The sequence below is a fragment of the Cyanobium sp. Copco_Reservoir_LC18 genome, from assembly GCF_009834675.1.
Taxonomy (GTDB): Bacteria; Cyanobacteriota; Cyanobacteriia; order PCC-6307; family Cyanobiaceae; genus Cyanobium; species Cyanobium minutissimum.
In genome coordinates, this window is record NZ_ASAC01000004.1 from 57672 (window position 1) to 167215 (window position 109544).

The following is a 109544-nucleotide window of genomic DNA, read 5'->3' on the forward strand; positions in this document are numbered from 1 at the left end:
GAACCGGGTGAGCGAGCTCTGGGCCCTGATGGACTTCCTCAACCCGCGGGTGCTGGGGGAGGAGGGCTTCTTCCGCCAGCGCTACCGGCTGCCGATCGAACGCTACGGCGACATGAGTTCCCTGCGGGATCTCAAGGCCAGGGTGGGGCCGTTCATCCTGCGGCGGCTCAAGACCGACCGCTCGATCATCTCCGACCTGCCGGAGAAGGTGGAGCTGCGCGAATGGGTGGGCCTGTCGGCGGAGCAGACGAAGCTCTACCGCAAGACCGTCGATGAGAGCCTCGAGGCCATCGCCCGCGCCCCCCTGGGCCAGCGCCACGGCCAGGTGCTGGCCCTGCTCACCCGGCTCAAGCAGATCTGCAACCATCCGGCCCTGGCCCTCAAGGAGAGCGCCGTCGACAACGGCTTCGCCGGCCGCAGCGCCAAGCTGCTGCGGCTGGAGGAGATCCTCGAGGAGGTGATCGAGGCGGGCGACCGGGCCCTGCTGTTCACCCAGTTCGCCGAATGGGGCCATCTGCTCAAGGTCTACCTCGAGCAGCGCTGGCGCCAGGACGTGCCCTTCCTGCACGGCGGCAGCAGCAAGACCGACCGCCAGGCGATGGTGGACCGCTTCCAGGAGGATCCCCGCGGCCCCCAGCTGTTCCTGCTCTCGCTCAAGGCCGGGGGTGTGGGGCTCAACCTGACCCGGGCCAGCCACGTGTTCCACATCGACCGCTGGTGGAACCCCGCCGTGGAGAACCAGGCCACCGACCGGGCCTACCGGATCGGCCAGACCAACCGCGTGCTGGTGCACAAGTTCATCACCAGCGGCTCGGTGGAAGAGAAGATCGATCGGATGATCGAGGAGAAATCGAGGCTGGCCGCCGACATCGTCGGCAGCGGTGAGGAGTGGCTCGGTGGCCTGGAGGTGGGCCAGCTGCGGGATCTGGTGGCCCTCGAGGAGGGCTGAAGGAGATCGGCGGAGTCTGGCGTCAGCGGCGGGCGAGGGTCACATCGCCGGGCTGGGCGAACTCCGCCGTCTCGCCGATCACGGGCAGCAGCAGGGGCAGGGCGGCCGGTGCGGGGGGCTGGCCCATGCGGCGCAGCCAGCGGTAGTGGGAGGCCACACCGGCCAGGAAGGAGGGGTGGGTGCGGAAGGGCACCTGGCAGTCGCGGCAGGTCTGCTCGACGATGGCGGAGATCTGCGGGTAGTGGACGTGGCAGATCTGGGGGAACAGGTGGTGCTCCACCTGGAAGTTGAGGCCCCCCAGCAGCCAGCTCAGCAGGCCGTTGGAGCGGCTGAAGTCCACGGTGGTGGCCAGCTGATGGCCGGCCCAGGGACCCATGGCCGGGCTGGTGGGGTCGGCCATGGGGAAATCGGCCTCCTCCACGCAGTGGGCCAGCTGGAACACCACGCTCAGCACGAGGCCCTGCACCATCGCCGTCACCACGTAGCAGGCGATCACCGCACCGATGGGGTGGAACTGCAGGGGGATGGCGAACGCCAGGGAGATGAAGATGGCCTTGCCGGCCAGGAAGACCAGCCAGTCGGCCGGGCCGAGGCGGGGCAGGGAATGGTCACCGCGGCCGCGGGCGGCCAGATCGGCGAAATCATCGAAGAACTGCCACTTGATGGGCAGCATTCCGTAGAGGGGCCAGAGATAGAGGTGCTGCCAGCGGTGCCACCAGCGGTGGGGCTGGTGGGGGGAGAGCCGGCCGATCAGGCCGAGGTTGATGTCGTCGTCGTGGCCGCTGATGTTGGTGAAGGTGTGATGCAACCCGTTGTGCTTGTGGGCCCAGATCAGGGAACTGCCGCCGAGCAGATCCAGGGTCATGGCGGCGGCCCTGTTGATCCAGCGGTGGCGGGAGTAGGCCCCGTGGCCCCCGTCGTGCTGGATGTTGAAGCCGATGGCGGCGATCGCCAGGCCCAGAACGGCCGACAGCAGGATCGCCACCGGACCGCTGTCCGCCCGGAAGACCAGCAGCCCGTAGGTGAGGGCGAACCAGGCCAGGATGACCGCCGACTTGAGCACCATGGCCAGCGAATCGCGCCGTTCCTGCCCGGTGGCCTCGAAGTGGTCCTGAACCCTTGCCCTCAGAAGACTGTGAAAACCGTCGCCGGCGCCGAACGTGATGCGATTCAAGGACTCCACGCCCTGCGTCGGGCCAACCTAGGTCAGTGGGTCCGGCAGGCGTCAGGATGGGCGGCGTGAGGCCGGCGGCATGACCAGCTCCTTCCCCGGCGCCTCCGGCGCCATCACCACCCAGCTGGGCCAGCAGGGCCTGGGACAGCAGCCCTGGTGGGTGGAGCAGTGGATGGAGCTGATCCACTCCTACCGGTTCAAGAAGCGCTTGGAGCGCGCCTGGACCTACGCCCGGGAGGGCAATGTCGTCTCGATCCGCTTCGAGGGGCGCCGGGTCCACGCCCGGGTGCAGGGCACCGACCCGGATCCCTACAAGGTGAAGCTCTGGCTCGACGTGCTCAACGACGAGGACTGGGGCTATGTGCTGGAGGCCCTGAGCCAGAAGGCCCGCTGGTCGGCCCAGCTGCTGGCGGGGATCATGCCCGCCGACATCGAGCGGGCCTTCGCCGCCAGCGGCAAGCGCCTGTTCCCCTTCAAGCTGCAGGAGGTGCGCAGCGAGTGCAGCTGCCCCGACAAGGCCAACCCCTGCAAGCACATCAGCGCCGTCTACTACCTGATGGGGGACCGCTTCAGCGAGGACCCCTTCGTGCTGTTCCAGCTGCGGGGCCGCACCCGCAGCCAGCTGCTGGGCGACCTGGCCAAGCGCCGCCGGGAGGGGGTGGCGGCCCCCCTGGAGCACGCCCCCCATCCGATCCACCCCGCCATCGCCGACCCGGCCCGCTGGTGGCGCTACGGCGCCCCGCTCGACCCCGATCTGGTGGTGATCACCCCGGCCATGGAGGGGGAATCGGGCCTCGATGGCGCCGGCCCCCTGCCCCTGGCGGAGGAACCCCGCTTCCCGGAGGCCAACCGGCTCTTCCTCGAGCGACTCAAGGACCACGGAACGGCCATGGCCCAGCAGGCGATGCTGCGGGCCATGGCCACCGGGGCGGATGCCGAGCCCTGAACCACCCCCCTGGCTGGGCCAGGACGCCATCGCCACCGCCGGCCGGCTCCTCGAAGGCCACCGGCTGGCGTTCGGCCGGCCGCTGCTGGCCGGCGTCGCGTTCGAGCGCTCGCCGCTGCAGGCGGCCCAGGAACTGTTCGTGGCCGCCACCGTCGTCCTGGCCCATGACGGCGGCGCCGATCCCCGGCTGATCTACGCCAACCGGGCCGCCCTGGTGCTGTGGCGCCGCCCCTGGGGCGCGATGGTGGGCCTCCCCTCGCGGCTCACGGCGGAGCCGGCCGAACGTCAGAGCCGCGCCCTGGCCCTGGAGCGGGCCCGCCGCTGCCAGGCGCTCGAGGGCTACGGCGGCATCCGCATCGACAGCGGCGGGCGCCGCTTCCGCATCGAGAACGCCCGGCTGTGGACCCTGCGGGACGGCGGCGGCCGGCCCTGCGGCCAGGCGGCCGCCTTCGGCCGCTGGTGGTGGCTGGAGCCGCCCCGTTCCGGTTCTCCGCCCCCGTTGGCGTAGGGGCCGAACCCGGTCCGGGGGACCGAACCTGGGCCGTCGGTTCTCCCCCTCGATGTCCCCGGGCAAGGCGGGCACATTGATCGGGCGGGTGGTTCCTCACCCGACCATCCCCGTCGCTCCCTTCGGAAGCACCAACCATGCGCACGCTTCATCCCTCCCCCTTCGATCTGTTCGACCGGCTGGAGCAACAGCTGCAGACGGCCGAGCGTGTTCCCGCCGCCGAGATCCACGAAACCGAGGACACCTACACCATCGCCCTGGAGCTGCCCGGCGTCGACCGCGCCTCCATCGACGTCAAGGCCACGGACCGCTCCCTGATCATCAGTGCCGAGCGCCGCAGCCAGCCGTCGGCCGCCACCGCCGCCACCAGCCCGGAGGGCGGCCACGGCGAAAGCCCGGCCGCGGAAGCCCGCCGCCGGGCCCCGCTGCTGAGCGAGTTCCGCTACGGCACCTGGAGCCGCAGCTTCCGCTTCCCCGGCGGCATCCAGCGGGACGCCCTCGAAGCCCACTACCGCGATGGCCTGCTGACGGTGACGGCACCCAAGGCCCAGTCCCTGACCACCGTCAGCGTGAAGGTGGCCGACTAAGTCCCGAGGGACTCGAGGGGCCCCGCGGAGTCGAGGCCCTCAGTCCGCGAGGCGCTCCGCGGAGTCGAGGGAGAGACCGATCACCGAGATGTAGCTGGTGGCCTCGATCCACCGGATCGTGCCCCTCAAGTCGTAGGTCTCTCCTTCACCATCCCCCACCACCACGTTGCAGGGATGGCCCACGGTCGGCCGATGGCCGGCCTCGATGGCGACCTTCAGGCCGTCGGCGCTCAGGTCCAGCACTTCGGCAAACACCCCTTCGGAGGGCTGCCGGGACTCGAAGTGGAGGCGGGCCGTGGCCAGACCCGTCGGCGGCTTGAAACGGTCGGACCGGGAAGCTTCCTCCAGGCGCTTCTCCAGGCGACGAAAGGCCTCCCGAAACCGTTCCAGGTCTCCCGTGGCCATTTATCCTCTCGACCGCGGAAAGTTCCTGACCATTGTTCCAGGGTTCTCCGGGACACCCGTGGGTGGTCTAACAGACCGAAAAGCCTTCTGCCCTGCCTACAGTCACATGTCTGCGGAAGGAGTCTGACCCCATGAGCAGCAGCACCGCCAGCGCCCCGACCACCCTGCAGGCGGAGCCGGAGGCCGCGCCCACCAGGCTCAGCCTGCAGTGCGAGCCGATCGCGGCCGATACCACGGCGATCCGCTCCCTCGACTGGGACCGCAGCCGCTTCGACATCGAGTTCGGCCTGCGCAACGGCACCACCTACAACGCCTTCCTGGTGCGCGGTGAGCGCACGGCCCTGGTGGACACCAGCCACGCCAAGTTCCGCGACACCTGGATCCCGCTGCTGGAGGGGCTGATCGACCCCACGGCGATCGATCATCTGATCGTCTCCCACACCGAACCGGACCATTCCGGGCTGATCGGCGATCTGATCGACCGCCACCCGGACATCGAGATCGTCGGCTCCAAGGTGGCGATCCAGTTCCTCCAGGACCAGGTGCACCGGCCGTTCCGCAGCCGGGCAGTGAAGAGCGGCGACGAGCTCGACCTGGGCGTCCATCCCGGGAGCGGCGTGGCCCATCGCTTCAGCTTCCTCAGTGCCCCCAACCTGCACTGGCCCGACACGATCTTCTCCTTCGACCACGGCACCGGCATCCTCTACACCTGCGATGCCTTCGGCCTCCACTACTGCTCCGACGACCTGTTCGATGTCGACCCCGGCGCCATCGCCCCGGACTTCCGCTTCTACTACGACTGCCTGATGGCCCCCAACGCCCGCAGCGTGCTGCAGGCGCTCAAGCGCATGGACGGGCTGCCGGAGATCACCACGGTCGCCGTGGGCCATGGTCCTCTGCTGCGGGAACACCTGCCCCTCTGGCTGGGCGACTACCGCGAATGGAGCGGCCAGCGCAGCGCCGGCGAGGCCTACGCGGCGGTCTGTTACCTGAGCCAGTACGGCTTCTGCGACCGTCTCAGCCAGGCCATCGCCCGGGGGGTGGGCAAGGCCTCTGGCCAGGTGCAGCTCGTCGACCTGCGCGCCACCGATCCCCAGGAGCTCGCCGCCCTGATCGGTGAGGCCAGCGCCGTGGTGGTTCCCACCTGGCCCGCCGCCCCCGATGCCGAGCTGCAGACGGCCATCGGCACCCTGCTGGCCGCCCTCCAGCCCAAGCAATGGGTGGGCTGCTACGACGCCTTCGGCGGCAACGACGAACCGATTGACACCCTGGCCGGCCAGCTGCGCAACCTGGGACAGAAATGGGCCTTCGAGCCCCTGCGCATCCGCCAGGTCCCCGGCGGCGCCGACTACCAGCGCTGTGAGGAGGCCGGCACCGACCTGGGCCAGCTGCTCACCAAGGAGAAGACCATCGCCGCCATGAAGGCCATCGACGGCGACCTGGACAAGGCCCTGGGGCGCCTCAGCGGCGGCCTCTACATCGTCACGGCCCGCCAGGACGACGAAGCCGGCAGCCGCAGCGGCGCCATGGTGGCCAGCTGGGTGAGCCAGGCGAGCTTCGATCCGCCGGGGCTCACGGTGGCGGTAGCCAAGGACCGGGCCATCGAGGCCCTGATGCAGGTGGACGACCGCTTCGTGCTCAACGTCCTGCGGGAGGACAACCACCAGCCCCTGCTGCGCCACTTCCTGCGCCGCTTCCCGCCGGGGGCCGACCGCTTCGCCGGCGTGAACGTGCTCGAAGGCGTGGCCGCCGGCGGTCCCGTGCTCGGGGATGCCCTGGCCTACCTCGGCTGCCGGGTGACCCAGCGCATGGAGGGCCCGGACCACTGGATCATCTACGCGGTGGTGGAAGAGGGCAACGTGGCCGACACCACCGCCGCGACGGCGGTGCATCACCGCAAGGTGGGCAACCACTACTGATGACCACGTCCCCATCCGCGTCCGATCGGCGCGTCATCACCCTGCCGGTGGAACCCGGCCTGCTCTGCCTGCGCGGCCTCAGCCCCAGGCGCCTGCGCTTCGAAGTCGAGTACGGCCTCGAGCGTGGCACCACCGCCAACAGCTTCCTCTTCCGGCAGGGCGCCTCCGGCGGCGCCCCGGTGCTGGTGCACCCGCCGGGGGCCTCCTTCGCCGCCCCCTTCCTGGAGCAGCTGGCCCTGCTGGTGCCGGCCGACGCCCCGCTCAAGGTGGTGGTGGGCCACGTCAACCCCAACCGGGTCGCCCTGCTGAAGCTGCTGGCGACGGGCTGGCCGGCCACGGTGCTGGTGGCCTCCAACCCGGGGGCCCAGGTGCTCGCCGAACTCTGGGAACAGCAGCGGCCCGGCCCGGGGGGCCAGGCCGCCGCCCCAGCCGAGCCGGTGCCCCTGCCGACGATCGAGGTGGTCAAGCAGGAGACGAGCCGCACCCTCGCCGACGGCCATGTCCTGACCCTGCTGCCCACCCCCACCCCCCGCTGGCCGGGCGGCCTGATCGCCTTCGAGGCCACCACGGGGCTGCTGATGAGCGGCAAGTTCTTCGCCGCCCACCTCTGCACCGAGGAGTTCGCCGAGGCGAACCGCAGCAGCACCGAGGAGGACCGCCGCTACTACTACGACTGCCTGATGGCGCCGATGGCCCGCCAGGTGGAAACGGTCGTCGACCGGCTCGACGAGCTGCCGATCCGCACCATCGCGCCGGGTCACGGCCCGGCCATCGCCCAGAGCTGGCGCAGCCTGCTGGCCGACTACCGCCGCTGGGGGGAGAGCCAGGAGCGGGCCAGCCTGTCGGTGGCCCTGCTGTACGCGAGCGCCTACGGCAACACCGCGGCCATCGCCGACGCCCTCTCCCAGGGGGTGGCGCGCAGCGGGGTGCGGGTGGAAAGCATCAACTGCGAATTCGCACCCTCCGAGCAGCTTCTGGAGGCCATCCACTCCTGCGACGCCCTGCTGATCGGCTCCCCCACCCTCGGCGGCCATGCCCCCACGCCGATCGTTTCGGCCCTCGGCACCGTGCTGGCCGAAGGCGACCGGGCCAAGCCGGTGGGGGTGTTCGGCAGCTTCGGCTGGAGCGGTGAAGCCATCGACCTGCTCGAAGCCAAGCTCCGTGACGGCGGCTTCCAGTTCGCCTTCGAACCGATCCGGGTGAAGTTCAGTCCGGATCTGGCCACCCTGCGGACCCTGGAGGAGACGGGAACCGCCCTGGGCCGGCGCCTGCGCCAGCAGCATCGCCAGGCCCAGCGGCGCAGCAGCATCGGAGGCCTCAGCGAGAGCCGCACCAACCCGGCGATCCAGGCCCTCGGCCGGGTGGTGGGATCCCTCTGCGTGGTGCTGGCCCGCAAGGGGGACGGCGCCGACGCCATCGGTGGGGCGATGGTGGCCAGCTGGGTGAGCCAGGCCAGCTTCAGCCCCCCCGGCTTCACCGTGGCCGTGGCCAAGGACCGGGCGATCGAGAGCCTGCTGCACGTGGGCGACGCCTTCTCCCTCAACATGCTGGCGTCAGGGCGCGAGAGCGGCCCGATGAAGCGGTTCCTGCAGCCCTTCCCGCCCGGGGCCGACCGGCTGGCGGGGCTGGAGCTGGAGACCAGCCCCGGCGGCCAGCCCCTGCTGCCGGAAGCCCTGGCCTGGCTGGAGGCCCGGGTGAGCCAGCGGATGGAATGCGGCGACCACTGGCTGCTCTACGCCGAAGCCGTCAGCGGCGACCTGCTGGATGCGGCCGCCACCACGGCCGTGCACCAGCGCCGCAGCGGCGCCGCCTACTGAACGCCGGCCTAGGCCGCGTGGGGGGGCGTGGGCGATCCGCCGCCACCCGCCTGGAAAGGAAGGACGAGGGTGGCCCAGTGGTCGGGCCGCTCCGGGCGGCGGCGCCGGGCCCGGCGCACCCCGAAGGGCACCCGCACCACATTGGTGCCGTCCACCCGCTGGCTGGCCTGCGGCAGATCCGGGGAAAGGATCCCCGTGCCCGGCTCACCGCCTGAACTGTCGTTGCCGTTCATGAACCCCATGACAATGAAAGGCGGTTGCCATCGCCGTGTGGGGATGGCACAGCAATGATGCGCCATCCCGGGGAGAAAAGGTACCGCCGGAACACTCAGGCGGCCAGTTCCGGGATTGCCACTTCCTCGACGCTCGGGCAGGTGCAGACGAGGTTCCGATCCCCGAAGGCGTTGTCGATGCGGGCGACGGCCGGCCAGAACTTGGCCTGCCGCTGGCTCTCCCCGGCGGGGAAGGCCGCCTCACTGCGGCTGTAGGCCCGATCCCAGTGGTCGGCGGTGACCGCCGCCAGGGTGTGGGGCGCCTGTTTGAGCGGGTTGTCGAGGGGGTCGGCGGCGCCGGTCTCGATGGCCCAGGCCTCACGGCGGATCCCCTCCATGGCGGCGCAGAAGCGGTCGATCTCCGCCAGCGACTCGCTCTCGGTGGGCTCCACCATCACCGTGCCGGCCACGGGCCAGCTGACGGTGGGGGCATGGAAGCCGTAGTCCATCAGCCGCTTGGCCAGATCGTCCACCTCCAGGCCGCAGCTGCGCTTGAGGGGCCGCAGGTCGAGGATGCACTCGTGGGCCACCCGGCCGCCCCGGCCCCGGTAGAGCACCGGGAAATGGGGTTCGAGACGCTCGGCGATCAGGTTGGCCGCCAGCAGGGCCACCTGGCTGGCGGTGCGCAGGCCCGAGCCGCCCATCATGCGGATGTACATCCAGCTGATCGGCAGGATGCCGGCACTGCCCAGGGGCGCCGCCGACACCGGACCGATGGCCTCACCGGCCGCCCCGCCGGCGCCTGCCGCGGCCAGGGGGTGGGAGGGCAGGAACGGCACCAGGTGGGCCGCCACGCCGATCGGTCCCACCCCGGGGCCGCCGCCGCCGTGGGGGATGCAGAAGGTCTTGTGCAGGTTGAGGTGGCAGACGTCGGCGCCGTAGAGGCCGGGCTTGCAGAGGCCCACCTGGGCGTTGAGGTTGGCGCCGTCCAGGTACACCTGGCCGCCGTGGTCATGCACCACCTGGCAGATGCGGCGGATGCCGGTCTCGAACACCCCGTGGGTGGAGGGGTAGGTGACCATCAGGGCCGCCAGGTCGGCGGCATGGGCCGCGGCCTTGGCCTCCAGGTCGGCGATGTCGATGTTGCCCTGGGCGTCGCAGGCCACCGCCACCACCCGCATCCCCGCCATCACGGCGCTGGCCGGGTTGGTGCCGTGGGCGCTGGTGGGGATCAGGCACACCTGGCGATGGCCCTCACCCCGGCTGCGGTGCCAGGCCCGGATCACCATCAGGCCGGCGTACTCCCCCTGGGAGCCGGCGTTCGGCTGCAGGGACACCCCCGCAAATCCCGTGATCGCCCCCAGCCAGGCCTCCAGATCCGCCACCAGGGCGCCGTAGCCGGTGGTCTGGTCGGCGGGGGCGAAGGGATGGATCTGGGCGAAGGCCGGCCAGCTCACCGGCGCCAGTTCGGCGGCGGCGTTGAGCTTCATGGTGCAGCTGCCGAGGGGGATCATGCCGTGGACCAGCGACAGGTCCTTGCTCACCAGGCGCTGGATGTAGCGCAGCAGCTCCGTCTCGCTGCGATAGCGATGGAACACCTCCTGGCGCAGCCAGGGGTCCTGGCGCAGGGGCACGCCCTCGAGCAGCTCCGCCAGGGGCCGGGCCTCCAGGGTGGACAGGCCGGCCCGCAGGGCCGCCTGGGCCGCGGCGGCGGCGGCGGCATCCGGCGCCAGGGCGGTCAGCATGGCGGCCAGCTCCTCGGGCGTGGAGAGTTCATCGAGGCTGATGGCCAGGGCGGCCGCGCCGTCGTCGCCGCGGACGCCGCAGCGGAGGTTGAAGCCGGCGGCCACGGCCCGCTGGCGCAGGGCGGGGGCCGCGGCGGTGCGCACCACGACGGTGTCGAAGCCGGCCCCGGGATCGGCGGGCAGGCCAAGGGTGTCGAGGGCGAGCACCAGCCCCTGGCGCAGGACGGGCAGGCGGCGGGCGATGACCTCGAGGCCATCGGGGCCGTGGTGGACCGCATAGAAGCTCGCCATCACGGCGAGCAGCACCTGGGCGGTGCAGATGTTGCTGGTGGCCTTGTCGCGCCGGATGTGCTGCTCCCGGGTCTGGAGGGCCAGCCGCAGGGCCGGGTTCCCCTCCGCATCCTTCGACTGGCCCACCAGGCGGCCGGGAATCTGGCGCTTGAACGCCTCCCGGGTGGCGAAGAAGGCGGCGTGGGGCCCCCCGAAGCCCATCGGCACGCCATAGCGCTGCAGGCTGCCGACGGCGATGTCGGCGCCCAGCCCGCCCACCGGCGCCAGCAGGGCCTGGGCGAGGGGATCCACGGCCACCGTGCTGATCACCCCGAGGGAGCGGGCCGCCGCCAGCAGCGGCGAGGGATCCCAGAGCCGCCCCTCAACCCCGGGCAGCTGCAGCAGCAGGCCGAACACGTCCTCGCCCAGCACCGCCTCGGGGCCGCTGGCGGCAGCTTCGGCGTCGAACGTCTCGATGGCGATCCCCAGGGGCTCGGCCCGGGTGTGGAGCACGGCCAGGGTCTGGGGCAGGACGGCCCGGTCGACCAGGAAGCGGCGGGCGCCGCGGCGCGTCGTGACCGCCGCCGCCATCGCCATCGCCTCGGCGGCGGCGGTGGCCTCATCCAGCAGGGAGGCGTTGGCGATCGGCAGCCCCGTCAGCTCACTGACCAGGGTCTGGAAGTTGAGCAGGGCCTCCAGGCGCCCCTGGGCGATCTCCGCCTGGTAGGGGGTGTAAGCGGTGTACCAGCAGGGGTTTTCCAGCACATGGCGCTGGATCAGGGCCGGCGTCGCCGTGCCGTGGTAGCCGAGGCCGATCAGGCTGCGCAGCACCTGGTTGCGGGAGGCCAGCGCCCCCAGCTCCTTCAGGGCCTGGGCCTCCGGGCAGGGCAGCGGCAGACCGACCGCGGCCTCCGCCGCCGTCAGCAGGATGTCGGCGGGAACGACCTCGGCCGCCAGCTGGTCGAGGGACCCGAGGCCGAGCTCCGCCAGCATCCGCTGCTGATCCTCGGGATCCGGACCCAGATGCCGGACCAGGAAGGAGGCGGACACGGGCGTTCGGCGTGGAGGTGGCGGGATCCTAAGGACAATCAGCCCGCCTGCACCTTGGCCCCGTAGGTGGCGGCATCCATCAGGTCGTCGAGCTCAGCGGGGGCCCCCAGCCGCACCAGCAGCAGCCAGCCCTCCCCATAGGGATCGTTCTGGAGCTCCTCGGGGCTGGCGAGCACCGCCTCGTTGCGCGCCTCCACGGTGCCGCTCACCGGAGCCATCAGATCCTCCACCGCCTTGACCGACTCGACACTGCCGAAACTGGTGCCCTTCGCGAGGGCGGCACCCACCGCCGGCAGCTCGACGAAGACGATGTCCCCCAGCTGGTCGACGGCGAAGGAACTGATCCCGAGCCGCACCAGATCACCCTCCGGGCGCACGTATTCGTGGCTCTCGGAATAGCGGCAGTCGTCGGGGAAGGAGTGCGCCAAGGCCGGTGCGATGCGGAGAAGCGGCCGTCAGTCTGACCGAGCGGCGCAGGCCGGGGCCTCCCCGATGTCACCAAGGGACGCCATCGCCGCCAGGGCCCGCTCCAGGGCCAGGGCCACATGGCCGTGGTGGGTGCCCCCCTGGGCGTAGAGCACCCAGGGCTCCCGCAGCGGCGCGTCGGCGGAGAACTCGCTGGTGCTGCCGTCGATGAAGGTGCCGCCCGCCATCACCAGATCACTGGCATAGCCGGGCATGGGGGCCGGCACCGGATCCAGGTAGGCCCCCACCGGTGAGCTGCGCTGGAACGCCCGGCAGACGGCGATCAGCCGTTCGGGATGGCCGAGCCGCACCGCCTGGATCACATCGCTGCGCTCGGCACCGGCGGAGGGGTTCACCGCAAAGCCCAGACCGGCGAACACCTCGGCCACCAGATCGGCCCCGATCAGGGCCTCGGCCACCATCTGGGGGGCCAGGAACAGCCCCTGGAACAGCAGGCGGTACTGGTCGAATCCGGTGCCGCCCTCGCTGCCGATGCCCGGGGCGGTGAGACGGCAGCAGGCCATTTCCACCAGGTCGCGACGGCCGGCGACGTAGCCCCCCGTCGGGGCGATGGTGCCGCCGAGGTTCTTGATCAGGGAGCCGGCGATCAGGTCGGCCCCCACGGCGGTGGGTTCCAGCTCCTGCACCAGCTCCCCGTAGCAGTTGTCGACGAAGCAGACACAGTCCGGCCGCAGCGCCCTGACCCGCTCACACAGGCGCCCGATCGTGGCCACGGGCAGGGAGGGGCGCCAGCTGTAGCCGCAGCTGCGCTGGATCAGCACCATCCGGGTCTTGGGGGCCAGGGCGTCCTCCAGGCCCGCCTCGTCCACCTCGCCATCGGCGCCGAGGGGCAGCTCGTCGTAGGTGATGCCGAACTCGGCCAGGGACCCCTGGCCGGTGCCCCGCAGGCCGATCACCTCCTCAAGGGTGTCGTAGGGCCGGCCGGTGAGGGCCAGCAGCCGGTCGCCGGGCCGCAGCACGCCGAACAGGGCGGCGGTGATGGCATGGGTGCCGCTGACGAACTGCAGCCGCACAGCGGCGGCTTCGGCCTGCAGCACCCGGGCGAAGACCCGATCCAGCACCTCCCGGCCCAGGTCGCCGTGGCCGTAGCCGCTGACCGAGGCGAAGTGATGCACCCCCAGGCGTTCGGCGGCGAAGGCATCCAGCACCCGGCCCAGCCGGGGCCGCACGGCGGCGGTGCGGCGGGCGGCCACCGGGGCTAGCCGCGCAAGGGCAGCGGCGACGGTGTCGGCGGGGCCGGGACAGACCTGCTCCAAAGCCCTGGGGCCAGCAGGGGTCACTCTGCCATCGTCGCCGTGGGTGAGGATGGGAAGCCAAGCCCCAGAGCCCACCCGCCCTTCCACCGGAGAACCGCTTGGTCGCACGATCCGAAGCCTCCCGATCAGGCCAGAGCGCCCGGACCGTGCGCGTCCCCCTGCAGGACACCAGCCATTCCCGCAAGAAGGCCCAGCTGCTGGCGGCCATGGAACGGCCCCGGCCGCCCCTGCCGGCCAACCAGCGCAGGTTCAAGACCGGCACCACCGGCTTCATGCTGGCCATCCACGTGGGGGCGGTCTTCGCCCTGCTGCCCCGCTTCTGGAGCCTGCAGGGGGTGATCGTGCTGGCGGTCCTCTACTGGGCCACGGTGCTGGGGGTGACCCTGGGGCTGCATCGCCTGGTGGCGCACCGGGGCTTCGAGGCGCCCCGCTGGGTGGAGCGCCTGCTGGTGCTGATGGGCACCCTGGCCTGCCAGAGCGGCCCGATCGAGTGGGTGGGCCTGCACCGCCACCACCACCTCTTCTCCGACCAGCCCAACGACCACCACGACGCCGCCCGCGGCCTCTGGTGGGCCCACAGCGAGTGGATGCTGCACAGGATCCCGGCCCTCACCGAGATCCATCGCTTCACCGGCGACATGGAGAAGGACCCCTTCTACCGCTGGCTGGATCGCTGGTTCCTGCTGCTGCAGCTGCCCCTGGGGGCCGCCCTCTACTGGTACGGCAACGCCGCGGGCGTCCATGGCGGCGGCCTGGGGCTGGTGCTCTGGGCCATCCCCCTGCGGCTGGTGCTCGTGTATCACGTCACCTGGCTGGTGAACTCCGCCACCCACGCCTTCGGCTACCGCAACTTCGACTGCCCGGACCGCTCCCGCAACTGCTGGTGGGTGGCCCTGCTCACCTTCGGGGAGGGCTGGCACAACAACCACCACGCCTACCCCCACTCGGCCCGCCACGGGCTGCGCTGGTTCGAGTTCGACATCACCTGGCAGCACATCCGCGCCCTGCGGGCCCTCGGCCTGGCCAGGAAGGTGCGCATCGCCCCGGGCTTCGGCCGACGCGCCGACGCGGGCGCCGGCGCCTGACTCAGCGCTCGGCCGGCTCCGCCGTGGCCGGAATCGCCGTGCCGATCTCGCGCCGGATGGCGGCCGCCAGGTCGTCCGGCCCCTCACCGGCGCCGTCCCCCTGCAGCCGGCGGGCCCGCTGCCGCAGCAGCTCCAGGAAGCGGTCCGGGCCCAGTTCCTCCTCCCCCGCCGCCCCCAGGGCCGCCAGGGTGCGCCGCAGCTCGGGCAGCTCGGCGTCGAGTTCCACCGCCGTGTAGTCGCGCTGGCCGGCGATCACCTCGGCGAAGCGCTCCCGCCGCTGGCGCTTAGCCACCGGATAGGCCGCCATCAGCCGGTCGCGGCAGTCGCGCCAGGGCCGGCCGGCGGTGAGCAGCTGGGCGAGGGCGGCACTGAGCCCGGCGGCCTCCGCCTCGCTGATGCGCAGGTCGAAGCTGGCCGGCGGCTGGCGGAAGCCCACGAACACCTCCAGCAGGGCCCCGGGCCCCAGCACCCGCTGCTGCTCGTCGCGCACCGGCAGGGCCGAGCTGCTGAGGGCTTCGAACAGCTCGGGGTTGGCCGCCAGCAGGGTGCGGGCCGGGAGCGGCTCCAGCCGGCCCCCGGGGGCCTGGGCATCGAGCCAGAGGTTGACGCTGCCCAGGGCCAGGAACACCTCCGGGCCCGGGGAGGCGAGCTTGCCGTTGCGCAGCATCGAGAGCTGGGAGTTGTGCACCCGACCCAGGTCGAGGGCCTCGGCCAGCATCGGCAGAACCCGGTGGGACCAGCCATTGCGCTCATGCCAGACGCGAATCAGGTGGGCGAAGGCGACGCGGCCAGATACGAGTTCGTCTCGATATCCCACTCGATCAGGATTCGTATTGCTACCATTGTAGTCACTCAACTGGAGCCCGGTCCTTCATGGCCGTCACCCCCCTCTCCCGCCCAGGCATCCCGCCCGTCGCCCCATCCGGCAACCGCCGCGATGCCGGCACCAGGGCCCGCCACACCCGCCGCCCCGCCACCATCAACCAGGGGGCCGATGCCCTGGTCCGGGCGCGGGCCCTGCACGATCCGCGCCGCGGCGAGCCCCGCGGCGTCTCCCCCAAGGGCACCCGCTGGGGCACGATCGGTTTCATGGTCGTGATCCACATCCTGGCGGTGGTGGCCCTGCTGCCCCGCTTCTGGAGCCTGGAGGCCGTGGGCGCCCTGCTGGTGATGTACTGGGTCACCGCCTGCCTGGGCGTCACGATCGGCTACCACCGCCTGCTCAGCCACCGCTCCTTCCGCGTTCCCCAGTGGCTGGAGCGCTTCTTCGCCACCTGCGGTGCCCTCAGCTGCCAGCACGGCCCCATCGACTGGGTGGGCCTGCACCGCCACCACCACAAGTTCTCCGATACGGAAGCGGATCACCACGACAGCAACAAGGGCTTCTGGTGGTCCCACATGGCCTGGATGTTCGAGGAGATTCCCGCCATGGCCGCCGTGCCCCGGCTCACCGGCGACCTGGCCGCCGACCCCTACTACCGCTGGCTGAACAAGGGCTTCCTGCTGCTCCAGGTGCCCCTGGGCCTGCTGCTGTTCTGGATCGGCACCGTCACCGGCGCCGGCGGCTGGGCCCTGGTGCTGTGGGGCATCCCCCTGCGCCTGGTCCTCGTCTACCAGTGCACCTGGCTGGTGAATTCGGCCACCCACATGTGGGGCGAGGCCGTCCACGACAGCGGCGACAAGTCGAAGAACAACCCCTGGGTGGCGGCGCTGACCTTCGGTGAGGGCTGGCACAACAACCACCACGCCTATCCCCATTCGGCCCGCCATGGCTTCGGCCCCCGCCAGTTCGACCTCACCTGGCAGCACATCCGCCTGATGCGCGCCCTGGGCCTGGCCACCCAGGTCCGCCTGCCGCGGGCCGCCGCCCCCACCAGGGCCATGTCGTAGGCTTGCCAATATGATTTCAGATGGCTCAGCCGGGGCGTTGTCATGGTCAAGAAGCGTGTGCAGGTGGTCCTGAGCGAGGACATCCTTTCCCTGGGCAAAGACGGGGACCTGGTGGATGTCGCTCCCGGCTACGCCCGTAACTACCTCCTTCCCACCGGCAAGGCCCTGGCCGTCACCGCCGCGGTGCTGCGTCAGGTGGAGCACCGCCGGGCCAAGGAGGCGGAGCGCCAGGCGGCCCTGAAGGCCGAGGCGATCGCCTTCCGCACCGCCCTCGACACCATCGGCCGCTTCACCGTCAAGAAGCAGACCGGCGGCGACGATGTCCTGTTCGGCACCGTCACCAACGGTGACGTGGCCGAGGCCATCGAGGCGGCCACCAAGAAGGAGGTGGATCGGCGCGTCATCACCGTTCCCGAGATCCACCGCACCGGTTCCTACAAGGTGCAGGTCAAGCTGCACCCCGAGGTCGTCGCCGACGTCAACCTGGAAGTGGTCAGCTACTGATCGGCCAGCCGCGAACCGAACTTTTCCGCCCCGGGCGCCAGAGTGATCCTCCTCACCGGCGCCCGATCCCGACCGATCCGGCATTTCCTCCGGTCCGTCGCGTTCTGGAGTCCTGCCCATGGTGAGCGTGCCCCTGGCTGGTTCCGACCCACCCCGGCCCGACGGCCCGCGGCCGGCGTCCCGGCGCGACGAGCAGGCCGGCTTTGAGGCCCTGCCCGATTCCGTTCCGCCCCAGAACCTGGAGGCGGAGGAGTCGGTCCTCGGCGGCATCCTGCTCGACCCCGACGCCATCGGCCGGGTCGCCGACGTGCTGCGCCCCGAGGCCTTCTATCTGGGCGCCCACCGGGAGATCTACCGCACTGCCCTGATGCTGCACAGCCAGGGCAAGCCCACCGATCTCACCGCCATAGCCGCCTGGCTGGCCGACACCGGCCAGCTGGAGAAGGTGGGCGGCAGCTCCCGGCTGGTGGAGCTGGTGGAGCGCACCCTCTCCACCGCCTCCATCGACCAGGTGGCCCGGCTGGTGATGGACAAGCACCTGCGGCGCCAGCTGATCCGCTCCGCCAACGAGGTGATCCGCCTCGGCTTCGACCAGAGCCTGCCGATGGAGCAGGTGCTCGATCAGGCGGAGCAGAAGATCTTCGCCATCAGCCAGGAGAAGCCCACCGCCGGCCTCACCCCCACCGCCGAGATCCTCACCAGCACCTTCAACGAGATCGAGAGCCGCTCCCTCGGCACCGCCGTCGCCGGCATCCCGGTCAACTTCTACGACCTGGACGCCATCACCCAGGGCCTGCAGCGCAGTGACCTGATCATCGTCGCCGGACGGCCCGCCATGGGCAAGACCTCGATCGTGCTCAACATCGCCAAGAACGTGGCCCAGCTGCACCAGCTGCCGGTCTGCGTGTTCAGCCTGGAGATGAGCAAGGAACAGCTCACCTACCGCCTGCTGTCGATGGAGGTGGGCATCGAGAGCGGCCGCCTGCGCACCGGCCGCCTGCAGCAGGAGGAATGGCCCCTGCTGGGCCAGGGCATCAACAGCCTCGGCCAGCTGCCCCTGTTCATCGATGACAAGCCCAATTCCGGCGTGCTCGAGATGCGCTCCCTCTGCCGGCGCCTGATGGCCGAAACCGGCAAGGAACTGGGCCTGATCGTGATCGATTACCTGCAGCTGATGGAGGGCAGCACCCCGGACAACCGGGTGCAGGAACTCTCCCGCATCACCCGGGGCCTCAAGGGCATGGCCCGCGAGCTGCACGTGCCCGTGATCGCCCTCTCCCAGCTCAGCCGCGGTGTCGAGTCCCGCACCAACAAGCGCCCCATGCTCAGCGACCTGCGGGAATCGGGTTCAATCGAGCAGGATGCCGATCTGGTGCTGATGATCTACCGCGACGAGTACTACAACCCGGAAACCGCCGACCGCGGCATCACCGAAGTGATCGTCACCAAGCACCGCAACGGCCCCGTCGGCACCGTGAAACTGCTGTTCGAACCCCAGTTCACCCGCTTCCGCAATCTCGCTGCCTAGATCCGCTGCAGCGCGTCACGGCATAGGGATATCCGCCGTATCGCGCCAGCGAAACTGGCAGTAGTGTCAGGATCAAGGCATCGCGAAGCTATACGTGCAGCATCATTCCTTCTGGTTCTATGTGTTCACGTTCTTCGGCATCATTCTGGCGCGCTATCTCGCCATGGCCGGCTTTGCCCACTGGCTTCTGTATCAACGGCAGGAGGCCAGGGTATCGGTTCTCAATGACATCCAGCTGTCCGTCATCTCCGCCGCCATCTTCTCCCTGGCCACCGCCCTGGTGATGACGTTGCAGGAGCAGGGCCTGACCCGCCTGCATGGCCAGATCCATGCCGAAAGCTGGTGGACCCTGCCACTCAGTTACCTGGCCGTACTGGTGCTGCAGGACGCCTATTTCTACGCCACCCACCGTCTGTTTCACCAGCCGAAACTGTTCCCCTGGTTTCACCGGGGCCACCACCGATCACGGCAGCCCACACCCTGGACCTCCTTCGCCTTTGACCCGCTGGAGGCCGTTGTTCAGGCCGTGTTCCTGGTCGGCATCGTGCTGCTGATTCCCCTGCATTTCGCCACCCTGCTGGCGGTGCTCACCACGATGACGGTGTGGGCCGTGGTCAACCATCTGGGCCTGGAGGTGCTGCCGCTCCACTTCCCCCACCACTGGCTGGGGCGCTGGCTGATCGGCCCCGCCCACCACTCCGTGCACCACCGCCGCCACGGCCACCATTTCGGGCTCTACTTCACCTTCTGGGATCGGGTGTTCGGCACCGAGGATCCCGCCTACGCCGCCTCGCTGCAGCCACCGGCCGCCTGAGCGCGATCAGGCCAGATCGGCGGCCCGCACCACGGCGGCCAGGCGGGAGAGCTGTCCGATGGATTGGTCGTGCTCCTGCGGGCTCGCCGCGGCGCAGGCGTCCTCCACCAGCACCACCCGGAAGTCCCGGTCGTGGCCCTCCCGGACCGCCGCCTGAAGCGCCCAGGCGGTGCTCACACCCCCCAGCAGCAGCCGCTCGGTCCCCGCGGCCCGCAGCAGCGTCGCCAGGGCGGTGCCGTGGAAGGGGCTCACCCGGTGCTTCACCAGCACCGGGTCGCCGGGCTCCACCGCCAGATCGGCGTGGAAGTCCGTGCCCCACTGGCCCAGGCGCAGGCCCCCCAGCTCCCGGGCCCGGCCCAGGAACGGGGCATGGGCGGACAGCTCCGGGTAGCCGGCCCGGAAGGCCACCTTCACCAGGAGCGTGGGCCAGCCCCGGGCGCGGGCCCGCTCCAGCGCCTGGTTGGCCGCCGCCAGCACCCCGCGCCGCTGCACTTCGGCGGCGTAGGTGGGCATCGCCCCGTCGGGGTGGATGAGGTCGTTGATCAGATCGATCAGCACCAGGGCGGTGCGCATGGGGGGATACCTCGGCCGCGGGGGTCCATCTTCGGCCGCCCGGCCGTGTCCCCCGGCCCCACCGGCCCCGGCCACGCCATACATTCAAGGCATGGCCCTGAGCGCAGACCCCACCGAACGCTTCGACCTGATCGTGGTCGGCGGCGGCCATGCCGGCTGCGAGGCGGCCCTCACCGCCGCGCGGCTGGGGGTCTCGACGGCCCTGTTCACGCTCAACCTCGACCGCATCGCCTGGCAGCCCTGCAACCCGGCCGTGGGCGGCCCGGCCAAGAGCCAGCTGGTGCACGAGGTGGATGCCCTGGGGGGCGTCATCGGCCGGCTGGCGGATGCCACCGCCCTGCAGAAACGGCTGCTCAACGCCAGCCGCGGCCCCGCCGTGTGGGCGCTGCGGGCCCAGACCGACAAACGCCACTACGCCCGCCAGATGCTGCAGCTGCTGCAGCACACCCCCCACCTGGCCCTGCGCGAAGCGATGGTCACGGGGCTGGAGCTGGAGGGCGATCCCCACGACCCGGCGGGCCAGGCGCGGGTGATCGGGGTGCGCACCTACTTCGGCAGCGTCTACGCCGCCGGTGCCGTGATCCTCACCACCGGCACCTTCCTGGGCGGCCGCATCTGGGTGGGCAACCGCTCGATGGCGGCGGGCCGGGCCGGCGAGCAGCCCGCCGAAGGGCTCACCGAAGCCCTGCAGGCCCTGGGCTTCCGCACCGACCGGCTCAAGACCGGCACCCCCGCCCGCGTCGACCGGCGCAGCGTGGCCCTCGACCAGCTGGAGGAGCAGCCCAGCGACGCCGCCGACCGCTTCTTCAGCTTCGATCCCACCGCCCGGGTGAGCGGCGAGCAGATGGCCTGCCACATCACCCGCACCACGGCGGCCACCCACCGGCTGATCCGCGACAACCTGCACCTGACGCCGATCTACGGCGGTTTCATCGACAGCAAGGGGCCCCGCTACTGCCCCTCGATCGAGGACAAGATCGTGCGCTTCGCCGACAAGGACAGCCACCAGATCTTCCTGGAGCCGGAGGGGCGCGACACGCCCGAGCTGTATGTCCAGGGCTTCTCCACCGGCCTGCCCGAATCGCTGCAGCTGGCCCTGCTGCGGACGCTTCCGGGCTTGGAGGCCTGCGTGATGCTGCGCCCCGCCTACGCCGTCGACTACGACATCCTGCCCGCCACCCAGCTGGAGCCCTCCCTGCAAACCAAGCGGCTGCGGGGCCTGTTCTCGGCGGGCCAGCTCAACGGCACCACCGGCTACGAGGAGGCCGCCGCCCAGGGGCTGGTGGCCGGGCTGAACGCCGCCCGGCTGCTGGGGGGCCAGGACCCGGTGCATTTCCCCCGGGAGGGCAGCTACATCGGCACCCTCATCGACGACCTGGTCACCCAGGACCTCAAGGAGCCCTACCGGGTGCTGACCAGCCGCAGCGAGTACCGCCTGGTGCTGCGCGGCGACAACGCCGATCGCCGCCTCACGCCCCTCGGCCGCCGGCTGGGCCTGATCGACGAACGGCGCTGGCGCCTGTTCGAGCAGAAGCAGGCCGCCATCGACACCGAGAAGCAGCGGCTGGAAACGGTGCGGCTCAAGGCCTCCGACCCCGCCGCCACCGCCGTGGCCGCCGCCACCGGTGCCGGCATCAACGGCTCGATCACCCTGGCCGATCTGCTGCGCCGGCCGGGCCTGCACGGCGAGGATCTGGTGCGGATGGGGCTGATGGATCCGGATCTGCCGATCGATGTGCGCGACGGCGCCGAGATCGACATCAAGTACAGCGGCTATCTGGCCCGCCAGGAACAGCAGATCGCGCGAGTGCGGCGCCAGCTCGACCGCGCCATCCCCCCTGGTGTGGACTACGCCGCCATCGGCACCCTCTCGGCGGAAGCCCGCGAGAAACTGGCGGCGATCCAGCCCCAGAGCCTGGGCCAGGCCTCCCGCATTCCCGGGGTCAGCCCCGCCGATGTCAACGCCCTGCTGCTCTGGCTGGAGCTGCAGCGGCGCCGGGAGCCACCGGCCCCTCGTCAGACCGTGGAAGCATCGTTACAGTGACGCACGCCTGACGCCGAGGACTGCAGATGAGCCCCTCCCCTCGGCGTCCCCTGCGCGGCATTCCCACCTCCCGCGCCTACTGGGAGCTGAAGGCCGAGCAGATGATGAACCGGGTCTTCGACCCGGAGGCCACCATCGATCTCGACGTGGCCTCCCAGGCCGAGCCCCCCCCGGCCCTGCCCCTGGCCCCCGCGGTGCGGCGGCTGCGGGGACGGCCCGCCGCTCCGGCGCCGGCCCCGTCGCGGCCCGACCGCAACACCCTGCTGCTCACGGCCATGGGCGGGGTCTGCATGGTCAGCGTCGCCAGTTCGGTGCTGTACCTCACCCACTCCAGCCGCATGCAGCAGGCCCTCAGCCAGGAACGCAGCCTGCTGCTGGTGGAGCGGCTGCGCAGCCTCGGTCCGGCCAACCCCGCCCCGCTCGGCGCCGGTGTCGGCGCCAACCTGGCCGGGGGCCCGTCCGTGCTGCCGCTCGCCAGCGACCAGCTGCCACCGCCGCCGGAAGAGCCCTGGATCGAGCAGCTCTCCCAGCTGCCCCAGCCGGAGGGCTCCAGGGCCCCGGTCCTGCGGGTGCCGGTGAGTCCGAAACTGGCCGCCGCCGCGCCCCCCGCCACCGGTGGGGACGGGGGCTACGCCCAACGCAGCGCCGCCCCAAGCGGCGGGCCCGTTCCCGAGCTGGTGGGGGTGGTGGGCTCGGCGGGCCAGCCCGCCTCGGCGATCTTCCAGATGGGGGGGAGCTCCACCAGCGTCAGCGTCGGCGAAGCGATCGGATCCAGCGGCTGGCGGCTCCGCTCCGCCGATGGCGACACTGCCATGATCGAACGGGGCGGCGAGGTGCGGCGCGTCTCGATCAGCAACGGCTACTGACCTGCCCCCCGGCCCGCCATGAACCAAGCCACCGGCGGCCTCCTGCCGTCCCCCGCGTGCCTGTGGCAGGCCAGTGCCGCCGAGCGCCCGCAGCCGCCGGTCGGCGGTGAGCTCAGCGGCCCGTGGACCCTGCTGCTGCTCGGGGACGGCAGCCCGACGCGCCATCTGCAGCTGCTCACCGGCCATCCGGTGGAGGTGGAGCTGATCGCGATGGCCTCGGAGCCGGGGGTCTCCGCCGGCGCGCCGGCGGAAGTGGCCGAGCTGGCCGAGCCGCTGCTGCGGCGACAGGTGTGGCTCACCTGCGGCCCCCAGACCCTGGGCTGGGCCGAGAGCTGGTGGAACCGGGCCGAGGCGGAGGCCCATCTGCAGGACCGCCGGCTGCCGATCTGGCGCAGCCTCTCGGCAGGACGGGCGGAGCTGTACCGCGAGGTGGATGGCCTCGGCCAGGTGCAGGAACCCTGGCTGGCGGAGCGTTTCGGCTGCGACGGCCCCTTCTGGAGCCGGCATTACCGCTTCTTTCGCCACGGGCGGGAGCTCACGGTGATCCGGGAGGTGTTCTCCCCGGCGCTGGAGCGGTGGCTGGGACCGGCCCAGGCCGGATCTGTTCGTAAAGACTCATCAATTCAGTAACGCCATGTGGCGGTTTGCTGTTGACGAATTGACGCTCCAGGCTCCCTGGCCAGGATTCGGTCATTCGAAACCGGATCATGGCCACCCGCCACAGCGCCCAGACCCCGCCGGGAGGGGACTGGCTCACCCTCACCGAACTGGGCCGCCGCTACGGCGTCTCCGCCGTCCACACCGGAAAGCTGCTGGTCGCCTCCGGCCTGCGGCGCAGCAGCGGTGAACCGACCGCCGAAGCCCTGGCGGCCGGCCTGGCCATGCGGCCCCAGCCGGGCCATCACCACTCCAGCCTCTGGCTGCACCAGGGGTGCGCGCCCTACCTCGAGCGCCTGGGGCTGGTGCCCCAGGCCCAGCGCACCATGGTGAGCCTGTGGGCCGATCTGCTCAGCGCCCTGCAGAACGGCTCCCCGTCGATCAGCATCTCGGCCGAGGAGATGGCCGTTGACGTGCCCCGCGACCTGGTGAAGCCGGTGAACAGGGAATTGCGTCAGCGGGGCTGCAGCTTCCGGGTCAACCCGAAGCTCAGGACAGCCGCAGGGCCTGGGCCTGCTTGCTCGCCTGCTCGAGCATCTGACGCAGCCGGTCCTCGTCGGTATGGCTGAGGTTGGTGCGCAGCAGCTTGGCGTGGGGCGCATGAACCCGCAGCCGCTCGATCAGCCGGTCGGGGGTGGCGTCGCGCAGCAGCAGGCAGAGGGCCGCGCTGCCGGGGGGGAGGGTTTCCCCCACCTCGCGCATGAAGTTGTCGTTGATGCCCAGGTCCGACAGGGAACCTGAGGCGGCCCCCAGGCCGGCGCCGACGGCCGCCCCGAGCAGGGGGTTGAGGAACAGCAGCCCCACGAGCGTGCCCCAGAAGCCACCGCCGAGGGCACCGGCCTTGGTGAGATTGAGCGACTGGTGCAGGCGCACCTTGCCGTCCGGTTCGGCTTCGACGACCACCGCGTCCTCGAGGGCGATCAGTTCCTCCTTCTGGATCTCCACCAGCTGACGCCGCACCTGGTCGGCCTCCTCGACGGACGGAAACCCAACCACCACCAGGCTGCTCATGGCCGACATCCCTGCAGGAACGACGTCAGTCCTAACCCACTGCCCGCCGAAATGGCGGAGTCGACGGCTCAGGCACGGCGGCGGGTGGAGCGGGGCAGCGGCCGGCCGGCCGCCGGTGGGGTGAAGGCGGCGTCCGGCGCACCGGAGCCCGGGAGGCGATCGCCACCGGCGTCGCGCCGGGCCGGCTCCGGGCGCTGCCAGCGGGGCAGGGTGAAGCTGTCGTCATCGGGCCAGTCATCGTCGGCCCCGGTGGCGGGAGACGAGGGCGCCGAGGGCGCGGCGGGGGCGTCACGGGCCTCGGCGTCTGGGGGACGGATCGGCGGCGCCGGGCGGCCGCGCCGGGACACCGCCTCGAGCATCGGCCGGCGGGAGCGGAGGGGAGCCGGGGCCGGCTCCGGGGCCCCGGGGGCGCCGCGGTCGCTCTCCTGCCAGGGTTCCCGCCAGTCGTCGCCGTCGTCGAGCAGCCAGTCGAGCCGGCCCTCCACCCAGCGGCCGAGGTCGTCGATCCGGGGCCGCAACTGGGGGCGACGCTCGCCCCCCCGCCCCGCTGGACGGCCACCGGGCCGGGACCCCGCCACCCCCTCGACGAACTGCCGACCGGCGGTCACCCAGCGATCCACGCGCTGGTCGAGGGGATCGCTGCCGCCACGGGGGCGCCGGGGAAGGTCGCGGTCACGGAATTCGCGTTCCCTGGGGTCGCGGTCGCGGAATTCGCGCTCGGGGGGATCGTGGTCCCAGGGATCCCGCATGCGGCCGTCGCCCTGATCCATCGGATGCATCAGGCGAGTTTAACGGCGCCGACCGGAGAGCCAGTGCTCCCGCCCCATCCCCACCAGGGCAATGGTGAAGCCGCCCCATTCCAGGGTCCACAGAAACGTCGCCATCGGCCCCAACACCTGCGCCAGAACCTAGGCGGTGTTGGGCTCGAACACCAGCAGGCAGCTCGCATCCCAGCGTCCCCCATGGAGGCGCTCGCAGCAGTGGCGGCAGGCCAGGCCCTGCCGGCGGCGCTGGTAGGGGGTGCGGCTGCCGCAGCGCGGGCAGCGGGCGATCCAGCGGCTGGCGGCCACCGGCAGGGGATAGCGGTGCCGCAGGCTCACCTGGAAATCGTCCTGGGCCCGGTTGATCTGCTCCATCCGGGTTCGGAAGCGGGGGCCATGGACCTCCTGCACCGCCAGCACCCGGTCCACCCAGGCATGGATCATCTCGTGGCAGAGGGTGCCCAGGGTGGCCTGCCGCGGCAGCGGCTCCAGCAGGGGGCGGGAGAGGACGATCTCGCAGAGGTCACGCCCGTCGGCCAGACGCCCCCGGCGGTAGAGCCCGGCGGTGCGGGTGAGGCGGCCGTCGCTCCAGCGCACGTCCACCAGCGGCCGGCTCTCCCGCGTGAGCTGGCCGTCGAAATGCTCGCGGTTGAGCCGGTGGAACAGGGGCAGCAGCGGTTCCAGGGGCATCGGCCCATTCTGGTGGGGTCGTCCGTCAGACTCTGCAACGCTGCGAACGGATGGGATCACCATGGACTGGGGACTGGCCCGCGACATCGGCACCAAGCTCCTGCTGGCGGGGGCCGGTGGCCTGCTGCTCTATTGGACCGTCTCGGCGGTGAAGCTGGTGCTCAGCGCCCGGGGCATCAATCCGCTGATCAAGCAGTTCTTCACCCAGGTGGCCTCCGGCCAGGTGGACGGCGCCTACCTGCTGACCACCCGCAACTACCGCTCCCACGTCAACCGGCAGCAGTTCATCCGCTTCCTGGCCGGGCTGCAGCTCAACAAGTACCGCAACCTCAAGTCCGGCCGACCCCGGCTGCAGGAGGGCCAGGTGATCCTGACGGTGAAGCTCAAGAGCGACGGCAAGGAGGAGCTGCCCCTCGACTTCACCTTCGTGAAGGTGGAGGAGACCTGGCGGGTGGACCGCATCACCAGGCTGGCGGCCGCCTGAACCGTGGCCCAAGCCCGGGCGGAGGAACTGCGGCGGCTGCTCAACCGCGCCGCCCACGCCTACTACGTGCTCGATGCTCCGGTGATGGAGGACCCGGTCTATGACCGGCTCTACCGGGAGCTCGTGGCCCTGGAGGAGGGCGATCCGGAGCTGATCCGGCCCGACAGCCCCACCCGGCGGGTGGGCGGTGCCCCGGCCGAGGGGTTCACCAGCGTGGCCCACCGGATCGGCCTGCTGAGCCTCGACAACGCCTTCTCCCACGACGAGCTCGACGGCTGGTACTCCCGGCTGCTGCGGGCGCTCGACCGGGAGCCGCCGGCCGGCTCCCCCGCTCCGGCCCTGCCGATGGTGGGGGAACTCAAGATCGACGGCAACGCCCTCGCCCTCAGCTACGAGCAGGGGGTGCTGGTGCGGGCCGCCACCCGGGGGGACGGGGAGCGGGGCGAGGAGATCACCGCCAACGTGCGCACGATCCGGAGCGTGCCCCTGCGCCTCGACCTGGAGCAGCCCCCGGCCTGGGTGGAGGTGCGCGGGGAGGCCTTCATCCCGGACGCCACCTTCGCCGCCATCAACGCCGAGCGCGCCGAGCGGGGCGAGGCCCCCTTCGCCAATCCGCGCAACGCCTGTGCCGGCACCCTGCGGCAGCTGGATCCGAAGGTGGTGGCCTCCCGGGGCCTGTCGTTCTTCGCCTACACCCTGCACCTGCCCGAGGACTGGCGGGCTGGCCCCGGTGACCCTGCCGGCCCCCGCAGCCAGTGGCAGGCCCTGGCGTGGCTGAAGGCGGCCGGGTTCCGGGTCAACCCCCACTGCGCCCTCTGCCCCGATCTGGCGGCGGTGAAGGCCTTCTGCGACCGCTGGGAGCAGGAGCGCCGCGGGTTGCCCTACGCCACCGATGGGGTGGTGGTGAAGCTCGATGACCTGCGCCTGCAGGAGGAGGCGGGCTTCACCCAGAAGGCGCCCCGCTGGGCGATCGCCCTCAAGTACGCCGCCGAGGAGGCCCCCAGCCGCCTGCTGCGCCTCACCTGCCAGGTGGGGCGCACGGGGGTCGTCACGCCGGTGGCGGAATTCGAGCCGGTGCCCCTGGCCGGCACCACCGTGAGCCGCGCCACCCTCCACAACGCCGATCGTCTGGCGGAGCTGGATCTCTGCGCCGGCGACACGATCGTGGTGCGCAAGGCGGGCGAGATCATCCCGGAAGTGGTGCGGGTGCTGGTCGAGCTGCGGCCGCAGGGGGCCCGTCGGCTGGAGCTGCCCCCCACCTGCCCGGAGTGCGGTTCGGCCCTGGTGCGGGAGGAGGGGGAGGCCGCCACCCGCTGCGTCAACAACGGCTGCCCCGCCATCCTGCGGGGGTCCCTGCGCCACTGGGTGAGCAAGGGGGCCCTCGATGTGGACGGCCTGGGCATCAAGCTGATCGAGCAGCTGGTGGACCGGGGCCTGGTGGCCTCGATCCCCGACCTCTACCGGCTCGATGCCGCCCTGCTGGCCAGCCTGGAACGCATGGGGGAGACCTCCGCCGCCAAGCTGGTGGCCGCCCTGGAGGCCTCGAAGCAGCAGCCCTGGCACCGCCAGCTCTACGGCCTCGGCATCCACCACGTGGGGGAGGTGAATGCCAAGGCCCTGGCCCGGGCCTTCCCCAGCGCCTCAGCCCTGGAGGCCGCCGCCCTCGCCGGGGAAGCCGACGAAGGCGCCGAGGCCGGGGAGGCACCGGATCCGCTCACGGCGGTCTTCGGCATCGGCCCCGAGATCGCCCAGTCCCTGCGGCAGTGGTTCGCCACGCCGGCCAACCGGTTGCTGCTGGAGCAGCTGGGGGCGCTGGGCTTCTCCCTGGCCGCCCCCCCGGAGCCGGCTGGCGGCGATGGGGGGCCACCGGCGGCGACGCCCCTGGCGGGCCTCAGCTTCGTGCTCACCGGCACCCTCCCCTCCCTGAGCCGCGCCGCGGCCCAGGCCCTGATCGAGGCGGCCGGGGGCAAGGTGAGCGGCTCGGTGAGCCGCCGCACCAGCTACGTGGTGGCCGGCGAGGAGGCCGGCGGCAAACTCACCAAGGCCCAGTCCCTGGGCGTTGCCGTGCTGGATGAGGACGGCCTGCGGGCGCTGCTGGCGGCGGATCCGGGCTGAGGCTGCCCCGTGGATGACGGCGCCGGGGCGGACGGCCAGAGTGACGGTGGTGCCCCTGTCCGTGCCCATGCGACGACGGCAACTGATCGTGATCGCCGTGGTGGCGGCCTTGGGCTGGAGCGTGGCCCGGGCCCTGCCGCCGGGGGCGGCCCCGACCCTGCAGGGGCTGGCGGCGGCGCGCGGGCTGCGCTGGGGCACCGCCGTCACCAATGACCAGCTGCGGGATCCGGGCCTGCGCCGCCTGGTGAGCGAGCAGAGCGGCCTGATCGTGCCCGAATCGGAGCTGAAGTGGGATGGGGTGGAGGCCACGCCCGGGCGCTTCGATTTCAGCGCCCCGGACCGGCTGCTGGCCTTCGCCCGCGGGCAGGGGCTGGCGATGCGGGGCCACACCCTGGTGTGGCACGAGCAGCTGCCGGCCTGGGTGAAGGCCCTCTCCCCGGCGGAGCTGGATCGGGCCATGGCGACCTACATCGGCACCGTGGTGGGCCACTACCGCGGCCAGCTGCCGTCGTGGGACGTGGTGAACGAGCCGATCGCCGACGACGGTTCGGGCCTGCGCCGCAGCCTCTGGCTGGAGCGGCTGGGCCCCGACTACATCGCCCGGGCGCTGACCCTGGCCCACCGGGCCGACCCGAAGGCGGCCCTGGTGATCAACGAGTACGGGCTGGAGGGCGATGACGCCAAGACGGCGCGCAAACGGCAGGCCTTCCTGAAGCTCCTGAGGCAACTGCGGCAGCGCGGCGTCCCGCTCAACGCCGTGGGCCTGCAGGCCCATCTCTATGCCAACGGCAGCGGGCCGACCACCTTCCGCACCCTGCCCGCCTTCCTCAAGGAGCTGGCGGCCCTGGACCTAGACATCCTCGTGACCGAACTGGACGTCAACGACCGGGAACTGCCGGCGGCCATCCCGGAGCGGGACCGGGCCGTGGCGGCCGTGTACGGCGCCTTCCTGGCGGCGGTCCTGCCGGAACCGCGGCTGAAACTGATCACCACCTGGGGATTGAGTGATCGCACCACCTGGCTGAATGCCTTCATGCCCCGGGCAGACGGTCTGCCCCAGCGGCCCCTGCCCTTCGATGAAGACAACCGACCCAAAGCGGCGACCGCCACGATTCAGGCGGCCCTCGACAAGCGTTGAGGGGCTCAGATGGGCGATCCAAGCAGAGCTGGCAGATGACAGATTCCCGAGTTGTCGATAGGGCTTACCCAAGCAAAAAAATTCGCTCCTAGTAGAATGGAAATTCGTTCATCCAACGTCGGAATGCCCCCATCCGCCGCGGGCGCAAGTGAGCCTGACTCCGCCGGCCCGGCCGGTCAGGCCCTGGATGTCACCGCCCCTGACATCGCCGCGACGGATGACGATGAGGCGATCCCCAGCTCCCGCAGGGCCGATCTCACCATCCTGCTGATTTCGGCGGGCCTGCTGATCACGGCCCTGGCCATCGTGATCAACTTCTTCACCGCCCGCTCCCGCGATGCGGTCATCAATGCCACCCCGATCGTGCTGCGGAGTCCGGTCACCGGCACCCTGGAAAGCCTCAACGTGGGCACCGGGGTGGAGGTCCGCCCCGGCCAGACCCTGGCGATCATCGTCAACCCCAGGGCCTCCCGGGACACCCTTTCGGCCCTCGAGACCGAACTGGAGACGGCCCGGGGCCGCCTGCAGGAACTGCGCACCCGCCGTGACCTGCGCCGGAAGCTCGTGGAGCGGCTCAGCCAGGACGCCCGCCAGCAGCGCAACCTGGAGGTGGCACGCGACCAGGGCGACCGGGACAGCCTCGGTTTCGCCCTCGATCGCGCCCGCAAGGAACTGGCCTTCGCCCAGAGGGAAACCCAGCGCCAGGAGGAGCTGTTCCGGGCCGGTGCCGTGGCCGCCAACGTGGTCGACCGGGCCCGCACCACCGAGCTGCAGCGGGCCCGGGAGGTGCGGGGTCTGGAGGCCCAGCTGGCCGGCCAGGCGGCGGTGCTGGAGGCCTCCCGCAACGAACTGACCCTGCGCAACAACCGCAGCAACTCCGATCCGGTGGTGCGGCTTCAGGAGGCCACCATCGCCCTGGAGAACGCCGAAGGGGATGTGCGCACCCAGGCGTTCCAGGTGAGTGGCCTGGAGCAGCAGGTGGCCGTGGCCCGCAAGGAATGGCAGGAGCGCAGCAGCGCCCGCCTGATCAGCCCCCGCAAGGCGGTGATCTGGCAGCTGGGGGCGCAGCGGGGCGACTCCGTCGATGCGATGCAGTCGGTGATCCAGATGATCGACTGCAGCCAGCGCTGGCTCACCACCACGGTGGCGGAGAACGACCTCAACCGGATCCGCCTGGGCAGCAAGGCCAGGATCGAGCTGGTGGGCAGCCGGGACAAGCTGCGCGGTGAGGTGGTGGGGATCCGCTCCGGCATCGGCCGCACCCAGCTGGGGGAGGAGGCCCCCACGCCGGTGCCGATCAACCTGGCCCGGGAAAGCGAGGTGAAGATCCGCATCCTCAACGACTTTCCGGCGCCGCCGGGGGAGTTCTGCTACGTGGGGTTCACGGCGAAGGTCAGCTTCCAGCGATGAAGTTCCTGCATGCGTTTTCGGATTCCCAGGGCCGCTCGCGGATCTCGCCCTGGGTCTGGATGGTGCTGCTGCTGTCGGCGGGGTGCCTGGTGCTGGCGGTGCTGCTGGCCAACCTGCAGGTGTCCGTGGTGGCCATCGGGCTGCTCAATCCCCTGAGCTTCCGGGTCCTGCCCGAGCTCTGGCAGGTGCGGGATGTGTGGATCGACGTGCTGCTGCCCCTGGCCCTGGCCATGGGGATCTGCCTGGGGGTGAACCTGCTGCCCCGGCGTCCCTCCAGCTATCTGCTGGTGAATGTGCTGCTGTCGTTGTTCACGGTCCGCTACTTCATCTGGCGCGCCACCACCATCAACACGGCCCACCCGGTCAGCCTGTTCTTCAGCCTCGTCTTCTTCCTCTGCGAGGTCACCTACCTGCTGACATCGGCGCTGCAGTTCTACCCCTCCCTCCGCTACCGGCCCCAGCAACGGCGGCGCCAGGCGGACCAGCTGCTGGCCTGGGCCAGGGAGCAGCAGCCCAGTGTGGACCTCTGGATTCCCACCTACAACGAATCCGAGCGCCTGATCCGACGCTGCGTCCTGGCCTGCCGCAACATCCAGTACGCCAACAAGACCATCTACGTGCTGGACGATGGCCACCGGCCCGCCATTGCCGCCCTGGCCGCTGAGCTGGGGGTGCAGTACCTGAGCCGGCCCGACAACCTGCACCGCAAGGCCGGCAACCTCAACTACGCCCTGGCCCATTCCAAGGGGGAGCTGATCGCCGTCTTCGATTGCGATTTCATTCCCTTCAGCCGCTTCCTCGATCGCACGGTGGGGTTCTTCCAGGATCCCGAGGTGGCCCTGGTGCAGACGCCGCAGCACTACTTCAACTCCGATTTCCACAATCGCAACCTCGGGCTGGATGTGCTGGTGCCGGACGACATGGACTACTTCTTCCATTACGTCCAGGTGATCCGGGATCCCTTCAATGCCGTGGTCTGCTGCGGCACCTCCTACCTGGCCCGGCGTTCGGCCCTGGAGGCCATCGGCGGCTATGTCACCCACTGCATCGTCGAAGACAGCCAGACCGGCACCCGCCTGCTCACCCGTGGCTGGCGCATGATCTACCTCGATGAGGTGCTGAGCCTGGGGGAAGTGCCCCGCACGTTCCGCGATTACCTCGAGCAGCGGCTGCGCTGGATGCAGGGCAACGTGCAGATCTTCACCTCCCCGAAACAGCTGCCGATCTGGAAGACGCTGGATTTCTGGCAGAAGGTGTTTTACCTCAACCTCCTGCTCAGCCTGCTGACGCCCCTGTTTCGCGCCGTTTACATCATTTTCCCGCTGCTGTCGATGCTGATCGGCTTCACCCTGATCGCCGCTCCACCGGTGGAGTATCTGGCCTACGGCCTGCCGTTCGTGATCCTGCTGTATTTCCTGCCTTCCTGGCAGACCAACGGCCACTACTTCCATTTCTGGACGGAGGTCTATGAAGCCCTGTTCTGCTTCCCGGCCCTGAGGAGGCTCTCCCAGATTCTGTTCCGGCCGTTCCGCTCCGTGGGCAGCCTGGTGACCAACAAGGACGTCACCAGCCAGAAACAGACCCTGGATCTGCGTTTCGCCTGGCCCTTCCTCACCTATCTCGTGCTGTTCGTGGGGGTGCTGGTGTTGAACTACGGCCTGCCGCTGGTGGACATCCGCTGGTCCCGATCCGTCTTCGAGGGGGAAGGCCTGATGGTGGGCTGGAACCTCTACAACGGCCTGCTGATGTTCATCTGTCTGCTGGCCTGCATCGACAAACCGGTGCGCCGCCAGGCCGACCGCTTCCCCCTGGAACTGGCGGCCTGCCTGGAGCTGGGGGGCAAGGAGTACTGGGGCACCACCAACGACGTGTCCGAGCAGGGGGCGAGCCTGGTGCTCAACACCGCCGCCCCCACCGGCCCGGAGACGGAGGGGCTGCTGCGGGTGCCCCAGTACAGGCTGGAACTGCCGGTGCGTCTGATGCGCTCGGGCCGACGGCGCCAGCTGCCGCTGCTGGGGCTCAGCTTCCAGATGCCCGCCCAGGAAACGGAGGCCGCCCTGATTCAGCTGATCTACGGGGAGAATGCCTGGTTCCAGAAGGTGACGCGGGTGGGCAGCATCGAGGCCCTGTTCCTGCTGCTGGGCAGCGTGGTGCGCGCCGAACCGATTGTGCGGCGCTCCTGACCCCCGGCCCGTCAACCCGCGTCGATCCGGCCGCAGATCCATCTTGAATCGGGGCTTCAGCCCCAGAATGGCCGGATGTCAGCCGATCCCGTGGCCGTCGCCCCTTCCTTGGACCACGACATCAGCCTCGATCCGCCCGCACGTCCCCCCGGACCGCCGCTGGTGGTGCGGGCCGAACCGCTGCCCGAGATCCCCGGGGAGCTGCGGCGCCAGCTGGCCCGCCACCAGCTGCTGATCCCCCTGCTGCGCCAGTCGGTGATCGCCACGGCGGTGGCCGCGGTGACCCTGACGGAGGAGGAGCGGCAGAAGGCCCAGCAGGAGTGGGGGGCGAGCCACGGCCTTCGCTCCGCCGACGACCTGCGGGCCCACCTGCAACGCCACGAGCTGACGGAGGCCGATGTGCTCTGGCAGGCGGAGCTGCCGGCCAGGATCGAGCGCCACTGCCAGGAGCATTTCCTGCACCGGGCCGAGCAGCGTTACCTGGCCCGCAAGAACCAGCTCGACCAGGTGATCTACAGCCTGCTGCGGGTGGAGGACGGGGCCCTGGCCCGGGAGCTCTACCTGCGCATCGCCGAGGGCGAAGCCGATTTCGCCGAGCTGGCGGCCACCTACGCCAAGGGGCCCGAGCGCTCCACCCGGGGGGTGGTGGGTCCGGTGCCGCTGCTGCAGGCCCATCCCTCCCTGGCCGAACTGCTGCGCACCAGCCGCCCGGGCCAGCTGCACCCACCCCTGCGCATTGACCGCTGGTGGCTGGTGGTGCGGCTGGAGACGCTGCGCTCCGCCAGCTTCGACGACGCCATGCAGAAACGGATGGCGCGGGAACTGTTCGAGGAATGGGTGGATCAGGAAGTGGCCCTGCGGTTGCGTCCGGGGCAGGGGCGATGACCTCCACCGTGCCCGGGCGCACCGACTGGCTCACCCTGCCGCCCTTCGACGGCCTCTCCGCCGCCGGACGGGAGCGGCTGCTGGCGGAGGCCCGGCCCTGCCGTTTCCGCGTCGGCGAAGACCTCAGCAGCGCCGGCAGCATCGGCGACCGGGTGCTGGTGATCCTTGAGGGGGAGGCCCGCCTGCTGGCGGAACGGGACGGCCGGCCCTTCACCCTGGAGCGGCTCGGACCCGGCGCTGTCGTGGGTCTGGTGTCGCTGCTGCGGGCGGAGGGGATCGAGCCGGTGAGTGCCGCCTCCGATCTGCTGGCGACGGCGATCCCGGACACGGTGATGCTGGAGCTGCTGCTGGCCGAAAACGGGCTGCGCCAGTGGTGTGGCCGCCACCTGTGGACGGCGGAGCTGCATCAGCTGCTGCTGCGGCGGGAGGGGGCCGCCGCGGGCCGCTTCGAGCCCTCCCTCTGGCGGGAGAAGCTCGAACGCCTGGGTCCGCGGGCACGGGCGGTGCTGCCGGAGGCCGATGGGGCCGTCGCCCTGTCGGAGGGGGAGGAACTGCTGCTGGCCAGCGCCAACGTTCCCGGCCTGGCGATCGGCTCGGTGCTGAACCCTGCCGAACCCCTGCCCCAGCCCCGTCCCCCCCTGCCGCTGCGCCTGGTGGCCCTCACCGAGGCCGCTCCCGCCACCGAAGAGCGGGTCGCCACCAGTGGCGCCACCGCCGCCACCGGGGGCGCGGCCGGCCCGCTGGCGTCCGAAGCCGGCCCGGCCGGCAGCCCCCAGATCAGCAGCCTCGATCTGGGCCAGGACCGCAGCGACCGGGGCCTCACCCTGGTGCGGGGCAGCGGGCCGCTGGAGGAGACCCTGGCCTGCTTCCAGATGCTGGGCAAGCTGCTGGAGCTGCCGTACCGCCGCGACGCGGTGGACAAGATCCTGCGCGACAAGATGCGCCGCGGCCAGCCGCCGGATCTGCAGCTGTGCGGCCAGATCGCCGCCATGCTCGGCCTGCTGGTCACGGGTGCCAAGGTGCCGGCGGCCTCGGCCACCCGGCTGATCACCCCCTGCCTGGTGCCATGGAAGCAGGGCTTCGCCATCGCCACCGCCAGCAACGCCGCCGGCCTGCGGCTGGCCTCGCCGGCGGAGGGTTGGGTGCAGCTGAGCCCCGCCCAGATCGCCGAGCAGTACCCGGAGGGTCTGGAGCTGCTGCTGCTGGAGCGCAGCATCGACACTCCGGAGCAGACCTTCGGTCCGGGCTGGTTCTGGCCGGCCCTGAAGCGCTACCGGGGCATGTTGCTCCAGGTGCTGCTGGCCTCCTTCGTGGTCCAGCTGTTCAGCCTGGCCAACCCCCTGCTGATCCAGGTGATCATCGACAAGGTGATCTCCCAGCGCAGCCTCGACACGCTGCAGATCCTCGGCATGGCCCTGGTGGTGGTCACCCTGATGGAGGGGGTGATCGGCTCGCTGCGCACCTTCCTGTTCACCGACACCACCAACCGCATCGACCTGCGCCTCGGCGCCGAGGTGATCGACCACCTGCTGCGGCTGCCGCTCGGCTACTTCGACAAGCGCCCGGTCGGCGAGCTGGGCACCCGCATCGCCGAGCTGGAGAAGATCCGCAACTTCCTCACGGGCCAGGCCCTGATCACCCTGCTGGATGCGGCCTTCTCGGTGATCTACATCATCGTGATGGCGATCTACAGCTGGCTGCTGACGATCATCGCCCTGGCGGTGCTGCCGATCCAGGTGGGGCTCACCCTGCTGGGGGCACCCCTGTTCCGGCGCCAGTACCGCCAGGCGGCCGAGGAGAACGCCCGCACCCAGAGCCACCTGGTGGAGGTGCTCACGGGCATCCAGACGGTGAAGGCCCAGAACGTGGAGATGGTGAGCCGCTGGAAGTGGCAGGAGCTCTACGCCAAGTACATCTCCCGCACCTTCGAGAAGACGATCACCGGCACCTTCCTCAACGAGACCAGCTCGGTGCTGCAGAAGCTCTCCCAGCTGCTGGTGCTCTGGGTGGGGGCCACCCTGGTGCTCAAGGGGGAGCTCACCCTGGGCCAGCTGATCGCCTTCCGGATCATCAGCGGCTACGTCACCCAGCCCCTGCTGCGGCTCTCCTCCATCTGGCAGAACATCCAGGAGCTGCGGGTGTCGTTCGAGCGCCTGGCCGACGTGGTCGACACCCCGGAGGAATCCAGCGAAGCCGACCGGGGCCACATCCCCCTGCCGCCGGTGAAGGGCGACGTGGTGTTCGAGAACCTCAGCTTCCGCTTCAACCCGGGCGGGCCGGAGGTGCTCGCCAACGTGACGCTGCATGTGCCCCCGGGCACCTTCACCGGGATCGTGGGCCAGAGCGGCAGCGGCAAGAGCACCCTGATGAAGCTGCTGCCGCGCCTCTATGCCCCCAGCAAGGGGCGCATCCTCGTGGACGGCTACGACATCGACAAGGTGGAGCTCTATTCCCTGCGGCGCCAGGTCGGCATCGTGCCCCAGGACCCCCTGCTCTTCTCCGGCACCATCAGCGAGAACATCGCCCTCACCAACCCGGAGGCCCCCAGCGATGCCATCGTCGAGGCCGCCCGCATCGCCGGCGCCCATGACTTCATCATGGAACTCTCCGCCGGGTACAGCACCCAGCTGGGGGAGCGGGGCGCTTCCCTTTCGGGTGGGCAGCGCCAGCGCATCGCCATCGCCCGCACCCTGCTGAGCCAGCCCCAGCTGCTGGTGATGGACGAGGCCACCAGCGCCCTCGACTACGACACCGAACGCCAGGTGTGCGACAACCTGCGGGAGGCGATGAGCCAGAGCACCGTGTTCTTCATCACCCACCGCCTCTCCACCATCCGCCGCGCCGACCTGATCGTGATGATGCACCAGGGCGCCATCGTCGAGACCGGCACCCATGAGGAACTGATGGCCCTGAAGGGACGTTATTTCGCGCTCTATCGCCAGCAGGAGGCGGGCTGATGGCACGTCCCCCGCTGCCCACACCGGCCGGCCTGCTGCGCCGGGCCCAGAACGGCCTCGAGCGCAGCATCCACACCGACAGCGACGACGTGGTGCTGCAGCAGTCCCGCTTCTGGGCCCGCTCGATCACCTGGACCCTGATGGGGGTCACCCTGTTCGGCCTCGGCTGGCTGGCCTTCGCCCAGACCGAGGAGATCGTCACCGCCCCGGGCAAGCTCGAACCCCTGGGGGTGGTCAAGGACATCCAGATGCCGGTCGGCGGCGTGGTGGAGGAGGTGATGGTGAAGGAGGGCGAGCGGGTGGAGAAGGGCCAGGTGCTGCTGCGCCTCGACACCGAGGCCACCCTTGACCGCCGCCGCAGCCTGCAGCAGACCATCCGGTACAAGGAGCAGCAGCTGCGCCTGAAGAAGGTGGAGCTGGAGCGCTACCTGCAGTTCAACGACACCGAGCAGCGGGTGCTGCGCCAGAGCCTGATCCTGGAGAAGGACGTGCTCGGCCGCCTCGAGACCCTCAACAGGGAGGGCGCCACCGCCGAGCTCCAGTACCTCTCCCAGCGCAACAAGGTGCAGGAGGTGCAGGGCAAGCTGGAGGAGACCCGGGTCGACCGGCTGCGCCAGCAGGCGATCCTGCAGCAGGGCGTCCGCGAGATCCAGAGCGAGCTGGCCGACCTGCGCAGCAAGCTGACCGAGCTCAACGTCAACATCCGCTACCAGGCGATCACGGCCCCCGAGGCGGGGGTGGTGTTCGAGCTCAAACCCCGCTCCCGCGGCTTCGTCGCCCAGACCAGCGAACCGGTGATGAAGGTGGTGCCCTTCGACAAGCTGGAGGCGCGGGTGGAGGTGCCCAGCCGGGAGATCGGTTTCGTCTCCGTGGGCAAGGCCGCCGACATCAGCATCGATTCGTTCCCGGCCACCGATTTCGGCGTGCTGCAGGGCACGGTGCGGCGCATCGGCTCCGATGCCCTGCCGCCGGATCAAATGAACAACTTCTACCGCTTTCCGGTGGACATCCGGCTCAATTCCCAGCAGCTGAAGCTCAAGAGCGGCAAGGTGCTGCCGCTGCAGGTGGGCATGTCCCTCACCGCCAACGTCAAGCTGCGCAAGGTGACGTACCTGCAGCTGCTGCTCAGCGACTTCAAGGACAAGGCTGACGCTCTGCGGCAGATCTGAGCCGCTCCATGGCGATGTAGTGGTCGGGGATGATCCGCGGGCGCAGCCCCACCAGGGGCTCCAGCCACGGCAGCAGCAGACCGTCGAGGCCCCGGTTCACCAGAGCGCCGGCCACCCGGAAGGCCCGCCGCCAGCGGGCGGAAGGGGCGATCAGATGCAGGGCCCGGGGGTGCACGGGGCCGTCGATGGTCACCAGCCAGGAGGGATCCATCCCCGCCCGCCCCATGGCCACCGCGAAGCTGCGGCGGCTGTGGAAGCTGATGTGCTGGCCGTTGCCAAAGGCGTAGTACCACCAGTCCGGCCCGGGGATCTCCCCCTCCCGCCGCATCAGGGTGGAGAAGACGAACAGGGGCGTGGCCCCCACCTCGTCGCGCAGGAAGTCGGGGGTGGAGGGCACATGCTCGATCACCTCGAAGGCGGTCTTGCAGCCGATCGCCCCAGCGCCGGGGGGGCCGCAGAAGGGGCGGATCAGCTCCATGGCCGCATAGGCGTCGGTGCCGTGGAAATCGAAGCCGTGGTCGCGCAGCAGGCGCGGCAGCATGCCCAGGCCGGTGCCCAGGTCGCAGCCCGGCTCGCTGGCGCCGAAGCGGCCCAGCCGGCCGATCACCAGCAGCAGCCGCAGCAGGCGGGAGGCATGCAGGTTGCGGTCGACGTAGCCGGTGTCGCCGTAGAAGGAGTCCTCGTAGGCCACATCCAGCCAGGTGGGCTCGGCCAGGAACAGGAAGTCGCAGTCGCTGCAGTGGGCGAGTTCCGCCTCCACCAGGGCCTTGCTGACCCGCACCCGGCGCACCGAAGTGAGGTGGTCGCCGCCGCAGTTAGGGCAGGCGCCGGCTCTGGGGCGTGGGGGAGTCTCGGCCGTCACCATCGCTGGCCTGCATCGGAACCGGGGAGGCTACCCCGCGTTCCTCCAGGGCCTGGCGCACCTGGCGGCCCACCAGCAGCACCGCCGCCAGGGTGGCACCCGCCCCCGCCAGCCGCAGGGCCCAGGTGGCCCCGTCGGCCGGGCCGGCCAGCAGCGCCGAAAAGCGGCGCGGATCGCCGGCCGCCGCCCCCAGGGCGCAGAACAGCACGGTGCCGGGGAGGATGCCGATCAGGCCGATCGCGTAGTCCCGCTGGCTCACCTCGCTGAGGCCGTAGGCGAGGTTGAGCAGGCTGAAGGGGAAGGCCGGCGACAGGCGGGTGAGCAGCACCAGCACCAGGCCCTGGTGGCACACGGCCCGCTCCACCGCCTGCAGCCGCGGCGCTCCGGCCAGGCGGCGACGGGCCCAGCCCCGCCAGCGGCCACGCCCCAGCAGGAACACCGTCTGGGCCCCCAGGCAGGCGCCGGCGAACACCAGCACGCTGCCGCCCACGGGGCCATAGAGCACCCCGGCCAGCATCGAGGCCCAGACCCCCGGCAGCAGCAGGGTGACCCAGAGGGCATAGAGGGGCACGAAGGCCACGGCCCCGAGCGGGGAACGCAGCCAGGGCAGCAGCTGATCCGACAACCAGAGCGGGTCCATGGGGCCACCGTATCGACCCTGCCTAGGCTTGGGTTCTCTGCCCGTGTCGCCATGGCTGACCCGTCGGAGCTGGCGCAGCAGGTGGCCCGGGGGGCCCTGTTCCGGGGGCGCCACAGCGTCGCCGACCCGGGCGAACCCCTCGAGGCGGCCGTGGGCGGCACGGTGCTGGCGGCCGGCGGCGGCAGCACGGTGGGCTGGCAGCTCTGCCGCAGCAGCGAGGAGCTGGTCCGATCGCTGCACAACGGCAGTTCCATCGGGGTGGGCCTGGGGCCCCTGAGCCTGCTGCGGGCCAAGCGGACGTTCCGCGACGCCCTGAAGACCACCGCCTTCAGCCTGTCGCTGGTGGTCTGGGCCCGGCAGGTGAGCGCGGCGCTGGAGGTGGACCAGACCCGGCTGCTGGAGGGGGTGGCGGTGCCGGCCGATGCCACCGAACTCGAGGCCTTCGTGGCCCTGCACGGCGATGGCTTCGTGGCGGCGGCGGAGGTGGGCGGGGAGTGCCATGGGGTGTTCACCTTCTACGCCCAGTCGCGGGAGCAGGCCCGCCTGGTGGAGCGGCAGATCGACGCCGACCTGGGCCTCGGCGGCGTGAGCCTGAACCCCGCCCTGGTGGAGACGGTGACGTCAGTCGCCCGCAGCGCCGCGGTGAACCTCGGCTTCCGGATGCAGGTGATGGGCACCAGGGTCCAGCCGCCGGCCGATGCCGCTTCCCTGATCCCTTTCGCCCACGACTTCGCCCGGCTGCCGCTGGACCAGCCGGCGCTGATCGGGATGCGGACCCGGGGCTACGAGACGGTGCCGGCCATCGGGGCCGCCTTCGAGGCGGTGGCCGCCAACCGGCGGCTGTTCAGCGGCGGCGCCCCGGGCGCCGGCCTGCTGGAGCGTCGTGAGCAGGTGGTGGGACTGCTCCGCCAGATGGACTGGGTGGCGGAGACGTACCGGCTCTATGGCGTCACGCCGGACCCGACGCTGGCCGACCGGCGCGCCGCCGCCGCCGCCGATCGCCACGCCATCGACGCCTGCCGGGCCGCCTACCGGTCCGCCGCCGCCAGCCCCCTGGAGGTGCCGGAGCTGCCGTCCCTGGCGGCGGGGAGCCCCGAGCTGAACGTGACCCTGGCCGAGGAGCTGCCCATGGGGGGCAACGGCGGCGCCCCCTTCGCCTTCCCCGGGCGGGCCGACGCGATCCGCCGGCGGCAGCGGCTGGTGGAGGTGGGGCTGCGCACCGGCTCGCGGGTGGACCAGATCCGGCTGCGCTATGCCGGCGAGGACAGCGCCCCCGAGCCGGAGGCCCATGGCGGCGGCGGCGGCGGCGACCGGGGCCGGCTGGAGCTGGCGGAGGGCGTGACGATCCGGCGCATCGAGGGCCTCAGCGGCACCCGGGTGGATCGGCTGTTCCTCACCAGCAGCGACGGCCAGCGCATCGGCGGCGGCGGCGATGCCGGCGACCGTCCGGTCGACTGGACGGTGCCCGAGGACTGCGTGGTGCTGGGCTTCAGCGGCCGCAGCGGCCGCGAACTCGATGGCCTGCGGGCCGTGGTGGCCCGCTTCGGGCCCCTGACCTGGCAGCCGCTGGCGGAGAACGGGGAGGACGCCGGGTAGGTTGACGGCCGCCGCAGGGCCGCGCCGATGGAGATCAGCCTGCTGGGCACGGGCCTGCTGGGGGCGGCCATCGGCGAACGGCTGCTGGCCAGCGGGAACCGGCTCACGGTGTGGAACCGCCATCAGGAGCGCTGCGGGCCGCTGCAGGCCCTGGGGGCGACGGTGGCCGCCACCCCGGCCGAGGCCGTGGCCGCCTCAGATCTGGTGATCACAGTGCTGAGCGACGGCCCCACCACCGGCGCCGTGCTGCTGGAGCAGGCCGGCGCGGCGCTGGCGGGCCGGCTGGTGCTGCAGGTGGCCACGATCGCGCCCCAGGAAAGCCAGGAGCTGGCCGCCGCGCTGGCGGAGCGGGGCGCGGAGCTGCTGGAGCTGCCGGTGCTGGGCAGCCGGCCGGAGGCCCTGGCCGGCACCTTGCAACTGATGGTGGGCGGCGAGGCGGCGGCCCTGGAGCGGGCCCGGCCTGTGCTGATGGTTCTGGGCAGTGAACCGCGGCTGCTGGGCCCGGTGGGGGCGGCGCTCACCACCAAGCTGGCCCTCAACCAGCTGATCGCCAGCCTCACCCACAGCTTCAGCCTGAGCCTGCATCTGGTGCAGCGAGCCGGGGTGGACGTGGAGGCCTTCATGGCGATCCTGCGCGCCAGTGCCCTGTACGCCCCCACCTTCGACAAGAAGCTGGCCAAGGAACTGGCCGACGACTACGCCAACCCCAACTTCCCCACCGGCCACCTGCGCAAGGACCTGCTGCTCTTCCTGAAGGCGGCCCGGGGCCTGGGGCTGGAGACGGCGGGCCTCGATGGGTTGGCGGTGCTGCTGGAGAGGGCGACGGATGCCGGGTTGGATGGGCTGGATTACAGCGCGCTCCACCGGCTGACGGCGGGGGCTTAGCTGGGGGAACGGGACTTGTGCATCAGAATGAACAAGTGGTTCACGGGTCCGAGAACCACTTGTTCACGGTGGACAACTCGATGTGAGACAGAATGCGATGCAGCGACAATCGAACGACTTACCCCTACGGACTCGCAGTGGTTCACGGAAGCGAGGTATTCCAAGGACGTGGTTCTCGGAAACCATCCAATAAGCGTTGGCTGGACCGCGGACTGCCCCTTCAAAGATAAGTTTTTAAATGAATCATCCGTGAAACCTAATAATTACCTGCCGGCAATAAAAAGGAAGCACATCCACTCGATCACAATGGGATCGCTTGGAAAGTTTTCCCGCGGCAAGTTCTTGGCAGCCTCGGCAATTGGCGGTATCACCGTCTTTTTGCCAGAATTCCTACGTGCTGCGAAAGCTGGATCCATGACGTTCACGATCCTGCATACCAATGACATGCACGCGAGTTTCATCGGCATGGGTCCGTCCGCGGATTACACCCCGTTCACCTTGAACGACGACACGACCCGTGGCGGCTATGCGCGGCTAGCCAGCCTGATCGCTCAGCGCACCGCTGCGCGCAAGAGTCAGGGGCCTGTGTTGGTGCTGGATGCCGGTGACTACAGCATGGGCACGGCGTTCAGTGCCGCCACGCGCGAGACAGGTGGTGAATTGCATCTGATGGGAAAGATGGGCTACGACGCCACCACCTTCGGCAATCACGAGTTCGATCTCGGGCCAGCCGGCCTGGGCAGCTCCATCGGCGCCGCCGTCAAGGCGGGCCCCATCCCAGCCATACTCGCTGCGAACACAAACTTCTTGGGCAGCGATCCCAGCCTGGCCGACCTTCAGGCGCTGACCCGCAAGGGTGTGATCCGCCGCTACAAGGTGATCGAGCGGGGCGGGCTTCGCTTCGGCATCTTTGGCGTCCTTGGCAAAGAGGCCATGATCTACACCAGTGGCGGGGCCACGAGCTTTGCCGATCCCACCACGGCGGCAAGAGAGGTGGTGAAGATCCTGCGCGAGGCGGAAAAGGTTGATGTCGTGATCGCGCTGAGCCATGGAGGCGTGGAGAAAGGCCTAGATGGCCGCTACGTAACTGGAGAAGACGTGCAACTGGCCAAGGATGTACCTGGGATTGATGTTGTGATCAGCGGCCACAGCCACACCGAGCTGAAGGAACCGATCATCGTGAACGGCCGCACGCCAGTGGTACAGACCGGGAAGGAAAGCAACAATCTCGGCGAGTTGCTGATAGAGCTGGATGGCAACAAGCTGACCGTGACTTCCTACCGACTCCTACCCATTGATGACAGCATCCTCGGTGATCAGAGGATCGGGAAGGAGATCGATCAACTCAAGGAGTCGGTCAGCGCAGCCGCGTTCGCTTCACGGGGCTACAGCATTGACCAGCCACTGGCCATCGCCTCCCGTGATCTGCCCAATACCTTCACAGACATCGCTGCCGGCACCCTGCTGGCGAATCTGGTCACCGACTCGTTCCGTGCTGCCACCAAGGCCGACATTGGCTTCACCGCCAACGGCATGATGCGCGCCGGGCTTCTGCGTGGGAAGACGGGTGTCGTCTCCGTCTATGACGTGTTCGCAGTAGCACCACTTGGCTCGGGCGTGGTGGATCCAACCCCAGGCAGTTCGTTGGTGACCGGATACTTCAATGGCCAGGATCTCAAGAACCTGCTGGAATTCCTGCTCATCGATAACGCAGCCCATCCGGGAGAGTATTTCCCCAGAGCCTCTGGCATGCGCTTTCGCTACGACATCACGCGACCCAGGTTCGACGTCGTAACGGCCATCGAACTGGGCGACCTCGACAGCGGCTACAAAGCCATTGACATCAGCGGAAAGGATGGAAGTCTCTACAGCCTGAGCTGCCCGCTGATGCTCGGACCGATCATCGTGGCCATTCCCAAGTACACAAAGGGAAAACTCGCGCTGGTACCTAAGAAGAAGGATGGCACTCCCCTCACTTCCAAAGTGGACGCACTAGAGCTACCACGCCAGAATCCTGGGTACCTACTGCCGCCGCCCGGAACGACGGATGTGGAGAGTATTGCCAAGGGGGTAGGCAAAGACGCGACTTACGAGATCAAGGAATGGCAAGCGATCATGGACCATCTACGTCGTTTGCCGGTCATGGTCAAGGGCGAGTTACCTGTGATTCCCACAGATGAGCGCGCTGCCGAGGTGCGGGCAATCAAAATGGGTTAAAGGTTCCCGTCGGTGAGCATAGCAGCGGTGAGCAAGAAACGATGTCTCGAACAGATGGCTGGTTCAAGCACCGAGGCCCTGATTCAGTCAGCCAAGGGCGCAAAATGAGCTGCAGTAGGTAGTCTAGCCAACAAGCCCCTGGAGTGGACAGGCCGCCGGCGAGTCGACTTCAATCTCGTTAGCTTTGTGCCTGCCACTCAGGGGCAGCGTTCGAAGGATGAGGCACCTTTCCTGGCAGAGGGGGCTATGTGCTAAGAAATGCCTCTGAAGACTAGCGTCTAAATGCAATCGCAAAGAGAAAGTTGCTGTTCAATCAAGGATTGCTCGAGGCGTGATGGTCTCTCAGTTGGCTTAACTTGTGGCGGGCAAGATCCTAGTTCTGTACGTACTCGCATGAGAATTCTGCCTAAATAGTTACTCCCTTGCAGGCATTCAATCCTGGCAGCACGAGGATTCTTGGCCTGACAAGCTACAGGATCTACCATCCCCCAAAACGGATCGTTCCATCCAGTAGTGTGCTCAATAAGCGGGCGATCCCCAGTTTCCAAAAGTGCCTCGGCCATCCGAGGATTTCGTTGGAACTTTTGGCGAACCAGATCTTCCATAATGGAGACCTTACAGTGATCCCAGTTGGCCAACATGACTGGCAGAGGTTGGCGCCAACCTGCTGCCACCCAAGCCTTCCTAGACCTAGAATGACCTAAAGTGCGTGCACGCTGAGCAGGTGAGTTAGGCAAACCTCTGCGATCTAGCTGCTCCTGTAGTTCACTTATAAACTTGGCAACCGCTAAATCCTTAAACTTAGCGGCAACATAAGCTTGTTCGACCGACGGGAAAGGGACTTCGCGCCAGATTACTGGATTATCCAATGGCGCGTAATTGCTTAGAATCAGCGTTGCCTCGAAATCATTGCCGAAAAAGTTGGTCCCATCTGGATAGCGTTTCCGGTTGGTCGCACCGCCAAATAAGATTGGATTCATTGTCTATAGCCGGCCGGATCATGAGTAAGCTCATAAAGCAAACGCTGGTGAAAAGCTTTGTTGCTTGAGTCAACATTAGATGCTGCGATCTTCACTGCAATCTCTCTCTGGCGAAGATCAAGGAGAAAGCGCATTAAGAATTGACGTGCTTTGTATTGATCATAATCTGACTGTCCGCGTAAGAGGCCTCCAAGCCAGTTGCCTACCGGATCATCACGCATCACTCGCTCTGCTTGCTTCGCATATATCTCAGCTTTGTGCACGAAGTCTCGCGCCATATCATAATGAGAGTTAACTGCGTTGGCGAGCTGCTCTGCATCAGCCTGAATTACATCACCAACGCGATTAGATGACGTCAACGACATTTTGGGGTGAAGGGGTGCGTTGGCAAATGCCCAGTATGTCAGAGGACTCACATGTGCAGCAGGAACGGCCTGATGGACAGCCAAGGTAGCGGCAAACAGCGAAGTTCCTTGACCTACAGAGTCATCCAACAAAACAACAACACTACCTGGTGGAGGAGGGTTCTGCCATGTCAATGTTCCGTAGTCTTCCGAGATTGTTCGGTTACGCCCTAAACCGTACTCGTCAAGGCGTTCTATGAAGTTGCTATTTCCAGCAAAGCGACTAATCTTACGGGGTACGCCACTAAGAATGATCTCATCAACACCTGAAAAGACCTTGGTGAGGTCACTATCCGGCTGCTGATCGAAAATGCTGGTCCGTGACGGCGGAGGCGTGCTCTTTGATCGACGCAAGAAGTTATTCAGCCTGAACCGCCCACCTGACATCAGCTCTATTGCCTTGGCAACATGCCCCATTGGCTCGTGCTGCATGTCACATGAGATTCGCCGAGGGACTAGGACTAGATTTGCATCTACAATCCCCGCATCTACAATCTCGTTAATCAGAACACCAGCTATGTCATGAATATCGCTGCGAGTTGGATTTCGTGATTCTTCGAAGCGAGCATTACGTGCTTTATCGAGGAACTTTTCTTTGATGTATGGGATCTGAGTATCTGCTGCATGCAGCCCCCTACAAGGCCCCAGATCTCCTTGTCAAGTGGATAGCCTCGAGAATTCCTCTCAATTCTGCTATGGCCATGGGTAGCCCGTTGCTAAGGCCCTCTACAAGGGTCCAAGCTTTTGAGACGAAATGAGTATATTGCTGCCTTCCATGGGTAGGGCGCTCAGACTGGTTGATAGTAAGCTCAGTTTCGTATTGGCATGCGTTAGCTTCCGAAGTGGACTCCGAGACTGTCTGACATACAATAGAGTACGATATCAAATCTTGTTCTTTAGAGTGCGCATCGTTGATTGCTTCAGATAAGTTAGCGTTGCTTGCTAGGTCTGCATTCGTATTGCGCTGGGAACGTGGGTGCTTACCTGAAGATTGACTGCAGGTATTCATCGGATCAATTGGGTATAGCAAACCCTCTTCTCGGAGATTGTAAGATTCTTCAAAAAAGCCTAGCGTTCTCAATTCTTCATATGCATCAGCTATATCCCATACTGATGTCTCAAACAGGTTTTCGGTATTCCAATAGTTATCGAAGTCTCCTCCTCCGGAGATATCGCTGAACTCATCTGGCTTATCTGGTATCGCATAATGGTATACCCCCTCATGACTCATCCAGCAAAGCTCTGGCCTGAGCGCCTCCTCCTCATCGTCATGCATATCGCGTAAAAGGCTCAATGCCCATTGTAGCCATCTGCATGATGCACGCAACTCCTTCTTTCATGGTTAACGGATCTTCGGTTACTGCATTGTTGTGATTTAGTGAATCTCGGGCTAATCCTTACTTGTAATGACCTTGATATTTATCTGGCAGGCCTATGTGGCATGCTGGCTCGATTTGACGCCATGGATCGTCGTCAAGAATGATGTACTGGTGTAATCGTCGGTTAGCTGAAGACGCTGACTCGAATGGCTTGAAGCTACTCTCTTGCCAGTGAAAGAGGTGGCAATGCCTCGTCACATCGTTGCAAGACTGACCTTATGCCTGCCCTTGCGAAATGATAGGGCCTAGGTCAGAAGATGATTCTGATGATAAGGAGTTACGCGGAGTCTGTTTGAGTTATGGACAAGAAGCGAGAGTTGCGAGGACTCTCCATTCAGTACGGCACCTTCGAACATTCCCCTGGAGTGGACAGGCCGCCCTTGATAGTGCGCCGATAGCATTAGCTACTTGCCTGCCACTCAGGGGCAGCGTTAGGCCCACCCAGAACAGCCAGAGCCCTGAGCTTGACAATCCGCTTTCCCGTAGCTACAGTAAAGCTCGCGCATCGTCTTCGACCCGGATAAAGACGCGACCAATCACAGTAAGCACGGGGTCTCCTTGGCTGCGGCTGCTGAGCTTGATTGGGATGCGGCGCTGGCCTGGATCGATGATCGAGCTGATTACGGAGAGCAGAGAATCGTTGCCTTGGCTCCGATGGGAGACAGGCTCTTCTTTGTAGTCTTCGTTGACCGAGATGAAGCCACAAGGGTTATCAGCCTGCGCAGAGCCAATCACCGTGAGGTCAGTCACTATGTCAAAGCCATCCAAGAAGGTCTCGATCAGGATGCCGACACCTGAAGAGGATCATCAGATAACTCAAGCTGCGTTTAATGATCCAGATGCATTGCCACTTACGGACAAGCAGATGAACCGGATGGTTCCATTGAAGACTATTAGAGGACGCCCAAGACTGGCGAATAAAAAGCAGCTTGTTTCCATCCGATATAGCCCTGAAGTGCTTGAGTATTTCAGGGCATCCGGCGCTGGCTGGCAATCGCGGATGGATGAGGTGTTAAAGAAGTATGTGGAATCACGGTCTAGCTTTGATTCAGGGGGGGTTTAGCACGGCCATGCACCTGAGCCGCCACCGCAGGATCCTTACTCCCATGGACACACTTCTGTTCAAGATCTTTGTGGCCAGGTGATGGCCAGCGTTATGCAGAGAAGAAAGAGACGTCGGCCAGTTGCAGCGATGGCCGACGGTATCAATGTATTTGAGGCACACCCCTTCATTACATCCTGCATGTCTCCGGGTTGCGGCAACAGCTACGCAGGAACTATCATTGATCGCATTGGCTCGCTTCCTTAGCATGACAATGAGCTACTGTCCACTACTTCCTATATGGCTGTGACAGAACCGACCATTGAAGTGTCAAGTCAACAGCTCGAGCTTGACAGCTCCGCCGTAATCGACGACTCCGAAATTCTACAGGAGGCGGATTACAAGACCCTTGATGATCCGCAGTCAGAATCAGATCCGATTGGGTACTCAGGTACCGATTTTGACGTGGAAGGACTTGTACGGCGCTTACAACGCAGGGACATTGTTGTTCCAACCTTTGGACATGGGGACGCAACTGTCGAAACGGCTGGGTTCCAGAGAAATTTTGTCTGGCGTAAACCTCAAATGGATCGCTTTATCGAATCTCTCCTTTTAGGGTATCCGGTTCCAGGAATCTTTCTGGTTCAGCAGCGCGATAAGCGCTATTTGGTTTTAGACGGGCAGCAGCGCCTTCAGACTCTTGCACACTTCTACGAAGGCACCCACGCCGGAAGACAGTTTTCTCTCGAGAGCGTATCCAATGCTTTTCTTGGGCTGACTTACAATACACTTGAGGATACGCTGCGACGAACGCTTGATAATTCATTCATTCAAGCAATTGTTGTCCGTACAGATGGCACAGCAGCATCTCTCGAGTCGGTTTATCAAATTTTTGAAAGGCTCAATTCAGGAGGGACACAATTAACGGCTCACGAAATTCGTGTTGCCCTATATGCCGGGACGCTGATAGACTTTGTCGCAGAGTTAAACAGGACTAATGCTTGGCGAAGTCTCTACGGTGCCGTCTCGCCACGCCTGCGTGATCAAGAGCTTATCCTGCGTATTATGGCACTATTCGTTACCCCTGGTACTTACAAAAGACCCCTAAAGCAGTATCTCAATGGCTTTGCAGGCGCACATCGTGATTGCACCTCCCTAGCGATCACAGATTTTCGCCGGTTGTTTGAGGATGCCTGCAAGGTCATATACGATGCGGATGGTCAACCAGCGTTTCGTCATACAAGTGGCCAAGTCAACGTTGCACTCACGGAAGCTGTAGTTGTAGGCATGATGCGTCGCCTTGAAGCCGGAGCTCCACCCACCGCAATGTCTGTAAAAGCAGCGATTGAAAGACTCAAGCAGGACCCTGGGTTTGTCTTGGCTATTACTCGTGCAACTGCCGATGAAGAGAATTTGAGAACACGCCTCGCTCGTTCTACACATATCCTCGCACAAAGCTAACTGAGTATGCGTGGAGTTAAGACATGGCCGCCATGGAGCGTGACGAGCTTGCGTGAAAAACTGGATGACCTTGCGATAATAGTCGAAAACTCAAAAGGAATGGATCCGGTCGTCCTAACATGGATGTCAAGGATGCTAGTGATACGAAGCAGTGGGTATCTTGAGCAAACCGCCAAGGAAGTTTGCTTTTTCCATGTTGAAAGTAGATCTGGAGGTATTGTTCGTTCATTCGCTCAGTCGTGGCTGGAGAAGAGTCGTAACCCTTCGCCAGACAATCTCTGTGACTTAGTCGGCCGCTTTGATGGCTCCCTACAAAATGAACTCGTCGAACTCCTTGACAAAGATGACCAACGCCTCCGGCGTGAGCTTGCATTCTTGGTGGATCGTCGAAACAGGATTGCTCATGGCCTCAACGAGGGTGTGGGCCGTGAGAAGTCACTCGAACTAAAGGTGGTTGCTGTTGAACTAAGTGATTGGCTCATACTCCGGTTCAATCCGTTGTAGAGTGATACCATTCTCAATGACGAAAGCGTGCCTGCATAACATCAAGATACAGCGGACGGGAGCAACGATTCCATCCTGCACGCTATTGACTCCTGCCCGCCGCTGATCTTGAGCGTTATCCCGCGAACTAAACCTTAATCCAAGCTACCTTCATTAACCCAGATGCTCAGCCTGAGTGGACAGGTCTGCATTGAATCGCAAGGCCGTTCAGGCGATGTCGTCATCACTCTCCCCGGCGGCGAAGTGCGCTTCTGGTGGGAATTCGGCGGTGGCACCTGCATCGCCATCGTCCAGGTGCCGGATCCGCAGCAGTGGGAACAACAGGCCCTGCTCCATCCCTATCCGCGGGTCGCGTTTCTGGAGGCCCTGGCAGCGGAGCTATCGGCTCTGCAGTGCCCCGCCGCAACCCACAAGATTTCCGAGAACGTCCTCGAATTCCATCACTGAAGGGTGCTCAGGCGTTGGCCGGGCCCCCTCAGCCCAGATCCGCCAGCCGCTGCCGCGCCAGCGCCGCCTGGGCCTCCGCTTCGGCCAGGTTGGCCCGGCATTCGGCCACCACCTCCGGCGGCGCCTTGCCGGCGAAGTTGGGGTTGGCGAGGCGGCCGGCCAGGCCGGCGATCTCCTTGGTGGCTTTGGCGATGTCCTTCTCCATGCGGGCGCGGAGAGCGTCGAGGTCGACCAGTCCCTCCAGGGGCAGCAGCACCTGCAGCTCACCGCTCACCGCCGCCAGGGCCCGGGCCGCGGGGCGCTCGGCTGCTGCCGCCGGATCCAGCACGGTGACGCTCTCGGCGCGGGTCAGGGTGGTGATGTCGGCGCTGCCCTCTCGCAGCACCACCGCCAGCTGCTCGCGGCCGGTGATGAACAGCACCGGCGCCCCCTGGTTGGGCTTGAGGCCCGCCACGGCCCGCAGGTTGCGCACCACCCGGATCGCCTCGATCAGCTCGGCGAAGGAGGCCTCCAGGCCTTCATCGAGGGCGGCATCGTCGGCCGCTGGCCAGGGCTGCAGGGCCAGGAAGGTGCCCTCGGGGGCGCCGGTGAGGCCATGCCAGAGCTCCTCGCTCAGGTGCGGCATCAGCGGATGCAGCAGCACCAGCAGCTCCGCCAGAACCTTGGCCAGCACCTGCCGGGCGACCCGCTGGTCGGCCAGGGATTCGGGGCTGATGGGCTCGCCTTCCACGGCGGGGCGGGGATTCAGGCGCCGTTTGAGCAGCTCGATCGTCCAGTCGCAGACCTCGTTCCAGGCGAACTCGTAGAGACCCTTGGCGGCTTCCCCCAGGCCGTAGCTGGCATAGCGCTCCGCCGTCTCCCGCTTCACCCGCTCCAGCCGCGACAGGATCCAGCGGTCGGCCAGCTGCAGCTGCGCCGGGTCCGGAGCGCCCAGGCTGGCGGGCGTCTCCCCACCCAGGTTCATCAGGGCGAAGCGGGTAGCGTTCCAGAGCTTGTTGGCGAAGTTGCGCGCCGCCTCCACCGTCGCCGAGCTGCCGTCGCTGCGGTCGTAGTCGAGGCGGATGTCCTGGCCGGCGCCGGCCACCTCCCGCACCAGGGCGAAGCGCAGGGCATCGGCGCCGTAGCGTTCGATCAGCGGCAGCGGATCGATGCCGTTGCCGGCGCTCTTGCTCATCTTGCGGTTGTTCTCGTCCCGCACTAGGCCGTGGATCATCACGTCGGCGAAGGGCATCCAGGCCTTGCCGGCGCCGAGGGGCTGCATGGCGCCCGCCAGCATCGTCATGCGGGCCACCCAGAAGAAGATGATGTCGAAGCCCGTCACCAGCACGCTGGTGGGGTACCAGCGGGCCAGATCGGCGGCCTCGCCCTCGGGCCAGCCCATGGTCGAGAAGGGCCACAGGCCGCTGGAGAACCAGGTGTCGAGCACATCCGGGTCCTGCTCCAGCTGCAGCGACCGGCCGACGGCCCGGGACGCCTCGCCGTAGGCCGCTTCGGCCTTGGCGGCGGCCTCGGCCCCATCGCGGGCCACCACGTAGGGGGTGGCCTCGGTGATCACCCCTCCCGTCTCACTCACCACGAACCAGGCGGGGATGCGGTGGCCCCACCACAGCTGGCGGCTGATGCACCAGTCGCGGATGTCGGTGAGCCAGTCGCGGTAGACCTTCTCCCAGCGCTCGGGCACGAAGCGGGGCGCGCCGCCGTCGAGGGCCTCGCGGCAGCGGGCCGCCAGCGGCTCGGCCTTCACGAACCACTGGGTGGAGAGCAGGGGCTCCACCGGCACCTTGCCCCGATCCGAGAAGGGCACGCTGTGGCGGTGGGGCTCCACCTTCACCAGGAACCCCTCCGCCTCCATCGCCGCCACCACCGCCTTGCGGGCCTCGAAGCGGTCCAGGCCGGCGAAGCGCCCCGCCGCCGCGTTCATGCTGCCGTCCTTGGCCATCACCGTGATCAGGGGCAGGCCGTGGCGGCTGCCGATGGCGAAGTCGTTGGAGTCGTGGGCGGGCGTCACCTTGACGCAGCCCGTGCCGAAGGCCGGATCCACGTGCTCATCCGCCACGATCGGGATCTGGCGTCCCACCAGGGGCAGGGTGATCGTCTGCCCCACCAGGGCGGCGTAGCGCGGGTCGGTGGGGTGCACGGCCACGCCGGTGTCCCCCAGCAGGGTTTCGGGGCGGGTGGTGGCCACCACCAGGTGGTCGGTGCCGTCGGCGGCGGGGCCGCCGCTGAGCGGATAGCGGAAGTGCCAGAGGTGCCCGTCCATCTCCTTCATCTCCACCTCCAGGTCGCTCACCGCCGACCCCGAGGCCGGGCACCAGTTGACGAGGTATTCGCCGCGGTAGATCAGCCCCTGCTCGTGCAGGCGCACGAAGGCCTCCGCCACCGCCGCGCTCAGGCCCGGATCCAGGGTGAAGCGCTCCCGGCGCCAATCCACCGAATAGCCCAGCCGGCGCAGCTGGCCCACGATCGTGCCGCCGCTCTCCCCCTTCCAGCTCCAGGCCCGCTCCAGGAAGGCGTCGCGACCCAGATCCTCCTTGCTGCCGCCCTCGGCCTTGATCTGCTTCTCCAGCAGCGTCTGCACCGCGATCGAAGCGTGGTCGGTGCCCGGCAGACACAACACGTTCTTCCCCTGCAGGCGCTGGAAGCGCACGATCGTGTCGATCAGGGCGGTCTCGAAGCCGTGCCCCATGTGCAGGCTGCCGGTCACGTTCGGCGGCGGGATCACCACCGAGAACGGTTCACCCGGCACCTCCGGATCGGGGTGGAAGGCGCCGGCCGCCTCCCAGGCCGCCTGCCAGCGCGCCTCGGTGGCGGCCGGGTCGTAGGTCTTGGGCAGGGAGGACTCGGTCACGGGCTGGGCGCGGGCAGTGGGCCCATGGTCTCAAAGCGGTCGTGGCTCAGCGCCCCGGCTCGGGCTCCAGCTCCACCCGGTTGCGCCCCAGCTCCTTGGCCCGGTACAGCACCCGGTCCAGCCGATGGAACCAGGCCTCGGCGGACTCCCGCGGCCGTCGCTGCACCACCCCGGAGCTGATCGTCACCCGTCCCACGGCCGGGAAGGGCTCCGCCTCCACCCGTCGCGCCAGCTCCACCAGCACGTGGTCGCCGGCCAGATGGCCGAAACGGTCGTTGACATCCTTGAAATGGTCGATGTCGAAGAGCACCAGGGACAGCTCATCGCCGTAGCGGTCGGCGCGGTCGATCTCCCGGCGCACCCGTTCATCCAGTTCCCGCCGGTTCCAGAGCCCGGTGAGTCCGTCGGTGGTGGCCAGCCGCACCTGCGTCCGGTTGGCCGCCAGCAACGCCTGGTTGGCCGCCTCGGCCTCCGCGCGGGCCTGCTGCAGCTCGAGCGCCGTGCGCTTGCGCTCCGTGATGTCCCGGCTGACCCCCAGCAGTTCCAGAAAGGCCCCCTGCTCATCCAGCACCGGCAGGGCGATGACGTCCATCCCGACGGTGGAGCCGTCCCGGCAGTAATACTCCAGCTCGCCGCGGAAGGACTGGGGCGGTCGGCCGGCCCGCAGATCCTCGATCAACTGGGTGAAGTAACCCAGGGAGATCGCCAGGGACTCGGGGGGGTGGATCCGCTCGATCGGCTGGGCCATCGCCTCCTCCGGCGTCAGGCCCCCCCGTTTCGCGGTGCGGAAAACGTTCACGCGGAGCGCGGCTCCGGAGCCACCCGGTCCCCGTAGCCTCCTCCCATGGCAGACGGCTGGGAATCACGGCTGGAACGCTGGCGGCAGGCGGGCCTGATCGATCCGGCCGGCGCCGAGGCGATCCTGGCCTGGGAGAGGGCCCAGCCGGGTCGCCGCCGGCTGCGGGTGCCGGTGCTGGTGGCCGTCGCCCTGGGCGGCGTGCTGGTGGCCGCCGGACTGCTGCTGTTCGTCTCCACCCACTGGGCGGCCCTCGGGCCCGGTCAGCGCTTCGGGCTGCTGCTGGCCCTGGTGGTGGGTCTGCACGGGGGCGGCGCCGCCCTCGAGAACCGCTTCCCGCCCCTGGCGGTGAGCCTGCACGGCGTGGGCACGGTGGCCCTGGGGGCGGGCCTGTTCCTGGCGGGCCAGCTGTTCCACCTCGAGGCCCACTGGCCCCTGGGGCTGCTGCTCTGGGCCATCGGCGCGGGCCTGGGCTGGGCCCTGCTGCGCCAGTGGCCCCAGCTGGCGCTGCTGGCCCTGCTGGGGCCGGCCTGGCTGGTCGCGGAATGGCAGCGGGCCGTCGACGCCGCCACCGAGGGACTGCAGCGGGGATCCGGGGAGCCGACGGTCGTGCTGGCCCCGGCGGCGGGCCTGCTGCTGCTCAGCCTCTGTTATCTGGCGGCGCCGGCGGGGGCGGGCGCCGTCCCGGCGCCGCGGCGGGTGCTGCTCTGGCTCGGCGGGCTGGGCCTGCTGCCGACGGGCCTGCTCTGGCAGCTGTTCAGCCACGGGGGACCCACCTCCGCCCCCCTTCCCCTGCCGCTGGCGGCCGTCGGCTGGGCGGTGGCCCTGGGGGCACCGCTGCTGCTGGGCCTGCGCCTGCGGGGCCGGCGCGCCTGGCCCCTGGCGGTGGCGATCGGCTGGCTGCTGCCGGGGGTGGCACTGGCCTGGGGCACCCACCAGGGCGCCGGCGTCTTCCCCTATCTGTGGTGGGCCGTCGGCGGTCTGCTGCTGGTGGCCTGGGGTGTGATGGAGGGCCGCTCCGAGCGGGTCAACCTCGGCGCCGCCCTGATCGCCGTCGTCGTGCTGGCCTTCTACGTGTCCCAGGTGATGGACAGCCTCGGTCGCTCCGCCAGCCTGATCGGCCTGGGGGTGCTGTTCCTCGGCGGCGGCTGGGGCCTGGAGCTGCTGCGCCGCCGGCTCGTGGCCCGCGCCGTCGGCCGGGGGACCCCATGATCCCCGGGCCGGGGCGGGGTCTGCTGCTGGCCCTGCTGCAGGGCGGCCTGCTGCTGAGCCTGGCGGGCCAGCTGCTGCTGGATCGGGCCACCCGGCCCCGGGGCTGGATCCTGAGCGAACCGGTGGATCCCCACCTGCCGATCCGGGGGCGTTACGTGAACCTGGCCCTGCTGGTGCCGGCCCCCGAACCGCCCGCCGGCCAGGCCAGGCCCTGGTCGGGGGAGCGGCTGGTGCTGCGCAGCGAGGCCGACCGGGTGCGGGCCGCGCTGGCCGGACCCGCCACCCCCCGCTCCAAGAGCCTTGCGGCGACACCGCAGGGCGAACGCTGGCGCCTGGTGCCGTCGGTGGCCTACTTCATCCCGCCCGGGGTGGCGGATCCCTCCCGCCGCCCGACCGGCGAGCAGCTCTGGGTGGAGGTGACCCTTCCGGCCCAGGGTCCGCCCCGGCCGATCCGGCTGGGGGTGAAGCGGGGCGAGGGGCCGATCATCCCCCTGGCGCTGCGCTGAAGCTGGCCCTGGGCAAAGTCTGACCCTGGACACTGCCCGGCCCCGGCAGCCCGCCTAACCTCCGCCGATGGCCACCGCCCCGCCGCTGGAGTTCCTGCCCCCCCGCCTGGATGGCCGGGTGCTGGCGCTGGGCCGGCTGGTGCTGCCGCTCTGGCTGCGGTGGCGCTGCCGGATCACGGCGGTGGAGGTGGAGGGCATGGCCACGCTGGTGGAGGCGATGCGCTCCTTCCAGGCCGGGGAGAGCCGGCTGCTGCTCGCCTTCCGGCACCCGAGCCTCGACGATCCCCTGAGCATGGCCCAGCTGCTGTGGGTCGAGCTGGCCCGGGCCGGCCGGCGGCAGGGCCTGCGCTTCGATCCGGCCCCCACCGGCCAGTTCCTGTTCGACCGCGGCATCCCCCTCTGGGCCGGGCCGACCATGGGGTGGCTGTTCACCCACCTGGGGGGCGCCTCGATCCAGCGCAGCAAGCTGGATCTGCCCGCCCTGCGCACGGCCCGGAAGCTGCTGCTGGAGGGACCCCACCCCTTCGCCCTGGCGCCGGAGGGGGCCACCAACGGCCACAACGAGCGCCTCAGCCCCCTGGAGCCCGGCACCGCCCAGCTCGCCTTCTGGACGGCCGCCGACCTGGCCGAGGCCGGACGCCACGAACGGATGGATCTGCTGCCGATCGGCCTGCAGTACGGCTTCATCGAGCCGGTCTGGGGGCCGATCGAGGCCCTGCTCTGCCGCCTGGAGGAGGGGGCCGGCCTGGTCCCCGATCCCCGCCACGACCTCGACCCCTCCCGGCTGCATGGGCGGCTGGTGCGCCTCGGGGAGCGGATGCTCGAGCAGATGGAGGCCTTCTACCGCGACAAGGTGCACCTGGCCCTGCCCGAGGACCGCGATCCCGCCGCGGCCACCGCCGCAGACAGCGCCGACCCGGAGTCCGCCCCCGGCTTCGGCCCCCGGCTGCAGCGACTGATGGATCTGGCCCTGCGGCGGGTGGAGCAGTCCTTCGGCATGCAGCCCTGCGGCAGCCTCACCGACCGCTGCCGGCGCCTGGAGCAGGCCGGCTGGGACCGGCTCTACCCCGCCCGGCCCCCCGACGCCGAGCCCCCCAGCCCCCTGGCCCGGGCCCTGGCCGACCGGCTGGCGGAGGAGACCGGGGCCCAGCTGTGGCACATGCGCGTGGTGGAGTCCTTCGTCGCCGTGAGCGGCAGCTACGTGCGGGAGCGGCCGAGCCAGGAGCGTTTCGCCGACACCCTGCTGCTGCTCTGGGACACCCAGTGCCGGATCCAGGGCCAGACCGCCAACCAGCGCCCCCGGCTGGGGCGCCGGAAGGTGCGGATCAGCATCGACCGGCCGATCGAGGTGGACGGGCGCCTCGCCGACTACCGCCGCGATCGGCGCCGGGCCGTGCAGGCCCTCACCGAGGAGCTGCAGCAGCGGCTGGAGGGGCTGATCGTGCCCTCGCCCCTCGACTGACCACCGGACCGGGGCTTCAGCCGGCGGCGAGGCGCGCCACGTAGGCGTCGAGGCTGCCGGCATTGATCCAGCCGGTGGCGATGGTCTTGGTGTGGGTCTGGCTGACGCGGCCCCGGTGCAGGTGGGAGAGGCCGGCGGGGAAGATCGCCAGCTTGCCTTTCACGGCTTCCTCGTGGTGGTCCTGCCAGTGGAATTCGGTGCCGCCGTCGGGGACGGTGTTGAGGTAGAGGATCCAGGCCAGGACGCGCCGGATCGGCTCGGTGGCCTCGTCGCTGGTGTTCCAGTCGCAGTGCCAGCTGTGGAACCCCTCCCCCGGCGCGTAACGCTGCAGGTTGAAGATCGGGTTGACGAACAGGGAGCGCTCCGGGCAGCAGGAGAGGAACAGGGGGCGTTCGGCCAGGTAACGCTTCAGGCCGACGGAGACGCCGCGCATGATCACGTCCGCCAGGCCCTGGGCCTCGGGGTCGGAGCGGTCGATCCACACCAGGCTGATGTCGGTGGAGACCTTGCCGGGAGCGTCCGGTGCCCCGGCCGCCGCACCGCTGCCCGGGTTGCCATCGCTGTCGAAGCCGAAGGCGACCCCGCGGCGCTGCAGGTCGGTGCGGCGGTCGAAGAAGGCCATCGCCGCATCGGCCAGGGCCAGATAGCCGGGATCCTCGAAGCTGGCGATCAGCCGCATCCGCGCCCGGCACCTCAGCCATGGAACCTAGAACGGAGGCCCGAAGACCACCGGAGGTGTCGTCGGTGTCTTGACGGGGCCCGCGGGATCGGCAGAGTGCCGCCTGACGCCCCCCTCCGGACCAGCCTGCCGATGTCGCCATCGCCGCGGACCACCGCCTCCCGCCAACACCCCCTGCGGCAGGGCCAGGGGCTTCTGGGCCTGGCCCTGGGGGCCTGGGCCGGGGCCGGCCTGCTGGCGGCGGGCGCCCCCGCCGACGCCGCTCCCTACCGGGCCCGGACCCTGGTGACGGGGCTGGAGAACCCGCGCGGGCTGACCATCGCCCCGAACGGCAACCTCGTGCTCAGCGAAGCGGGCCGGGGCGGCGGCGGCCCCTGCCTCGTCGCCGGCAGCGGCAACACCCTCTGCTACGGCACCACCGGGGCCGTGGGCCTGTTCGACCGCTCCACCAACGTCTATTCCCGGGCGCTCGCCAACCTGCCCTCCCTGGCGGACCAGTCCTCCCCCCTGTTCCTCGAGGGGACGGGCCTGGCGGACCTCGCCTTCAACGGCTCCGGCCAGCTCTTCGGCGTCTTCGGCTTCGGCGCCAACCCCACCCTGATCCCCGCCGCCGGCAGCCCCCTCTTCGGCAGGACGGTCGCCATCGACCTGGCCGCCGGCAGCCTGACGCCCCTGGCCGACATCGCGGCGTTCGAAGCGACCCAGAACCCCGACGGCCAGGATCTCAACAGCAATCCCTTCGCCCTGGTGGTGCGCGGGGACGACACCTACGTCACGGATTCCGGCGGCAACAGCCTGGTGAAGGCGGACGGCGCCAACCAGGTCTCGCTGGTGAACGTGTTCCCGCCGGAGCTCGTCACGCCCCCGCCGTTGCCATTCCCCCTCCCCCCCGAGTTCCCGGCCCAGGCCGTGCCCACCGGCATGACCATCGGCCCCGACGGGGCGCTCTACATCACCCAGCTCTCCGGCTTCCCCTTCGCCCCCGGCAGCGCCGATGTGTTCCGCTACGACTTCACCAACCCGGTGACGAAGTTCGCCGGCGGCTTCAGCAACCTCATCGACATCGCCGCCGGTCCGGATGATGCGCTCTACCTGCTCCAGTACAGCGATGACTTCTTCGGACCCCCGTCGGGCAGGGTCCTGAGGCTGGGCCTCGACGGCAGCGTCCGGTCGATCTTCGACGATCTTGTGAGTCCCACCGGGCTGGCCGTCGGCCGCGACGGCACGATCTACGTGGCCAACGACGGGGACGGGGTGAACGGCGAGCTGCTCGCCCTCACGCCGGTGCCGACCCCCGGCCCCCTGCCCCTGCTGGGGGTCGGCGTCGCCTTCGCCCAGGCCCGGCGGCTGCGGCGCCGCTGCGGCGGCCTCACCCGGGCCCGTTCCGCCACGGCACGGCGACCAGTGCCTCCAGCGACTGCCAACGGAGGCGATCGTCCGTCACCAGGGGGCTGAGACCCACGGCCTCGAGGGCGGCGGCCACCCGCTCCACAGCGATGGGCTCCCGGGCTCCGGCTCCGGGCCCGGCCTCCAGGGGCAGCAGCAGCACCTGCTGCTCGGCCGGATCGGCCATCACCCGCAGGTTGAGCTCGGGGAGCTCCCGCTCGAAGAACAGCCGCCGCATCCGCCCCGTGAGCGCCGGACCCAGGGCGGCCGCGAAGGCCTCCAGGGCCCGGGCCTCGCCGGAGCAGCCGCAGCTCAGCGCCAGCCAGATGAGCAGCTTGGCCCAGCTCTCCGCCGTCCACGGGGGCGGGAAGCTCTGCCGGTGCTGGCGCACCAGCTCGGCGATGGCGAAGTCGAACAGGGTGCCCTGCAGGGAGGCCACCGATGGCAGGGGTTCCTGATCCATCCGGCCATCCTGACGGTCAGGGGGCAAACTGCAGGGGCAACGACCGTCCCTGGAGACGCCCGATGGCCCTCGATCTGAACGATCCGGAGCTCGAGTTCGCCGATCTCGTCACCGCTTACCAGAGCTGGGTGATGGCCGTGATCAACGACGAGAAGCTGGGGGGCGACAAGGTCCTCACCGACGACATCGCCGACGACGCCCTCAACGCGATGCGCTTCCTGCCGGACGTGGTGACCAGCGCCATCGAGACCACCCTGGCCCGCGTCTACGACGTGGATCCCGACGAACTCGCCGAACTGCTCTACCCCGAGGACTGAGCGGCGCCCGGGCATCGACCTCTGGCGACACGGCTGCAGCACCCGCGGTGGTGACCAGGCGCCCTGGCGGCCTGGGCCAGGGCGCGTCCGGATCCGGTGGGGCCCCCTGGGTCGGCTCCACCGTGGTGGAACTGCGGGCCCGCCGCGGAGAAGGCCCCTAACCTCCCCCTGTGATTCCCTTTTCCCGCCCCTCCCCCACCCCGCCCGGCCAGGGCCGGCGACGGGCCGCCATCGGGGTGATCGCGGTGGGCCTGGCCCTCCCGCTGATGGCCGCCATCGGGGGCTGTCAGGGCCGGCGCCTGCAACCGATCCTGCGCCCCCTCGAGGGCACCCTGTACATCGCGGTCGGTGTCAGTGATGACGCCATCGACGGCGAACTGCAGAAGGAGATCCGGTCGCGGACGGCCATGCTGCAGACCACGTTCCGCACCCTGCAGCCGAGGGTCCGGCTCCAGGTGGAGGTGTTCCCGGAGGAGAGCCTGCCCAACGAACTGCGCCTGCGCAACAGCACCGGCCTGAGCCCCGATCTGCTGCTGGTGAACGAGTCCACCGCCCGTGATCTGGCCCGGGAGAAGCTGATCGACACCGTGACGTTCTCGCCCGCCCTGCTGGATCAGCTGGATGCGGGCTCCGTGGTGCGGGTCCGGCGGTCGGATGGGACGCTGACCGGCCTTCCCATGGAGCTGCAGCCCCAGGTGGCCTGTTTCGACCGGCGGCGCCTGCGGCAAAGCCCTGCCACCCTCACGGACCTGCTGGCCGCCAGTGCCAAGGGGGTGGAAGTGGGGCTCTCCCTCGATGCCACCAGCCTGGCCTGGACCCTGGGTCCCCTCGGGGCCGTCGATGCCGTCAGCAGCCTCCTGGCCGGGGAGCCGGTGACGCCCCTGACCCGGCAGGGCCTGGCGAACTGGCTGGGATGGCTGCGCCAGGCCGACCAGCAGCAGCACGTCACCTTCTTCCCCACCGAGACCGAACTGATCAAGGAACTGGCCGCCGGGACCCTCGACTGGATCCCCTGCCGGAGCATCAACCTCACCCGCGTCAAGGCGAGCCTGGGAGAGAACCTGGGTGTGGCTCCCCTGCCCTCCGGGCCCTTCGGCGATGCCAGCCCGATCACCCGGGAGCGGGTGCTGGCCTTCGGGGTCAACTCGAGTCCGGTCCAGCGGCAGCTGGCCCTGGCCCTGGCCCGCTTCGCTGTGAGCCCCCTGCACCAGCGCGATATTGTCCTGCGCAGCCAGTACGTGCTTCCCGTGAACCGGGAAGTGGCCCCGCCGGTGCGCAGCTCTTCGGTGGTGGCCTCCATGGTGGAGGGCCGGCAGCAGTCGCTGCGGCGCGCGACGATCCGGCTGATCGAGGCCAGCAGCAGGGAGCAGCGAGAGGCCTGGCAGGCGCTGCTCACCCGGTTCCTGTTCGACGACCTCAGCGAGCAGGACACCCTCAAGGGGTTGATCGAGCTTCTCGGCGGCGGGAGGTCCCGATGAACCTGCTGTTGATGGAGATCGCCGGCTGGTTCGGCTACCTGCAGCGCCTCGAGGTGCGCATCCAGGTCATCGTGCTGCTGGCGGTGTTCCTGGGACAGGGGGCGCTGCGCCGGCGGCTGGGCCCCCGGGTTCCCCTGGCGCGGCGATCCGACGTCGTGATTCCCCTGCTGCTGGCTTTGTTGGCGCTGGCCCTGAGGTTGGGGGGCCTCCCCAACGGTCTGGTGCTGCTGGGCCTGCTTCTCTACCTGGGCTGGCTGGGCCTGGGGGGCGTGCGACAGCTGCTGGGGCGAGTCGTCCAGCAGCAGCAGCTGCAAGTGCTGGAGACCCGCCTGATCCGACCGGCCTACCTGCTGCTCGCCACCCTGCTGGTGATCCGGGTGTTCGACAACCCGCAGGATCTGGCCCTGATCCCGCTGGGCGAATGGTTCGGCTCCGAGGTGACCCTGGGCAGCTTCTTCCTGGCGGTGGTGATTGTGTACGTGCTGGCCATGGGCACCGGGCCGCCGGCCCAGGGCCTGGCCTGGGTGGTGCAGCGCGGCGTGGGCATCAGCGATGGCAGCCGCCGGGCCCTGGCCCTGATGATTCGCTATGTGGTGGTGGCCATCGGCATCGTCTGGGCCCTCGATCACGTGGGCTTCAACCGCACCGCGATCCTGGCGGTGGCCGGTGGCCTCTCGGTGGGCCTGGGTTTCGGCATCAAGGAAGTGTTCTCGAATTTCGTCAGCGGCCTCTGGCTGCTGTGTGAGGGGTCGGTACGGCCCGGCGAAGTTCTGGTCATCGATGGCGATCCCTGCGAAGTGCGCAGCCTCGGCCTGCGGGCGGCGGTGCTCTGGCGCAATCGGGACAATGCCGAACTGGTGATCCCCAATCAGATGTTCTTCACCACCACCACCGTGACCTACACGGGCAGCGACACCCTCAGGCGCACCCAGGTGCTGGTGAGCGCGGCGTACCGCCACGATCCCAACGACGTGATCGCCTTGCTGGAGGACATCGCCCGCAGCGAGCCCCACGTTCTGCCCAGTCCGGCACCGAAGGGCCTGTTGCTCGGATACGGAGAGTCCTCGATCAGCTACGCCCTGCGCTTCTGGATCGCCAACCCAATGGATAACGTGTCGATCTGCAGCGAAGTCCAGGCGGCTGTCTGGAAGGCGTTCCAGGACAGGGGCATTGAGATCCCCTTTCCCCAGCAGGTGCAATATCGGGTGGAGGGTCCTCCGAAGAGCTGAAGCTGGCCCGACTGGCGATCGCAGGCCCGAGTTGTACAATTTCCAGCAATACCAACCGCCATTGCATCATGCTCAAAGGTGCTGATCTGCTCGCCAAGGTGAAAGAGATGGGTGACGCTTCGAAGTCCGATCTGGTGCGCAGCTGCGGCTACGTGAGCACCAAGAAGGACGGCAACGAGCGGCTGAACTTCACGGCCTTCTACGAAGCCCTGCTCGATGCCAAGGGGATCAACCTCGGCGACGGCGTCGGCAAGGCGGCCACCAAGGCCGGTCGCAAGCTCGGCTATACCGCCAAGGTCCAGTTCAATGGCAACCTGCTGGTGGGCAAGGCCTACACCGCGATGCTGGGCCTCGAGCCGGGCGATGAATTCGAGATCAAGCTCGGTCGCAAGGCGATCCGGCTCGTGCCGGTGGGCGGCTCCGACGACGACGAGTGACACCATCGCGCTTCAGCCGTTCCCGGTTTGCGCCGCTCCGTGAAGCTATGTGCGGCTCGCCGCTGTAGCTGTCCCTTCCGATTTAGATCAAAGGTGCGGGGCTGGGGAGATTGATCAACTCCCATCGCCCCGGCAAAGTAGCCCCCCTCGGGTCATGCTCGAGGGGGGCTGCGCGTTTCCGGGCCCAACCCCTGTGCTTTGGAATGCACACGACGGGGCGAATCGTCAACCAATCCGCAACCTTCTGTTACGTTGAAGGCTGCTGCGTGGTTCGAACCATGCCTCACCCCCCATCCCACCCGGCAGCGGCCCTGCACCCCGGCAGCTTCGTGGCGCTGAGCAGCCGCCAGGGCGGCACCTACCAGGTGATCAGCATCGACGAGGAGACCGACAGCTGCTGGGTGCGGCGCTGGCCCCTCACCCGCCACGGCTCCCCCGCCTTCTCCGTCGCCCTGCCGGATCTGCGTCCCCTGCACCGCCCCAGCCACTGAGACCGTTCCCTTTGACCTGCACCGGAGCTCACCCATGATCCCGATGGGTTTCGTCATCACCTCACGGCTGTTCTGCCGCGCCGGCCGCCTGGCCCTGCTGGCGGCCTCCCTGGCCCTGGTCGTCGAGGCCCTGGACCTCGCCCTGGCCCACCCGCTGCCCTGAGGCCCCGGCCCGCCGCCCTGGGTACCCTGGGCCGATGGCTGGGACGTCGACCCTGGCGGAGCTGCTGCAGCTCCCCTTCATGCAGCGGGCCCTCCTGGGGGGCCTGCTCAGCGGCGCCCTCGGCGGGGTGCTGGGCAGTTTCGCCGTGCTGCGCCAGCTCTCCTTCTTCAGCGACGCCCTCGGCCATTCCGCCCTGCTCGGCATCACCCTGGGCCTGCTGCTGGGCATCGACCCCACCCTGGTGCTGATCCCCTTCGCGGTGCTGTTCGCCCTGATGACGAACCAGCTGGTGCAGCGCAGCAAGCTGCCGGCCGATGCCCTGCTGAACATCGTCTATTCCTCGTCGCTCGCCCTGGCCGTGGTGGCCCTGAGCCTGCTGCACGTCTACAAGGGCGGCATCCAGCAGCTCCTGTTCGGCGACATCCTGGGGATCACCTGGCTCGACCTGGCCCTGATCGGGGTCCTGCTCGTGGTCACCGCCGGCTACCTCACCCTCACCCGGCGCGACCAGGTGCTGCTGACCCTCGACGAACCCCTCGCCCGCTCCCGGGGCATCGCCGTCTCCCTGCACCGGCTGCTGTTCCTGGTCCTGCTGGCGGTGGTGGTGGCCATCTCCGTCAAGGCGGTGGGGGTGCTGCTGATCAGCGCCTTCGTGGTCATCCCCGCCTGTGCCTCGCGGCTGGTGAGCCGCCGCTTCGGCACCTACGTGGTCCTCTCCGCCGGACTGGGGGCCAGCGGCGCCGTGCTCGGTCTGCTGGTGTCGGCCGCCTTCGCGCTGCCCTCCGGTCCCTGCGTCGTCATCGCCCAGCTGCTGGCCTTCCTGGTCGCCCTAGCGGTGGCCCCGCTGCGGGGCCGGGCGGCGACCCCCTGAACGGCGATCAGCCCTGCGGCGCGGCCAGACCCTCGCCGAGGTGGCCGGTCTTGACCCAGATCAGGCACCCGCCGCCGCTGAAGGGCGCATGGCGACTGCCGGGCGGGTTGCGCAGCCAGGTGCCGGCCGGGTAGGCCCCCTGATCGTCCTCGAACACCCCCTCGAGCACGAAGATCTCCTCGCCCGCCGGGTGGGCGTGGAGGGGGAAGCGGGTACCGGGCTCCCAGCGCACCAGGGCCACCTGTTCGGTGCCGAAGCCGTGCAGGGGCAGCACGGTCAGGCCGGGCACCAGGCCGGGCACGAAGGTGGAGGAGCCGGTGTCGACCACCACCCGCGTCTGGTCGGCCGGATCCATCTGGCGCAGCTTCACCAGGATCGTGCAGCCGCTCTCACTGAAGGGGGCATGGGCGGAGCCGACCGGGTTGCGGACGTAGGTGCCGGGGCCGTAGTCGCCATGCTCGTCGGAGAACACGCCTTCGAGCACGAGGAACTCCTCGCCGCCGCCGTGCCCATGGGGGGAGAAACGGCTGCCGGGGGCGTAGCGGACGACCGACGTGGCCCGGGCGACCTCGCCGCCGTCGCGCTCCAGCAGGCGCCGCTCCACCCCCGCCAGGGGGGAGGGGTGCCAGGGCTGGGCCCCGCTGTCAACGACCGCCCTGCGGCCGGGATCGGCATGGAGCTGGGTGGGGAAGGGGGCGGTGGCCATGGCTCGGAGGCAGCAGGTGATCAGAGGGAGCTGGTGAGCAGCATCGGGCCCCTGGGCACCTGGCCGTTGGGGTCGCCCTCGATGCTGACGCTGACGGCGCTGGCCTGGCTGGTGGGGGAGAGGGGGATGGGCATGGCCACCTGGCCGCGGGCATCGGGCACGAAATGGACGCAACCGACGGTCCTGCCGTCCACGGTGGCCCAGAGGCGGTAGGTGCGCTGCGGCGGCAGGGGGGGCAGGTGGCTGAGGGTCAGCAGGTTGTGGGTGCGGTTGCCGGTGACCAGCACCTCACCGACCGCCTTCTGGCCGGGCTGGACGGCCTGCAGCGGCATCAGGCGGGGATCGGCCAGGGCTGCCGGCGCCAGCTGGCGCTGCAGACCCGCCAGCTGCTGGCGGGTCTGGTGCAGCTCACCGGCGAGCACCAGCAGGCCGGCCGCCAGCAGGGAGGGCACCAGCCAGAGGCGCCAGGGCCCCGGCTGGGGCCGGGGCTCCAGCAGGCGCCGGCGCAGGGCGGGAGGCGGCACCGCGGTGGCCGGCAGGGCCAGGGGCAGCAGCTCCAGGGTGGTGCTGAACTCCTCCAGCCGCCGGCGCAGCTCGGGGCGCTGCCGCAGCAGGGTCGCCAGCTGCTCCCGCTCGGCTGGCTCCAGATCCCCGAGGGCATGGCCGGCGAGCAGGGCGTCGATGCCGGCGGCATCGGGGCTGGGGATGGCGTCGGGTGTCATGGCTGGGCGGGCGAGTCGTGGAGGAGGGCGCGCAGGCGGATCAGGCCCTGGCGGGCGCGGGTCTTGACGGTGCCGAGGGGCAGCTCCAGCAGCGCCCCGATCGCCGACTGGCTCAGCCCCTCGTAGTAGGCCATCTCCAGCACCTGGCGCTGGTTGGCGGGGATCGCCGCCAGGGCACCCCGGACTTTCTCGGCCAGATCCTCGGACTCGGCACGGTCGTGGGGCGTGGGCACGGCCGCTGGGAACAGGTGCTCCGACCAGCGTTGCACCAGCTGCCAGCGGTTGGCGCGCTGGTTGAGGCGGTTGATGGCCATCGAGCGCGTCAACAGCAGCAGGTAGGCCAGCACCGGCCCCCGGGACGGGTCGTAGCGGCCCTGCTGCCAGTAGCGCAGGAAGACGTCATGGGTGAGGTCCTCGGCCTCCTGGCTGGAGCGGCACAGCCGCAGGGCCAGGCGGTACACCGGACCGCTGCAGTCGTCGTAGAGGGCGGCCAGATCGGCGCCCTCGCCTGGAGACGCCGCGAGGGCGCCCCGCAGCGGTGGACGGCGGGGTGGAGCTTCGGCGTCGGAGGGGTTCACGGCCGGGGAGGGGCTCGGCGGGGGTGCCGTGCTTCGGATACCGGCGAAGGCCCCGATCGGATGGGGCCCGGCCGGCGGCTGACGAACACCCCGCCCAGCACCAGGGCCGCACCGGCCAGCACGGGGACGCCCAGCGGTTCCCCCAGCAGCAGGGCGGCGCTGAGAACCGCCACCACCAGGGCCAGGGAGCTCCAGAGGGAGACGACGGCCACGCTGCAGCGGCGGTAGGCCTGGCGCAGAGCCAGCTCCCGGCCCAGGGAGAGGGTGACGGCATAGATGCCGATCACCCCCACCACCCACCAGAGCCGCAGCAGCAGGAAATGCTGCGGCCCGAACAGCACCAGGGCGATGGCACCGAAGACCAGGGCGCTCAGCAGGGTGGGCAGCCCCACACCCACGGCCGCCGGCCAGCGGCGGGCGGCGATGGCGCGGCCGCTGACGGCCGAGCCGGCGAAGGCCAGCACCCCCACCAGGGCCCAGACGATGCCGGTGAGGTCGTCCATCCGGCCGCCGCCCATGGCCATGGCCGCCTGGGGCAGCACCAGGCCGGCACCGATCAGCCCCAGGCTGAGCCGGAAGCCGGCGGGGAGGGCTTCCCCGAGCAGCCAGCGCGCCAGCAGGGCGGAGACGGGCAGCACCAGGGCGAACAGGAGCGTCTGGCTGATCACCGACAGGGACTCCAGGGCGAGGTAGTAGGCCACAGGCCCGAGGAACAGGCCCAGGCCCCCATGCAGGGCCAGCAGGCGCCGATCGGCCGGCCCCAGCCGCGCCAGGTCGTTGGCCAGGGTGCGCCGTCCGGGGATCAGGGCCGCCAGCCCCACCGTCAGCTGGGCCAGGAAGAAGACGTTGCAGAAGCTGATCGGGTTCTCACCCTGCACCGGATGGGCCATTCCGTGGTCCTGCAGGGCCTTGAGCACGGTGGCATCCAGCCCCCGCAGCAGCACGTAGAGCAGCAGCGGCAGCAGGCCCGGGATCGGCCGCGGTCGCCCGTCCGATGTCGTCCAGGGTTGCATCGTTCAGGCCGGGGAGAGGGGGGCAGCGCCCCCATGGTCACCCCCTGGGCCGGAGCCGCCCCATCCGATCCGGGGATCCGCCGGTATCTCCTGGTGCGCGCCGGTCGTGGCGTCCCGCCACCCCGCCGCTTCCTCCTCACCCTCCCCCCATTCCGATGTTCCGCTCCCCCCGTACCGTCCTCGGCGGCGCCCTCACCCTGGTGGCGGCGGCGGCCCTCTCCGGCACCGTCCTCCCCGCCCGCAGCCTCGGCCTCCCCCGGGTCGAGCCGGTCACCCCGACGCTGGGTTCGGTGGCCCAGGCCATGGCGAAGGCCAGCGGCAGCTTCCGCAAGGCGGAGGCCCCCGTGAGCGGCGGCTTCTCGATCACCCAGCAGGGCGGCAGAACGGTGCTCACCCTCAGCGGCGACTTCAGGACCAACGACATGGCCCCCGATCTCTGGGTCGCCTTCAGCCCCTCCGCCACGCCCCTGGCTATGAGCAAGGCCCCCGGCTTCCCCCTCAAACCCGGCAGCTACACGCTGCTCTCGAAGCTCAAATCCAGCCAGGGGTCCCAGAGCTACGTGATCCCCGCCTCGATCGACCTCAAGGCCCAGAAATCGGTGCTGATCTGGTGCCAGAAGTTCAACGCCACGATGGCCTGGGCGCCCCTCATGCCCTGAGCAGCGCAACACCGAGCAGCGCCGGGCCCCTCACAGCCCGGCGAACCACTCGTAGCCCCTGTCCTCCCAGGTGCCGCGGCGGTCGCCGAGGGTCGTCATCAGCTCGAGGCCGGTGACCCACTTGCTCTGCTTGTAGCCGAGCTTGATGGGGCTCGCCAGCCGCACGGGGGCGCCGTTGGCCACGGGCAGCGGCGCCCCGTTCATGTGGGTGGCGAGCAGGGTCTGGGGGTGCAGGGCGGAGGCCAGATCCCAGGTCCCGAAGTACTGGTCGGCGGAACGGATCGCCAGATAGGCCCCCAGGGGGGAGGGGCCGGCCAAAGCCAGCACATCGGCCAGCCGCGGGCCCGACCAGGCGACGATCGCCGCCCAGCCCTCCACGCAGACGTGGCGGATGACGCACTCCCGCTGGGGCAGGGCGGCGAGGGCGGCCAGATCGAGGCGCAACGGGCGGCGCACCGCCCCGTTGACGACGAGCCGGTAGCTCTCGGGCGGGAGGTGGGGCGTACCGTTGAAGCTGTTGACCAGCAGGGCGGCCGGCTCCACCTGGCTGCGCCGGAACTCGGGCACCGGCCCCTTCCCCTGCAGCAGGGCCTCGATCCGTTCGTTCAGCGGCTGGGTGGCCTCCCCCACCGCTCCGCTCCAGCGGTTGAGGCCGCAACCGCCGAGCAGCAGGGAGGAGCCGCCGGAGAGCAGCAGGCCGAGGGCGCGGCGGCGGCCGGGGAGATCGGTGGGATCGGCGATCGCGGGGATGCCTGGGTCCGCGCGCCCCATCAGAGCACCATGCGGCGCAGCAGCCGCAGGCCGCCCACCCGCCAGGAGAACCCGATGTGGGCCACCAGCAGCAGGGCGATGGCGGGGATGGTGGCCAGGTGGCAGACCCGCAGCGCCTGCCAGCTGGAGAGGCCGGCCGGTTCGGCGACGGCGAACAGCGACACCAGCCACCACAGCTGGGCCGGCTTGTACAGGGCCAGGCCCGTGAGCAGGCTGAAGGCCAGCACGATCAGCATCAGGGTGTAGGTGATGCGGTGGCTGGCCAGGCGGCGCCTGGGGGGACTGGCGCTGCGGCGCAGGGTGCCCAGATCGCCGCCGTCGGCGAGGCGCCGGTGGCGCCGGTGCAGCAGCAGGCCGATCCAGAGCCCCAGGTTGGCGGCGTACAGCCCCATGGCGCCGAAGTGCCAGTCACGGCCGCCGGCCAGCCAGCCGCCGAGGGTGAGCCATTCGGGCACGGTCGCCCCCGCCCGGCCGCCGAAGACCGGATTGGCGTTGTAGATCTCCAGGCCGCTGCCGGCCATCAGCAGCAGCACCAGCAGGTTGAAACCGTGGAAGGCCCGGGTCCACAGGGGGTGGGGGCCCATGGCCTCAGACGGTGTGGAGCTGGTCGAGCTGCTGCTGCAGGCGCTGCTTCATGCGCGTCTGGACGAGGTGGCAGAGCTCCTCCACCAGTTCGGCGTCGGCCCGGTAGATGAGGCGGACCCCCTCACGCTCGCAGCTCACCAGGCCGGCCCGCAGCAACTGGGAGAGCTGGCGGCTGATGTGGGACTGGCTGAACCCGGTGGCCTCGATCAGGGAGGCGACATCGCAGGGACCCTGGCGCAGATGGCAGAGGAGCTGGAGCCGGGCGGGCTCGCTCAGCAGCCGGAAGAACTGGCTGAACTCCTCCAGCAGTTCCGGACTGGGCATCGAACCGGGGCCGGCAACCCCCATGACTGCTCACTATGGCGCTAGCGACATTATGCAGCGCGGTTCCCGCCCATGGGGCGCAGACGGCAGCAGATTCTCACTCTTTTGCCGTTGTATGCGTGTATAGTCATAGTCATCCGACCATCCCGCCTCGATGTCCGCCGTTCCCGCATCGCCACGCCCTGCCGCCCGGGCCCGGCAGGGGGGACGGCCTTGAGCCTGGCCCTGCTGCTGCTGATGGGCGCCGGCGGTGCCCTGATCGGTTTCCTGCTGGCGGTGCTCGGCGCCGGCGGCTCGATCCTGCTGCTGCCCCTGCTGATCAGCGGCGCCGGGCTGCCCACCCGTGAGGCGGTGCCCCTGTCGCTCCTGGCCGTCACCCTGCTGGCGGTGGCCAACGCCGGCCCCTACCTGCGGCGGCACCAGGTGGCGCCCCGGCCCGCCCTGATCCTGGGGGTGCCGGCCCTGGCGGGCAGCTGGATCGGTGGCTCCCTCGTCAAGCAGGGGCTGATCCCCGAGCCGGTGCAGCTGGGGGTGTTCGCCGCCGCTGCCCTGGTGGCCGCCTGGTTGCTCTCACGGCGGCAACGCGGCCCTGGCGGCGACAGGCACGCCACCGGATCCCGGCGGCCCGGAGGGACCCTGGCCCTGGCGGGACAGGGGGTGCTGGTGGGCCTGCTCACCGGCATCGCCGGGGTGGGCGGCGGCTTCGCCATCGTGCCCGCCCTGGTGCTGCTGGCCGGTCTGCCGATGCCCCTGGCCAGCGGCACCAGCCTGGTGCTGATTGCCACCAACAGCCTGGTGGCCCTGGGGGCCCTCGGGCACTGGCCGGCGGCCGCCCTGCCCCTGCTGGCGCCCCTGATCGGCGGCGGCCTGGTGGGCGCGATCGGCGGCCAGGCCCTGGCTCCCCACCTCTCCGATCGGCACCTGCGCCAGGGCTTCGCCGCCCTGCTGGTCGGCTCGGCCCTGCTCACGGGCGCCGAAGCCCTCCAGCGCCAACGCAGCCTCGGCGCCGCCAGTCCCCCCCCCCACACCGTCCCGCACCAGCGATGAGCCAGCTCCTGTTCCAGTTCCAGCTGCAGAGCCGCCACGGGGCCGCCGGCGACAGCCTCAGCGTCGACTTCCGCAACGGTGCGCTGGAGCCCTGGCAGCCGCTGCAGCCCAGCCTGCAGACCCCCGGCTTCCGACTCTTCCTGCTGTCGCTGCTGCTCTGCCAGCACCACTACCTGGTGGCCAACGCCCTCGAGCGGCACCTGCCCCTGGCGGCGGTGGACGGGGTGCTGAGCGTGACGGCCTCCGCCGACTGGATGGTCGAGGCGGTGGAGGGCACGTTCCAGGTGCGGCTGGAGGCGGCCGATGGGGCGGCGACGCCCGTCCTGGATGAGCCCAGCCGGGCCTTTCTGGAGCGACGCATGAAGGTCTGTCCGGTGTCGCGGAATCTGCCCGGTACGGTGACCAAATCGATCGTGGTGGAAGCGGCGTGATCCTCCGGCCCTACGAACCTGGCGACTGGCCGGCGGTGTGGGCGGTGCTGGAGCCGGTGTTCCGGGCCGGCGAGACCTTCCCCCACGACCCTGCGATCGACAGCGAGGCGGCCCGGCGGGCCTGGGTGGAGGCGGTCGATGCCACCGTCGTGGCCACCGATGCGGACGGCGCGATCCTGGGCACCTATTACCTGCGGCCCAACCAGCCGTGCCTGGGGGCCCATGTGGCCAACGCCGGCTATGTGGTGGCCGAGGCCGCCCGGGGCCGGGGGGTGGGCCATGCCCTCTGCCGCCACTCCCAGGAGGAGGCCCGGCGGCGGGGCTTCACGGCGATGCAGTTCAACCTGGTGGTGAGCACCAACACCGCCGGCGTGGCCGCCTGGAGCCGCAACGGCTTCCGCACCATCGGCCGGCTGCCCGGGGCCTTCCGCCACCCCCGACTGGGGGAGGTGGATGCTCTGGTGATGTTCAAGCGGCTGGCAGGTTGAACGGCATCGGCCGGAGATTTAGGAGCCCTGAGAAGCGATGTGCTCTCAGTAAATTTATTGCGTCATTCTGACGTCACCTTGCCTCGAAAGGCGATGTAGTTGTAGATGTTGTAGAAGAGCATGATCGGGATCAGAACACCGATAAACGTCAACATGAACACCATGGAACTGACCGAGGCTGAGGCCTGAAAGATCGTGACCGAGGGAGGAATCACTGCCGGGAACACCATCACCCCAAGACCCGCGAAGCTGAGGATGAACAGGAGAACGGTATAAACGAAAGGCCATACGTCCTGCTGAAGGGCAAGGCTGCGGAAGAGCTGCACGATCAGGGCGACTCCCAGCAGGGGCAAGACAACGAAGAACGGCAGAAAGGCTGGATCGAACAGCCGCTGGCGCAGCGTTTCCGACACGAACGGGGCTGTGAAGGTGATCAACAAGGCGCCACCCAGCGTTGTGGCTGCCGCCAAGCGGGCGGTACGGATGTGCAGTCGCTGGAGCTCACCGCTCGTCTTGAGGATCAGATAGGTGGAACCGATCAGGACATAGCCCTGGATGAGGGTGAGAGCCACCAGCAGACTGCCGGGGCTGACCCAGATCCAGGGGGTGCCGGTGAAATGGCCGGAAGCGTCAGTGGGGATCCCGGAAAGTACCGTCCCGAGGCAGACGCCCTGGAAGGCCGCAGCCATCACACTGCCGATCCCGAACATCAGGTTCCAAGGCCTTTTATTGACGGCATTCTCACGGAACTCAAACGCAACCGCCCGCATGATCAGACCCAGGATCATCAGAAAGATGGGGCCGTAAAGCGCCTTGAGAATCGTGCCGTACGCCAGCGGGAAGGCACCGAACAGAGCTCCTCCCATCAACACCAGCCAGGTTTCGTTGGCATCCCAGACATTGCCGAGGCTTGTCATCAGGATCGTGCGCTGAGCTTCTCCAGGGGAGGTGAGCGAGAGGATGCCTACCCCAAGATCGAAACCATCCAATATCACGTACAGCAACAGGAACAAAGCCAGGATCACGAACCAGACCGTGGGCATGAACACATCGAGGAAGTCCATGCTCAGGCGCTCGGCGAGGGGACAGGGAGACGGGCGGCGCCGCCGTTCTGGGGGGGCTCCAGGCTCAGATCCGGCCCCTTGGCGATGATCCTGGCGCCGAAGAACAGTGCAAAGCCAAGCAGAAACGTGTAGAGCACCGCAAAGGTGACCAGGCTGGTGAGCACTTCACCCGGCGGCAGCACCGATGCGGCATCGGCGGTCCGCAACTGGCCATAGACGGTCCATGGTTGGCGGCCCACGCATCGCACCACCCAGCCCGACTCGATCGCCAGATAGCCGGCCGGAGCGGAAAGGATCCAGGCCCAGCTGAACCAGGGCCAGCGCCGGAAGCGCTCGGTGCTGAGGCCGCCACGCCACCAGAGCAACAGGCTGAGTGCCGTGAGACCCGCCGCCGCCATGCCGATGGCGATCATCACCCGGAAGGCGTAGAACAGCAGCCCCACCATGTGGGGGCGCTGGTCAGCGGGCCAGCTGTTCAGCCCACGCACGGGCTGGCTGAGTTGCGGTCGCGACTCCAGGATCCAGCTGAGGGCCCCTGGCACAGCCAGCTTCCAGCGATTGGTGCCCGTGGCCTCGTCCGGAACGGCTACCACAGACCAAGCCGGTGAGGTACCCGCCGGCTGATCCTCCCAGATGGCCTCGATCGCCGCCAGTTTCGTGGGCTGGCGCTCCGCCACCTGCACACCGCTTTCGTGGCCGGCCAGGATCTGCAGCGGCGCCACCGCCAGCAGAATCACCAAGGCCAGCTTGAAGGAGAACTGGAAAAACTCCGGGGCTTTCTGCCGCATCAGCGACCAAGCACTGATGGCAGCCACCACCAGCATCGAGGTTTCCACCGTGGCCAGTGCCATGTGGATGACACTCTTCACCATGAAAGGATTGTTGATGGCAGAAAAGTAGTTCTGAACGTGGAAGTGGCCGTCACTGAACGTACCCCCGGCAGGTGTCTGCAGCCAGGAGTTGGCACTGAGAATCCAGAAGACCGAGAGATTGGCCCCGAAAGCCACCATCACTGTGGAGAGGAAATGGATGACCGGTGGGACCTTCTGCCAGCCGAACAACATGATCCCCAGGAACCCGGCCTCCAACATGAACGCCATGGCCCCTTCGAAACCAAGCACCGATCCAAAGAAATCGCCCGCAAACTCCGACAGAGGCGCCCAGTTGGTTCCGAACTGGAACTCCATGGGCAGCCCGGAGGCCACACCGATTCCGAAGTTAAGGACATACAGCTTGGCCCAGAACCGAGCCTGGTGGTAATAGAAAGGATTCCGTGTACGCAGCCAGAACCCTTCAAGAATCACCAGGAAGATCGCCAGGCCCGTGGAAAGCACGGGCCAGAGCATGTGAAAGATCGCTGTCAGAGCAAACTGCAGCCGTGACAATGTCACGACATCAAGACCGGAGGACATCACAGCAGCAGGAACTCCTGAGGGAAAGGATCCAGAGAAAGCATTCGAAAGCTGGTCTTATGAACACTCTCCTTGCTCAAGATTTTACATGCCTTTCTGTGGATCTGGGTTTCGGCGGGTTAGCGGATGATGCGGACATTCCCATCATCTCAGCCCAGATTCCTGTTTCCTCACGGTTGATCCCGGATCATGGGCTCCCCGCCCCCCGCAGGGTGCGCGGACCCAGGGGGTGATCGGCGTGGGGATAGGCCGTGTGGGTGTGGAGATGCAGATGGTCATGGTGATCGCCGCCGTCATGGCGGTGGCCCGGCGCCGGCAGGGGGACGCCGTTGGGCTGGCAGGCCCCGGTGCACTCCCGTTCACACAGCTGGCAGGGTTCCCCCAGTCCTTCGACATGGTGGTGGTGGCTGTGCTGGGGCGCCCCCACCTCCCTCTCGAAACCAAGCACCTGGGCGCGGTACTTGCAGAGGGAGCAGTTCATCGTCGTATCGCCGCTGATCACCTCCTCCAGCCGCTCAAGAAAGGTGTCGATGACCAAGGGATGGTCGCTCAGGTAGGCCGCCTTGAGGAACTCCACATCGGGGTGATCGGCGGCGACCCGGTCGGTGTGCTGGTAGATGCGACTCACCAGCACACCGGAGAACAGAAAGTAGGGGAACACCACCACACGGCGGAAGCCCAGGCGCACCGCGTGGCGAAGCCCCGGCTCCACCAGGGGGAAGGTGACCCCGGAGTAGACGGTCTCCCCCCAGCCGAATCCGAAGCCCTCCACCAGCATCCTTGTCACCTTGCTGACATTGGAGTTGGCATCCGGATCGGAGGAGCCGCGTCCCACCACCACCAGCAGGGTGTCGGCCAGGGGGACCTCCGGGGCCCGATCCAGGCACTCCCGCAGACGGGCACCGGCCGCCTGCATCATCTTCGGGTCGACGCCCAGCTCCCGGCCGTAATCAATCCGCAGCCCGCTCTCCGCCGCGTAGGTGTTCAGCACCGAGGGAATGTCGTTCTTCGCATGGCCGGCGGCGAAAAGCATCCCTGGCACGGCCAGGACCCGGCTCACCCCCTGCTGGCGCAGCCGCTCGAGGCCCTCACGCAGGATGGGTGTGGCGAATTCCAGATAGCCGTGCTCCACGGGGAGATCGGGCAGGCGCCGGCGCAGGCCGCTGGCCAACCGGGCGAATTCCTCGACCGCCAGCCGGTTGCGACTGCCGTGGCCGCAGAGCATCACACCGAGGCCGGAAGTGGGGTCGAGGATCGGTTCCGCTGTGGGGGATCCGAGGGGTGAGGGCGGGATTCCGGTCATGGACGCCCCCGGAGCACCAGTCCGAGGCTGCCGGCCATCAGCAGGGTCAGCCCACCCCCCACGAGACCCGCCAGGCTTCGCCCTGAGCTGGGTGTTCCCCAGCCGGGCTCCGACTCTGCGGTGGAGCCAGCTGGGGCCTCCCCGGCTCTGAAGTCGTAATCGGGAAGGAAGGAGGTCTGTTCCTGCACCGTGGCGATCTCGTCCTTGAGGGCGGTGGGTGTGCCATCGAACTCGGGTTTGCGGGTGACGCCGCTGATGGACCACTCCAGACCATCGGGATGCCCTGAGGCGAACCAGGCCAGAACCCCTCCGGTAAGCACGGCGGCCACGGCCAGGCTGGCGACCACCCGGCGCAGCGCCAGCCCGCCCACGGGTTGGCGGCGGGCAGCGCGCGCCAGGATCTCCGGCTGGAGACGGGTGATGTAGAGCACCACGACCGCCGTCACCAGCCCCTCGACGATGGCGATGGCCAGGTGGATCGGCAGCATCAGGGCCAGGAACGTGCCGAAGGGCAGATCCGAGATCCCGGAGAAGCTGGTCTCCAGCACCACCGCCAGGGCGCCGAGGCTGAGTCCCACCAGGGCGCCGGCAATCGATCCGACCACCACCCGGGTGGGACTGAGCCGCTCGCCGACGATGCGCCGGTAGATGAAGGGATAGGCGACGAAAGCCGGGAACACCCCCAGATTGAAGATGTTCGCTCCCAGGGCCAGCAGGCCGCCATCGGCGAAGAACAGGGCCTGCACCGTCAGAACCGAGGCGATCACCAGGAAAGCCGCTTCCGGCCCGAGAAGAATCGCCAGCAGCAGCCCGCCGCCGAGATGGCCGCTGGAGCCGGTGGCCGGGATGGAGAAATTCACCATCTGGGCCGCGAACACGAACGCCCCCAGGACGCCCATCAAGGGCACCCGGGCCGGGTCGGGGTGACGGTGAAGCGTGCTGGCGCACTGAACGGTGACCAGGGCCGTAGCCCCCCACATCGCCCCTCCCACCGTGTGGGAGATCAGGGCGTCAGCCATGTGCATCGGGAGGGCCTGCCAGAGAGCGAAAGAGAGGGGCGGACACGTCTCGGCGTCGGTGCTACGGATTGCCAAAACGTGTTACGGTCCGCCAAAGGCTATGCCTGCATCCCGAGCGCCGTCAACGTGCAATCGATTCGACCTTCGTGTTACTGGTCCCTTGACTGACGTCGTCCGCTTCTCCATTTCCAGCGAGGGGCCCCTGCTGGAACGCTTCGACACCCTGATCGCCCGGAAGGGCTACGGCAATCGATCGGAAGCGATCCGCGACCTGATCCGCAACGCCCTGGTGGAGGAGGTGCTGGCGAATGAATCCGCCGAGGCGGTGGGCACCGTCACCCTGATGTACGACCATCACGTCTCCGAACTGAGCAACAAGCTCACCGACCACCAGCACCACCACCACCGAACGATCGTCTCCACCCTCCACATTCACCTCGACGACCATGACTGTCTGGAGGTGGTGGTCCTGCGCGGCAGGGCCGGGGAGATCAGGGCCCTGGCGGACTCGCTGATCAGCACGAAGGGGGTCAAGCACGGCCGCTTCGTCGCCACGGCGGCCACCAGCGCCCTGGTGTCGAATGCTCCTCCATGCGCCTGATCAGCCGCGAGCGGCAGGCCCTCGGGCGCGTCGACGGCTTCGCTCGCCAGGACACGGTGATCCACCGCCTCGATGCCCGCGCCAAGGTGCTCGTCACCGCTGTGTTTCTGGTCTGTGTGGCGTCCTTCCCGAAGCACGCCGTCCTGCCACTAGTGCCCTTCGTGTTCTTCCCGGTGGTGATCGCCAGCCTCGGACGGCTGCCCCTCCGCTGGCTGGGCCAGCGCCTGCTGATCGCCTCACCGTTCGCGCTGATGGTGGGGATCGCCAATCCCCTGTTCGATCAGGCGGCGGTGCCGATCGCCCCTGGGCTGAGCGTCGCGGCCGGGTGGCTGTCGTTCGTCTCGATCGTGCTGCGCTTCCTGCTCACCACCACGGCGGCCCTGCTGCTGGTGGCCACCACCGGGATGCCGGCCATCGCCGAGGCCCTGCGGCAGCTGCGGGTGCCCGGCGTGTTCGTCACCCAGCTGCAGCTGCTCTACCGCTACCTCTTCCTTCTGGGGGACGAGGCGCTGCGGATGGAGCGGGCACGCGATCTCCGCTCCTGTGGCCGGCGTGGCACCGGCCTGTGGGTGAGCGGCACGCTGCTGGGGGCCCTCCTGCTGCGCACCCTCGCCCGGGCGACCCGGATCCATGACGCCATGCTGCTGCGAGGCTTCGAGGGAACGATCCGGCCGGCCTCCCCCCGAGCCCTGACCCGACGGGACCTGGTGTTTCTGCTGGGTTGGAGCTCGGCGTTTCTGGTCTGCCGCCAGGTGCCGGTGGGGGAGCTGCTGGGGCACGCCGTGATCGGGGCGCAGCCATGAGCGCAGCCGGGAACGGTTCCCTGGGCCCACCCGCCACCGGGACCGCCTTCGTCCCCGCCATCGAGGTGGTCGGGCTGGTCTACGCCTATGCCGACGGCACCCCGGCCCTGGACGGGGTTTCGCTCCGCATCGCCCCCGGGGAATCGGTGGCAGTGGTGGGGGCGAACGGGGCCGGCAAGTCGACCCTGCTGGAGCTGCTGACCGGCCTGCTCGAGCCGGTGGCCGGCGCGATCCGCATCAACGGCCTCAGCCTCGGCCCCGGCAGCCGGGCGGAGATCCGCCGCTCGCTGGGCATGGTCTTCCAGGAGGCCGATGACCAGCTGTTCATGCCGACCGCCGCCGAGGATGTGGCCTTCGGCCCCCAGAACCTGGGCCTGCCGGCCGACGTGGTGCGGCAACGGGTGAGCCTGGCGCTGGAGCAGGTGGGCGCCCTGGCCCTGCGGGACCGCTCCCCCCACCGGCTTTCCGGTGGCGAGAAACGGGCGGTGGCCATCGCCACCGTCCTGGCGATGGAGCCGTCCATCCTGCTGCTGGATGAGCCGAGCGCGGCTCTCGATCCCCGGGCGCGACGCCGGCTGATCCAGCTGCTGCAGGGGCTCTCCCACACCCGGGTGGTGGCCACCCACGACCTCGATCTGGCGCTGGACCTTTGTTCACGGACCGTGGTGCTGAGCGCCGGCCGCGTCGTGGCCGACGGGCCCAGCGACCGGATCCTTGAAGACACAGCCCTGCTGGAGCGCAGCGGTCTGGAAGCCCCCCTGAGCCTGCAGGCCCGCAGGCACGGCTGCGCCGGATGACCCCTGCGGCCATTCACGTGCGAAGCAGCAAAAAGGGCAGACAAAATCATGCAGAACAAATCCACCGCCTCGGCTGGTCTGAACGTTGCTGGACAGCCGTGGCGGTTGAAGAATGGGCCCTCAACGGACAGGCCAAGGAAGACCCTGCAGCGCGAGGACATGGCGGCGGTGGTGCCGGCCGTCAGGTCGTCGGAGGCTGCAGCTCGATCGGCGTGATGTCGCTGAACCGACCGAAGGCCTGATCCCTGGCCAGGGCCACGAAGGCGTCGAGATGGGCCAGTCCCCGATCGGATCGTCGGCGCAGCGCATGGAGTTCACCCCAGAGCCCCGCCTCCCCGAGCGGCACCCGCGCCACCGCCGCCGACGCCGGCACGGCCCACTCGGGCAGGGCCGCCACCCCGAGGCCCAAGGCCACCCACTGGACGATCATGGCGGTCATCTCCGCCGTGCGCCGCCGCCTGGGGATCACGCCGGCGGGTTCCAGGAAGCGGCTGTAGAGGTCCAGCCGGCATTCGGACACCGGGTAGGTGATGATCGTTTCGGAGGCGAAATCCTCCGGGCTGAGGAACGCCTTACCAGCAAGAGGGTGGTGTCGGGGCAGCACCGCCACGATCTGGTGGCGGAACAGGGGATCGGCCAGCACACCCCGGCCGCTGCTGCGCTCTCCCGTGATCACCAGATCCACGGAGCCCTCCAGCAGGCCCGGCAGGGGATCGAACTGGGCGCCGAGGCGCACATCCACCTCCACCTCGCCATGGCCGTCGCGGAAGGTGAGCATCGCCGGCAGCAGCCAGTCGATGCAGGAGTGGCACTCCAGCGTGATGAACAGGCGCCCGGCGGCACCGATCACCATGCGCTGCAGATCGTCCTCGGCGGCCTCGATTTCCGGCAGCACCACCTGGGCGCAGCGCAGCAGGCGGCGACCCGCCGCCGTGAGCACCGCGGGCCGGCGATCTCGGTCGACCAGCCGGATCTTCAGCTGTCGCTCCAGATCCCGCAGCAGATGGGAGAGGCCCGACTGGGTGCAGTGCAGGCTGCGGGCCGCCGCGGTGAGGGAGGAATGGCGGGCGATGGCCTCCAGAGCGCGCAGGTGATGGAGTTCGAGCATGGACGGGCCCGCGGAGGCAGGAACCATGAGCCGCACTCATCATCGTCGGTGGCATGGCCCTCCGGCATGGTGCTGGCCTCCCCACAGGCGGCAGGGGGAGGCTGGCCACCATCGCGATCACCCGCATGGCCATGCCAAGCCAGCCCTCGACCTCCATGCCGCCCGGGATCGCCGGCGGGGACGGCACCGCCTGGGTGCAGCCCTTCCTGCACCAGCATTTTGTCCAAGTGGGGGCCATGGCCTGGCAGGGTCTGCACCGCTCGGGACGCGGCCTGGTCGTCTGTGGGGTCGAGCTGCCCCAGGGGCGCCCCATCCACTGGGCGTCCGAGCCAGTGCCCCATCGCCTGGCGTACTGGCCCAGGGGCGAGGTGACCGCCCAGCTGGTGGCCCTGGGACTGGACACCGTCGACCACGGCCTGCTGCAACACGCCCTTGTCACCTACGAGGCGGGCACGGAGCTGGTGGCGCTGATGCTGGCCTCAGCGGAGCCCACCATCGTGCAGTTGCGGCGCATGCGGATCACCCCGGCGGAGTGTCACCGGCAGCTGCAGCGGCGACGGAGCGAGTTCTGCGGGGTGGGCCGATGAGCGCGACGCCACGCTCCATCTCCAGGGCCGACTTCGTGCTCGGCCCCTACAGGGCCAGCCGCAACGACCGGGCGACATGGCAGATGCTCAACACCTTGGTGCCCTACCTGCTGCTCTGGTGGCTGACCCTGCGGGTGGCGGCGGTGTCGCTGTGGCTGCTGCCGCCGTTGATCCTGCTGCTGAGCCTGTTCTCGGTGCGCTGCTTCTCCCTGATGCACGACTGCGGCCACCGTTCCCTGTTCCGCCAACGCTGGCTGAACCGCGGCTTCGGGTTTGTGCTCGGACTGGTCAACGGGGTGCCGCAGCTGGCCTGGTCACGGGACCATGCCGATCACCACCGCACCAATGGCGACTGGGACCGCTACCGCAGCGTCATCGACATGCTGAGCGTCGAGGAGTACCGGCGACTGGACCCGCTTCAGCGCCGCCTTTACGCCACGCTGCGCCATCCGCTGATGGCCTTCCCAGGGGGCTTTTTCTACCTGGCCATCAAGCCACGCCTGGATCTCGTCTCGGGGCTGATCGCCAGCCTCACCGGCAGCCGGGCCCCCCGGCCTTGGGCCTCACCGGCCGAATTCCACGACCTGCTGCTGTGCAATCTGGTGTGGGTGGGCGGCGTGGTGCTGCTGGGCTGGTGGCAGGGGTTCGGGCTGTTCCTGGGGATCTATGCCGCCGTTCTCACGCTGTCGGCAGCGATCTTCATCGACCTGTTCTTCGTCCAGCACATCTTCGAAGACAGCTATGCCCATCGCAGCGAGGGATGGAGCCACCTCGAGGGAGCCCTCCGTGGCACGAGCCTGCTGCGCCTGCCACCGGTTCTGGCCTGGTTCACCGCCGACATCGGCTTCCACAACATTCATCACCTCTGTGAACGCATCCCCAACTACCAGCTGCGGGCCTGCCACGACCACCACCAGCACCTGCTGGCCGACGTGCCGACGCTGACCCTGGGGACGATGCTGGCCTGCGCCAGCTACCTGCTCTGGGATTCCCACCAGGACCGACTGGTGACGATCGCGAGCGTGGACTCAGGCCAGGTTGTGACAGTCGTCTACGGCATCGAGGAATCAGCCCGGTGACGGAGGCCCTCGTCCCAGCATCGGCTGGGCCTGGCTGGCGTGATTGCCCCATGAAACGGTTTCTCGCCCCCCTGCCCCTCGGCCTGCTGCTGGCCCTGGTTCCCGCGGCGGCTCGCGCCCATGCCGAGCACGGCGATGGCGGTGGGTTCGTGGCCGGGTTTCTCCATCCGATCAGCGGCCCCGACCATGTGGTGGCGATGGTGGCCGTCGGCCTCTGGGGCGCGGTGCTGGGGCCACCGGCCCTCTGGGTGCTGCCGGTGGCCTTCCCGCTGGTGATGGCGTTCGGCGGGCTGCTGGGCCTGCTGGGGATCCCGATCCCCGGGGTGGAGATCGCTATCGCCGTGTCGGGGTTGGTGCTGGGTCTGATGGTGCTGTTCGAGGTGAAGGCTCCGCTCGGGCTGGCGGCGCTGATCGTGGCGGCCTTCGCGGTGTTCCATGGCCATGCCCACGGCAGCGAGCTCCCCGCCGGCAGCGATGCCCTCGCCTACAGCCTGGCCTTCGTGATCGCCACCGGGCTCCTGCACCTGTTGGGCATCCTGCTGGGGGAGACCCGCCGCTGGCCTGGGGGCCGCCGCTTCGTGCAGGCGGCCGGCGCCCTGGTGGCCTTGGTGGGGCTGTTCTTCCTGGAGCGGGCCCTGGCATGAACCGCTTGGGCCGGCTCAGCCGGCGTGGCTGGACGGCGCTGGCCGCCGTGGCCGCGATGGCCAGCCTGGTGGCCGTGCCACCGGCCCTCGCCCATGCGCTGCCGGCCGGACTGGGAGCTGTGCTGAAGGGTGCCGCCCAGCTGGTGTTCTCCCCGGCCGATCTGCTGCTGGTGTGCGGTCTGTGCGCCCTGGCGGTTCAGAACGGAGCGGAGCCAGGATCGCGGCTGCGCCTGGTGCTGCCGACAGCCTGGCTGATGGGGGGAGCCGTGGGCCTGGGGCTGCCGGCGAAGCTGGCGACGTCATGGTCGTCCACGGTTGCCTTCACCCTGGTGGGCCTGCTGGTCGCCCTGGCGGTGCCGCTGGGTCAGCGGCTGACCACCGCCCTGGCAGGGGTGGGGGGGCTGGTCTGCGGCCTGGCCCATGGCTCCGCCCTGGCGCTTCACAGCGGAGCACCGCCGGCGCTGGCGGGGGGTGCCATCGCCGTCGCCCTGATCACAACGACGCTTACCCTGGCGCTGCGACCCCCGCATCCGGGCTGGATGCGGGTCGGTCTGAGGGTGGTGGGCAGCTGGATCGCCGCCTCCGGGCTTCTCAGCCTGGGCTGGCTCCTGAAGGGCCCGTCCTGAGGCGGGCCGGAGAGGAGTTTGGATGGACCATCAGGGTTCTGGATGCTCCTCGCAGGGCATCCAGAACGATCCCATGGCGTGGGCCCCTTCGCAGCCGAGCTCCTTCGCCTTCCTGAGAGCCTCCTCGCGGGTGGGGTAGGCGTAGAGGTTGGGCTGGCCCTGGCCTGAGCTGTGGTTGTGGTGATGGTGCACGTGGCCGCTTGGGCTGCCGAGGCGGTAGGGGCCCATCCCCTCCATCCCCACCCACCAGACGCCCATAACGTTCACCCCGGCGATGAGGATGCCCATGCCGACGACGGAGGCGTTGATCACCCCCATGGCCACGGCGCCGAGGCTCAGGACCCCCATCGGCACAACGCCGATGCTGATCACCCCCATGGGGACGATGCCGATGGAGATGATGCCCAGGGGGGCGATGCCGATGGCCACGATCTTCGGCCGGCCACCGCAGCCCGAGGATTCACCGGAGGGAGGCGTCTCAGGCGCGAGGGGTTCGGCCATCAATGGGAGCCGGAGCCGGCCGAGCCGCCTTTGGTTTCGCCATGGCTGGCGCAGGGCATCCACATGCTGCCCATCTGATGGGCCCCCTTGCAGTTGAAGTTCTTGGCGGCGGCTTCCGCTTCCGCTTTGGTGGCGAACATGGCTTTCTGCGGCCCCTGACCCGTGTGCTGAGCCAGGGCAGGAGCGCCGCCGAGGGCGGCCAGGAGGCCGGTGGCGGCGGCCAGGGGGGCGAGGGGCGGTCGGCAGCGCAACACAGCGGCCCTGGATGAAACGACAATCATTCTGCCAGGGGCGCCCCAGGTGCTGTCATCCCTGGGAACGGTTGGAGCCCGCCCCGGCCCGGGTGAGCTAGCGCCCATTCTCAGAGCGTGCCCGCCTCCAGCTCGTGGAGATAGAGGAACTCCGGGGATTCGACACCGGCCTGGCGGCGAATCTCCACCAGCTCAGGGGACTCAAAGAACGCCTTCGCCTTGGCGATCGATTCCCAGCGGGAGAGGTGCACCACCTTGTTGGGGTCGCTCCCCTCACGGAGCACCTGAAAGGACCGCTCGCCGGCGTCACGGCGCAGGGTGGCCGCCGCGTCGAACACCGTCTTCCAGGCCTCGTAGTCCCGCACGGCGTGGATGATCAGCACATGGTCCAAGGGTTCACTCCAGGGGATCGACAGGACTGGCCTGAGCCTGCGCAGCCTGCACGGCAAGCGTCAGATACGTCTCAAGGTGCTTGCTCTTGATGTCTTCGAGGCTCCTGAGCTTGAGGTGGCGTCGCCCCTTGCCGGATCCTTCGAGCAGGCCGTGGGGGTCGGCGATGAACGCACCGCAGCTCAACTCCACTGAGACATGCTGCCGATACACGAACACACCACCAAACGGAAGACCATCGGAGGCGAAGACCAGGCCCCCGTACTTCACCTCCTCCGTGAGCGATCGACAGCGCTCCTGCACGCAGTGACGCACGGCCTGGACGATGGCATGGGACGGCTCCGAAGCCAGACGAACGCTCTCCAGCAGACCGCTGACGGATTCGGCTGCCATCAGGCTCTGCCTGGCCAGGGAGAAGTCTTCTGCACGGTAGGAGGAGCCGAAAGAGAGAGAAAGGACCACGCTGAAACGACTGGTCTTGCGATCGGAGTTCACGCCCCCCGGACCGCAGGGATCAGACGCCGGCCGCAGAGGACCGCGCCGAAGCCGAACACGTACATCAGCAGGCTATAGACCGCCGCCGGCACCGCCATGTCGGGGTTGTTGAGCAGCCCGGCGGTGATGGCGATCGCCAGAGTTCCGTTCTGAATCCCCACTTCGATCGCGAGGCACACCTGCTGGGCCACGGGCAGGCGGAACAGCCTGCCGGCCAGAAAGCCCGCCAGCATGGCCAGCACGTTGAGCAGGGCGATGGCCAGTCCCATCTGGGCCAGAAAGCCCGGCAACTTGGGGGCCTCGCGGATGAACAGCAGCAGGATGATCAGCGCCAGCAGGCCCCCGGCCAGGCGGCCCATCTGCTTCTCCAGGCGCCGGGCCGGTCCGGGGAAGTGATGACGGATGGCCATGCCGACGGCCGTCGGCAGCAGGGTGATCAGCACGATCTGCAGCATGGTGGTGCCGATCGGCAGGGCGATCGCGGCCCCCTCCCCCAGGAAATACTGGAGGGCCAGGTTGGTGAACAGCGGAATCGTGACCACCGTGACGATGCTGCTCACGGCCGTCAGCGTCACCGACAGGGCCACATCCCCCCGGGCCAGGTAGGTCATCAGGTTCGACGACGGCCCTCCCGGGCAGACCGCCACGACCACCAGCCCCACCGCCATCACCGGCTCCATGGGCACCACCAGGGCGATCAGGGCCCCCAGCAGCGGCAGCACCAGGCACTGGCAGACCGTGCCCACCGCGACCGCCCGGGGGTAGCGCGTGATGCGCCGGAAGTCCTCGGGCACCAGGCTCAGGCCCATGCCCAGCATGACGATGGCCAGGGCCACCGGCAGCAGGACGGCGGTGAAGACACTGCTCTGCATCAGGGGCTCTGAATCAGTGGATGGCCATGCCCTGCATCACTGTGCCCATGATGCTCACCCGCGCCCAGCGCGGCAGGGGCACGAGCGACCAGCTCAGCAGCTTCGAGAGCGCGCCCGGCAGCACCGTGGCCTGGCGCCCGAGGGCCGCGAGGATCGGCCGGGCGATCGCCTCGGGCTCCAGGGCCATCCCCAGCGCCATGCCGGCCCTGGCGGCGAAGCCGCTGTGGGTGGGCCCGGGGGCCGCGGCCAGCACGGCGACGCCATCGCCCCGGAGTTCCACCTGCAGGGCCTCGGCCAGGCTCTGCACGTAGGCCTTGGTGGCCGCGTAATGGGCCGCGTAGGGCATCCCCTGGAAGGCGGCGATCGAGCTGAGCAGCACCAGGCCGCCCCGGCCCCGCTCCCGCAGGCGGCGGCCGAAGTGGTGGCAGGCCTGCAGCACCGCCCGGCCGTTGACCATCAGCATCCCGGTTTCGCTGGCGATGTCCGCGTCCAGAAAGGGGCCGGCGCTGCCGAAGCCGGCGGAGGCCACCAGCAATCCCACATCCAGGGGGTCGGTGACCCGGCGGATCGTCTCGAGATGGTCCTCCCGGGCCAGGTCGACGGCAATGATCTGCACCTGCACGCCGTGGCTGGCCCTGAGGCTGGCGGCGAGGGTCTCGAGGCGGGAGCGGTCGCGGGCCACGAGCACCAGGTTCAGCCCGGCCTCCGCCAGGGCGACGGCCAGGGCGCGGCCGATGCCGGAGGAGGCGCCGGTGACGACGGCCCAGGGTCCGTAGCGTTCCAGGAAGCGCCGCTGGCGTCGGGTCGGGGCGGAGGGCATCGCGGCTTCGGGGAGGGGTTGCTGAGGCGCTCAGCAGGGGCTGCAGATGTCGATGAGGCAGCCGTTCGGATCGACGGTCAGGAAGCGGCGCTGGCCGTAGAACTCGTTCCTGGGCTCCTGCAGGATCGAAAGCTCCAGGGACAGGGCCTTGGCGTACACAGCATCGACGTCAGGAACCACGAAGGTGAGGTACATGCCGGCAGGCGCCTGCTGAAAGGCAGGCGGAACCAGCTCACTGGATCGGGCGATGAGCCCGAGCTCAAGCCCGGGATGGGTGGGGGAGCGCAACTGGACGTACCAGTCGCTGTCGTAGTTCACCTTGAACCCGAGGAGCGAGACATAGAAATCGCGACTCTCGCCCAGACGGTCGGAGCAGAGGTTGGTCAGCAATCGCGAGAAGGTCATGGGCGTGGCCGTCGACAGCTGGGAGCGGATGCTGACAGTCAGGAATCAGCCCAGGGTCGCCGCATCGCAGACCTTGGTGCCTCAACCTGATGGGGGGTCACACAGGGGTGGAATCAAGCGCCCTGGAAACGGCGTCAACAAAGCGACCGCCCCAGAGACAGCCCATCAGAGCGAACGTGATCACGATCAGCGTGGCCACGCCGAGCTCAATGGTGCTGGGCGGAAAGGGGTGGCCAGCGGCGAATGGGGCCGAAACGATCAAGGCGCCCATGGCGGCTCCCCCAGCAGAACGCAGAGCGAGACTGGAATGAGTCGTTCTGACGGGCGTCTCAGGCGGCATCCTGTCCCCAAGGCTTGTTGAAGCGGATTGTAAGCAGGCTCCAGAAGGGCCTGGTTGCTCCAGCGTTCCATCAAGCCGCTCCAGCCTGGCTGGTCCACCGGATCGGCCAATGATGGGAAACCCCAGCTGCGTGCGCTTGATGGCCATCACCACCTGCGGGCAGAAAGCAGCTGGATGGGGGAATTCATGACCCGTACGCGCTGGCCAGCCGCCTGACCTGCGGATTGGAAGCGCCATAACTGACGATGGCCACATCAAGATCAACGTGCCGATAGAGGTTCAGGGTTCGCTGGAGGGCGTCCAGAATCCAGTCGGTGTCGTTGCCAAACGCGCCGCCGCCGAGAAGCGTGAGGAACAGCCTGTTGCTTCCATACTGATTCGCATTCAGGATGGCCGTGCAGATCGTTGCTTCATAGGAGGCTTCCAGAATCAGCCGTGCGAATGGGCCCCAAAGGTTCGACGCATGCCGGGAATAGGCAACGGGCAAGGCGGAACCGTAGGCCTGGGAAACAAGGTGGCTGCAATTCTTCAGTGTCACCTGGGTCCTCCACTGAATTCCGATCCGCAGCAACCGTCGCCAGCCGTCCAGTTCGGCATCGCCGGAGGACTTCAGACGTTCTGAGATCTCAACCAGGCCAGCACGCGAAGCCAGGGGATAGCCATTTCTCATCTCCCAGAGGCGGCCCTCTGTATTCCCCAGGGCGATGCCCAGATCTGCAAGGCAGTCGATCTGGTGGCGCGGTGATTGGCCAGCTTGCCCGTTGACGTCTGCAAAGTAGTTGCGATAGATCGTTCCTGCACCAGCTGCGATGGCACACGCCGGTCCCTGGGTATGGTCATGCTCATAGATTCCCACTCCCTGTTCTGGGGTCACATCCGGAGACACCATTTCCAGCAGGTTGAACTGCGACGCCACCTGGAAGAGGGCATTCGCGTTCGACGCATCGGCGTGCAGATCCTGGACGTTGGCAACCACTTCACGCACCGTCAGCTTGCCCGATGAATAGCCACTGGAATGAACGCGCTCTCGCAATTCAGCCAACGATGGTGTTTCCAATCGGCCACAGATCAGAACCCTCCCATTCGCAAGGGAATGCAGAGTGCCACCTTCAAGCCTGATCGTCTCACGAACTTGCCCTGGGGAGCGCTCCGAAAAGCCGGTCAGATTTTCGAACCACATGATTAAGCGCCGTCAGGGGTAGCCAACGAGGCGTGTCATTCCAAAAGTCCTCCACGAAGGGCATAAGGGATCAGCTCGATAGTGCGCTTGACAGTCATTGGCCCAAAGCATGGTAGCGGTGTCAAGGCTTTTCCATGGTCATTTCCATGATAGGCATCCTGACGTTGAATCCCTCAGCCTCCTCCGGCGGCGGAAAGAACGACGAGATAGACCAGAAGTCGTCTTCGCTCAAGTGATGGGACCCCGGCGGTCGCTCGCGATTGCGCCTCGCAATCCTTTCCAGGCGGACTTCATCCGAGGTGTTGAGAAAGTGCAGAACTTGGTTCGCCGAGGCCTGTGCCTAGTCATCAAAGGTGCTCATCTCGTCACCGTAGAGCGCCAGCAACCAGACATCCTCAGTCACCAGGATTGGCGGTTGTGCTCATGGGGCGACGAAATCAACGGCTTGGCTCTTCACTTTGGCAAGCCGGCTGCCAACCTGATCTCGGTTTTCTCCCCCTCTGATAGTGCGTCCCAATGTCGATCTTGCATGGCTCCCTCGAGGGAGTAGAGGTAGTAACAGACTGGCAGATGTTTGCCTGGGCATTGGGCAGACATCAATCGATAGGCTTTGGCAGCCCCAAGCTCTCTGAGCTCTGCCTCGCTGGTAATCCCAGCCTCCTGGAGCCTCATGGCAACGGTTGTTCCGATGTTCCGCAGATGGGAAAGCTGGTTGGTGGTCATGGATCTGGGTCCAACAACGATGAGGGTCAGGAGACCATCATCGAGGCAAAGTCCCTGGTGGGGGGCCTGACAGGAAGGAGTCGAACAGGGCTCGATGCCTGGACAGGCCGTACTCGTCCGCGCGCGTCTCGTCGGAACGAACCCATTGGATCAGGTTGTCCAGATTCTCGTCCTGCTCCTGGGGGGAACTGAACTTCTGCGGCTCCCAAGGCCTTGAGCGGCAGTGGGCCACACAGGTCTCAACGCCAGGGTTAAGGAAGATCAGTTCATCGCACCAGTCCAGGATCGGCTCGATGATGTCGGCATAGCAGCCTTCGATGATCCAGCTGGACTGGCCTGAGATCCAACGTCTGACCTCATCGATGCTGTCCTGCAGGGGCCGTCTCTCAGGGCCGCCACAAAACGCCACCGCATCCAGAGAGAGGCACGCGGCTGATCGTTGGGCGATCATCATCCTGGACAAGGTGCTCTTACCGGCTCCCGCATTGCCGAGAAGGATGACGTTCATGGCACGAATGAACGGAGACCCAAATGTCTTGTGGCTCAGTGGCTAATCTTCGACAAGGGACAGGAGAGACGTCCCCAGCATGATGTTGGCAGCCCCGATCAGGCTGTCATCCGGGTCATCTCCCGAAAAGGCGAGGTGCACACCCCCGCCAACCATAAAGACGGCGAGGATGTTGATGCTCCATTTGGAGAATCGCCTCATGAACATACCGACTTGCCACGGATTCATGTCTTGATCATCTCAAAAGGGACAGATAGAAGGTTCATTCGCAACCACACGAGACATCACGTTTCCCCCAGTCGAGTCCACCATCAAATCTTTGACCGTGAAACCAAGCGTCGTCATGTTCAACGCTCCCTTGGTTGGTGCATTGCACCCGATGGCATCGCCATCGATGACGACGGTCGATGACTGATCAATGGCTGTGGCGGCTGCGGCATCCATGTCTCGGCGGGGGATATGGATCGCATCTGGAATGTGTTCCGCCGCAAAACCCTCCGGAGAGCGTGCATCCAGATCCCATGAATCAATCTCATGGGCCAGCCTGTTCGCATCGTGTTTGAACTGTTCGTCCATCGACGCCTCCACTCTGAAGGTCAATGATTGAAGTTGAAGGATTGGGTACAGCCGTCAGGCAGCTATCGGGTAGATCTCGCAACCATGAGCCGAGGGAACTTCGGAGACATTCCAGTCTATGGCATTTTGCAGATCTTGCCCCTGCGTACCCCACGGAAGCCTCGATTCGCCCCACGGGGTCAGGCCCTCCCGACGTCCCCGTAGCCTGATCCCCATGGCCCATGCCCTGGCGCTGCTGGCAAGTGCGTCGCGCCGCCAGGCGCTGCTGGACTGGCTCGACCGGCAATCGCTGGCGGTGGCCGGCTTCCCCCTGCTGGCCAGCGCCGAACTGGCCGAGCAGCTCCGCAGCGACCCGCGCACGGCCCAGCTGCGGGTCACGCCACTGGCGGCCCTCGCCGAGGGGGGGGACATCCAGGTGGCCGCCGAGGTGCTGGCCGGTGCGGTGGACCTGGTGGTGGCCTTCCTCGATCCGACGGCGCCGGCGGGCACGTCGCCCGACGCCGGGCTGCTGATGCGCGCCTGCGATCTGGCCGCCGTACCCCTGGCCTTCAATGCCGCCACCGCCGAGCTGGCCCTGCGCGGTCTGTCCCACGGCCGCTCGGCCTACCTGCTGTTCAATCCGGTCGCCGGCCAGGGGGATGCCAACGCCGATCTGGCCCTGATCCGCTCGATCCTCGAACCCCAGCTCCGGGTGACCGTGCTGCTCACCCGGGCCGGCCTCGACCCGGCCGACCAGTGCCGCGAACTGGTGGAACTGCTCCAGGCCCGGCCGGCCGACGAGGCGGGCAACGCCATGATCGTGGCCTGCGGCGGCGACGGCACCGTCTCGGCGGTGGCGGGGGCGGTGGCGGGCACCGGCATTCCCCTCGGTGTGATCCCCCGCGGCACCGCCAACGCCTTCGCCTCGGCCCTGTTCATTCCCACCGACCTGGTGGCCGCCTGCGAGACGATCCTGGCCGGCCACACCCACGTGGTGGACGCCGCCCGCTGCAACGACGTGCCGATGACCCTGCTGGCCGGGGTCGGCTTCGAGGCCGGCATGGTGGATCGCGCCACCCGGGAGCTCAAGACGATGCTGGGTCCGCTCGCCTACGTGCTCGCCGGCGCGCAGCAGCTGGCGTCCCAGCAGCCCTTCCAGGCCCGCGTCGAGATCGACGGCGCCGTCACCGAGGTGCAGGCCGCCGCCATCACCGTGGCCAACGTGGCCCCCGCCACCTCCGTGCTGGCCCAGGGCTTCGGGCGGGTGATCCCCGACGACGGCCTGCTGGAGGTCACGATCGCCTCCCCCGCCACCCGCCTGCAGGGGCTCAACGCCCTCGCCTCCCTGCTCACCTCCGCCGTGGTGCAGTCGCCCGCCAACCACCCCGACCTCCTGTGCCTGCGGGCCCGCCGCATCACGATCACCACCGACCCGCCCCAGCGGCTGGTGATCGACGGCGAGATGGTCGAGGCCGCCCCGGTCACCTTCACCTGCCTGCCCGGCGCCCTGACGGTGTTCGCACCGCTGCCGCCACCGTGAACGGACGTCCATGAACCTGGCCACCGAGGCGGGCGTCGCCACCAAGATCCGCCGCATGGCCGACCGGGTGCGCTGGGGCCATCCCGCCTTCGCCCGCCACGGCATCGACCCCTGCCGCCTGGCGATCGCGGGCGATCCGGGCACCCCCGAAGCCTTCTCCTTCCTCGTGCTCGGCGACAGCGGCACCGGGCTGCACCGTCGCGCCACCCCCCAGCGGCGCGTGGCGGAACAACTGCTCGCCCATGGCGCCGATGCCCGCTTCCTGCTCCACACCGGCGACGTCGTCTACCCGGTGGGCTCCAGCGAGCAGTACCCCGACAACTTCATCCGTCCCTACCGGGAGTGGATCGTCGGCGGCGAGGACTGGCGGCGGCTGCGCTACGACCAGCTCGTCTTCCGGGTGCCGTTCCTGCCGGTGCTCGGCAACCACGACTACTACGACCTGCCCCTGCCGCTGGGGCTGCTGGCCGGCCTCACGGCGCCGCCGCGCCGGCTGCTGCGCCGCTGGATCCAGCTGGATGTGGGCTGGCACGGCTCCTACGTGGGCCAGGCCTGGGCCCGCGCCTTCCTCGATGGGCTGGCGGCCGTGCCCGAGGCCGGGCTGGAGGAGCACCTGGCCCGCACCCGCACCGCCACGGTGGACGGGGCCCGCTGCCTGCTCTACCGCCCCGGCGCCTTCACCCGCCTGCCCCATCGCCACTACACCTTCCGCTGGGCCGGCCTCGATGTGTTCGCCCTCGACTCCAACACCTTCAACCAGCCCCTGCCCGCCGGCGACGACGGCGGGGAGCTGCGCCGGCGACGCCAGCGGCTCGACGCCGAGCGCGCCGCCCTGCTGCTCACCCTCGGTCCCCTCGTCGGCGACGCGGACGCCCGCGACGACCGGGCCGCCAAGGCCCAGCAGCTCGACGAGCAGATCCGGGACATCGACAAGCAGCTCGAGAGCGGGCCGCCGGCGGTCGACCAGGAGCAGCTCGACTGGTTCGCCGACGCCCTGATCGCCTCCTGGCGCAACCCGGAGGTGCGGGGCCGGCTGCTGGTGCTGCACCATCCCCCCGTCGTCACCGAAGTCAGCAAGTGGGACCAGGGCCAGACCCTGGCGGTGCGGGCCCGGCTGCGCGGCGTGCTGGATCGCGTCGCCGCCGCCCTCGGCGAACGGCCGGCCGGGCGCCCCCTGATCGATCTGGCCTTCAGCGGCCATGCCCACTGCCTGGAGCTGCTCCACACCGGAGACACCGGCCACGGCGACGCCCACATCCCCTGGCTGATCTGCGGCGGCAGCGGCTACAGCCTGCGGCGCCAGCGGCCGGAGGGGCCCGAGCTGCTGGAGGGTCCGGCGGGCAGCGAGCGGGTCGTGGCCCGCTCCCGCCTGTTCCTCGGCCGCAGCGGCCGGGGCTCCTCCCTGCGTCGCACCTACTCCGCCCTGCAGGTCGACGTGGCGGCCGGCAGCCCCCTCACACTCACGCTCACGCCGCTTGTGGCGGAGAAGGCCGATGGGCGCTGGCGTCACGGGACCCTCGATCCGATCCTGCTGCCAGCGACGGGCTGATCCCGCGCGGGGTCGGTGCGGCAGGGGGGGCGCAGCGGATCAGCGGTGTTCGATCAGCTCATCGAGCGGATAGCGCACCTTGGCCAGGTCGGCGTACTTGTCGGCCGGATCGCGATACCCGGCGGCGCACACCACGGCACTGCGGTAGGGGGTCGCCTCCAGGCCCAGCAGGCGGTCGTAGTCGGGGGGCGAAAAGCCCTCGATCGGACAGGTGTCCACCTGCAGCAGGGCGGCGGCGGTCATGAAGTTGCCCAGGGCGATGTACACCTGGTTGCTGGCCCAGGTGGCGATGCCAGCGCTGCGGGGGCCGTCGACCAGATCCTTCTGCATCATCTGCCGGTAGCCCTCCAGCGGCTCCACCGGCACGCCGCGGGCAGCACTGGTGGCCTCGATCAGCCGGGTGAGATCGGCCAGCTCGATCGTGCGGCGCGCCAGGAACACCACCAGGTGCGAGGCGTCGGTGATCTGGGACTGGTTCCAGGAATGGGGCCGCAGTTCGGCCCGCAGGGCCGGATCCTCGATCACCAGGAACCTCCAGGGCTGCAGGCCGTAGGAGGAGGGGGTGAGCACCAGCGCCGCCTCCAGCGCTGCCCAGGTGTCGGCGGGAATGCGGCGACTGGGGTCGAACTGCTTGGTGGCGTAGCGCCAGCGGAGGGCATCCAGCAGCTCGGTGGAGCTCAGGGTCATGGTCGGGCAGCGTGGTGACGGAGGGTGTCGAGCGGAACTTAAGCGGGGGCGACCCGTTTCGCCGGTGATCTCCGATGCCCCCGCTGGGGACCGGGGGCAGGTGTAGACCGAACCATCCCCCGCCCCACGTCCATGGACCCCAGCGCGGATCTCTCCGGCCACCTCCTCCAGCTCGCCTGCGGCAACTGGGTGACCCAGATGCTGCACGTGGCCGCCGAGCTGGCGATTGCCGACCATCTGGCGGCCGCCGGCCCCGAAGGCCTGACGGCCGAGGAGCTCGCCGGCCGCTGCGGCGCCGACGGCGAATCCCTGTTCCGGCTGCTGCGGGGTCTGGCCAGCCTGGGCGTGTTCGCCGAGAGCGGCAGCCAACCGCGCCGCTTCGTGCTCACCCCCCTCGCCGGACTGCTGCGCAGCGACCACCCCGGCTCCCTGCGCCAGTTCGTGCGCATGCTCGGCGGCGAGCACTACGACGCCTGGACCGACCTGCTCCACAGCGTCCGCAGCGGCGAGAGCGCCTTCCGCCACCACTACGGCGAACCGGTCTTCGACTGGTACCGCCACAACCCCGAGCGCGGCGCCATCTTCGACGGCGCCATGACCGACTTCTCCCGCGTCGAGACCGAGGGTCTTCTGGCGACCTGGGACTTCAGCGACGCCCGCCACCTGATCGACGTGGGCGGCGGCCGCGGCGGGCTGCTGCAGGCGGTGCTGCGCCAGCACGGCCATCTGCGCGGCACCCTCTTCGACCAGCCGGCGGTGGTGGCGCCAGTAGCGGTGCCGCCGGAACTGGAGGGACGCTTCTGCGTCGGCGGCGGTGACTTCTTCGCCGGCGTGCCGGCCGGCGGCGACACCTACCTGCTCAAGCACATCCTCCACGACTGGGGCGATGACGCCTGCCTGACGATCCTGGGCCACATCCGCACCGGCCTGGCCCCGGGCGGGCGACTGCTGATCCTCGAGCAGGTGATCCCCCCGGGCAACGATCCGGCCCCGGGCAAGCTGCTCGATCTGAACATGCTGGTGATGACCGAGGGCGGCCGGGAGCGCACCCCCACGGAGTACGGCCAGCTGCTGGAGCGCGCCGGCCTGCGCCTGGCGGGCATCCACCCGACCCCGTCACCGGTCGCCGTGGTGGAGGCGGTGGCGGCCTGAGCGCGGGCCCCGGCGTCACACCAGCAGGCCGAGCACCAGGGCGATGGCCCCGCCGATGGGGCCGAAGAAGAAGAAGCTGGTCATCGCCGCGGCCAGTTCGCGGTCGTGGCGGGTGTAGGGCTGCAGCACCAGCACGTAGCTCAGGCCGGTGCTGAGCACGAAACCCGCCAAGCCGAACAGCAACCCCCGTCCCAGCCGTTTCCAGCGCATCCCCGGGGGCTCCGCTTGGCCTGCTTTCCTCAACAGGCAGTTTGCCAGAAGCGTTCCACGCCCTAGCGTCGTAGCCAGCCCAGCCCCGGATCCGTGAGCCTCTCCATCGCCCTGCTCACGGTCTCCGACACCCGCACCCTCGCCGACGACGCCTCGGGCCATGCCCTGCAGCAGCGGCTGGAGGCGGCCGGCCACCGGCTGCTGAAGCGCAGCCTGGTGCCCGATGACCGCTACCGCATCCGGGCCGAGCTGAGCCGCTGGATCGCCGACCCCGCCGTGCAGGTGGTGATCAGCTCCGGCGGCACCGGCCTCACGGGCCGTGACGGCACCCCCGAGGCCGTGGCGCCCCTGCTCGACAAGACCATCGAGGGCTTCGGCGAACTGTTCCGGGTGCTCTCCTTCGAGACGATCGGCACCAGCACCCTGCAGAGCCGCGCCCTGGCCGGGGTGGCCAACGGCACGGTGGTGTTCGTGCTGCCGGGCTCCCTCGATGCGGTGACCACCGCCTGGGACCGGCTGATCCGCGCCCAGCTCGACGCCACCACCCGCCCCTGCAACCTGGTGCAGCTGCTGCCGCGGCTCACGGAAACCTGATGGGCTGCGTCCCTCGGTGGCGGACCCGCCCCTGGTGGCCGGGGGCCCTCGCCCTGCTGCTCAGCGTCGGCCTCTGGTGGCTGCCGCCGGCCGGAGCGGGTGTCGCCGCCCCGGCCGATGGCGGCGGGGCCCGGGGGGGCGGGACCGGCCCGGCCGACCCGGGGGGCGTGGTGGCCGCCGGCAGTTTCGAACTGGCCAAGGTGCGGATCCTCGGCGTTCCCGCCCTCACCGTGGCCTCGCCGGTGGTGGGCCACCAGGACAATGCCCCCGACGCCCGGCGCCGCGCCGAGGTGATCGAGGGCAACCTGCGCCTCCTCTACGACCCCGAGCACCTCTGCAGCGAGAGCGAACAGCTGGCCGAGTGGGTGCTGGTGAAGGTGCTGGGGGGCAGCGGCGGGGCCTGTGAGCCGTCGCCCCTCCAGGGCGGGAGCGGGAACGCCCCCGGGTCGCTGGTGGTGGAGCGCCGGCAGCTGCCGGGCGGCGATGTGGTGCTGGAGGCCAGGGTGCCGGAACGCTCCGAACCCCTGCCCCTGCTCACGGTCACCCGGGCCGATGCCAGCCTCAACGGCATCAGCGCCATGGCCCTGGGGGAACGCTGGCAGCAGCGGCTGCAGAGCCGCCTGCGCCATGCCCGCCAGGTGATGCAGCCGGCCGATCTGCGCCGCCGCTGGCAGATCACCGTCGCCGTCCAGCTGGCGCTGGCCCTGGTCACCGCCGCCACCCTGTGGCTGTGGCGCTGGAACCGGCAGCGCTGCGCCGCGCTGGTCAGCCGCCGGCTCCCCACCCCGGACCGGGCCCTGGAGCAGCGTCTGCAGCTCCGCCAGGTCTTCGGGCTGGTGCTGCTGCTGCTGGTGCTGCTGCAGCTGATGGTCATGCTGGCCCTGGGCGTGATGGCCGTCCCCGGCAAGGTGCCCCTGGGGCTGCAGCTGCTGCTCCAGCCGGTTCACTCCGTCCTCAAGGTGCTGATGGTGGGGCTGGTTGCCCTGCTGGCCCGCTCCCTGGCCACCTTTCTGCTGCACCAGTGGGCCGACGGGGCCAGGGTGCCGGTGGAGGAGCAGGCCCGCCGGGAGCAACGGCACCGCAGCCTGCTGCGGGTGAGCCATCGCCTCATCGATCTGGCCTGCATCCTGGTGGCGGCGGGCTGGATCCTGATCGACATTCCCGGGATCCGCGCCGCCTCCTCCTCCCTGCTGCTGGCCGGCGGCGCCCTGCTGGGCGGCCTGGCGCTGGTGTTCCAGGGGCTGCTGCGGGACTTCGTCGCCGGCCTCGCCGTGCTGATCGAAGACCGCTACGCGATCGGCGACTGGGTGGAGATCGATGGCCTCGAGGGCGACGTGGTGGATGTGGGCGTGCTGAGCACCCAGCTGCACTGCCTCGACCACCGGGTGGCCGTGGTCCAGAACAGCGCCTTCGACCGGGTGGTCAACCACACCAAGCTGCGCTCCGGGGAAGAGGTGAAGCTGCTGATCTCCCACCGCTGCACCGCCATCGGCCAGGCCCTGGCGGTGGTGGCCGACGAGCTGGCCGCCTTCCACGCCGACCCCACCTGGGGACCCCGGCTGCTGGCGCCGCCCCTGCTGCGGGGCGTCAGTGCCACCGGCCCGCTGGGCATCACCGTCAGCGTCCTGCTCACCACGGTGACCGGCGAGCAGTGGGCCTGCTCCCGGGAGCTGCAGGGGCGCCTGGTGGCCCGCTTCCAGCGGGAGGTGATCCCCCTGGCCGACGGCCTGGAGCTGGCCGCCCGGGGCTGATCAGGGCGAGCGCCGGTACGGTGGGGTACGCGGAGGATGGTTCATGGCTGCAGCGACGCCGGACCACGAGACGTTCATCCGCCAGGCGATTCAGCTGTCCCGCAAGGCGGCCCTGGAGTACGGCACCGGCGGGGCCTTCGGGGCGGTGATCGTCAGGGACGGGGGGGTCATCTCCCAGGGGATGAACCGCGTCGTGGCCAGCCACGACCCCACCTGGCACGGGGAGATGGAGGCGATCCGGCTGGCCTGCATCACCCTGCAGAGCTTCAAGCTGCCGGGCTGCATCCTCTACACCTCCGCCGAGCCCTGCCCGATGTGCATGGCCACCTGCTACTGGGCCGGCATCGAGGAGGTGTACTACGCCGCCACGGTGGAGGACGCCCTTGAATACGGCGACTTCGACGACCGCCCGATCTACGAGCAGCTGGCCCTGCCCAAGGAGCAGCGCTCCATTCGCCTGACCCAGATCCTGCGGGAGGAGGCGGTGGAGGTCTGGAAGGCCTACCAGGCCAAGTCCGATCGGGTCCGCTACTGACCGCCTCCGGCGCCGGGCGATCCGGTGGCGGCGGCGCTCAGCCGCGGGTGGCGGGCATGGCGCGGAACAGCTGCAGCATCAGGGCCAGGCCCACCAGGATCGCCGTCAGCGTGAGCCGCTGGCCGCGCCGGCTGCCGGTGCCCTCCAGCCACGGCCCGCACAGCCGGCTCACCCCGGGCACCAGCCACCAGCCGGTGAGGGCCACGCTGCAGACATTGGCCAGCAGCAGGCCCGTGGGGCCGTCCAGAGGCAGGGGCCGGAGCAGCACCCGCAGCAGCTCCACGGTGGGATAGAGCACCAGCAGCACCAGCAGGTTCACCTTCCAGACCGGCACCCGCCGGCGCCCCGCGTCCTCCAGCCAGCGGGCATAGCCGTCCCAGTCGCCGGCGCCGGCGTAGCGGTACCCCCCGCGCTCGGCCGGGTTGAGCAGGCTCCGCCGCTCCGGACTGTCCATCCAGGCCAGGAAATCGGCCAGGGTGGCGAAGCTGAGCGCCGACTCGTACAGCAGCTCGCCGTTGTCGGCCTGGCCCAGGGGGTGGGGCAGACTCTCCGCGACGAAGCCCGGATAGCCGCGGGCCGCGGTCCGCAGCCGTTCCTCCAGCTCCAGGAAGCCGGTTCGGGCCGCCGGCGCGACGCGATGCAGGAACCGGTAGTGGAAGGGTGGGCCCTGGGTGTCGGGAGCGGATCGCGTCAGAGGCATCGCAGAGGCTTCGCAGCGGCGCCGGAGTCGGCTCACCTTGCGTCATTCTCCGGAGGCGTGCCACGCGGGCTCCTGGTTCAACCAGTCGCTGACGGCGGCGACCACCTCCATGTCCGTATGGCCGACGCCCATGATCGCCAGGTGATCACGCGGCTCGAGCCGGATCAGGTGACGGAGCCGCGGCCCGAGCAGGTCCACGAAGGACGCCACCGTGGCGGCCGCCAGCCGGCTGCCGAAGCCGACGATGGAGGTGAGGTGGAACAGGCGCGAGTTCCCGACGATGCAGAAGCTTTCCGACCGTGACGGCAACACCCGGATCCAGCGATTCAGCAGCGTCTGCAGCCATGGCAGTGGCACGGCGTCCTCCAGGTCCGCCATCACCGGGTCGAGCAGCAGGGTGGGCTGGTTGTGGAGGGACTGGTGGTCGAGGGGCGCCGAGGAGAGGGCGGCGATCAGCCGTCCGGCCTGGTGGGCGCCGACGCAATCGGCCAGGGCTCGCCGCAGGGCCTCAAGCTCCAGATCGCTGAGCAGCTCCAGCAGGGCCAGGTACTTGCAGCCGAGGCTGTGGCCGATCCAGGTGAACGGTTTCCAATCGAGGTAGGGGTCGGGGGCATGGCCGAGGCGGGTGGCCAGCCCGGCGAGCTCCCGGCGCAGTTCGTCCTGATAGGCGACCAGGCTGAGGGCGATGGACCAGTGGCGGAAGGAGAAGCGGAACGGCAGGGCCACCACCGTGTAGCCCTGGGCATGGAGCAGGGACAGGAACCTTCGGTAGAAGACGGTGGGGAAGGTGCCGAAGAAGGCACCACCGATGAAGACGACCACACCCCTGGGCCGGGGATGAAGGGCAGCCCAGCAGAAATGCAGCGGCTGAAAATGCAGCGGCTGAACGGGAAGGGACATCGGTGGGACGCGCTGGTCGCTGGGCGATGTTCTACGACCAGGCGACAGGGAGACAGGCGACCTCGATGGCAGGCTTTCCGGATGGTTGTGACAGGCCCGCGTCACCTCGAAGACACAACCGTGAGATCGATCCATGGCCTATGGAAACTGTCAACTCGGCTCGGACTCCTGATCCCGGGTGCATCCACAGGCAGGCCCTCGCCCAGGGTTCCATCGTCATCGCCAGGATTGACTCGTTCCGGCGTTGCCCGGTCTCCAACACGAGCCTCACCGATCTGCTGCCCCCCGTGGTGTTCACCGCCCGCGATTCAGGCTCCGGGCTGGAAGACAGCCTGTGCTTCTTTCACACGTCCGGCACCGACACCGCCGGTGCCCTCGAGCCGACGTCGACGGCCAACACGTTGCGTTGTTCACCCCTGAGTCCGCCCGCGTCGGCCACCGCCCCGCTGCCGGTGCAGCCGACACCCGACAGGGCCGAGGCCCTGGAGGCTGAAGTCCGGGGGTACGTGGAACTCTCGCTCTCTGCGCTGTCGGGCTCCCTCACGACCATCCCCCTGCAGGAGAGCGCGGAGCAGCGCGGCAGCGTCTTCGCCGATCTCAGGGGCGCTGCCGGTGCCCGACGGGGGGCGCGTCCTGCTCAGCAGCACCTGAGCCGGCGCCGCGGTCGGCCCCTCAGGCCGCCCGCAACCAGCGGCGGCGGGCCCTGTCGCTGAGGTCCTCGCCGACCAGGGTGAGGAGGGCGTAGGCGGCCACCAGCGCCAGCAGCTGGTCCCAGGCGAAGGAGCTGAGGCTCTCCAGAAGCTGGCTGCCCAGCCCGGTCGCCCCCACAAGGCCCACCACCACCGATTCCCGCAGGATCACATCGGCCCGGTAGGCGCCGTAGGCCAGGTAGGGCCGGGCCAGGGCACTGAAGCGGCCGTAGAGCAGGGCCAGACGCGGCCCGCTGCCGCCGCAGGCCAGGGCCTCCTCGGCGGCCGGATCGGTGGCGTCGGCACTCTCCAGCAGCAGCCGGCCCAGCACCCCCAGGTTGTGGAAGCCCAGGGCCAGGGCGGCGGTGATCACCCCCGGCTCCAGCACGAACAGCAGCAGCAGGGCCGTCAGCGGCGGCGGCCACAGGCGCCCCAGGGCCCACAGCAGCCGCAGCCCCTGCCGCGCCCAGCCCACCGGAGCCGCCACCAGCAGCAGCAGCGGCGCCAGCCCCACCGCCAGGCTGGCCGCCAGGGCGGTGAGCAGCAAGGTGCCCCCCACCAGCCGGGGCCAGGGCAGGGCCCAGGTGGCGGCCCAGTCGCCGGCCCCCAGGCCCGGCAGGGGCTGCCAGCTGAGCAGGGCCGCCGGGTCCACCCCCAGGGCCCGGCCCACCACGACGCAGAGGGGCAGCAGGGCCGCCAGGGCCAGCAGCATCTCGCGGCTGCGCTCGCCCACCCCCCGCCGGGCCAGCACGAACCGGCCGGGCACCAGCCAGCGTCGCCGCAGCAGGCTGATGCCCGCCTCCAGGGCCAGCATCACCGCCAGCAGCAGCCACAGGCCGCTCCAGAGCTCATGGAACTGCAGCGACTGCAGCGTCAGCTTGAGGTCGGTGCCCAGGCCCCCGAGGCCGAAGACCCCCAGCAGGGTGGCGCTGCGCAGGGCGCACTCCAGCCGGTAGCCGCCGTAGCTGAGCACCCCCGGCAGCAGGGCCGGACCCAGGGCCGTGAGCAGGGCCGCCGGCGCCGGGGCGCCCGCCGCCCGCAGGGCCTCCAGGCCGGTGATGGGCAGGGCATCGAGCAGGTCGGAGAGCACCCGGGCCACCAGGGCCCCGAAGGGCAGGGCGATCGCCAGCACCGCCACCGCCGGCTGCAGCCCCACCAGCTGGAGCAGCAGCAGGCCCCAGATCAGCTCATGGATCGCCCGGGGCAGGGCCAGCAGGCGGCGGATCAGCTCCGCCGGCAGGGCGCTGCCCGTCAGGGTGCGCCACACGGTGCGGGAGCTGGCCGCCCCCAGCAGCAGGCCGAGCACCAGGCTGCCGGCCCAGCCGAGCAGGGCCATGCCGACCGTCACCCCCAGCCCCTTCAGCAGCGATGTCAGCACCACCGGATCCAGGGAGGGCGTCACCGCCGCCACCAGGAAGCCGCCGATCAGCTCCCAGCCGCCCCCGTGCACCAGCGGCGGCAGCAGGACGGCCAGGGGCGCCAGCACCAGGGCCGGCAGCAGCATCAGCAGCGGCGGCGCCGGTTTCAAGGGGCCACGCCGGGCGGGATGCCCCCGTAGAGGTCCGCCAGCAGGTCGGGGGTCACCTGGGCCACCGGCCCGTCGAACAGCACCCGGCCGTCCTTGAGGCCCACGGCCCGATCGAAGCCGGCGAGCAGGTCGGGGCGGTGCAGGCTCAGCAGCAGGGCCCGGGGGGCCACGGCCTGGGCCAGCAGCAGCGCCAGCAGCTCGCCGGCCAGGCGCGGATCGAGGCTGGCCAGGGGTTCATCGGCCAGCAGCAGGGTGGGCTCCTGGCGCAGCAGCCGGGCCATCGCCACCCGCTGGCGCTGGCCGCCGGAGAGGGCCGTCACCGGCTGCTCCAGCAGGGCCGGATCCAGATCCATCGCCCGCAGGGCCGCCGCGCAGGCCTCGGTGTCGAGCGGCAGCAGCAGGTTGAGCAGGGCCCGGGGCCAGCCCCAGCGGGCCAGGCGGGCGGCGTTGAGGTTCTGCTGGACGGTCAGCTCCTCGATCAGGCGCAGGTCCTGCCAGAGGGTGCCGATGCGGGCCTGCTGGCGCCGCCGGCCGCGGCGGGAGCGGGCGGGGGGCTGGCCCTCCCAGAGCACCGTGCCGGCCGCCGGCGCCAGCAGGCCGTTGGCCACCGCCAGCAGGGTGCTCTTGCCGGCACCGCTGGCCCCCAGCAGCGCCACCCGCTCGCCCGGGGCCAGGCTCAGGTCGACGGCCTCCAGCCGGGGCCGCCCGCGGCCAGCCACACGGACGCCCCGCAGCGCGAGCACGGCGGTGGCGGGGCCGGCGGCCATGGGGGGCGTGAAGCACAGACGACCGATCCAGATTGCCAGCCATCCGACCCGGGCCCCTGGCGCGTCTGGACGAACCCCCAAGGCTCGTCAGGCCGAAGGGAGCCCCAGCAGAATCAACCCACCTCCCCCGTCCTGCGCCGCGGCCCCGATGACCTCCTCCAGCGGATCCAGGCCCTCGCTCCTCGATGGAGTCGCCCGGGTGCTCCTGTGCCTGGTGTTCCTGCACGCGGCGATCGGCAAGCTGACGGGCTTCGGTGCTGTGGCCGGGATGATCGCCGGCCGGGGCATCCCCCTGGCGCCGGTGCTGCTGGCGGCGGCCGTGGCGCTGATGGCCGTGGGATCGGTGCTGGTGATCAGCGGCTTCCGCGCCCGGCTCGGGGCGATCCTGCTGCTGCTGTTCCTGGTGCCCACCACCCTGCTGTTCCACAGCGATGTGGCCGACCCCCAGGAGCGGATCCAGCTGCTGAAGAACCTCTCGATCGTCGGCGGCCTGCTGCTGGTGGCCGAACGTCGCCCCTGAACCGCCAAACCGCCATCCCACGCAGCGCCGTGGCCAGGCTGGGCGAGCATGGCCGGGCGGCCTCCTGCCCCTGCCGCCCGGTCCGATCCCATGCTCTTCGCCTCCCCCCGCTCCTACATCCTTCTGTCGGTGGCGGCGGCGGTGGCCACCATCGTGCTCAAGACCGCAGCCTGGCGCTACACCGGCTCGGTGGGCCTGCTCTCGGATGCGATGGAATCCGGGGTGAACCTGGTGGCGGCCCTGGGGGCCTTCTGGGCCCTCAGCCTGGCCGCCAAGCCGGCCGACCGCACCCACCACTACGGCCACTTCAAGGCCGAGTACTTCTCCAGCGGCCTGGAGAGCGTGCTGATCGTGCTGGCGGCCCTGGCGATCATCCACGCCGCCGTGGGACGCCTGCAGGCTCCTGAGCCCCTGGAGCAGCTGGGGCTGGGCATGGCCCTCTCCCTGGTGGCGACGGTGCTCAACGGCGTGGTGGCCTGGGTGCTGCTGCGGGCCTCCCGCCACTTCCACTCGATCACCCTGCGGGCCGACGCCCACCATCTGTTCACCGACGTCTGGACCTCCGCCGGCGTGCTGCTGGGCATCGGCCTGGTGAAGCTCACCGGCCTGACGATCCTCGACCCGCTGATCGCCATCGCCGTGGCGCTCAACATCACCCTGACGGGCTGGAATCTGCTGCGGGAGACGGCCACCGGCCTGCTCGACCGCTCGCTGCCCATCGACGAGCAGGAGAAGCTGGAGGCGCTGCTGGCCTCCCATGAATCGGAGGAGATCCGCTTCCATGCCCTGCGCACCCGGGTGGCCGGATCGCGGCGCTTCGTCGCCCTGCACGTGCTGGTGCCGGGCCGCTGGACCGTGCAGGCCGGCCATGACCTCTGCGAACGGCTGGAGCAGGAGATCGCCGTCGCCCTGCCCCGCAGCGATGTGCTGACCCACCTCGAGCCGATCGAGGATCCCAAGGCCTGGGACGACCAGGGATTCCGCTGGGAGGAGGGCTGAGCCCCATACGATCCAGCCAGCCGTCGCAGCGCCCCGTCCCATGGCCACCGTCCTGATCACCGGCACCAACCGCGGCATCGGCCTGGAGTACTGCCGCCAGCTCCAGGCCCGGGGCGACACGGTGGTGGCGGTCTGCCGCACCCCCTCGCCGGAACTGGAGAGCCTGGGGGTGCGCATCGAGGCGGGGATCGACCTCACCGACGGGGACGCCATCGCCGCCCTGGTGGAACGGCTCGATGGCCTGAGCCTCGATGCCCTGATCCTCAACGCCGGGATCCTGGAGTCCACCAGCCTGGGGGCGCTGGATGCGCAGAGCCTGCGGCGCCAGTTCGAGGTGAACGCCATCGCCCCCCTCCTGCTCACGCGGGCCCTGCTGGGCCATCTGAGCGAGGGCGCCAAGGTGATCCTGATGACGAGCCGCATGGGCTCGATCGACGACAACGGCTCCGGCGGCGCCTACGGCTACCGGATGTCGAAGGTGGCGCTCAACATGGCCGGCCGGTCGCTGGCCATCGACCTGCGTCCCCGCGGCATCGCCGTGGCCCTGCTCCATCCCGGCCTGGTGAGCACCCGCATGACGGGCTTCAGCGCCCAGGGCATCAGTCCCGAGAAGTCGGTGCGCGGCCTGCTGGCCCGCATCGACGCCCTGACCCTGGAGACCAGCGGCACCTTCTGGCACGCCAACGGCCAGGTGCTGCCCTGGTAGGGCCCTAGGGCAGGGCCAGCTGCAGGGTGAGCAGCCGCCCATCCCGCCGCAGGGTGAGGCCCAAGGGCCGGCCCACGGGGTGCGCGGCCAGCCGCTCGATCACCTGGCGGGCGCTGCTCACGGGCAGGCCATCGATCGCCGCGATGCCATCGCCGACCCGCAGCCCGGAGCGCTCCGCCAGCGAGCCGGGGGCCACCTGGTGGATCTCCACCCGGCCGCCGTGGGTTTCCAGATACACCCCCAGCCGCAGGCCCGCCGGCGGCGGGGCCACGACGCCGTACACCGCCGTGGCCAGGCCCGGCTGCAGCGCCGCGCAGTCGAGGCTGGCTTCCCAGGGCAGCAACCAGGCCACGTCCGCCAGGCCCAGGGCCCGCAGCTGATGGGGCACGCCGTGGCCCCCGGCCAGGTGGCCGTTGCCGATCAGGGCCACGACCGGAGCCCCGGGGCGCCGGCGGCGCTGCTCGGCGATGGCCTCGGCCATGGCACGGTCCCAGAGGAGCTGGCTCTCCACGAAGCGGCCGAAGGAAGGGTCCTCCAGCCCCGGCACCCCCTGGCTGCCGCTGGGGACGAAGGGATGGTGCTGCCAGAGCCGGTGCAGCTGGGCCCGGTAGGCGGCGCTGGCCGGCGCCGGGCGCCCCACCCCCTCCCTCTCGCTGACGGGCACCGCCGCGGCGCCCTCGGCCCGCACCCGCCGCACCAGCCGGCGCTCCACGTTCAGGGCCACGAGCGGCAGCCGCCGGTCACGGGCGAAGCGCAGGATCGGCAGGTACAGCTCGACGTCGTAGCCACAGATGGCCGGCCAGTCGAGGGCGTCGAGGAAGGCGCGCTCCTCCAGGGTTCCGGCCACCCAGCGGTCGAGCACCGGCTGCAGCCGGCGCGGCACCATCTCCAGCGCGAGGCTCAGGTCGGGGCTGCGCGCCTGCAGCGCCTGGAGCGTGGCCAGCTGCCAGCGATGGTGGGCGGCGCTGTCGTGGCGTTCCCCCAGCAGCACCACCGGACGCCGCGCCAGGCGATCGAGCAGGTCGGCGGCCGCCAGGGTGCGGGGACCCGCGGCCGTGGGCTCCACCCAGGCCCCCGACGGCACGCAGACGCCGGCGGCCGCAGGTCCAGGGGCCGCCAAAAGGGCGGCCAGGGCCAGCCCGGCGGCCCGGGGGCCGCGGCGCTGCCGGCGGGCGAGGCCGATCAGCGGATCTTGCCGATCTGACGGCCGACCTTCTCAATGGGGCTGTAGGCCGCCGCATTGGCGGGGATGAACCGCTGGGCGCCGAACAACGCCAGCACCTCCTTCTGCCTGGGGTTGGTGGGGCGCCAGCTGAGGATCGCCGTCCTCATCCGGGCGGTGAAGCCCTTGCCGAAGCGCTTGTCGAGATCGGGCTGGGCGATCCAGTGGTAGTTGGGATAGCCGGGGGTCTTCCAGATCTGCACCACCTTGGCGCGGTTGACCTTGCCCTCGCTGAGGCTGCTGCGCCAGACCTCTTCGCTGACGGCGCCGGCCTGGTAGGCACCGCTCTGCACCAGGGCGATCGTGGCGTCATGGCTGCTGCTGAAGCCGGGGGCGCCGCCGGCGAAATCGCTCAGCTTCACCCCGGCCTGGTTCAGATAGAACTGGGGCATCAGCCGGCCGGAGGTGGAGCTCTCCGAGCCGAAGGTGAAACGCTTGCCCTTGAGCTCCGCCAGCCCCTTGACGTTGGTGATCGGCTTCAGGCCGCTGCTCCTGTTGGCGATGAAGACGCTCTGGAACGACGCGTCGATGTCGCGCTGGGCGATCACCACGGCGCCGGGTTTCTGCAGGCGCGCCTGCACCCCCGTGAGACTGCCGAACCACACCAGATCCAGGCCACCGGTGCGGAAGGCGGTGACGGCAGCGGCGTAATCCACGACCGGCACGTAGACCACCTTCACCCCCAGCTGACGGCTGAGTTCATTGGCCACCAGCGGGTAGAGCCGGTTGAGCGTCTCGGGCTTCTGGTCAGGGATGGCACCGATGCGCAGCACCTTCTGGCTCTGCTGGGCCGCCGCCGGAGCCGGCCGGCCGGGGAGGGGGGCGGCGGGGGGCGCCAGCAGGGGCAGCAGCGCCAGCGAGACCCCCATCAGGGCGGCGGTGGCGGTGGTGCGGATCCGGAGGAACATCGGGCTTGGGCAGGGGAGCAATCCGTTGCTCCACTATGGCGACCAGGTGGGTGCCGACCCGCGGCCTTCGTCATCGCCAGACGCCCCTGTCCCTGCCGCGAGCCCCATGGCATCCAGCCTTCCCATCGATGCATTCCTGGCGGCTGGTGGCGCCCTGCTTGACGTGCGCACGCCGGCCGAATTCCGCCAGGGCCACATCCCCGGCGCCGCCAATCTGCCCCTGTTCAGCGACGGCGAGCGGGCCGAGGTGGGCACCCTCTTCAAGCAGCAGGGCCGCCAGGCCGCCGTGCTCAGGGGCCTGGCCCTGGTGGGGCCGCGGATGGAGGCCCTGGCCACCGAACTGGTGGCCCGGAGCGAAGGCTCGGGCGGGGCGCCGCTGCGGCTGCACTGCTGGCGGGGCGGCATGCGCTCGGGCAGTGTCGCCTGGCTGGCCCGGCAGCTGGAGCTGCCGGTGCTGCTGCTGGAGGGGGGCTACAAGAGCTACCGGCGCTGGGTGCTGGAGCTGTTCGAGCGGCCCTGGCCCCTGCGGCTGCTGGGGGGCCGCACCGGCTGCGGCAAGACCGAACTGCTGCTGGCCCTGCGGGAGCGGGGGGCGGCGGTGGTGGACCTGGAGGGGCTGGCCCACCACCGCGGCAGCAGCTTCGGCGGGCTCGGCCTGCCGGAGCAGCCCAGCAGCGAGCACTACGAGAACCAGCTGGCCGCCGCCCTGGCCCCCCTGGCCGGCGCCGAGCAGATCTGGCTGGAGGCCGAGAGCGCCATGGTGGGCCGCTGCCGCATTCCCGCCGGCCTGTGGCGCCAGATGAAGGCCGCGCCGGTGCTGGCGGTGGAGCGGCCCCTGGCGGAGCGGGTGGCCCACCTGGTGGCGATTTACGGCGCCCAGGATCCCCTGGCGCTGGCGGAGGCCACCCGGCGGATCGCCAAGCGGCTGGGGCCCCAGCGCACCGCCCTGGCCCTCGAGGCGATCGAGCGTGCTGACTGGGCCACCGCCTGCCGGCAGATGCTCGATTACTACGACCGCTGCTACGACCACGACCTGGACGGCCATGCCATCACCCCCGTGGATCTGGGGGGCCTGGCGGCGCCGGAGGCCGCCGGGCAGCTCATCCGCCGGGGGCTGGTGACGCCGCAGCAGCCCCCTGCCGGCTGACCACCCGACCGATCACCGCCGCCGCCCCGAATCCGGCGGCGCGGAGGGCCGCCAGGGCCGCCGGCGCCTCCGCCGCCGGCAGCGCCGCCAGCAGCGGTCCGCAGGTCTGGGGATCGATCAGCAGCCCCGCCAGGGCGGCCGGCCCCGCGCTGCCCCCCGCCCCCAACAGCCGCACCGGCCCCTCCAGCAGGGCCAGGGCGGCGGCGTTGGCGGGGGCCAGGGTGCTGGCGAAGCCCCGCTCCAGCAGCTCCAGGGCACCGGGCCAGGCGGCGATGGCGGCAGCCTCGAGCTCCACCGCCACCCCGGCGCCGGAGGCCTCCAGCATCTCGCCGAGGTGACCCAGCAGGCCGAAGCCGGTGATGTCGGTGCAGGCACGGCAGCCGTGGGCGGCCAGCAGCGGCACCAGGGGCGCCTGGCTGCGCTGCATCCCCTCCAGCAGGGCTTCCATCCAGGCGGGGGCGGCGGCGCCGGCCATGGCGGCAGCGAACAGCACGCCGCTGCCCAGGGGCCGGCTGAGCAGCAGGGCCTCGCCGGGCCGCAGCGGCCCCTTGCCCCAGTGGGCCGCCGGCGCCACCCGGCCGTTGACGGTCAGGGCCAGGGCCAGCCCGGCCCCGTCGCGGCCCTCCAGGGTGTGGCCGCCGACCAGGGCAGCCCCGAGGGGCTCCAGCACCGAGCGCACCCCGGCCAGGGTCTGCAGCAGCAGCTCCTCCTGAATCCCGGCAGCCGCCTCCGGCACGGTCACCAGGGCCTGCACGCTCTCCACCGCCGCGCCGCTGGCCCACAGATCGCTGCAGGCATGCAGGCTGGTGAGCCGTCCGTTCAGCCAGGGGTCGGCCACCAGGGCCGGGAAGCCATCGACGCTCTGCAGCAGCAGGTCGCCGTCGGCGGCGGTGCCCACCACGGGCGCGTCCTCCGCCGGCCGGCGCGGTCCGCCGGGGTCGAGCCGGGCCAGGGCGGAGGCCAGGGGAGCGGCCCCCAGCTTGGCGGCACAGCCGCGGCAGGCCATGGCGGCGGCGGCCATCGGCCGGAGCGCCGCGAAGCGGGCCATGAAGGCCCGATCGATGCGCTGCTTCCAGTGCCAGATCCACGCCGCTGGCCCCAGGGCCAGGGGCCCGTAGAAGGCCAGGGCCCGGGGGCCACCGGCCTGCCAGCCGCCGTCGCCCAGCAGTTGCAGCGCCCGCGCCTGGGGC

At 69.4% G+C, this 109544-nt stretch carries 116 protein-coding genes (2 of these 116 cut by a window edge); 63 read left to right on the forward strand and 53 right to left on the reverse strand.

Going from position 1 to position 109544, the window contains the following annotated elements:
* Positions 1-949: the final stretch of a DEAD/DEAH box helicase gene (locus L107_RS01510; protein ID WP_159816129.1), read on the forward strand. Its footprint begins 2150 nt before the window's first position; 949 of the gene's 3099 nt are visible here — the last part of the coding sequence; its start codon lies off the left edge, out of view; its stop codon occupies positions 947-949.
* A gap of 22 nt (positions 950-971) precedes the next feature.
* Here the strand turns inward: L107_RS01510 and L107_RS01515 are convergent, their stop codons facing one another.
* Positions 972-2123, reverse strand: a complete 1152-nt coding sequence (locus L107_RS01515; protein ID WP_159816130.1) for an acyl-CoA desaturase — start codon at positions 2121-2123, stop codon at positions 972-974.
* Positions 2124-2202: 79 nt separating this feature from the next.
* On the opposite strand from L107_RS01515, the gene L107_RS01520 reads away from it, so the two are divergent.
* The 3 genes from L107_RS01520 to L107_RS01530 all read left to right on the forward strand — a co-directional run bounded on the left by L107_RS01520 (position 2203) and on the right by L107_RS01530 (position 4164).
* Complete coding sequence (locus L107_RS01520; protein ID WP_159816131.1) at positions 2203-3069, forward strand: SWIM zinc finger family protein; 867 nt, start codon at positions 2203-2205, stop codon at positions 3067-3069.
* Complete coding sequence (locus L107_RS01525; RefSeq protein ID WP_159816132.1) at positions 3056-3577, forward strand: MEKHLA domain-containing protein; 522 nt, start codon at positions 3056-3058, stop codon at positions 3575-3577. Before L107_RS01520 ends, L107_RS01525 begins: the two co-directional genes overlap by 14 nt.
* A gap of 137 nt (positions 3578-3714) precedes the next feature.
* The gene (locus L107_RS01530; RefSeq protein ID WP_159816133.1) at positions 3715-4164 is read left to right on the forward strand and encodes an Hsp20/alpha crystallin family protein; all 450 of its coding nucleotides are present in this window, start codon (positions 3715-3717) and stop codon (positions 4162-4164) included.
* Positions 4165-4203: 39 nt separating this feature from the next.
* Here the strand turns inward: L107_RS01530 and L107_RS01535 are convergent, their stop codons facing one another.
* Positions 4204-4569: a PilZ domain-containing protein gene (locus L107_RS01535; RefSeq protein ID WP_159816134.1), complete on the reverse strand. Its 366-nt coding sequence runs from the start codon at positions 4567-4569 to the stop codon at positions 4204-4206.
* A gap of 131 nt (positions 4570-4700) precedes the next feature.
* Here L107_RS01535 and L107_RS01540 point away from each other — a divergent pair, with 131 nt between their 5' ends.
* Entirely contained in the window at positions 4701-6488 is a 1788-nt protein-coding gene (locus tag L107_RS01540) for a diflavin flavoprotein (protein WP_159816135.1), read from the forward strand.
* Positions 6488-8305, forward strand: coding sequence for a diflavin flavoprotein (locus tag L107_RS01545; RefSeq protein ID WP_159816136.1), 1818 nt, complete (start codon positions 6488-6490; stop codon positions 8303-8305). The genes L107_RS01540 and L107_RS01545 overlap by 1 nt, the downstream gene beginning before the upstream one ends.
* A gap of 8 nt (positions 8306-8313) precedes the next feature.
* Here the strand turns inward: L107_RS01545 and L107_RS01550 are convergent, their stop codons facing one another.
* The 4 genes from L107_RS01550 to L107_RS01565 all read right to left on the reverse strand — a co-directional run bounded on the left by L107_RS01550 (position 8314) and on the right by L107_RS01565 (position 13324).
* A complete protein-coding gene (locus tag L107_RS01550) occupies positions 8314-8547 on the reverse strand; it encodes a hypothetical protein (protein WP_370515314.1) in 234 nt (77 codons plus the stop codon).
* An 86-nt stretch (positions 8548-8633) separates the two neighbouring features.
* Complete coding sequence (gene gcvP / locus L107_RS01555; RefSeq protein ID WP_236550455.1) at positions 8634-11525, reverse strand: aminomethyl-transferring glycine dehydrogenase; 2892 nt, start codon at positions 11523-11525, stop codon at positions 8634-8636.
* Between the two features lie 95 nt (positions 11526-11620).
* Positions 11621-12010, reverse strand: a complete 390-nt coding sequence (gene gcvH / locus L107_RS01560; RefSeq protein ID WP_159816138.1) for a glycine cleavage system protein GcvH — start codon at positions 12008-12010, stop codon at positions 11621-11623.
* 27 nt (positions 12011-12037) lie between these two features.
* Complete coding sequence (locus L107_RS01565; RefSeq protein WP_159816139.1) at positions 12038-13324, reverse strand: methionine gamma-lyase family protein; 1287 nt, start codon at positions 13322-13324, stop codon at positions 12038-12040.
* Between the two features lie 206 nt (positions 13325-13530).
* On the opposite strand from L107_RS01565, the gene L107_RS01570 reads away from it, so the two are divergent.
* Positions 13531-14409, forward strand: coding sequence for an acyl-CoA desaturase (locus L107_RS01570; protein ID WP_370515330.1), 879 nt, complete (start codon positions 13531-13533; stop codon positions 14407-14409).
* A 1-nt stretch (position 14410) separates the two neighbouring features.
* Here L107_RS01570 and L107_RS01575 read toward each other — a convergent pair whose 3' ends face one another.
* Positions 14411-15226 (reverse strand): hypothetical protein, encoded by an 816-nt coding sequence (locus L107_RS01575; RefSeq protein WP_159816141.1) that lies wholly within the window; start codon positions 15224-15226, stop codon positions 14411-14413.
* Between the two features lie 56 nt (positions 15227-15282).
* Here L107_RS01575 and L107_RS01580 point away from each other — a divergent pair, with 56 nt between their 5' ends.
* The 4 genes from L107_RS01580 to L107_RS01595 all read left to right on the forward strand — a co-directional run bounded on the left by L107_RS01580 (position 15283) and on the right by L107_RS01595 (position 19145).
* The gene (locus tag L107_RS01580; RefSeq protein WP_159816142.1) at positions 15283-16299 is read left to right on the forward strand and encodes a fatty acid desaturase; all 1017 of its coding nucleotides are present in this window, start codon (positions 15283-15285) and stop codon (positions 16297-16299) included.
* 42 nt (positions 16300-16341) lie between these two features.
* Entirely contained in the window at positions 16342-16803 is a 462-nt protein-coding gene (rplI, locus tag L107_RS01585; protein WP_106219480.1) for a 50S ribosomal protein L9, read from the forward strand.
* A 118-nt stretch (positions 16804-16921) separates the two neighbouring features.
* Positions 16922-18331 (forward strand): replicative DNA helicase, encoded by a 1410-nt coding sequence (gene dnaB / locus L107_RS01590; RefSeq protein WP_159816143.1) that lies wholly within the window; start codon positions 16922-16924, stop codon positions 18329-18331.
* A 94-nt stretch (positions 18332-18425) separates the two neighbouring features.
* Positions 18426-19145 carry a sterol desaturase family protein gene (locus L107_RS01595; protein ID WP_159816144.1) on the forward strand — a complete coding sequence of 240 codons (720 nt, stop codon included), beginning with the start codon at positions 18426-18428 and terminating at the stop codon, positions 19143-19145.
* Positions 19146-19151: 6 nt separating this feature from the next.
* Here the strand turns inward: L107_RS01595 and L107_RS01600 are convergent, their stop codons facing one another.
* A complete protein-coding gene (locus tag L107_RS01600; protein ID WP_159816145.1) occupies positions 19152-19718 on the reverse strand; it encodes a cysteine hydrolase family protein in 567 nt (188 codons plus the stop codon).
* A 91-nt stretch (positions 19719-19809) separates the two neighbouring features.
* On the opposite strand from L107_RS01600, the gene mnmG reads away from it, so the two are divergent.
* The 4 genes from mnmG to L107_RS01620 all read left to right on the forward strand — a co-directional run bounded on the left by mnmG (position 19810) and on the right by L107_RS01620 (position 23854).
* Entirely contained in the window at positions 19810-21762 is a 1953-nt protein-coding gene (mnmG, locus tag L107_RS01605) for a tRNA uridine-5-carboxymethylaminomethyl(34) synthesis enzyme MnmG (RefSeq protein ID WP_159816146.1), read from the forward strand.
* 26 nt (positions 21763-21788) lie between these two features.
* Positions 21789-22628, forward strand: a complete 840-nt coding sequence (locus L107_RS01610) for a hypothetical protein (RefSeq protein ID WP_159816147.1) — start codon at positions 21789-21791, stop codon at positions 22626-22628.
* A gap of 18 nt (positions 22629-22646) precedes the next feature.
* Positions 22647-23258, forward strand: a complete 612-nt coding sequence (locus L107_RS01615; RefSeq protein WP_159816148.1) for a chorismate lyase — start codon at positions 22647-22649, stop codon at positions 23256-23258.
* 77 nt (positions 23259-23335) lie between these two features.
* The gene (locus tag L107_RS01620; RefSeq protein ID WP_106219486.1) at positions 23336-23854 is read left to right on the forward strand and encodes a hypothetical protein; all 519 of its coding nucleotides are present in this window, start codon (positions 23336-23338) and stop codon (positions 23852-23854) included.
* Here L107_RS01620 and L107_RS01625 read toward each other — a convergent pair.
* The 3 genes from L107_RS01625 to L107_RS01635 all read right to left on the reverse strand — a co-directional run bounded on the left by L107_RS01625 (position 23775) and on the right by L107_RS01635 (position 25747).
* A complete protein-coding gene (locus tag L107_RS01625; RefSeq protein ID WP_106219487.1) occupies positions 23775-24296 on the reverse strand; it encodes a DUF1269 domain-containing protein in 522 nt (173 codons plus the stop codon). The two genes, L107_RS01620 and L107_RS01625, sit on opposite strands and share 80 nt — an antisense overlap.
* Positions 24297-24364: 68 nt before the next feature.
* A complete protein-coding gene (locus tag L107_RS01630; RefSeq protein ID WP_236550441.1) occupies positions 24365-25066 on the reverse strand; it encodes a hypothetical protein in 702 nt (233 codons plus the stop codon).
* A 138-nt stretch (positions 25067-25204) separates the two neighbouring features.
* Positions 25205-25747: a SprT family zinc-dependent metalloprotease gene (locus L107_RS01635; RefSeq protein ID WP_159816149.1), complete on the reverse strand. Its 543-nt coding sequence runs from the start codon at positions 25745-25747 to the stop codon at positions 25205-25207.
* A gap of 61 nt (positions 25748-25808) precedes the next feature.
* Here L107_RS01635 and L107_RS01640 point away from each other — a divergent pair, with 61 nt between their 5' ends.
* From L107_RS01640 to L107_RS01675, 8 genes are all read left to right on the forward strand, one after another.
* Positions 25809-26231, forward strand: coding sequence for a hypothetical protein (locus L107_RS01640; RefSeq protein WP_159816150.1), 423 nt, complete (start codon positions 25809-25811; stop codon positions 26229-26231).
* Between the two features lie 3 nt (positions 26232-26234).
* Positions 26235-28346, forward strand: coding sequence for an NAD-dependent DNA ligase LigA (ligA, locus tag L107_RS01645; RefSeq protein ID WP_159816151.1), 2112 nt, complete (start codon positions 26235-26237; stop codon positions 28344-28346).
* A 67-nt stretch (positions 28347-28413) separates the two neighbouring features.
* Entirely contained in the window at positions 28414-29484 is a 1071-nt protein-coding gene (locus tag L107_RS01650; RefSeq protein ID WP_159816152.1) for an endo-1,4-beta-xylanase, read from the forward strand.
* Positions 29485-29607: 123 nt separating this feature from the next.
* Positions 29608-30894 (forward strand): HlyD family secretion protein, encoded by a 1287-nt coding sequence (locus L107_RS01655; RefSeq protein ID WP_159816153.1) that lies wholly within the window; start codon positions 29608-29610, stop codon positions 30892-30894.
* The gene (locus tag L107_RS01660; protein WP_159816154.1) at positions 30891-33077 is read left to right on the forward strand and encodes a glycosyltransferase; all 2187 of its coding nucleotides are present in this window, start codon (positions 30891-30893) and stop codon (positions 33075-33077) included. The genes L107_RS01655 and L107_RS01660 overlap by 4 nt, the downstream gene beginning before the upstream one ends.
* Before the next feature lie 75 nt (positions 33078-33152).
* The gene (locus L107_RS01665) at positions 33153-33962 is read left to right on the forward strand and encodes a peptidylprolyl isomerase (protein ID WP_159816155.1); all 810 of its coding nucleotides are present in this window, start codon (positions 33153-33155) and stop codon (positions 33960-33962) included.
* Positions 33959-36919 carry an ABC transporter transmembrane domain-containing protein gene (locus tag L107_RS01670; protein ID WP_159816156.1) on the forward strand — a complete coding sequence of 987 codons (2961 nt, stop codon included), beginning with the start codon at positions 33959-33961 and terminating at the stop codon, positions 36917-36919. Before L107_RS01665 ends, L107_RS01670 begins: the two co-directional genes overlap by 4 nt.
* Positions 36919-38088 (forward strand): HlyD family secretion protein, encoded by a 1170-nt coding sequence (locus tag L107_RS01675; RefSeq protein WP_159816157.1) that lies wholly within the window; start codon positions 36919-36921, stop codon positions 38086-38088. Before L107_RS01670 ends, L107_RS01675 begins: the two co-directional genes overlap by 1 nt.
* Here L107_RS01675 and L107_RS01680 read toward each other — a convergent pair.
* Both L107_RS01680 and L107_RS01685 read right to left on the reverse strand, forming a co-directional pair.
* A complete protein-coding gene (locus tag L107_RS01680; RefSeq protein ID WP_159816158.1) occupies positions 38054-38950 on the reverse strand; it encodes a class I SAM-dependent methyltransferase in 897 nt (298 codons plus the stop codon). The genes L107_RS01675 and L107_RS01680 overlap by 35 nt on opposite strands.
* The gene (locus L107_RS01685; RefSeq protein ID WP_159816159.1) at positions 38904-39590 is read right to left on the reverse strand and encodes a TVP38/TMEM64 family protein; all 687 of its coding nucleotides are present in this window, start codon (positions 39588-39590) and stop codon (positions 38904-38906) included. The genes L107_RS01680 and L107_RS01685 overlap by 47 nt, the downstream gene beginning before the upstream one ends.
* 51 nt (positions 39591-39641) lie before the next feature.
* On the opposite strand from L107_RS01685, the gene L107_RS01690 reads away from it, so the two are divergent.
* The 3 genes from L107_RS01690 (at position 39642) to L107_RS01700 (ending at position 44288) form a co-directional block, all read left to right on the forward strand.
* On the forward strand, positions 39642-41186 hold the full coding sequence (locus tag L107_RS01690) for a hypothetical protein (protein ID WP_159816160.1): 1545 nt from the start codon (positions 39642-39644) through the stop codon (positions 41184-41186).
* 27 nt (positions 41187-41213) lie between these two features.
* Complete coding sequence (locus tag L107_RS01695; protein WP_159816161.1) at positions 41214-42071, forward strand: NAD(P)-dependent oxidoreductase; 858 nt, start codon at positions 41214-41216, stop codon at positions 42069-42071.
* Positions 42072-42485: 414 nt separating this feature from the next.
* Positions 42486-44288 (forward strand): bifunctional UDP-sugar hydrolase/5'-nucleotidase, encoded by a 1803-nt coding sequence (locus tag L107_RS01700; protein ID WP_159816162.1) that lies wholly within the window; start codon positions 42486-42488, stop codon positions 44286-44288.
* Between the two features lie 278 nt (positions 44289-44566).
* Here the strand turns inward: L107_RS01700 and L107_RS16975 are convergent, their stop codons facing one another.
* From L107_RS16975 to L107_RS01715, 3 genes are all read right to left on the reverse strand, one after another.
* On the reverse strand, positions 44567-45268 hold the full coding sequence (locus L107_RS16975; RefSeq protein ID WP_159816163.1) for an NADAR family protein: 702 nt from the start codon (positions 45266-45268) through the stop codon (positions 44567-44569).
* Positions 45265-46104: a hypothetical protein gene (locus tag L107_RS01710; RefSeq protein ID WP_159816164.1), complete on the reverse strand. Its 840-nt coding sequence runs from the start codon at positions 46102-46104 to the stop codon at positions 45265-45267. Before L107_RS01710 ends, L107_RS16975 begins: the two co-directional genes overlap by 4 nt.
* Positions 46105-46306: 202 nt before the next feature.
* The gene (locus L107_RS01715; protein ID WP_159816165.1) at positions 46307-46948 is read right to left on the reverse strand and encodes a hypothetical protein; all 642 of its coding nucleotides are present in this window, start codon (positions 46946-46948) and stop codon (positions 46307-46309) included.
* 661 nt (positions 46949-47609) lie between these two features.
* On the opposite strand from L107_RS01715, the gene L107_RS16980 reads away from it, so the two are divergent.
* From L107_RS16980 to L107_RS01735, 5 genes are all read left to right on the forward strand, one after another.
* Complete coding sequence (locus L107_RS16980) at positions 47610-47849, forward strand: BrnT family toxin (RefSeq protein WP_370515316.1); 240 nt, start codon at positions 47610-47612, stop codon at positions 47847-47849.
* Positions 47836-48114, forward strand: coding sequence for a BrnA antitoxin family protein (locus L107_RS01725; RefSeq protein ID WP_201295773.1), 279 nt, complete (start codon positions 47836-47838; stop codon positions 48112-48114). Before L107_RS16980 ends, L107_RS01725 begins: the two co-directional genes overlap by 14 nt.
* A 279-nt stretch (positions 48115-48393) precedes the next feature.
* Complete coding sequence (locus tag L107_RS01730; RefSeq protein ID WP_159816167.1) at positions 48394-49554, forward strand: DUF262 domain-containing protein; 1161 nt, start codon at positions 48394-48396, stop codon at positions 49552-49554.
* Between the two features lie 6 nt (positions 49555-49560).
* The gene (locus L107_RS16985) at positions 49561-50058 is read left to right on the forward strand and encodes a HEPN domain-containing protein (protein ID WP_370515317.1); all 498 of its coding nucleotides are present in this window, start codon (positions 49561-49563) and stop codon (positions 50056-50058) included.
* Positions 50059-50220: 162 nt separating this feature from the next.
* Positions 50221-50505: a hypothetical protein gene (locus L107_RS01735; protein WP_159816168.1), complete on the forward strand. Its 285-nt coding sequence runs from the start codon at positions 50221-50223 to the stop codon at positions 50503-50505.
* A 28-nt stretch (positions 50506-50533) separates the two neighbouring features.
* On the opposite strand, the gene L107_RS01740 is transcribed toward L107_RS01735, so the two are convergent.
* Complete coding sequence (locus L107_RS01740; protein ID WP_201295774.1) at positions 50534-53353, reverse strand: valine--tRNA ligase; 2820 nt, start codon at positions 53351-53353, stop codon at positions 50534-50536.
* Positions 53354-53399: 46 nt separating this feature from the next.
* Complete coding sequence (locus L107_RS16860; RefSeq protein WP_159816169.1) at positions 53400-54152, reverse strand: sensor domain-containing diguanylate cyclase; 753 nt, start codon at positions 54150-54152, stop codon at positions 53400-53402.
* 45 nt (positions 54153-54197) lie between these two features.
* Here L107_RS16860 and L107_RS01750 point away from each other — a divergent pair, with 45 nt between their 5' ends.
* From L107_RS01750 to L107_RS01760, 3 genes are all read left to right on the forward strand, one after another.
* A complete protein-coding gene (locus L107_RS01750) occupies positions 54198-55361 on the forward strand; it encodes a DUF2157 domain-containing protein (RefSeq protein WP_159816170.1) in 1164 nt (387 codons plus the stop codon).
* Positions 55358-55867: a hypothetical protein gene (locus tag L107_RS01755; protein WP_159816171.1), complete on the forward strand. Its 510-nt coding sequence runs from the start codon at positions 55358-55360 to the stop codon at positions 55865-55867. Before L107_RS01750 ends, L107_RS01755 begins: the two co-directional genes overlap by 4 nt.
* Positions 55868-55934: 67 nt before the next feature.
* Entirely contained in the window at positions 55935-57329 is a 1395-nt protein-coding gene (locus tag L107_RS01760; RefSeq protein WP_159816172.1) for a 1-acyl-sn-glycerol-3-phosphate acyltransferase, read from the forward strand.
* Positions 57330-57345: 16 nt separating this feature from the next.
* Here L107_RS01760 and L107_RS01765 read toward each other — a convergent pair whose 3' ends face one another.
* A complete protein-coding gene (locus L107_RS01765) occupies positions 57346-58008 on the reverse strand; it encodes a 2OG-Fe(II) oxygenase (RefSeq protein WP_159816173.1) in 663 nt (220 codons plus the stop codon).
* 132 nt (positions 58009-58140) lie between these two features.
* Between L107_RS01765 and L107_RS01770 the strand changes: the two genes are divergently transcribed.
* Entirely contained in the window at positions 58141-59463 is a 1323-nt protein-coding gene (locus tag L107_RS01770) for a ScyD/ScyE family protein (RefSeq protein ID WP_159816174.1), read from the forward strand.
* Here L107_RS01770 and L107_RS01775 read toward each other — a convergent pair.
* On the reverse strand, positions 59378-59857 hold the full coding sequence (locus L107_RS01775) for a protein phosphatase (RefSeq protein ID WP_159816175.1): 480 nt from the start codon (positions 59855-59857) through the stop codon (positions 59378-59380). The genes L107_RS01770 and L107_RS01775 overlap by 86 nt on opposite strands.
* Positions 59858-59919: 62 nt before the next feature.
* Between L107_RS01775 and L107_RS01780 the strand changes: the two genes are divergently transcribed.
* The 6 genes from L107_RS01780 to L107_RS01805 all read left to right on the forward strand — a co-directional run bounded on the left by L107_RS01780 (position 59920) and on the right by L107_RS01805 (position 64843).
* Positions 59920-60174 (forward strand): hypothetical protein, encoded by a 255-nt coding sequence (locus L107_RS01780; protein WP_015110195.1) that lies wholly within the window; start codon positions 59920-59922, stop codon positions 60172-60174.
* 170 nt (positions 60175-60344) lie between these two features.
* Positions 60345-61652 carry an extracellular solute-binding protein gene (locus L107_RS01785; RefSeq protein ID WP_159816176.1) on the forward strand — a complete coding sequence of 436 codons (1308 nt, stop codon included), beginning with the start codon at positions 60345-60347 and terminating at the stop codon, positions 61650-61652.
* Positions 61649-62881: a mechanosensitive ion channel family protein gene (locus L107_RS01790; protein WP_159816177.1), complete on the forward strand. Its 1233-nt coding sequence runs from the start codon at positions 61649-61651 to the stop codon at positions 62879-62881. The genes L107_RS01785 and L107_RS01790 overlap by 4 nt, the downstream gene beginning before the upstream one ends.
* Positions 62882-62949: 68 nt before the next feature.
* Positions 62950-63318, forward strand: coding sequence for an AbrB family transcriptional regulator (locus tag L107_RS01795; RefSeq protein ID WP_159816178.1), 369 nt, complete (start codon positions 62950-62952; stop codon positions 63316-63318).
* A 278-nt stretch (positions 63319-63596) separates the two neighbouring features.
* Positions 63597-63809: a hypothetical protein gene (locus L107_RS01800; protein ID WP_106219513.1), complete on the forward strand. Its 213-nt coding sequence runs from the start codon at positions 63597-63599 to the stop codon at positions 63807-63809.
* A gap of 197 nt (positions 63810-64006) precedes the next feature.
* Entirely contained in the window at positions 64007-64843 is an 837-nt protein-coding gene (locus tag L107_RS01805; protein WP_159816179.1) for a metal ABC transporter permease, read from the forward strand.
* Between the two features lie 7 nt (positions 64844-64850).
* On the opposite strand, the gene L107_RS01810 is transcribed toward L107_RS01805, so the two are convergent.
* From L107_RS01810 to L107_RS01825, 4 genes are read right to left on the reverse strand one after another with little or no spacing between them, the layout of a single operon-like run.
* Entirely contained in the window at positions 64851-65549 is a 699-nt protein-coding gene (locus tag L107_RS01810; protein ID WP_159816180.1) for a cupin domain-containing protein, read from the reverse strand.
* Positions 65550-65569: 20 nt separating this feature from the next.
* Positions 65570-66271, reverse strand: a complete 702-nt coding sequence (locus L107_RS01815) for an anti-sigma factor domain-containing protein (protein ID WP_159816181.1) — start codon at positions 66269-66271, stop codon at positions 65570-65572.
* The gene (locus L107_RS01820) at positions 66268-66849 is read right to left on the reverse strand and encodes a sigma-70 family RNA polymerase sigma factor (RefSeq protein ID WP_159816182.1); all 582 of its coding nucleotides are present in this window, start codon (positions 66847-66849) and stop codon (positions 66268-66270) included. Before L107_RS01820 ends, L107_RS01815 begins: the two co-directional genes overlap by 4 nt.
* Positions 66846-67862 carry a DMT family transporter gene (locus tag L107_RS01825; protein WP_159816183.1) on the reverse strand — a complete coding sequence of 339 codons (1017 nt, stop codon included), beginning with the start codon at positions 67860-67862 and terminating at the stop codon, positions 66846-66848. The genes L107_RS01820 and L107_RS01825 overlap by 4 nt, the downstream gene beginning before the upstream one ends.
* Positions 67863-68017: 155 nt before the next feature.
* Between L107_RS01825 and L107_RS01830 the strand changes: the two genes are divergently transcribed.
* Positions 68018-68521, forward strand: coding sequence for a DM13 domain-containing protein (locus L107_RS01830; RefSeq protein WP_159816184.1), 504 nt, complete (start codon positions 68018-68020; stop codon positions 68519-68521).
* 30 nt (positions 68522-68551) lie between these two features.
* Here the strand turns inward: L107_RS01830 and L107_RS01835 are convergent, their stop codons facing one another.
* Genes L107_RS01835 through L107_RS01845 form a run of 3 tightly spaced genes read right to left on the reverse strand, consistent with a single transcriptional unit; the run spans position 68552 to position 70201 of the window.
* Complete coding sequence (locus L107_RS01835; RefSeq protein WP_201295775.1) at positions 68552-69292, reverse strand: molybdopterin-dependent oxidoreductase; 741 nt, start codon at positions 69290-69292, stop codon at positions 68552-68554.
* A complete protein-coding gene (locus tag L107_RS01840) occupies positions 69292-69876 on the reverse strand; it encodes a cytochrome b/b6 domain-containing protein (protein ID WP_159816185.1) in 585 nt (194 codons plus the stop codon). Before L107_RS01840 ends, L107_RS01835 begins: the two co-directional genes overlap by 1 nt.
* A gap of 4 nt (positions 69877-69880) precedes the next feature.
* Positions 69881-70201 (reverse strand): helix-turn-helix transcriptional regulator, encoded by a 321-nt coding sequence (locus L107_RS01845; RefSeq protein ID WP_181279956.1) that lies wholly within the window; start codon positions 70199-70201, stop codon positions 69881-69883.
* Positions 70202-70414: 213 nt separating this feature from the next.
* Here L107_RS01845 and L107_RS01850 point away from each other — a divergent pair, with 213 nt between their 5' ends.
* The 3 genes from L107_RS01850 to L107_RS01860 are packed head-to-tail and all read left to right on the forward strand — an operon-like array spanning position 70415 to position 72167.
* Positions 70415-71248, forward strand: a complete 834-nt coding sequence (locus L107_RS01850) for a sulfite exporter TauE/SafE family protein (RefSeq protein ID WP_370515319.1) — start codon at positions 70415-70417, stop codon at positions 71246-71248.
* On the forward strand, positions 71245-71679 hold the full coding sequence (locus tag L107_RS01855; RefSeq protein WP_159816187.1) for a hypothetical protein: 435 nt from the start codon (positions 71245-71247) through the stop codon (positions 71677-71679). The genes L107_RS01850 and L107_RS01855 overlap by 4 nt, the downstream gene beginning before the upstream one ends.
* On the forward strand, positions 71676-72167 hold the full coding sequence (locus L107_RS01860) for a GNAT family N-acetyltransferase (protein WP_236550443.1): 492 nt from the start codon (positions 71676-71678) through the stop codon (positions 72165-72167). Before L107_RS01855 ends, L107_RS01860 begins: the two co-directional genes overlap by 4 nt.
* 62 nt (positions 72168-72229) lie before the next feature.
* Here the strand turns inward: L107_RS01860 and cydB are convergent, their stop codons facing one another.
* The 4 genes from cydB to L107_RS01880 all read right to left on the reverse strand — a co-directional run bounded on the left by cydB (position 72230) and on the right by L107_RS01880 (position 76965).
* Entirely contained in the window at positions 72230-73231 is a 1002-nt protein-coding gene (gene cydB / locus L107_RS01865) for a cytochrome d ubiquinol oxidase subunit II (protein WP_159816188.1), read from the reverse strand.
* A gap of 2 nt (positions 73232-73233) precedes the next feature.
* A complete protein-coding gene (locus L107_RS01870) occupies positions 73234-74643 on the reverse strand; it encodes a cytochrome ubiquinol oxidase subunit I (RefSeq protein WP_159816189.1) in 1410 nt (469 codons plus the stop codon).
* 187 nt (positions 74644-74830) lie between these two features.
* On the reverse strand, positions 74831-75868 hold the full coding sequence (locus L107_RS01875) for a sirohydrochlorin chelatase (protein ID WP_236550456.1): 1038 nt from the start codon (positions 75866-75868) through the stop codon (positions 74831-74833).
* A gap of 74 nt (positions 75869-75942) precedes the next feature.
* The gene (locus L107_RS01880) at positions 75943-76965 is read right to left on the reverse strand and encodes an energy-coupling factor ABC transporter permease (RefSeq protein WP_236550444.1); all 1023 of its coding nucleotides are present in this window, start codon (positions 76963-76965) and stop codon (positions 75943-75945) included.
* 160 nt (positions 76966-77125) lie between these two features.
* Between L107_RS01880 and nikR the strand changes: the two genes are divergently transcribed.
* The 3 genes from nikR to L107_RS01895 are packed head-to-tail and all read left to right on the forward strand — an operon-like array spanning position 77126 to position 79166.
* Positions 77126-77566 (forward strand): nickel-responsive transcriptional regulator NikR, encoded by a 441-nt coding sequence (gene nikR / locus L107_RS01885; RefSeq protein WP_159816192.1) that lies wholly within the window; start codon positions 77126-77128, stop codon positions 77564-77566.
* Complete coding sequence (gene cbiQ / locus L107_RS01890; RefSeq protein ID WP_159816193.1) at positions 77557-78369, forward strand: cobalt ECF transporter T component CbiQ; 813 nt, start codon at positions 77557-77559, stop codon at positions 78367-78369. The genes nikR and cbiQ overlap by 10 nt, the downstream gene beginning before the upstream one ends.
* The gene (locus L107_RS01895) at positions 78366-79166 is read left to right on the forward strand and encodes an energy-coupling factor ABC transporter ATP-binding protein (protein WP_159816194.1); all 801 of its coding nucleotides are present in this window, start codon (positions 78366-78368) and stop codon (positions 79164-79166) included. Before cbiQ ends, L107_RS01895 begins: the two co-directional genes overlap by 4 nt.
* Before the next feature lie 181 nt (positions 79167-79347).
* Here the strand turns inward: L107_RS01895 and L107_RS01900 are convergent, their stop codons facing one another.
* A complete protein-coding gene (locus tag L107_RS01900; protein WP_159816195.1) occupies positions 79348-80274 on the reverse strand; it encodes a LysR family transcriptional regulator in 927 nt (308 codons plus the stop codon).
* Positions 80275-80429: 155 nt separating this feature from the next.
* Here L107_RS01900 and L107_RS01905 point away from each other — a divergent pair, with 155 nt between their 5' ends.
* Genes L107_RS01905 through L107_RS01920 form a run of 4 tightly spaced genes read left to right on the forward strand, consistent with a single transcriptional unit; the run spans position 80430 to position 83210 of the window.
* A complete protein-coding gene (locus L107_RS01905; protein ID WP_159816196.1) occupies positions 80430-80861 on the forward strand; it encodes a hypothetical protein in 432 nt (143 codons plus the stop codon).
* Positions 80858-81940 (forward strand): fatty acid desaturase, encoded by a 1083-nt coding sequence (locus L107_RS01910; RefSeq protein WP_159816197.1) that lies wholly within the window; start codon positions 80858-80860, stop codon positions 81938-81940. The genes L107_RS01905 and L107_RS01910 overlap by 4 nt, the downstream gene beginning before the upstream one ends.
* Before the next feature lie 50 nt (positions 81941-81990).
* Positions 81991-82584: a HupE/UreJ family protein gene (locus L107_RS01915; RefSeq protein WP_159816198.1), complete on the forward strand. Its 594-nt coding sequence runs from the start codon at positions 81991-81993 to the stop codon at positions 82582-82584.
* A complete protein-coding gene (locus tag L107_RS01920) occupies positions 82581-83210 on the forward strand; it encodes a hypothetical protein (protein ID WP_159816199.1) in 630 nt (209 codons plus the stop codon). Before L107_RS01915 ends, L107_RS01920 begins: the two co-directional genes overlap by 4 nt.
* A gap of 30 nt (positions 83211-83240) precedes the next feature.
* On the opposite strand, the gene L107_RS01925 is transcribed toward L107_RS01920, so the two are convergent.
* The 12 genes from L107_RS01925 to L107_RS01980 form a co-directional block, all read right to left on the reverse strand.
* Positions 83241-83711, reverse strand: coding sequence for a hypothetical protein (locus tag L107_RS01925; protein WP_159816200.1), 471 nt, complete (start codon positions 83709-83711; stop codon positions 83241-83243).
* Entirely contained in the window at positions 83711-83962 is a 252-nt protein-coding gene (locus L107_RS01930; protein ID WP_236550445.1) for a DUF3721 domain-containing protein, read from the reverse strand. Before L107_RS01930 ends, L107_RS01925 begins: the two co-directional genes overlap by 1 nt.
* Positions 83963-84072: 110 nt before the next feature.
* Positions 84073-84345, reverse strand: coding sequence for an antibiotic biosynthesis monooxygenase (locus L107_RS01935; RefSeq protein ID WP_236550457.1), 273 nt, complete (start codon positions 84343-84345; stop codon positions 84073-84075).
* Positions 84346-84358: 13 nt separating this feature from the next.
* Positions 84359-84847 carry a DUF1801 domain-containing protein gene (locus tag L107_RS01940; RefSeq protein ID WP_201295776.1) on the reverse strand — a complete coding sequence of 163 codons (489 nt, stop codon included), beginning with the start codon at positions 84845-84847 and terminating at the stop codon, positions 84359-84361.
* A complete protein-coding gene (locus L107_RS01945; protein WP_159816203.1) occupies positions 84844-85719 on the reverse strand; it encodes a bile acid:sodium symporter family protein in 876 nt (291 codons plus the stop codon). Before L107_RS01945 ends, L107_RS01940 begins: the two co-directional genes overlap by 4 nt.
* A gap of 13 nt (positions 85720-85732) precedes the next feature.
* Complete coding sequence (locus L107_RS01950) at positions 85733-86539, reverse strand: SDR family oxidoreductase (RefSeq protein WP_159816204.1); 807 nt, start codon at positions 86537-86539, stop codon at positions 85733-85735.
* 30 nt (positions 86540-86569) lie between these two features.
* Entirely contained in the window at positions 86570-86944 is a 375-nt protein-coding gene (locus L107_RS01955) for a VOC family protein (protein ID WP_159816205.1), read from the reverse strand.
* Between the two features lie 97 nt (positions 86945-87041).
* Positions 87042-87215: a hypothetical protein gene (locus L107_RS01960; RefSeq protein WP_159816206.1), complete on the reverse strand. Its 174-nt coding sequence runs from the start codon at positions 87213-87215 to the stop codon at positions 87042-87044.
* 253 nt (positions 87216-87468) lie between these two features.
* Positions 87469-88341: a hypothetical protein gene (locus tag L107_RS01965; protein ID WP_236550446.1), complete on the reverse strand. Its 873-nt coding sequence runs from the start codon at positions 88339-88341 to the stop codon at positions 87469-87471.
* Positions 88342-88917: 576 nt separating this feature from the next.
* A complete protein-coding gene (locus L107_RS16990) occupies positions 88918-89187 on the reverse strand; it encodes a TfoX/Sxy family DNA transformation protein (RefSeq protein ID WP_159816208.1) in 270 nt (89 codons plus the stop codon).
* A gap of 37 nt (positions 89188-89224) precedes the next feature.
* The gene (locus tag L107_RS01975) at positions 89225-89695 is read right to left on the reverse strand and encodes a shikimate kinase (RefSeq protein WP_159816209.1); all 471 of its coding nucleotides are present in this window, start codon (positions 89693-89695) and stop codon (positions 89225-89227) included.
* A 240-nt stretch (positions 89696-89935) separates the two neighbouring features.
* Positions 89936-90271, reverse strand: coding sequence for a rhodanese-like domain-containing protein (locus L107_RS01980; RefSeq protein WP_201295777.1), 336 nt, complete (start codon positions 90269-90271; stop codon positions 89936-89938).
* A 214-nt stretch (positions 90272-90485) separates the two neighbouring features.
* Between L107_RS01980 and L107_RS01985 the strand changes: the two genes are divergently transcribed.
* Both L107_RS01985 and L107_RS01990 read left to right on the forward strand, forming a co-directional pair.
* Positions 90486-91790 (forward strand): diacylglycerol kinase family protein, encoded by a 1305-nt coding sequence (locus tag L107_RS01985; RefSeq protein WP_159816210.1) that lies wholly within the window; start codon positions 90486-90488, stop codon positions 91788-91790.
* Between the two features lie 10 nt (positions 91791-91800).
* Entirely contained in the window at positions 91801-93339 is a 1539-nt protein-coding gene (locus L107_RS01990; protein ID WP_159816211.1) for a metallophosphoesterase, read from the forward strand.
* Between the two features lie 39 nt (positions 93340-93378).
* Here L107_RS01990 and L107_RS01995 read toward each other — a convergent pair whose 3' ends face one another.
* Positions 93379-94026, reverse strand: a complete 648-nt coding sequence (locus tag L107_RS01995; protein WP_159816212.1) for an NAD(P)H-dependent oxidoreductase — start codon at positions 94024-94026, stop codon at positions 93379-93381.
* Between the two features lie 132 nt (positions 94027-94158).
* On the opposite strand from L107_RS01995, the gene L107_RS02000 reads away from it, so the two are divergent.
* On the forward strand, positions 94159-95178 hold the full coding sequence (locus L107_RS02000) for a methyltransferase (RefSeq protein WP_159816213.1): 1020 nt from the start codon (positions 94159-94161) through the stop codon (positions 95176-95178).
* 15 nt (positions 95179-95193) lie between these two features.
* Here L107_RS02000 and L107_RS02005 read toward each other — a convergent pair whose 3' ends face one another.
* Complete coding sequence (locus tag L107_RS02005; protein ID WP_159816214.1) at positions 95194-95388, reverse strand: hypothetical protein; 195 nt, start codon at positions 95386-95388, stop codon at positions 95194-95196.
* Positions 95389-95481: 93 nt separating this feature from the next.
* On the opposite strand from L107_RS02005, the gene moaB reads away from it, so the two are divergent.
* The 3 genes from moaB to L107_RS02020 are packed head-to-tail and all read left to right on the forward strand — an operon-like array spanning position 95482 to position 98268.
* Positions 95482-95982 carry a molybdenum cofactor biosynthesis protein B gene (gene moaB, locus L107_RS02010; RefSeq protein WP_159816215.1) on the forward strand — a complete coding sequence of 167 codons (501 nt, stop codon included), beginning with the start codon at positions 95482-95484 and terminating at the stop codon, positions 95980-95982.
* Positions 95982-97733, forward strand: a complete 1752-nt coding sequence (locus tag L107_RS02015; protein ID WP_159816216.1) for a mechanosensitive ion channel family protein — start codon at positions 95982-95984, stop codon at positions 97731-97733. The genes moaB and L107_RS02015 overlap by 1 nt, the downstream gene beginning before the upstream one ends.
* 43 nt (positions 97734-97776) lie before the next feature.
* Positions 97777-98268, forward strand: a complete 492-nt coding sequence (locus L107_RS02020; RefSeq protein WP_159816217.1) for a nucleoside deaminase — start codon at positions 97777-97779, stop codon at positions 98266-98268.
* Positions 98269-98305: 37 nt separating this feature from the next.
* Here L107_RS02020 and L107_RS02025 read toward each other — a convergent pair whose 3' ends face one another.
* Together L107_RS02025 and L107_RS02030 are read right to left on the reverse strand one after the other, a co-directional pair.
* Entirely contained in the window at positions 98306-98968 is a 663-nt protein-coding gene (locus tag L107_RS02025; RefSeq protein WP_159816218.1) for a hypothetical protein, read from the reverse strand.
* Positions 98969-99010: 42 nt separating this feature from the next.
* A complete protein-coding gene (locus L107_RS02030) occupies positions 99011-100003 on the reverse strand; it encodes a DUF1350 family protein (protein ID WP_370515322.1) in 993 nt (330 codons plus the stop codon).
* A 155-nt stretch (positions 100004-100158) separates the two neighbouring features.
* Here L107_RS02030 and L107_RS02035 point away from each other — a divergent pair, with 155 nt between their 5' ends.
* Complete coding sequence (locus tag L107_RS02035) at positions 100159-100581, forward strand: hypothetical protein (protein ID WP_236550447.1); 423 nt, start codon at positions 100159-100161, stop codon at positions 100579-100581.
* Here the strand turns inward: L107_RS02035 and L107_RS02040 are convergent.
* Positions 100541-102085, reverse strand: a complete 1545-nt coding sequence (locus tag L107_RS02040) for an ABC transporter permease (RefSeq protein ID WP_201295778.1) — start codon at positions 102083-102085, stop codon at positions 100541-100543. The two genes, L107_RS02035 and L107_RS02040, sit on opposite strands and share 41 nt — an antisense overlap.
* Positions 102082-102852, reverse strand: a complete 771-nt coding sequence (locus L107_RS02045; RefSeq protein ID WP_159816221.1) for an ATP-binding cassette domain-containing protein — start codon at positions 102850-102852, stop codon at positions 102082-102084. The genes L107_RS02040 and L107_RS02045 overlap by 4 nt, the downstream gene beginning before the upstream one ends.
* Before the next feature lie 148 nt (positions 102853-103000).
* On the opposite strand from L107_RS02045, the gene L107_RS02050 reads away from it, so the two are divergent.
* The 3 genes from L107_RS02050 to L107_RS02060 all read left to right on the forward strand — a co-directional run bounded on the left by L107_RS02050 (position 103001) and on the right by L107_RS02060 (position 105077).
* A complete protein-coding gene (locus L107_RS02050; protein ID WP_159816222.1) occupies positions 103001-103372 on the forward strand; it encodes a DoxX family protein in 372 nt (123 codons plus the stop codon).
* A 90-nt stretch (positions 103373-103462) separates the two neighbouring features.
* Positions 103463-104371 (forward strand): cation diffusion facilitator family transporter, encoded by a 909-nt coding sequence (locus tag L107_RS02055; RefSeq protein WP_159816223.1) that lies wholly within the window; start codon positions 103463-103465, stop codon positions 104369-104371.
* Positions 104372-104411: 40 nt separating this feature from the next.
* Entirely contained in the window at positions 104412-105077 is a 666-nt protein-coding gene (locus L107_RS02060) for an SDR family oxidoreductase (RefSeq protein ID WP_159816224.1), read from the forward strand.
* Between the two features lie 4 nt (positions 105078-105081).
* Here the strand turns inward: L107_RS02060 and L107_RS02065 are convergent, their stop codons facing one another.
* Together L107_RS02065 and L107_RS02070 are read right to left on the reverse strand one after the other, a co-directional pair.
* Positions 105082-106161, reverse strand: a complete 1080-nt coding sequence (locus tag L107_RS02065; RefSeq protein ID WP_236550458.1) for a ChaN family lipoprotein — start codon at positions 106159-106161, stop codon at positions 105082-105084.
* A 98-nt stretch (positions 106162-106259) separates the two neighbouring features.
* On the reverse strand, positions 106260-107207 hold the full coding sequence (locus L107_RS02070) for a putative selenate ABC transporter substrate-binding protein (RefSeq protein ID WP_159816226.1): 948 nt from the start codon (positions 107205-107207) through the stop codon (positions 106260-106262).
* Between the two features lie 106 nt (positions 107208-107313).
* Here L107_RS02070 and mnmH point away from each other — a divergent pair, with 106 nt between their 5' ends.
* Positions 107314-108354 carry a tRNA 2-selenouridine(34) synthase MnmH gene (mnmH, locus tag L107_RS02075; RefSeq protein ID WP_159816227.1) on the forward strand — a complete coding sequence of 347 codons (1041 nt, stop codon included), beginning with the start codon at positions 107314-107316 and terminating at the stop codon, positions 108352-108354.
* Here mnmH and selD read toward each other — a convergent pair.
* Positions 108308-109544 carry the 3' portion of a selenide, water dikinase SelD gene (gene selD, locus L107_RS02080; RefSeq protein ID WP_159816228.1) on the reverse strand. The gene runs 893 nt beyond the window's last position, so 1237 of the gene's 2130 nt are visible here — the last part of the coding sequence; its start codon lies beyond the right edge, outside the window; the stop codon is at positions 108308-108310. The two genes, mnmH and selD, sit on opposite strands and share 47 nt — an antisense overlap.

Bases quoted from the DNA above. Each gene is read 5' to 3' on its own strand.
- L107_RS01520 (WP_159816131.1), top strand. From the start codon at position 2,203: ATGACCAGCTCCTTCCCCGGCGCCTCCGGCGCCATCACCACCCAGCTG.
- L107_RS01525 (WP_159816132.1), top strand. From the start codon at position 3,056: ATGCCGAGCCCTGAACCACCCCCCTGGCTGGGCCAGGACGCCATCGCC.
- L107_RS01530 (WP_159816133.1), top strand. From the start codon at position 3,715: ATGCGCACGCTTCATCCCTCCCCCTTCGATCTGTTCGACCGGCTGGAG.
- L107_RS01535 (WP_159816134.1), bottom strand. From the start codon at position 4,569: ATGGCCACGGGAGACCTGGAACGGTTTCGGGAGGCCTTTCGTCGCCTG.
- L107_RS01540 (WP_159816135.1), top strand. From the start codon at position 4,701: ATGAGCAGCAGCACCGCCAGCGCCCCGACCACCCTGCAGGCGGAGCCG.
- L107_RS01545 (WP_159816136.1), top strand. From the start codon at position 6,488: ATGACCACGTCCCCATCCGCGTCCGATCGGCGCGTCATCACCCTGCCG.
- L107_RS01550 (WP_370515314.1), bottom strand. From the start codon at position 8,547: ATGGGGTTCATGAACGGCAACGACAGTTCAGGCGGTGAGCCGGGCACG.
- gcvP (WP_236550455.1), bottom strand. From the start codon at position 11,525: ATGCTGGCGGAGCTCGGCCTCGGGTCCCTCGACCAGCTGGCGGCCGAG.
- L107_RS01570 (WP_370515330.1), top strand. From the start codon at position 13,531: ATGGAACGGCCCCGGCCGCCCCTGCCGGCCAACCAGCGCAGGTTCAAG.
- L107_RS01580 (WP_159816142.1), top strand. From the start codon at position 15,283: ATGGCCGTCACCCCCCTCTCCCGCCCAGGCATCCCGCCCGTCGCCCCA.
- rplI (WP_106219480.1), top strand. From the start codon at position 16,342: ATGGTCAAGAAGCGTGTGCAGGTGGTCCTGAGCGAGGACATCCTTTCC.
- dnaB (WP_159816143.1), top strand. From the start codon at position 16,922: ATGGTGAGCGTGCCCCTGGCTGGTTCCGACCCACCCCGGCCCGACGGC.
- L107_RS01600 (WP_159816145.1), bottom strand. From the start codon at position 19,718: ATGCGCACCGCCCTGGTGCTGATCGATCTGATCAACGACCTCATCCAC.
- mnmG (WP_159816146.1), top strand. From the start codon at position 19,810: ATGGCCCTGAGCGCAGACCCCACCGAACGCTTCGACCTGATCGTGGTC.
- L107_RS01610 (WP_159816147.1), top strand. From the start codon at position 21,789: ATGAGCCCCTCCCCTCGGCGTCCCCTGCGCGGCATTCCCACCTCCCGC.
- L107_RS01615 (WP_159816148.1), top strand. From the start codon at position 22,647: ATGAACCAAGCCACCGGCGGCCTCCTGCCGTCCCCCGCGTGCCTGTGG.
- L107_RS01620 (WP_106219486.1), top strand. From the start codon at position 23,336: ATGGCCACCCGCCACAGCGCCCAGACCCCGCCGGGAGGGGACTGGCTC.
- L107_RS01625 (WP_106219487.1), bottom strand. From the start codon at position 24,296: ATGAGCAGCCTGGTGGTGGTTGGGTTTCCGTCCGTCGAGGAGGCCGAC.
- L107_RS01630 (WP_236550441.1), bottom strand. From the start codon at position 25,066: ATGGATCAGGGCGACGGCCGCATGCGGGATCCCTGGGACCACGATCCC.
- L107_RS01635 (WP_159816149.1), bottom strand. From the start codon at position 25,747: ATGCCCCTGGAACCGCTGCTGCCCCTGTTCCACCGGCTCAACCGCGAG.
- L107_RS01640 (WP_159816150.1), top strand. From the start codon at position 25,809: ATGGACTGGGGACTGGCCCGCGACATCGGCACCAAGCTCCTGCTGGCG.
- L107_RS01650 (WP_159816152.1), top strand. From the start codon at position 28,414: ATGCGACGACGGCAACTGATCGTGATCGCCGTGGTGGCGGCCTTGGGC.
- L107_RS01655 (WP_159816153.1), top strand. From the start codon at position 29,608: ATGCCCCCATCCGCCGCGGGCGCAAGTGAGCCTGACTCCGCCGGCCCG.
- L107_RS01660 (WP_159816154.1), top strand. From the start codon at position 30,891: ATGAAGTTCCTGCATGCGTTTTCGGATTCCCAGGGCCGCTCGCGGATC.
- L107_RS01665 (WP_159816155.1), top strand. From the start codon at position 33,153: ATGTCAGCCGATCCCGTGGCCGTCGCCCCTTCCTTGGACCACGACATC.
- L107_RS01670 (WP_159816156.1), top strand. From the start codon at position 33,959: ATGACCTCCACCGTGCCCGGGCGCACCGACTGGCTCACCCTGCCGCCC.
- L107_RS01675 (WP_159816157.1), top strand. From the start codon at position 36,919: ATGGCACGTCCCCCGCTGCCCACACCGGCCGGCCTGCTGCGCCGGGCC.
- L107_RS01685 (WP_159816159.1), bottom strand. From the start codon at position 39,590: ATGGACCCGCTCTGGTTGTCGGATCAGCTGCTGCCCTGGCTGCGTTCC.
- L107_RS01690 (WP_159816160.1), top strand. From the start codon at position 39,642: ATGGCTGACCCGTCGGAGCTGGCGCAGCAGGTGGCCCGGGGGGCCCTG.
- L107_RS01695 (WP_159816161.1), top strand. From the start codon at position 41,214: ATGGAGATCAGCCTGCTGGGCACGGGCCTGCTGGGGGCGGCCATCGGC.
- L107_RS01700 (WP_159816162.1), top strand. From the start codon at position 42,486: ATGACGTTCACGATCCTGCATACCAATGACATGCACGCGAGTTTCATC.
- L107_RS16975 (WP_159816163.1), bottom strand. From the start codon at position 45,268: ATGAATCCAATCTTATTTGGCGGTGCGACCAACCGGAAACGCTATCCA.
- L107_RS01710 (WP_159816164.1), bottom strand. From the start codon at position 46,104: ATGCAGCACGAGCCAATGGGGCATGTTGCCAAGGCAATAGAGCTGATG.
- L107_RS01715 (WP_159816165.1), bottom strand. From the start codon at position 46,948: ATGCATGACGATGAGGAGGAGGCGCTCAGGCCAGAGCTTTGCTGGATG.
- L107_RS01725 (WP_201295773.1), top strand. From the start codon at position 47,836: ATGCCGACACCTGAAGAGGATCATCAGATAACTCAAGCTGCGTTTAAT.
- L107_RS01730 (WP_159816167.1), top strand. From the start codon at position 48,394: ATGGCTGTGACAGAACCGACCATTGAAGTGTCAAGTCAACAGCTCGAG.
- L107_RS16985 (WP_370515317.1), top strand. From the start codon at position 49,561: ATGCGTGGAGTTAAGACATGGCCGCCATGGAGCGTGACGAGCTTGCGT.
- L107_RS01735 (WP_159816168.1), top strand. From the start codon at position 50,221: ATGCTCAGCCTGAGTGGACAGGTCTGCATTGAATCGCAAGGCCGTTCA.
- L107_RS01750 (WP_159816170.1), top strand. From the start codon at position 54,198: ATGGCAGACGGCTGGGAATCACGGCTGGAACGCTGGCGGCAGGCGGGC.
- L107_RS01755 (WP_159816171.1), top strand. From the start codon at position 55,358: ATGATCCCCGGGCCGGGGCGGGGTCTGCTGCTGGCCCTGCTGCAGGGC.
- L107_RS01760 (WP_159816172.1), top strand. From the start codon at position 55,935: ATGGCCACCGCCCCGCCGCTGGAGTTCCTGCCCCCCCGCCTGGATGGC.
- L107_RS01765 (WP_159816173.1), bottom strand. From the start codon at position 58,008: ATGCGGCTGATCGCCAGCTTCGAGGATCCCGGCTATCTGGCCCTGGCC.
- L107_RS01770 (WP_159816174.1), top strand. From the start codon at position 58,141: ATGTCGCCATCGCCGCGGACCACCGCCTCCCGCCAACACCCCCTGCGG.
- L107_RS01775 (WP_159816175.1), bottom strand. From the start codon at position 59,857: ATGGATCAGGAACCCCTGCCATCGGTGGCCTCCCTGCAGGGCACCCTG.
- L107_RS01780 (WP_015110195.1), top strand. From the start codon at position 59,920: ATGGCCCTCGATCTGAACGATCCGGAGCTCGAGTTCGCCGATCTCGTC.
- L107_RS01790 (WP_159816177.1), top strand. From the start codon at position 61,649: ATGAACCTGCTGTTGATGGAGATCGCCGGCTGGTTCGGCTACCTGCAG.
- L107_RS01795 (WP_159816178.1), top strand. From the start codon at position 62,950: ATGCTCAAAGGTGCTGATCTGCTCGCCAAGGTGAAAGAGATGGGTGAC.
- L107_RS01800 (WP_106219513.1), top strand. From the start codon at position 63,597: ATGCCTCACCCCCCATCCCACCCGGCAGCGGCCCTGCACCCCGGCAGC.
- L107_RS01805 (WP_159816179.1), top strand. From the start codon at position 64,007: ATGGCTGGGACGTCGACCCTGGCGGAGCTGCTGCAGCTCCCCTTCATG.
- L107_RS01810 (WP_159816180.1), bottom strand. From the start codon at position 65,549: ATGGCCACCGCCCCCTTCCCCACCCAGCTCCATGCCGATCCCGGCCGC.
- L107_RS01815 (WP_159816181.1), bottom strand. From the start codon at position 66,271: ATGACACCCGACGCCATCCCCAGCCCCGATGCCGCCGGCATCGACGCC.
- L107_RS01825 (WP_159816183.1), bottom strand. From the start codon at position 67,862: ATGCAACCCTGGACGACATCGGACGGGCGACCGCGGCCGATCCCGGGC.
- L107_RS01830 (WP_159816184.1), top strand. From the start codon at position 68,018: ATGTTCCGCTCCCCCCGTACCGTCCTCGGCGGCGCCCTCACCCTGGTG.
- L107_RS01835 (WP_201295775.1), bottom strand. From the start codon at position 69,292: ATGGGGCGCGCGGACCCAGGCATCCCCGCGATCGCCGATCCCACCGAT.
- L107_RS01840 (WP_159816185.1), bottom strand. From the start codon at position 69,876: ATGGGCCCCCACCCCCTGTGGACCCGGGCCTTCCACGGTTTCAACCTG.
- L107_RS01845 (WP_181279956.1), bottom strand. From the start codon at position 70,201: ATGCCCAGTCCGGAACTGCTGGAGGAGTTCAGCCAGTTCTTCCGGCTG.
- L107_RS01855 (WP_159816187.1), top strand. From the start codon at position 71,245: ATGAGCCAGCTCCTGTTCCAGTTCCAGCTGCAGAGCCGCCACGGGGCC.
- cydB (WP_159816188.1), bottom strand. From the start codon at position 73,231: ATGGACTTCCTCGATGTGTTCATGCCCACGGTCTGGTTCGTGATCCTG.
- L107_RS01870 (WP_159816189.1), bottom strand. From the start codon at position 74,643: ATGTCCTCCGGTCTTGATGTCGTGACATTGTCACGGCTGCAGTTTGCT.
- L107_RS01875 (WP_236550456.1), bottom strand. From the start codon at position 75,868: ATGCTCTGCGGCCACGGCAGTCGCAACCGGCTGGCGGTCGAGGAATTC.
- L107_RS01880 (WP_236550444.1), bottom strand. From the start codon at position 76,965: ATGGCTGACGCCCTGATCTCCCACACGGTGGGAGGGGCGATGTGGGGG.
- cbiQ (WP_159816193.1), top strand. From the start codon at position 77,557: ATGCGCCTGATCAGCCGCGAGCGGCAGGCCCTCGGGCGCGTCGACGGC.
- L107_RS01895 (WP_159816194.1), top strand. From the start codon at position 78,366: ATGAGCGCAGCCGGGAACGGTTCCCTGGGCCCACCCGCCACCGGGACC.
- L107_RS01900 (WP_159816195.1), bottom strand. From the start codon at position 80,274: ATGCTCGAACTCCATCACCTGCGCGCTCTGGAGGCCATCGCCCGCCAT.
- L107_RS01905 (WP_159816196.1), top strand. From the start codon at position 80,430: ATGCCGCCCGGGATCGCCGGCGGGGACGGCACCGCCTGGGTGCAGCCC.
- L107_RS01910 (WP_159816197.1), top strand. From the start codon at position 80,858: ATGAGCGCGACGCCACGCTCCATCTCCAGGGCCGACTTCGTGCTCGGC.
- L107_RS01915 (WP_159816198.1), top strand. From the start codon at position 81,991: ATGAAACGGTTTCTCGCCCCCCTGCCCCTCGGCCTGCTGCTGGCCCTG.
- L107_RS01920 (WP_159816199.1), top strand. From the start codon at position 82,581: ATGAACCGCTTGGGCCGGCTCAGCCGGCGTGGCTGGACGGCGCTGGCC.
- L107_RS01925 (WP_159816200.1), bottom strand. From the start codon at position 83,711: ATGGCCGAACCCCTCGCGCCTGAGACGCCTCCCTCCGGTGAATCCTCG.
- L107_RS01945 (WP_159816203.1), bottom strand. From the start codon at position 85,719: ATGCAGAGCAGTGTCTTCACCGCCGTCCTGCTGCCGGTGGCCCTGGCC.
- L107_RS01950 (WP_159816204.1), bottom strand. From the start codon at position 86,539: ATGCCCTCCGCCCCGACCCGACGCCAGCGGCGCTTCCTGGAACGCTAC.
- L107_RS01955 (WP_159816205.1), bottom strand. From the start codon at position 86,944: ATGACCTTCTCGCGATTGCTGACCAACCTCTGCTCCGACCGTCTGGGC.
- L107_RS01960 (WP_159816206.1), bottom strand. From the start codon at position 87,215: ATGGGCGCCTTGATCGTTTCGGCCCCATTCGCCGCTGGCCACCCCTTT.
- L107_RS16990 (WP_159816208.1), bottom strand. From the start codon at position 89,187: ATGACCACCAACCAGCTTTCCCATCTGCGGAACATCGGAACAACCGTT.
- L107_RS01975 (WP_159816209.1), bottom strand. From the start codon at position 89,695: ATGAACGTCATCCTTCTCGGCAATGCGGGAGCCGGTAAGAGCACCTTG.
- L107_RS01980 (WP_201295777.1), bottom strand. From the start codon at position 90,271: ATGGACGAACAGTTCAAACACGATGCGAACAGGCTGGCCCATGAGATT.
- L107_RS01985 (WP_159816210.1), top strand. From the start codon at position 90,486: ATGGCCCATGCCCTGGCGCTGCTGGCAAGTGCGTCGCGCCGCCAGGCG.
- L107_RS01990 (WP_159816211.1), top strand. From the start codon at position 91,801: ATGAACCTGGCCACCGAGGCGGGCGTCGCCACCAAGATCCGCCGCATG.
- L107_RS01995 (WP_159816212.1), bottom strand. From the start codon at position 94,026: ATGACCCTGAGCTCCACCGAGCTGCTGGATGCCCTCCGCTGGCGCTAC.
- L107_RS02000 (WP_159816213.1), top strand. From the start codon at position 94,159: ATGGACCCCAGCGCGGATCTCTCCGGCCACCTCCTCCAGCTCGCCTGC.
- L107_RS02005 (WP_159816214.1), bottom strand. From the start codon at position 95,388: ATGCGCTGGAAACGGCTGGGACGGGGGTTGCTGTTCGGCTTGGCGGGT.
- L107_RS02015 (WP_159816216.1), top strand. From the start codon at position 95,982: ATGGGCTGCGTCCCTCGGTGGCGGACCCGCCCCTGGTGGCCGGGGGCC.
- L107_RS02020 (WP_159816217.1), top strand. From the start codon at position 97,777: ATGGCTGCAGCGACGCCGGACCACGAGACGTTCATCCGCCAGGCGATT.
- L107_RS02025 (WP_159816218.1), bottom strand. From the start codon at position 98,968: ATGCCTCTGACGCGATCCGCTCCCGACACCCAGGGCCCACCCTTCCAC.
- L107_RS02030 (WP_370515322.1), bottom strand. From the start codon at position 100,003: ATGGATCGATCTCACGGTTGTGTCTTCGAGGTGACGCGGGCCTGTCAC.
- L107_RS02045 (WP_159816221.1), bottom strand. From the start codon at position 102,852: ATGGCCGCCGGCCCCGCCACCGCCGTGCTCGCGCTGCGGGGCGTCCGT.
- L107_RS02050 (WP_159816222.1), top strand. From the start codon at position 103,001: ATGACCTCCTCCAGCGGATCCAGGCCCTCGCTCCTCGATGGAGTCGCC.
- L107_RS02055 (WP_159816223.1), top strand. From the start codon at position 103,463: ATGCTCTTCGCCTCCCCCCGCTCCTACATCCTTCTGTCGGTGGCGGCG.
- L107_RS02060 (WP_159816224.1), top strand. From the start codon at position 104,412: ATGGCCACCGTCCTGATCACCGGCACCAACCGCGGCATCGGCCTGGAG.
- L107_RS02070 (WP_159816226.1), bottom strand. From the start codon at position 107,207: ATGTTCCTCCGGATCCGCACCACCGCCACCGCCGCCCTGATGGGGGTC.
- mnmH (WP_159816227.1), top strand. From the start codon at position 107,314: ATGGCATCCAGCCTTCCCATCGATGCATTCCTGGCGGCTGGTGGCGCC.